Source organism: Niveispirillum sp. FG148, assembly GCF_057809655.1.
In genome coordinates this window covers 55,112-143,333 of sequence record NZ_JBMDKJ010000013.1, presented here as the reverse complement: position 1 = coordinate 143,333, position 88,222 = coordinate 55,112, and the positions used below count along the sequence as shown (strand labels likewise).

The window sequence follows — 88,222 nt, the reverse complement described above, 5'->3', positions numbered from 1 at the left end:
GGGTGACCGGTGCGGCCCTTTCTGCTGGCACCGGCCGCCGCCTGCCGGCGGCGGGGCCGCGAGGCGACAAAGAAAAGGGCCGCGACGGCGAACCGTCGCGGCCCTTGCTCCATGAGGCGGCTGAACTCTCCGCCCGATCAGAAGCCGATCTTCAGATGGGCCGACAGGGCATGGTCCTGACGTTCCGCACCGGCGAAGCGGCCGATATAGCCCAGCGACACCGACACATTCTCTGCCGTTTCCGTGACCAGATTGGCGCCGATGGCGACGCGGCCGCGCTTGCCGGCGCCCGGATCCGTGCCGACCATCTCGCCATTGGCGAAATGGCCGACGACGGCGCGGCTGTCGCCCTTGAACTCATGCTCATAGGCCAGACGGACCTGCGGGATGACGCTGGTGCCGACGCCGCTGATCTGGCCGCCGACGCTGCCGACCAGGCTCTCGGCTTCGATGTCATCCCAGGTCAGGGCCAGCGGACCACCGCCCTTTTCCTTGTAGCCTTCAACGCGGCTGCGGGCATAGCGCACGCTGACCACGGGGCCCATGGCGAAGGAACCGGCGATGGGCGTGTAACCCACCGTGCCGGCCAGGGCGTAGGTATTGCCCTTATAATCGCCCGACGCCGTCGGGTAGGGGTTGAAGCGCGTGATGCGATCGGAGCTGTAATCGTCGAAGCTGTAGGACAGGACGCCGTCCAGCCACAGGTCATCGGCGGCCGCCGTGAAATAGGCCTGCAGGTTCACGGCCTTGGCATCGAGCGACGAGTAATCGCCGTCGGTGTCCAGGTTGACCTTGCCATAGCTGGCGGCGATACCGGCGACGACATGGCTGTCGACCTGGTAATCCAGGCCGATGCCGGCGTTGAAACCGTCATAATCATAGCCGAACTGGCCGTCGATGGCGTCGCGTTTGCCCTTCAGGTAGCTGCCGAAGGTGAACAGACCGGCGCGGTTGTCCTGCCCGGCCTGGGCGCCGATCACATTGACCGAGCCTTGGCCCGTGCGCACGCCATACATGCGGGCGGCGATACCGTCATTGGCCAGATCCAGCAGACGCTGGGCCGCTTCGGAACTGGTGGCCAGGGCCGCCGGGGCCTCATAGGCGCCCGACAGGGTGCCATTGGCGAACTGCGCCACCACGGCGTGGGCCGCGGCCGTCGGATGCAGGGCGTCGAAGAAGACGGTGGAAGCCGCACCGGCCGCCGTGGCGCAGGCACCCGTGGCCACCAGCGACCCGCCGGGCCCGATGGGGGCATAGCAGGGAACGGTGACGTTGGAGAAGCCGTACGTGGCGCCATTGGCCAGCATGTCCTGGAACAGGGCCTTGGCATCCACCACGGTGACGGTGGCACCCTGGGCGCGCAGGGCGGCGGCGGCCCCGCGGATGGCTTCGGCATGCAGGTCGGAAACGGTGTTGGCCGAGGCCTTGTCGCTGGCCGACAGACCGCTGGTCAGCGGGATGGAGCCCAGCGGCGGCAGGTTGACCAGCACGAACTGGCGGGCGCCGGCACCATACAGCTTCCCGGCCTGGGTAGTGACGGCCGATGCCGTGGCTGCGACGGCGGCCTGCGCGGCGGCGGTCGGGTTGGACTGCGGCTGCGTCAGCACGGCGATGTAGTCATTGCCGCCGATCCAGATGCCGACCAGGCTGTCGGCTGAAATCTTGGTGCCGCCGGTCAGGAACGTGTCCACCTGTGCCGTCAGGTCGATGGGTGAGGTGCGGGTGGCGCGGGCGCCACCGAAGGCGCGGCTGCTCAACGCCCAGCCATTGCTGGCGGCCAGACCTTCGGCCCAGACGGGGCCATTGGAGAAGCGGCCGTTCACATAGGGGGCGGTGGGGCGGCTGGTGGGGCTGACAAAACGGAGATTGTCGGTGTCGCTCAGGCTGTCGCCGAAGACGATCAGGGAGCTGATGTCGGTCAGCTGTGCCTTTGCGGCCGGCGCCACGCCGGCAATGGCGGACAGGGACAGGATGGCGGCGAGCGCCGTGCCACCCAGAAGACGGGTATTCATCAGGTTGTTCCTCCCACAGGCGGGCGATTTCTAAGGCTTGGCCCGTTGCTGCACCTGACAACGGTAGCCAATGGCCTGACCCGGTGGAAGGGGGTGACGTAACGGAAGGCGGTCCGGCAACTGCATTATTCGCGCGCGTGCGGCCTCCATGACACAATCATGACGGCAGGGACGCAAAAACGGGCGGTCCCGGATGGAACCGCCCGTCTTCCTGTCAACGGCTCAATGGCTCTTTGGCGCCGCGACCATGATCACAGAATGCTGGGGCCGTCGTAGAAATTGCCGATGCCCACCAGGGACGTGTGGTCGAAACTGCCCAGGTCGACCAGTTCCTGGCTGGCCGAGCTGAAATAGGCGACCGGCACCTGCCAGCCCTTCTGATGGGCGGCGAAGTCACCGACATTGGCGATGATGATGTCCTTGATCCCGTCGCCATCAATGTCGCTGGTGCCGGCAAAGTCCCAGCCGCGGTCCATCTTGAACAGGGTCTGGAAATAGTCGACGCCAGCCATGTAGGAGGTGGCGATGTCGAAGGGCGGGTGGACCCACACGCTGAATTCACGGGTACCTGCATCATAGAACAGGATTTCGTCCAGGCTGTTGTCGCCGTGGAAGTTGCCCACGTCAACGACACTGACATTGCTGTCCGCCGTCATGGCGGTGACGAAGAACTGGTCCGACAGGTCGTTCTTCACGAACAGCTCGCCTGTCGTCTTGTCACGGAACAGCACGTCCGTGCCGCCGCGCGCATCCAGGTTGCCGAAGGCCACCAGCTCGTGGTTGCGATCCTGATTGTCCCAGATGACATAGATGTCACCGGTCTTGGTATCCACGCCATAATACTGCATGGCCGGTTCCATCATGCGCCCGCCCGGATCCTTGACCGGTCCGTCGGCCGGGTCGCGGACATAGACGGTGCCGTCGGTATCCAGCGGGATGCCGTGCAGGTCGACCTTGATCTTCGACGGATCAAAGCCGGGGAACAGGCTGCCATAGGGTTCACCCACGGCGATGGATGGGGCGGAACCCGCGCCATAGGGTTCGCCGACGGCGATGCCCTGCGGCTTGCCGGAACCATAGGGCTCCCCGATGGCGATGCCATAATTGATCGGACCCGATGCAGCGTCCTCACCCGGGGGCAGGGCATCGTTGCCATAAGGGAACGGCAGGATATGCATCATGCCGTCGCCGGGGCTGAACTTGGTGTCGTCGTAGAGCGTATAGGCGCTGAACACCACTTCGTTGCGGCCGTCACCATTGGCGTCGGCGATCCCGACCAGATCGGTCACCAGGCTGATGCCGAGCATGGCGGGCACGGCCAGGCTGAATTCCAGGCTGTGCTTCACCGGCGCGCCGCCACCCGGCTGCCCGTCATACCAGGCATAGCTGCCGTCATCGCGTGACACCACGATGTCAGCCACGCCATCACCCGACAGGTCGCCCGCCACCACCTGATGCACGTTCGACACGTCGATATCATTCAACGGAATGGATTGGCCGGTGGCGGACCGCAAGGTCAGGCCGGACCGGTCAAAGGTCAGAATCTGCGAACTCATCGCACGCATGCCTCTTATTTGGGGATCGGTTCCATTCGGAACCATTCCTGTCAATGCGCCCCTGTTTCAACAGGCTTAATCCCAACGCGCGACAGGGTCAATAAGTTACTTAATTCGTGATACCGAAACACGAGTCAACTGTATTTGCGTGGTTGCAACGGGTTGCAGGTCGGCAACAAAAAGCCCCGCGCGGCCGTGCCGGGCGGGGCTTTCGCAAGCAGTGTGAGGGTCGTCGCGGGGGAACCGCGCCGGCGCTCAGACGTTGAAGCGGAAATGGAAGATGTCGCCGTCCTGGACCAGGTATTCCTTGCCTTCCATGCGCATCTTGCCGGCTTCCTTGCAGCCGACCTCGCCGCCCAGGGTGACATAGCTGTTATAGTCGATGGTCTCGGCCTTGATGAAGCCGCGCTCGAAATCGGTATGGATGACGCCGGCGGCCTCGGGGGCCTTGGCGCCCTTGCGCACGGTCCAGGCACGGGCCTCCTTCGGACCGACAGTGAAGAAGGTCAGCAGGCCCAGCAGGCTGTAGCCGGCGCGAATCAGGCGGTTCAGGCCCGGCTCCTCCAGCCCCAGCGAGGACAGGTATTCCAGCTTGTCCTCTGTCGGCAGCTGCGACAGCTCCGCTTCGATGGCGGCGGAGATGACGACGCTGGCGGCACCCTGGCGGGCGGCCATTTCGGCCACCTTGGCGGAGAGTGCGTTGCCCGTGCCGGCCGACGCCTCCTCGACATTGCAGACATAGAGCACGGGCTTGCCCGTCAGCAGGGCCATCTGCTTGAAGGCGTCCCGTTCCTCGTTGCTGATCTCCACGCTGCGGGCGGGCTTGCCGTCGCGCAGGGCGGCCAGTACGCGTTCCATCAGCTCGGACAGGGCCTTGGCGTCCTTATCGCCGCCCTTGGCCTTCTTCTGCAACGGCGGCAGGCGCTTTTCCAGGCTGTCCATGTCGGCCAGCATCAGTTCCGTCTCCACCGTCTCGGCATCGCGGACGGGTTCGATGGAACCTTCGACATGGGTGATGTCGCCATCCTCGAAGCAGCGCAGCACATGGACGATGGCGTCGACCTCGCGGATATTGGCCAGGAACTGGTTGCCCAGGCCCTCACCCTTGGAGGCGCCGCGGACTAGGCCAGCGATGTCTACGAATTCAAGCTGCGTGGGGACGGTCTTCTGGGACTTGGCAATCTCGACCAGCTTGTCCAAGCGCGGGTCGGGCACACCGACGCGACCGACATTCGGCTCGATCGTGCAGAACGGGTAGTTCGCGGCCTCGGCCGCTGCCGTGCTGGTCAGCGCGTTGAACAGGGTGGACTTGCCGACATTGGGCAGGCCGACGATACCGCAGTTGAATCCCATGGGACGATGCTTTGCCGAATAAGGTTCAGGATTGCGCCGGTTATCGGCCATCCGCGCACGGAAAGCAAATGACGGGGGCGCATTGCATCCCGTCATTTGGCCGGCGACGGCCGGCCCGCGCCCCGTGGCGCGCAAGCCAAGCCCACGGTAGTGGGCGCCGGCGCCTGAGGAAGGCAGCGCTTCGGGGGCGCATTGCATCCCGTCATAGCCGTAGCGATGTCACAGAACCGTCGGGCCGCCCGCCACGCTTGCGCCACCTTTGGCGGGCCAAATCATCGCGGGGCAGGGGATGGTCCTTGCCTTGGGCCCCGGGGGTTTGGCACTAGAGAACCAGCTTCCATGGGTCTATCGCGGGTTTGACTGAAATGATGCGCCGTCTGGGGATGATTTGCCTGATGCTGGTTGTGGCCGGTTGCCAGACCAAGCCGCCACCGGCCCCGCCACCGGCCGTCGAGGCACCGCCGCCGCCGCCGCCGGCCAAGCCGACCGGCATCGTGATGGACGAGGGCGATATTGCCGGTTTCCAGGGGGCATTGCGTGAACTGGGGGGCAAGCCGGTGGATTTTCCCGTCGGCTGGGCGAACCCGATCACGGGCAAGCGCGGCGTGGTAAAAGTGCTGCGCGACGGTTACGACGGAAAGAACCGCCCCTGCCGTGAGTTTCATTCGGTGGTGATTCTGGAAAACATGTACCAGCACGCGACCGGCTTCCTCTGCCGTCAGCCGGACGGGGTGTGGGAAGTGGTCGAGGCCCGCGATTATCCGCTTTACCGCCACGGTTCCTGACCGGGGCTCTGTTGTTGGAGATGTAATGCGCCGCCCTGTCCTGATCGCCGCCGTCCTTCTGTCCACCGCCGCCCTGGGGCTGGCGTGGTGGGGGACGCGTCTGCGGGGGCCGGAGCAGGCGGATCCCGCAGGCATCCTGGTCCCGGAAAAGCCGGTGGGGCCGCCCGTCATCGACCTGCCGCTGGCATCGGGGCCGGGCACCGTCCTGGCCATGGGTGATCCTGACAGCGGGGTCCTGTCGGCCGACGGTGTGAAGGCGCTGCAGACCTTCATGCGGACCAGCAACAGCAAGGCATTGCTCGTCTGGCAGGCGGGGGCGCTGCAACTTGAACTTTATGCCCCGGATGCGCAGGCGGGTGATCTGCTGGATGGCTCCGATCTGGTGCCCGGACTGATGGTGCTGCTTACCGGCCAGGCGTTGCGCGACGGCATCATTCCGGGGCTGGATACCGGCATCGGAATCTGGCTGCCGGAATGGGCCGACGATGCGCGCGGGCGCGTGACCGTGCGACAGCTGCTGGAAGGGACAAGTGGCCTGGAACAGCCATCGGCACCATCGGGTGCCGATGCCGCCGCCTGGACCCTGTCGGCCGGAATCGGTGCTGAACCGGGCAGCCGCTTTGCGCCAACCCGTTTCGAGGTGCAGGTGCTGGGTCTGGTCCTGGCCCGCGCCGCCGGACGGCCCGTCGCCGAGCTGCTGTCGGAAAAGCTGTGGCGCCCGCTGGGCGCGCGTCCCGGCGTGCTGGCGGCGGGGTCGGCCGACAATGCGGCCTATCTGCAATGCTGCGTGAAGGCAACGGCGCGCGACTGGTTACGGCCGGGTCTGCTGCTGCTGGAAGGTGGCATGGCCGGAGGGGCCGCGCTTGTGCCCGCCCCCTGGCTGGATCAGATGGAGCGGCCGATCACCCATTCACGCCATGATGGCTGGCGCACGCGCCTGGCTTGGCCGTTCGAGGCAAAGAACGGTAATGGCGCCAAAAAGCCGTTCGCCGACGCCGATACCATTTTCTGGTCGGGACCCGACGGGGCACGTCTCTATGTTTCCAAGGGGCGGGATCTGGTGGTTCTTCGCCTGGGTCCGATTCCCACTGATTGGGACGAGTCGGCCCTGCCCAACCTTGTTTCGAGGGCGATCACGACCCCGCCGGCTGAATTCCGGTCGCGCAACGGCCTGAGCGTGCGCAAGGCGAAAGACCTTAACGGGCAGGTGGAAATGCCGCCAATCGTTAAGCCGCCGGCCATCCCGAAGGTGACCGTGGAGCCGCTGCCCCCGCTGCCGTCGGTCGGAAGCCCGCCGCCGTCACCATAACGGGGCGGGCTGCCGTCACCGTCATTTGGACTTGAAGGCGCGCAACTGCTTATTGAAGTCAGCTGCCAATTTCTCCATGCGTGTTGACGCTTCGTTGTATTTCTTGGTCCAGTCGCCGCCGGCGCGGCCCTTGCCTTCGAATTCGAGGCACGCCAGATATTCCTGGGTCTCTGCTACATAGGCCTTCACCGACTGCTGGGCGGCAATCATCTGCGGCTCCGTCGCCGCCGCGCCATCGGGCAATACCGGTGGGTCCTTGAGGGTGCATTCAGCATGCGCCACGCCCGCCGTAACCATGAAAACCGCCCCCGCGAGCGGCACAAACATCTTCTTCATCATCCAAGCCCCTATCTGAAGCCACTTCTTGTTGTCTGCAAGCATGCATATGTACGGCTATCATTCGACGGACGATGATCCCCGCCGGCGCCCCTCCCTGGGCTCTTCAACCGCCGATTCTAGCGGCCATTCCTTAACCATTCGTTGGCATTAACCATTACCGCTCCGCCGGGTTCGGTGTTAACCATAATGGTCATGCGGCTTGCGATCCATCCCGGGCATCATGTGTGAATCAGCCGAAATTTTCTTTACAAGCTTGGCTATACCTATGCGAAAGTATGCCGCGTGGGCAAGGGGCAATCCCAACCCCAAAGGTTAGGCGCGGCAATTTGGTAAAATGCAATATATCCAAGCATTCATCCAACCGCGTGTAGTTGTCGGTCCCGTCAGCCGTTTGTGGCGGTGCACAAATCTGGGTCGAACAGTTGTTCGTTTCTTGAAGGTGCAGGTTAAAGAGTGATGTAGCGTGCGGAGAAGGGACAGGAGAGGTTCAGCGAGATGAGCACATTGAATCGGACTATGCGACCGGCCGGCAAGCCTGCCGCCGGTGGTTCTGCGGGCGGCCTGGGAGGGTTGTTTGGGAACTGGTCCATCAGCCGCAAGATTGCGTTCTCCATCGCGGTTCCCGTGATTATCGGCCTGGGCGCGGTCATCGGGCTCAGTGCCTCGTCGATGAGCGACGCGATGCTGGTCCTTTCGACGCGGTCGGAAAGCCAGGTGACGGAGATGATGGCGGCCCAGATGGCGGCCGCCGTCCGCTTTAAGAACGCGGACGCCATCGCCGACAGCTATGCCGACCTCGCGACGGCCAAGGGCACCAGCCTGTCGGCGGTGAAGGTGGTGGATGCCGATGGCGAGGTGTTGAGCGAATATCCGTCGAAGGAGAAGCCGCTGCCCGCGGGCATGGCCGGATTTGACTTCACCAAGGCCAAGATCGAAAAGACTGTCGCCGAAGTGAAGGTGCAGGATCTGGGCGATTTCCTGATCGCGCAGGCCCCGGTCCGTGCCGGTGCCAACCGCGACCAGGTCGGCACGCTGACCGTGGCGTGGAGCCGCGCCAACGTGCAGTCGGCCATCTCCTCTGCGGTCATGGGCAATGTCATCATCGCCATCATCGTGCTGGCGGTGCTGATCGGCATTCTGGTGCTGATGCTGCACAAGATCGTGGGCAGCCCGCTGAAGGGCATGCAGGAATCCATGTCCAAGCTGGCCGCCGGCGACCTGTCGGTCATGATCCCCGGCATCCATCGTGGCGACGAGATCGGCGCCATGGCCCAGTCGGTCCAGGTCTTCAAGGACAACGCCCTGGAGGTGGAGAACCTGCGTCGCCGTCAGGAAGAGGCAGAGCGTCAGGCCGCCATCGAAAAGAAGGCGTCCATGGAGAGGCTGGCCGCCGACTTCGAAAGCTCCGTCAAGGGCGTCGTGGCCGAACTGTCCGGTGCCTCCAGCCAGGTGCAGTCCACGGCCGAAGGCCTGTCGGCATCGGCCGAGGAAAGCCGCGCCCAGACCAGCGCTGTTGCCGCCGCCACCCAGCAGGCTTCTGCCAACGTGCAATCGGTGGCCAGCGCCACCGAGGAACTGGCCGGTTCGCTGGCCGAGATTTCCAACCAGGTCAATACCTCGGCCAAGATCGCCCGCGATGCCGCCAAGACGGCAGAGAAGACCAACGGCACCGTGCAGTCGCTGGCCCAGCGTGCCCAGTCGATTGGCGACGTCGTGAAGCTGATCTCGGACATTGCCAGCCAGACCAATCTGCTGGCCTTGAACGCCACGATCGAAGCGGCGCGCGCCGGCGAGGCCGGCAAGGGCTTCGCCGTCGTGGCCTCCGAAGTGAAGTCGCTGGCCAATCAGACGGCCAAGGCCACGGAAGAGATCGCCAGCCAGATCACTACCATGCAGGACGCCACCAAGGAGGCCGTCGACGCCATCGTCGTCATCAGCCGTACCATTGCGGAGATCAACGACATCTCCGAAATGGTGGCCGGTGCCGTCGAAGAGCAGGACGCCGCCACCAAGGAGATCGCCCGCAACGTGCAGCAGGCTTCCATGGGCACGATGGAAGTCACTCGCAACATCGAAAGCCTGGAGCAGGTCGCCCATCAGACCGGTTCCTCGGCCACCGACATGCTGGCCGCTGCCCGCAACATGGCCCGTCAGTCCGGCGATCTGGGCACGACGGTGGACCGTTTCCTGGCCCAGGTGCGCAGCGCCTGATCCGGATTTGACCAAGGGGTGCCCCGCCAGGGTGCCTCTGTCGCCTTCTCCCGCGCGAAAACCCCCATCCACCCGGATGGGGGTTTTTTTATCGAAGGCAGGGGTGTGGCGCTTGGCGTGGGTGCGCAGCCGTTGCTAAGGTCTTGGTTAACGAATGAAGCGTGCGCATCGCTGTTGGGGGGAAGATGCCGGCATCCATCCGGGCGATTTTGCCATTGGCCCTGGCCCTGGCTGTGACCATGCCGGTCTGCGCCGACAGCAATGATCCGGTCATGATGATCAGCGCCGCCGATCAGCGGGCACAGGCGGAACGTGTGATCCGTGACCTGTCGCGGGAGGCGCTGGCCGACCCGGTGATATTGGGGGCGCTTCGTCGTGCCAGCGCAGAAAATGACGGACTGACAGTGGCCGACATTGCCGGCCGGGACGAGGCTTGGCGGCGACAGGCCAAACGTGGCCGGGGCCCGTTGCTGGACGCCATCATGGCCAACCCGATTTCACGTCAGCTGTCACTGCTGCGGCTGCCGCGGGCATCGCTGATTGCGGATGTGATGCTGATGGATGATCGCGGTCTGCTGGTCGGGGCAACCCGGCTGTCCAGTGATTATGACCAGTCGGATGAGACAAAGTATCAACGCACTTTTCCCGACGGTCCGGAGGCGCTGATCGTGGAACCGCCCGCCTATGACGAATCGGTTGATGAATATGTGATGGCGGTCAGCATCACCCTGACGGATCCGGCCGGGGGCCATCCGTTGGGGGTGCTGACCGCCAACATGGTGCTGACCGCCCTGGAACGATAGGGTCGGCCGCAGGGAATTGGTATGGCGGCGCTGGCGATTGAAGCCCGGTGATCGTTTGCGATCACCGGGACAGGGTATCAGGCCTTGGTCTCGTTGCCGCCATTGCTGGCCGACCAGGCTTCCGGCGCGTGCAGGAACTTTTCCACCTCGCCCAGGGTGTGGGCGTCGAAATAGTTACCGTCGCGCGCCACGCGCAGCACGTCCCACCAGGTGGCCAGTGCGTGCAGCTTCACGCCCATATCGGCCATGGTCGCTTCCGACTGCGGGAAGATGCCGTAATGGAAGACGACCCAGATATGCTCGACAATGGCGCCTGCATTACGCAGCGCGTTGACGAAGTTGATCTTTGATCCGCCCTCGCTGGCCAGATCCTCTACCAGCAGCACGCGCTGGCCTTCCAGCAGCTGGCCTTCAATCTGGGCATTGCGGCCGAAGCCCTTGGGCTTCTTGCGCACATACAGCATCGGCAGGTCCAGGGCGTCCGACACGAAGGCGGCATAGGGAATGCCGGCCGTCTCGCCTCCGGCCACGGCGTCGAATGCCTCGAACCCGGCTTCGCGGCACAGCTGGTCCTTGGCGGCCTGGATCAGGAAGCGACGGGCGCGCGGGAAGCTGATCAGCTTGCGGCAGTCGATATAGACCGGGCTGGCGCGACCGCTGGTGAAGATGAACGGCTTCTCCGCGTTGAACAGGACCGACTTGGTCTCGATCAGGATGCGGGCCGTCTGGGTGGCGGCGGTGGCGGCGTCGATCATGGCTTTTCCTGCGAGGGCCGTGGATGGGAAGACGGATCATACCAAGGGTATGAGTTTCTGACTCATGCCCTTGGGGGGCCGGCGACGGCCGGCCCGGCGCTTGAGGGAACAAGAAGCTGCATTCGATCGGTTACGATCAAATGCAGCTGGTATCAGACCAGGCGCCAGTCCAGGCGTTCGCCGGACCGGAAAGGCAGCACGGCGGCCTTGGTGTCGACATCCAGGATGTCGGGCACGATCAGGCCGCTCTTCTCCAGGGTGATGGTGTCGTCATTGACAGGAAGCCCGTAGAAGGCGGGGCCATGCAGGCTGGCGAATCCCTCCAGCTTGTCCAGTGCGCCTTCCTCGTCGAAGACCTGGGCATAAAGTTCGATGGCCGTGGCGGCGGTGTAGATGCCGGCGCAGCCGCATGCCGTCTCCTTGGCGCCGATCGGGTGCGGGGCGCTGTCGGTGCCCAGGAAGAACCAGGGTTCGCCCGAGATCGCGGCGGCACGCAGCGACAGCCGGTGCGTCTCCCGCTTGGCAATGGGCAGGCAATAGAGATGCGGGCGGATGCCACCGGCGAAGATGCTGGACCGGTTGATCATCAGGTGGTGGGCGGTGATGGTCGCGGCGAGATTGCCCGTCGGCCCGAATTTGCGCACCACGGCCACGCCTTCGGCCGTCGTGATATGCTCCAGCACGATCTTCAGATCGGGATGGCGGTCCATGATCCTGGGCAGGACCGTGTCAATGAACACGGCTTCACGGTCGAAGATATCAACCTTCTGGTCCGTCACCTCCCCATGCACCAGCAGCGGCAGGCCGACCTTGGCTATGCGGTCCAGGGCCGGGGCTACCTTGTCCAGGTCGGTGACGCCGTGCGCGGAATTGGTGGTGGCGTGGGCGGGATACATCTTCACGGCCGTGAAGATGCCGGCCTTCTTGCCCGCTTCCAGATCGTCGGCGTCGGTGCCGTCGGTCAGATAGGCCGTCATCAGCGGCTGGAACCGGCTGCCGGCCGGGCGGGCGGCCAGGATTTCCTGTCGGTATGTTTCGGCCTGGGCGGCCGTGACCACCGGCGGCACCAGATTGGGCATGACGATGGCCCGGCCCAGCTGTGCTGCCGAATGCGGCAGCACGGCGCGCAGCATCGCCCCGGTGCGCAGATGCAGGTGCCAATCGTCCGGGCGGCGGATGGTCAGGCGTTGCGTTCTGTCCTGGGCGGATGCGGTCATGACGGTCTGTCCCCTGGCGGTTGCCCGATGTCTAGGGCCAAAGGCGCCGGCGCTCAAGCGTCGGCACGGAAGGCCCGGCTTGCGTCACGGGAAGGGGGCGGCCAATCCCGTTGACCGCCACGGTTGAACCGCCATAGGCTTTGATCTGCCCGGCGTTGTGGCGCCGGGTGGATCGGACGGTCCGCCCGTTCGCCCCCGACTGGCAGGTGTCGTTGTTGCGTGCTGTCGGCCGCGTCCTGCGGCTTTTATTGACCGGCTTGCCGGTGCTGTCCTTGCTGATGCTGCCGGTGTCAACGGCCGGGGCCGGGGAAAACGCGCCGTCTGGCGATACGTCCAGGGCTGTCACCATCGTTTGCGGTCCGCTTCCCTTCGTATCGGACGGCCTGGCATGCGAGCGGGGAATCGGGGCCGAGCTTGCGCGCATGGCCTGTGATGACGCCCATCTTTCCTGCAATTTCCAGCAATATCCGTGGCCCCGCGCGCAGAAGGAAGTGGAGATGGGTCAGGCCGACATCCTGATCGGCCCCTTCTACACGCCGGAACGCGCCACCTGGATGGTGTTCAGCCGCGAGCATTTCTATGTCGACCAGATGTGGCTGTTCCGACTGGCCCGGCTGGATGACGGCATCCTGCCGGACAAGCCGCCGCAGCGCATCGGTGTGCCCTTGGGCTGGGCTGTGGGGGGCGGGCTGGAAGGTTGGCGCGATGTGACGGTCGAAAATGTGCGCAATGTCGATCTGGCGCTGAACCTGCTGCTGTCGGGCCGGCTGGATGCCGTGGCCGCCCACGCCCGCGCGGTGGCCCGATTCCAGGAAGAACGGCGGGAGGCACGCTTCCTGCCGGTCGGCCCCGCCCTGTCGACGCAGCGCTCCTATATGGGATTTTCGCGGACCTTCGCGGCCAGTCCGCAGCGCCAGGCGTTCGAAGCGGCTTATGAGGTGCTGCTGCGCGGGCCCCGCTATGTGGAACTGCTTGTCCGGAACAAACCGTTACCCGGGATGCGGACAGAGGTGGCGCAACGCGGTCATCAGTTCGCGCCCGAACCATGACCCGTCTGCGGACTGGCACCATGCCATCCTGTCCGATCATCCCCATGTCGGCCCCGGCATGGGCGTATGGTCAGACGGCTCATCGTCGAACCAGGGAACAGAGAGATGTCGGGCAAGGATCATCATTATGCTGTCACCGTCACCTGGACGGGCAATCAGGGGACGGGCACCAGCGGTTATCGAGCCTATAGCCGTGCGCATGAGATTTCGGCCGGAACCAAGCCGACCATTGCGGGATCGTCCGATCCCGCCTTCCGCGGCGATCCGGACCGCTGGAATCCGGAAGACCTGCTGGTCGCGTCGCTGTCGGCCTGTCACAAGCTCTGGTACCTGTCGCTCTGCGCCGGGGCGGGCATCATCGTGACCGACTATGTCGACCATGCCGAAGGCTGGATGGCGGAGGAACAGGGCGGGGCGGGGCAGTTCACCCGCGTCGTCCTGCGCCCGCGGGTTACCATCGCTGCCGGCGGCGACGCAGAGAAGGCGCGCCACCTGCACCACACGGCGCATGAGATGTGCTTCATCGCCCGCTCGGTGAATTTCCCGGTGGCGGCAGAGCCGGAGATCATATCCGGGTCGTGATCATCCCCCGAATCGCACCGTGACCGTCAGTCCGCGTGCGCCGCCCAGTTCCAGCCCGTGCCCCAGCGTCCGGGCGATCTGCTGGCAGATGGCCAGCCCCAGCCCCAGCCCGCGCCGGGCCGGGCCGGGCCGATCCTCCAGCCGACCGCCGGGCGACAGGACCAGGGCATGCTGGTCCTGCGGGATTCCGGGGCCGTCATCCGCGACCAGCAGGGATGGCCCGCCCGCCCGACGCACACCGACCAGGATACGGCGCCCCGGCGGCGCGTGGTTGATGGCGTTGTCGATCAGCGTGCGAAGAAGTCGGTCCAGCAGGACCGGGTCACTGACCACCGACAGGCCGCAGGGCAAGGCGCGCAGATCCATGCCCGCGGCCCGGGCGCGTGGCGTCAGTTCCCCAACGGCATGCACGACCAAAGGCCCCAGCGCCACCCGTTCCCGTCGCACCCGCACCCTTCCGGCCGCCAGATTGGCCAGGGTCAGCACACCATCCATCTGGGCCGCCCCGATCTCCATCGCTTCTTCCAGACGGTCGGCCAGCTCAACCTGCTTCGGATCGGTCAGCTTGCCCTGCAACAGATGCAGGAACAGCCGCATGGCCTGCACCGGCTGACGCAGATCGTGGCTGACGGCGGCCAGCAGCTGAACGGGGTCGATGGGATCGGTCATGGCAAAGGGTCCGCGGTTCATGGACGGCGGACCCTAGCATAACAGGCAGAGCAGCAGACGATTACAGGAAGGTGGCTGGGGTCGCGGCGGCGGCGCGGTACTCCTCCCGCATGCGTTCAACAAGGTCGGCCACCGTGGGCGCGTCGTGGATGGAACCGATGCCCTGGCCGGCGGACCAGATGTCCTTCCAGGCCTTCTTCTTCGACCAATCCTCGATCGTCAGGTTGGGGTCGGCCTTGCCGCCGGCGATGGCGGCCGGGTCCAGGCCGTTGGCGGCGACACTGGGGGCCAGGTAATTGCCGGGAATGCCGCTGAACATCGGCGTATAGACGATGTCGGCCGCGCCATGGTCGATCAGCATCTGCTTATACTCGGCCGGGGCATTGCCCTCTGCCGTGGCGATGAAGCGGGTGCCGACATAGGCGAAGTCCGCGCCCAGCACCTCCGCCGCGCGCACTTCCCGGCCCGATGAAATGGCACCGGCCAGGGCGATGGGGCCGTCGAAAAATGCCCGCACTTCCGCCAGCAGCGCGAAGGGCGAGGTGGTGCCGGCATGGCCGCCGGCCCCGGCCGCGACCAGGATCAGCCCGTCAACCCCCGCTTCCAGCGCCTTCCGGGCGTGGCGCACATTGGTGACATCGTGGAAAACCAGACCGCCATAGGAATGGATGGCATCGACAATGCCTACCGGCGCCCCGACCGAGGTGATGACCAGCGGCACCTTGTGCTTGACCAGCAGCTCGGTATCGCCCTGCAGGCGGCTGTTGGAGCGGTGGACGATCAGGTTGACGCCGAAGGGGGCCACCGGCTGGCCCGGATGGGCGGCGGCGTGGGCCGCCAGATCGGCCGTGATCCGGCCCAGCCATTCGTCCAGCTGTTCGGGCTGGCGCGCATTCAGGCTGGGGAAGGTGCCCACGATCCCAGCCTTGCATTCGGCCAGCACCAGATCGGGATAGCTGACAATGAACATCGGCGAGGCGATGACGGGCAGCGAGAGCTTTCCCTGGAACAGGCTGGGCATGGGCATCTTGGTCATTCCTCCGCTGGGCCGCCTTCATGTGGCGGGTTGATTGGTCGCTGGATTTTTAGCACGCTCGTTCGTATGTCGCCACAATCCTGCTGCGGCGCGCATGGCGGCCCCCCCTATGGCTTGCGTTGCAAGGGGTCAACCGGCGTTGCATTCTCCGCCGCATTGAACCGAAAGGGCAGGGCAATGCAGGATTTTCTTTCGATCCATCCCGAAGTCGCGGCGGCGTTGAAGGCCGGCCGTCCCGTCGTGGCACTGGAATCGACCGTCATCAGCCATGGCCTGCCCTATCCCGCCAATGTCGAGGTGGCGAACGCCCTGGAAGCCGCCATCCGGGCGGAAGGGGCGGTGCCCGCCACCATCGCCGTGCTGGATGGCCGCATCCGCGTGGGCCTGACGGCAGAGGATATTGAACGTCTGGCACAGCCCGGCGTGCGCAAGGTCAGCCGCCGCGATCTGCCGCTGGCGCTGGCCCAGGGGGCCGATGGTGCCACGACTGTGGCCGCCACCATGATCGGGGCGGCGTTGGCCGGGATCGCCATCTTCGCCACGGGCGGGATCGGTGGCGTGCATCGCGGGGTGGAGACGACGCTGGACATCTCCGCCGACCTGGAGGAACTGGCCGGCACGGACGTGGCCGTCGTCTGCGCCGGGGCCAAGGCCATCCTGGACCTGCCGCGCACCCTGGAATATCTGGAAACCAAGGGCGTGCCCGTCATCGGTTTCGGCACCGACCGTTTCCCCGCCTTCTATACGGCCAGCCTGCCGTTGCCCGTGGACGGCCGCTGCGATTCGGCAGACGAGGTGGCGCGCGTGCTGCGGGCCAAGTGGCAGCTGGGCCTGGGCGGCGGCGTGGTCATCGGCGTGCCGATTCCGGCTGACGCCGCCCTGGATGCCGAAGCCGTGGAAGCCGCCATCGCCCAGGCCGTGGGCGAGGCCGAGGCCCAGGGCGTGCGCGGCAAGGCACTGACCCCCTTCCTGCTGAAGCGGATGGAGGAATTGACCGACGGCGCCAGCCTGGCCGCCAACCGCGCCCTGCTGCTGAACAATGCCAAGGTGGGGGCCCGCATCGCCGTGGCCTATGCGGCGCAGAAATCGGAATTTACCCTGCCCAAGAAGGTGCAGACGACCAAGCGCCCGCCGGGTTATTGAGCCGGGCCGGTGATCGGGTCGTGGTGGCGCCGGGTTGGCGTCACCAGGACCGAAACCCATAACCCGACATGATCTTGCAATCGTTTTCAAGTGCCATCCAGACGCATTTCGTTACGTCTATGCGGACGTATATATGACCGTTATTTCAAACGTCCCCGATGGTTGCCCGTGTTAACTATCTAGAAGTGTTTAAGGCCGGGATTGGGATGGGGGGCGGAGCATGTTCGGATGGACAAAGAATGCTGAGGACAAAAAACGCATCATTGCGCTGAACGCGCTTAAAACAAATGTGATGATCGCGGACCAGAACTTCAACATCACTTATATGAATCCATCAGTTATCCGCTTGATGCGCGATGCCGAGGCAGATCTGAAAAAGGAATTGCCGCTTTTCAATGTCGACACTTTGATCGGCAGCAATATTGATGTGTTTCACAAAAATCCGGAGCGTCAGCGCCGGATGCTGACCAGCCTTTCCAGTCCCCATAATGCGACGATCAGGGTCGGCAAGCGTGCTTTCGACCTGCTGGTGACGCCGCTCTATGACGGTGCCAGCAAGATCGGATATGCCGTCGAATGGGCGAATGCAGAGGAAAGGCTGCTCAATCTGGACTATGCGGCGCAGCTGGTGGCGCTGAACCGTACCCAAGCCGTCATTGAATTCGATGTCAATGGCAACGTCCTTGGTGCCAATGACAATTTCCTGAACTCCATGGGATATCGGCTGGAGGAAATTCAGGGCCGCAATCACAGCATGTTTGTGGAGCCCGATTATCGGGAAAGCAGCGATTACCGGCAGTTCTGGGATCGGTTGCGCGCCGGTGAATTCCAGGCAGCGCAGTTCAAGCGCATCGGCAAGAACGGCCGTGTGGTCTGGATCGAAGGCGCCTACAATCCCATCATCGACAGTTCTGGCAAAGTTGCCAAGATCGTGAAGTTCGCCACCGACATCACGCCCCAGATTACCTTGCTGAGCAATCTCAAGTCGTTGATTGATCAGAATTTCGGCGAGATCGACCGTGAGATCGGCAAGTCCCGCCAACAGGCGTCAAACGCGGGGACGGCTGCCGAGGAGGCGAGGCAGAATGTGCAGGCTGCTGCTGATGGCACCAGCGACCTGGCCTCCTCCGTCGACGAAATTGCCCGCAGCATGGTGAAGTCCAGGGACGCGGCGGACAGCGTCTATAGCCGTGCCGAAGCCGCGGGCAGCAGTACCGGTCGCCTGACCAAGGCTGCTGAGGCCATGAACGGCATTGTTGCCCTGATCCAGAATATTGCCGGCCAGATCAACCTCCTGGCCCTGAACGCCACGATCGAGGCGGCGCGGGCCGGTGACGCAGGGCGTGGCTTCGCCGTGGTTGCGTCTGAGGTGAAAAACCTCGCCAGTCAGGCCGCGCGGGCAACGGAGCAGATTTCGGGCGAAATTGATGGCATTCAATCGACATCGCGCGAAGTCGCAGATGCATTGGGTGCCATCCGCGACGCCGTGCAGTCCGTGCGCGAACTGGTGACGACGACGGCATCCGCGGTGGAGGAACAGAGTGCTGTGACCCGCGGCATGTCCGACAATATGCGGCGTGTATCCGGTGCGGTTGCGACCGTCTCCAGCAACATTGCCGGTATCTCCGGTGCCGTCATCGAGGTGGCGCAATCGGTGACCAAGACCCGGGACGCTGCCGAGGTGCTGGTGCGCTGACCATGCGGGGCCGGCGGCAGATACGTCGCCGGCCCCGCCGTTGGGCAGGGTTGCAGCCGTGGTGCCTGTCCCCCGTTGACTCTCAACCTCTTCGCCACTATAGACCACGCTTCGTTTTCGAACTGAGTAATCCAAGACCGGAGTAAGTACCGTGAAGCGTCCCTTCCAGCCCTCCAAGATCGTGCGTGCCCGCCGTCATGGTTTCCGTGCCCGCATGGCCACCGTCGCTGGGCGCAACATCATCAACAAGCGCCGCGCCCAGGGCCGCAAGAAGCTGAGCGCCTGAGGATACCGGCATGGCGCCCCCGGCCAAGGCCAAGGTGGGGCGCCTGACACGGCGGCCGGAATTTCTGGCCGTTGCGGGCGCCCGTCGCAAGTGGGCCACGCCGGGCCTGATCCTTCAGGCCCGCGCCCATGACGAGCGGCAGCACCCGAACCCCGGCGAGCCGCCGGTGCGGATCGGCCTGACAGCCAGCAAGAAAGTCGGCGGCGCGGTTGAACGAAACCGCGCCCGTCGTCGTTTGCGCGCGGCGCTGGCAGAGGTGCTGGCACCCAACGCTGCCCCCGGTCATGATTTCGTGCTGGTGGCACGGTCGGAAACGGTCCGTCGCCCCTATGCCGACCTGAAGGCCGATCTCAAGCAGGCGCTGAAGAAGCTGAAGGCCTGGCGTCCGCGCCAGCCGGAGGCCGAATCGCCTGCTGGTCAGCCGGAGGGCCAGTCCCCGGCGCAGGACCGACAAGCATGAGCCCGGCGGCCTGGCTGCTCCGGGCTTTTGTGCTTGGCTACCGCTGGGGCGTGCGGCCTTTTCTGGGGCCGCCCCGTTGCAGGTTCCACCCTTCGTGCTCACATTATGCGCTGCAAGCGCTGGGCACGCATGGGGCGATCCGGGGTGGATATCTGTCCCTGCGGCGTCTGGCGCGCTGTCATCCGTGGGGCGGAGAAGGGTATGACCCGGTGCCGCCCCGGCACCCGCCCACCCGTCCCGGGCATGCGGCGGATGGAAAATGTTGCGGCGGGCATTGATCGCCCGCCGTTTTCATGTGACCAACCGGGCGCACCCCGGTATGAACGGGCCATTGATTTAGCTGGAACCTGGACCAAGCACCCATGACGGATCAGAAGAACCTTGTCCTGACCATCGTGATCTCCATCGCGATCCTGTTCGGGTTCCATTATTTCTACGAACGTCCGCGCCAGTTGGCGGCCCAGGCGGAGGCGCAGCGTCAGCAGGCGTTGCAGGCCGAGCAGGTGCCGACAACAACGCCGGGGGCCACGCCGGGCATCGGTGCCGATGCCGGTGTACCCGCCGCGCGCGACCGCGCCGACGTGGTGGCCGAAACGGCCCGCGTCGCCATCGCGACGCCCAGCCTGCACGGGTCGATCAACCTGCGCGGCGGCCGTGTCGATGACCTGACGCTGGCCAAGTACCGCACGACCCCGGCCAAGGACAGCCCGGAAGTGGTGCTGCTGGCCCCGGTCGGGACCGAGCATCCCTATTACGCCGAATTCGGCTGGGTCGCGGCCAATGCCGGTGACGGTCTGCTGCTGCCCAAGGCCGACACGGTCTGGACGGCCAGCGCCAATACGCTGACGCCCGACAGCCCCGTCACCCTGACCTGGGACAATGGCGCCGGTCTGGTGTTCGAACGCACCTTCACCGTTGATGCCGACTACATGTTCACGGTGACGCAGCGGGTGCGCAACCAGACGGGCGCGCCGGTGGCGCTCAGCCCCTATGGCTTCGTGCAGCGTCGCGGTACGCCCAAGACCGAAGGCACCTATGTCCTGCATGAAGGGCCGCTGGCCATCGTCAATGGCACCTTGAAGGAATACAAGTACAAGGACTTGCATGAAGAGCCGGCGAACCTGAACAGCAAGGGTGGCTGGATCGGCATCACGGACAAGTACTGGCTGGTCGGCCTGATCCCGGATCAGTCGCTGACCACCGACATGCGTGTCCTGCACCAGAAGAACGCCACCGACATCTATCAGGTCGATTACAAGGCCCCGGCCGTCACGGTCGCCCCGGGCGAGACGACGGAGACGACGAACCGCCTGTTCGCCGGTGCCAAGATCGTCGACATGCTGAACAGCTATAACGAGAAGCTGGGCATCGACAGCCTGGATTACGCCATCGATTGGGGCTGGTTCTACTTCCTGACCAAGCCCTTCTTCCATGGGCTGGACTGGCTGGGCCGCACCATCGGCAATTTCGGCATCGCCATCCTGGTCTTCACCGTGTTCCTGCGGGCGGCCTTCTTCCCCATCGCGAACAAGCAGTACGCCGCGTTTGCCAAGATGAAGAAGCTTCAGCCGAAGATGGAGGAGTTGAAGAAGAAGCATGGGGAGAACCGCGAGGCCCTCTCCATGGAGATGATGAAGCTGTACAAGGAGGAAAAGGCCAATCCGCTGGCCGGCTGCCTGCCCATCCTGCTTCAGATTCCCGTCTTCTTCGCGCTGTACAAGGTCCTGTACGTCACCATCGAAATGCGCCATGCGCCCTTCTATGGCTGGATCCATGACCTGTCGGCGGCCGATCCGACGACGATCTTCAATCTGTTCGGCTTGATCCCCTGGGACCCGCCCACCTTCCTGCATATCGGCATCTGGCCGCTGTTGATGGGCGTCACCATGTGGCTGCAGCAGAAGATGAACCCGTCCAATCCGGACCCGGTGCAGCAGAAGATGTTCATGCTGCTGCCCTTCATCTTCACCTACATGATGGCCAGCTTCCCGGCCGGTCTGGTGATCTACTGGACCTGGTCCAACCTGCTGTCCATCGCGCAGCAGTGGGTGATCATGCGCAAGATGGGCGTGAAGCCGACCTGACGCGTGCCCTCAGGCGCCGGGCGGCGGCTCCGCCGCCTTGGCTTACGCGGGGCATGGGCCCGCGGGCCGGCAGTCGCCGGCCTGGGTGACAGGACTGAAGTGTTTTGGTTGTGAAAGCCCCCGGCCTTTGTGCCGGGGGTGTCTGTTTGAGAGAGAAGGAGTTCCGCCATGGCGAAGCCGCTGACCATCACCCCGTCGCTGATCGGTGACCTGACCGAAACGGAGATCGAGGCCGGGCGTCTGCTGTTCGCCAAGGAATGCGACTTTTTCTGGGGGGCGGAGGCGGCCACCACCCTGCCGGAGGCCGTGCTGCCGGAAATCTGCTTCGCCGGCCGGTCGAACGTGGGTAAATCGTCCCTGGTCAATGCCCTGACCGGGCGCAAGACCCTGGCCCGTACCAGCCAGACGCCGGGCCGTACCCAGCAGCTGAACTTCTTCAATCTGGGCAACCGGCTGGTGATGGTGGACATGCCGGGCTATGGCTATGCTCAGGTTTCGAAGGAGCGGTCGGCCGCCTGGGTGGATTTCATCAAGTCGTATCTGCGCGGCCGGGTCACGCTGAAGCGCGCCCTGGTGCTGGTCGATGCAAGGCATGGGCTGAAGCAGCACGATATCGACATGATGAAGATGATGGACCAGACGGCCGTGGGTTATCAGATCGTGCTGACCAAGGCCGATACGCTGAAGCCCGGCGCCATCGACAAGATTCGCGAGCAGGTGGCCGCGGCGCTGAAGACCCATGGTGCCGCCCACCCGGAAGTGATGGCCACCTCGGCGGAAACGGGCCTGGGCATTCCGGAACTGCGCGGTTTCCTGACCCGCTTGGCCGAACCGGCGGCGGCCTGACCTTATCCCCGCGGCAGGGTCAACCGGGCCAGCAGCCCGCCTTCCGGTGCTGTTTCCAGTTCCAGCGATCCGCCATAGAGCCGGGCCAGATCATCCACGATGGCCAGCCCCAGCCCCGCGCCCGGCATGGCTTCGTCCAGACGCACACCACGCGCCAGCACGGCTGATCGTTCCGCATCCGGAATGCCTGGGCCGTCGTCAGCGATGATGATGTGCAGGCGCTTTGGCATGGGGGAGTCAACGGTCAGCCGGATACGGTCCCGGCACCATTTGGCGGCATTGTCCAGCAGATTGCCCACCATCTCCTGCAGGTCCTGCGCTTCGCCGGCGAAAACCAGCGCATCGTCGCCCGTCAGCTCCACGTCAATGGCCCGGTCGGGATGAAGGCGGGCGATGGTGCGGGCCAGGGGGCGCAGGGTTGCCAGCACGGGTGTGCGCAGGCCCGCCCCCTTGGACATGGCCGCGGCACGGGCGCGTGTCAGATGCCGGTCGATCTGCCGACGCATACGGTCGGTTTCCTGCGTGATCAGGTGCGATTCGGCCGGGTCGGACAGGGTGGCCGCACTGTTGGTGATGACCGACAGCGGTGTTTTCAGCGCGTGGGCCAGATTGCCGGCCTGGGTTCGCGCCCGCTCCACCATCTCGGCATTGTCGGCCAGAAGCTGGTTCAGATCATCGGCCAGCGGCTGCACTTCCGATGGAAAGGCACCCTGCAGCCGCGTCGTCTTGCCGGCGCGGAGATCGGCCAGCGCCCGGCGCAGCCGATCCAGCGGCACCAGTCCCAGCCGCACCTGCGCCACGGCCGCCGCCAGCAGCCCCGCCGCCAGCACACTCAAGGAAATAGTCAATACGGAAGCGAAACGATCGGTGGCCGCGACCAGATCTGCCGTGGTGGCGGCCACGGACACGTCCAACGGGTCGGCGGCATCGGGTAAACGGACGCGCCGGGTCCAGACCAGCAGCGTTTCCCCGGCGGGGCCGACCGCGGCACGGCGGTGCAGGGCCCCGTCGTCGGCTACCGTACCGGTCAGCCGCAAAGGCTGATCCCACAGGGAACGGGAGCGCAGCAGCACTGTGCCGTCGGCGTCCGACACCTGCCAGTAAAGTCCCGACAGGGGCCGCTGGAACCGCGGGTCGGACAGATCGCGGGCAGCGGGCAGCGAGGTGTCGCGATCGGCGGCCAGGGCCACGGTCAATTCATCCAGATGCATCTCCGCATGCCGTGCCAGTTCGGCCTCCACATGCGACCGGAAAATGTCGATCAGCACAATGCCGGCGCCCGCCAGCGCCAGCACGACCCAGACGGCCGCCAGCCCCAGCAGACGAAGCCCCAGCGACCCGCGCCGCATCAGGCCGCTTCCAGGCGATAGCCCAGCCCGCGTTCGGTCTGGATCACCGGCACGCCCAGCTTGCGCCGCAGCCGGCCGATGAATACCTCGATCGTGTTGCTGTCACGGTCGAAATCCTGGGCATAGACATGTTCGGTCAGTTCGGTGCGGGAGACGATCCGACCCTGATGATGCATCAGATAGGACAGAACCCGGTGCTCGTGTGCCGTCAGGGTGATGGGTGTGCCCGCCACGGTGACACGGCCCGTGCGCGTATCCAGACTGACGGGACCGCAGGTCAGGGCAGGGGCCGCCTGTCCACCGGCCCGCCGGATCAGGGCGCGCAACCGGGCCAGCAACTCCTCCATCCGGAAGGGCTTGGCCAGATAATCGTCGGCGCCGGCATCCATGCCTTCCACCTTTTCCTGCCAGGTGCCGCGGGCGGTCAGGATCAGCACGGGCATGGTCCGCCCGGCCGCACGCCAGTCGCGCAGTACCGACAATCCGTCGCGCCCCGGCAGACCCAAATCCAGGACGATAGCGTCATAGGGTTCGGTCTCCCCCAGGAAGGCGGCTTCCACGCCGTCCGGCGCGCTGTCGGTGACGTAACCGGCACCGTTCAACGCGTCGGTCAGTTGCCGTCGCAGCTGCGCATCGTCCTCCGCCACCAGGATGCGCATCAATGGCCCTCCCCGGACTTCAGCAGGTCCTTGCCGGCGCCCTTGGCTTTCAACAGCGATCCGTCGCGGGCGTCATAAACCAGCTCGATCAGCCGCCCATCCGGGGCCAGCACCTCGATCTCATAAACGAAGCCCTCCTTCCTGGATTTCAGTTCCACCTCCAGCAGCCGGCCGGGATAGGCGGCTTCCGCTTTCTCCACGATGGCGCGGAGCGGCAGGATTTCGCCCCGCTCCAGGGCGGCGCGGGCGCGTTCATGGTCTTCCTTGTCGTCATCGGCCAGCGCCACGGGCGCGGCGGTGGCAAGGAACAGACAGAACAGCAGGTTGAGCAAGGGGCGCATGGGCAAGGCCATCATCGGGAGGGAAGATGGTAGCGCGGGTGTCCGCCAAGGGGAACCCGCGCCGTCCGTCAGCGGATCAATAGACCAAACCGTCGGCAGTCACGCCGGCCAGCAGCGATTTGACCGCCACCAGATCGACCGTGCCCTGGCCCTCCGCCAGTTCGGTCCAGGTGCCATCGCCATTGCTGTCGGCATAGACCGTCCATTCGGCGCGGCCCTTCTCGAATTCGGTCTTCACGACCAGCCCGTCCTGCTGAGCATAGGTCTCGCTGCGGTCGATGCGCTCGGTCTTCCAGCGGCCGTGATCCCATTCCTGGACGCTGCTGGCCTGACCGGACAGGTCGAAGCTGAAACGGTACTGGTCTTCCTGGTGGCCCGCCACCGGCTGGCTCCAACTCATGGCTTCGAAATAGACGCCATCGCCGTTATTGTCGGTATAGAGCGTCGTTTCCACGCCGCTGCGGTCCGTCTCGGTCTTGACGATGCCGTCGGTCGTGACCGACCAGTTTTCATTCCGGTCGATCTTCTCCGTCTTCCACACACCCTTTTCCATCTCCTGGACGCCGGTGATGGCGCCGTCGGATTGGGTGAAGCGGTAGCCGCCTTCCAGCGGGTTGGGAATGTAAGCGGATTTGCGCGACATGTATGGGTTACTCCTGCCAAGATCATGGAAGCGGACGGCCGGATAGGACGGGGAGGCCGCCCGTCATCCATGACCTTGGCAGGCCGAACCTGAACGCAAGCTGAAGACGCCGTTCAGGATGGGGCCAGATTCGGACGCCGACATACAGCAAATCCCTTGCCAACGGGTTTGGGCCTCGGAAATGGTCGGTTGTCGGCCCCGCTGCCGTGTGACAGCTGTCCGGAAACGGACAGTGCTGTCCGCTGGCGGACAATCACCGTCCGCTCACGACTGTGCCTTGATTGCGCCGGGATGGCGGCTTATCACCCGATGATCCGATTACCATTCCGGGCCCCCGCCGATGTCCCTGTCCAAGCCCGTCCTGTCACAGCCGCGCACCCTGATCGTGGCGTTGCTGGTCGTTCTGCCGCTGCTGGTCGCGTTCTATTCCCTGACCCTGGGCCAGGATGGGAACTGGGACCTGCGCAATTACCATTGGTACAACGCCATGGCCTACCTGAACGGGCGGGAACTGGTGCAGGACGTGGCGCCGGCGCAGGTGGCCAGTTTCTATAACCCCACCCTGGACATTCCCGTCTATTGGCTGGCGCAATTCCTGCCGGCCCGCGCCGTGGCCTTCATCCTGTCCTGGGTGCAGGGGATGAATCTGGTGCCGCTGACGGGCCTTGCCTGGCTGCTGCTGTCGGGTTTGAACGTGCGGTCACGGGCGCTGGCATCTGTCGCGCTGGCCCTGGTCTGCTTCCTGGGTGCCGGCCAGATGGGGCTGCTGGGCACCACGTTCTATGACAATGTCATCAGCCTGTTCGTGCTGGGCAGCGCCTGGCTGGTGGCGGCCCGCGCCGGCGATGTCTGGGGTGGGGAACCGGGTCGCGCCTTTGGCATCGTGTTCGTGGCTGGCCTGCTGGTCGGGTCGGCCGTGGGGCTGAAGCAACCCACGCTGCCCTATGCCGTGGGCCTGTGCTTCGCCTTCCTGGCGGTGGCCGGGGGGCTGTGGCGGCGGCTGTTCCTGTCCTTCTTCTTCGGGATCGGCGTCATCGCCGGCATGGCGGCCTTCTCCGGCCACTGGATGTGGCACCTGTGGACCACCTATCAGAACCCGCTATTCCCCTATTTCAACGATGTCTTCCGCTCCCCCTGGGGCGTGCCGGAGGCCTATCGCGACGACAAGTTCCTGCCGCATGGAATGTGGGACAGCCTGACCTTCCCCCTGACCTGGCTGCGGGACCCCAAGAAGGTGGGGGAGATTATCTTCACCGATCTGCGCGTGCCGGTGATGGTGGCGGTGCTGCTGGCCACGCCCCTGCTGGCGCTGGCCGGGCGCTTCCTGCCGCGCCGGCCGGCTGTGCTGCCGAAGCGTCCGGCGCTCTATCTGCTGGTGGCCGGTGCGCTGACCTATCTGGCCTGGCTGAAGCTGTTCGCCATCTACCGCTATCTGATCCCGCTGGAAATGCTGGCCCCGCTGGTGGTGGTCGCGGCCATCGGGCTGTGGCCCGTGCCGTCGCGGGTGAAGGGGGGGCTGGTGCTGGCGCTGCTGGCGCTGGTCACTGTCACGGCGCGGCCGGGTACCTGGGCCCGCGTGCCATTTGCCGACCGGTTCGTGGAGGTGACGGCCCCGGCCCTGCCCGATCCCGACAATACCATCATCATCCAGACCGGCTACGCCCCCACCAGCTTCCTGGCTTATGGTTTCCCCCCGCAGGTGCCGTTCCTGCGCATCCATTCCTATTTCATCCATCCCGATCACGGCGACATCCTGCTGAACAAGGCCATGCATGAGCGCATTTCCAAGCATGAAGGGGATATTTTCTGGCTTGTTGCGCATTGGGAGTTGTGGACGGCTGAACATGTCCTGCCTTATTACGGTTTGGCGGCCGATATGGGGGATTGCGGCTTAGTGAAGTCCAACCTGGATGAACCGGTGATGCTGTGCCGTTTGCGGAAAATCTCTGTGCCGGGTGCGGAGAGCCAGGATCAGCCATGATTGGACTGCGGTGACGGGTTGTCGGGAGATGTCGGGGAATGGGTAATGACCGGGGGAAGGCCTTCCTGGAGGTCTACAAAAGTGGAGAATGGGGCAAGAACGGTGATGAGTTCTGTTCAGGGGTCGGCAGTCATGATCCGGTCGTCGTCAATTGCTATGTCCGTGGCGTGGGCATGTTCCTGCAGGCCTTGGCCAGCAAGCCGGATGTTGTCGATTTCGGCTGTGGGGATTTCAATGTTGGCTCCAGGCTGCGTGACCTGTGCGGCCGTTACATTGCCTGCGACATCGTCCCGGAACTGATCGAATTCAATAAGCGCAAATTTGCCGACCGGGATGTCGATTTCCGTGTGCTGAACGCGTTCCAGGAAGATGTGCCCGAGGGCGAAGTGCTGTTCGCGCGTCAGGTCCTGCAGCACATGAGCAATGCCGATATCCAGCGTCTTCTGCCGAAATTCAAACGTTTCAAATATATCGTCTTCACGGATCACAGACCCATTATCGATCAGTACCAGCCCAATCTTGATAGCGAGACGGGTGCCTATACGCGGCTGAAAAGGGTAAGCGCGCTGTCGTTGACCACCCACCCCTTCTACCTGGAGCCCCGGCATTCCTATACGATGGGGGCCGTGATTTCCGAAGGCGGCCTGATCATGACGACCATTTTCCAAATGCACTGAACGAAGCGGCAAACCCAGGACATGAAAGCGCCGCGTTTCCGCCGCAGCTTTCACCGAATATTCGTGCTATCACATGCGCATCCCATCTTCGTCCCATCGGACCCGACGAACCCATGTCCCATTCTGAAAGCGTGATCCAGGCCGCACCGCGCATCGCCGTGCTGGTGCCCTGCTATAACGAGGAAGCGTCCATCGAAGCCGTCGTGCGCGACTTCAAGGCAGCGCTGCCCACCGCCACCATCTATGTCTATGACAACAACTCCAAGGACCGCACGTCGGAAATTGCGGCGGCGGCCGGGGCGGTCGTCCGCCGGGAGCCGCTGCAGGGCAAGGGCAATGTGGTGCGCCGCATGTTCGCCGATGTCGAGGCGGACGTGTATGTCATGGTCGATGGCGATGACACCTATCACGCCCCCAGCGCGTCCAAGCTGGTGGCCAAGCTTCTGGACGAGAAGTTGGACATGGTGAATGGCGCGCGCGTCACCGACTGGGAGACGTACCGCGCCGGCCACCGGCTGGGGAACATCATGCTGACCACCCTGGTCACCATGGTTTTCGGGAAGCGCACGGACGACCTTCTGTCCGGCTACCGCGTCTTCTCCCGCCGTTTCGTGAAAAGCTTCCCTGTGCTGGCCGGTGGTTTCGAGATCGAAACGGAACTGGTGGTGCATGCCCTGGAAATGAGCATGCCCCTGGGCGAGGTGGAAACGCCCTACAAGGACCGGGCACCGGGGTCGGTGTCGAAACTGTCCACCTTCCGCGATGGGTTCCGCATCCTGTGGATGATCGGCAAGCTGATCAAGGAGGAGCGGCCGATGCAGTCCTTCGGTCTGATCGCACTGATCCTGGCGCTGGCGTCGTTCGCCTTCGCGGTGCCGCTGTTCATCACCTATTACGAGACGGGGCTGGTGCCACGCTTCCCCACGGCCGTGCTGGCCACGGGCCTGGGCCTGCTGTCCTTCCTGTCGCTGACCTGCGGTCTGATCCTGGACACGGTGACGCGCGGCCGGCGGGAGATGAAGCGCCTGCGCTATCTGGACATTCCGGCGCCGGATTTCGACAGCGGGTTCTTGAAGTAGGGATCGGATCGATCCAGTCAGCGGCCGGGGGAGACCCCGGCCGTTTCGTTTTATGGGGCCTTGGCACCCGCGGCTTCCTTTTCGGCGGCCTTCTTCTCACGGAAGGCGGCGGCTTCCCGCTCGACGCGCTGTTCTTCCGCCTTGGCTTCGTCTTCCGACAGAAGCTTGGGGAACACCGTCGGCCCCATCTTCTGGTCCAGCTGGAAATAGCCCATGCCAATGCCCGCGATCATGATGGGCACGATCAGGGCACCCAGGGCGGCCGCCCCCATGCCGAACAGGCGCAGCTTGCCGCGCCCCATGCGCAGACGGCGTCCGGTTTCATCCGATACCGGTTCGGCCGTATAGGCCCGCTTCATCGTCATGCGACCACCATCCTTTCCAGACTCTCCAACCGGTCGGCCTCAGCCGCCGGCTTGTCCCAGCGCAACCGCGCGATGCGGGGAAAGCGCATGGCGATCCCGCTCTTGTGCCGTGTTGACCTGTGCACACTGTCGAACGCCACTTCGAACACCAGGCCGGGTTCCACCTCCCGCACAGGCCCGAAGCGGTTGGTCGTATGATTGCGCACCCAGCGGTCGATCTCCACCAGTTCCGCATCGGTGAAGCCGAAATAGGCCTTGCCGACGGGCACCAGTTCGCCACCGGCACCCGGTTCGCCGCGCCAGGCGCCGAACGTATAGTCGCTGTAGAAGCTGGACCGCTTGCCATGCCCGCGCTGGGCGTACATCAGCACGCAATCCGCCGTCAATGGCCCCCGCTTCCATTTGAACCAGGGTCCCTTGGGCCGACCACCGATATAGGGACTGTCGCCGCGTTTCAGCATCAGCCCTTCGATGGCCCCATCCTCCACCCCCTGGTCACGGGCGGACAGGCGCAGGGTGGAAAGCTGTTCCCAATCCTGGAAGGGCAGCAACGGCGACAGGTCCATGCCGGCCGGCCGGACCCGGTCGAACCAGGCTGCCAGCCGGCGGCGACGTTCATCGAAGGGCAGGCCGCGCAGGTCTTCGCCCCCGTCGAACAGCATGTCGTACAGCCGGACCCAGGCTGGGAAGTCGCGCAGCATGGCGGATGTGACCCGCTTGCGGTTCAGGCGCTGCTGAAGATCATTGAAGGGGGCGATACGCCCGTCGCGGGCCACCAGCAATTCGCCATCCAGTACCGCGGTAAAGCCCATATGGGTGGCCACATCGGGGAAGGCGCCCGCGATCTCGTCCCCGGTGCGGCTGTAGATCCGGGCGCTGTCCGGGCTGCCGCGCGCCACCAGTTGCACGCGCACGCCATCCCATTTCCATTCTGCGCGATAATCGGCCGGACTTATCGCGACCCGGTCCGCTTCCTCCAGCGGATGGGACAGCATCATGGGCCGGAACCCGCCCGAATCGCCCAGGCTGGGGGCGGGCGCCTTGCCCGACAGCCAGTCGAACAGGGGTGCAAAGGGTGGTGACAGGCCGTGCCACAGTTCCTCCACCTCCTCCACACCGGACTGCACGCCCTTGGATGCTGCCCAATCGACCAGGGCGGTCTTGGCCATGCGGGCCGATACGCCGATGCGCAACCCGCCCGTGATCAGCTTCAGCAGGGCCCAACGTCCCGTGGCATCCAGACTGTCCAGCCAGTCGGCCAGCAGCCCTGGCACCGTCCCCCTTTTCGCTGCGGCCAACCCCTCCACCACCACCGCCAGTTCCGGCGGGGGGCGGTTGATGCCGGGCGGGGCGGGCCAGATCAGGGCCACCGTCTCCGCCAGATCGCCGACGAAATCATAGGACCAGCCGAACAGCGCCGGGTCCACGCGCGTCGCGACCAGTTCCTTGATCATGGCTGCCTTGGCCGCCGCGAAGGACAGGTCGCCCGTCAGCGCTGCCAGACCATAGCCCCGGTCCGGGTCGGGCGCGTGGTCCAGATAGTCGGCGATCAGGCGCAGCTTGCCGTTGCGTGACGGCATATAGGTCAGAGCGTCCATCAGGGCGGCGAAGCGCTGCATCACTCCTCCTCCCCTCTCCCGACCAGATGCAGGGGCTTGGCCTTCACGCCCTGGGTCGTGGCCCAATGGACCAGCGCTTCCTCGCTGCCATGGGTCACCCACAGCTCGCCGGGGGCGACGTCGGTGACGGTCTGGCACAGCTCATCCCAATCGGCATGGTCGGACACGATCAGGGGCAGTTCGATCCCATGCTGGCGCGCCCGCGCCCGGACCCGCATCCAGCCGGATGCGTAGGCGGGCAGCGGGTCCGGCATCCGGCGCAGCCATTTGTCGGCCATGGCCGAGGGCGGGGTCAGCACAATGCCGCCGCGCATGGCGGACGCATCGGCCACCGTCGCCGGCCGCAAATCGCCCAGTTCCACGCCCTGCTGCTGGTAAAGCGCGCATAGCGGCAGATGGCTCCCGTGCAGATAAAGCGGCCTTTCATATCCCGCCCGCCGCAGCTCCGCGATCAGGCGCTGGCATTTGCCCAGCGCGTAACAGCCGACGACGATGGTCCGCTCGGGGAAGACGGACAGCGTGTGCAGCAGGCGCGCGATCTCGCCTTCCACCGGCGGGTGGCGGAAGACCGGCAGGCCAAAGGTCGCCTCGGTAATGAAGGCGTCGCAGTTCACCGGCTCGAACGGTGCGCAGGTCGGGTCGAATCGGCGCTTGTAGTCACCCGACACCACGACCCGGCTGCCGCGCCAGTCCAGCACCACCTGCGCCGAGCCCAGCACATGACCGGCCGGCACCAGGGTGACCGTCACCTCCCCGACGGCCAGGGGCTGCCGATAGGGCAGGGCCTGCTGATGCAGGCCAGCCCCGTCGCCCAGCCGCGCCCGCATGATGGCCAGTGTGCCGGCTGTGGCCAGGACATGGGTATGGCCCGGTCGTGCATGGTCGGAATGGCCATGGGTGATGACGGCCCGGTCCACGGACCGCGTTGGGTCCACATGGAAGCCGCCTGGCTCCACCCACAGCCCGCCGCCGCGGTCGGGCGGACAGGGGGTGACCCAGCTGTCGGGCGGGGGGGCTGTCACGATGCCGTCGGCATATGGATGCGGGCCCCCGGCCCCAAGGGCAGTTCCAGCACGTACCAGCCGCAGAACAGCGTCACCGCGCCAAATCCCATCCACATGGCCAGAGGCAACATGGTGGCCAGCAGCGACCCGATGCCGAAACCGGGCGTATAGCGCTGGCACATGATCAGGATCAGCGGGAAGTAAGGCAGCAGCGGCGTGATCGGGTTGGTGAAGCTGTCACCCACGCGATAGGCGGCCTGCGACGCTTCCGGCGTGATGCCCAGCAGCATCAGCATCGGCACCATCACTGGGCCCAGGATGGCCCATTTGGCTGAGGCGCTGCCGATCAGGATATTGATCAGGGCTGAGACGATGATGATGGCAACCAGCAGGGGCAGGCCCGTGAACCCTGCTTCCTTGAGGAAGGCAGCGCCATTCACGGCCAGGATGCCCCCCAGGTTCGACCAGCCGAACAGGGCGATGAACACGGCGCAGCAGAAGGCCAGGACGATGTAGCCGCCCATGTCCGACATGGACTGGCCCATCATCTTCACGACATCGCGGTCAGAGGTGATGACGCGAGCGCCGATGCCATAGGCAATGCCGATGATCAGGAAACTGATGAACAGCACCGCCACGATGCCACGCAGGAACGGTTCCACCGTGCCCGCCGCATCACGCAGGATGGCGCCCTCGGGCACCACGGCGACGCCGAACAGGGCCATGATCGCCAACAGGGTCAGACCGGCGAACCGCAGACCCCGCCTCTCCCGCTCCCGCTGTTCGGGGCCGGCTTCGTCCATGGTGACCGTCAGATCCGCGGCGATGGGTGCCGTGCGCAACAGACGGGGTTCGATGAGGCGATCTGTGACGACCGTGCCGATGATGGTGAATAGCGGCACGAAGGCCGCCATCAGGTACCAGTTGGCTGTCGCCAGCACCTCATACCCCGGATCGACCAGCCGGGCCGCGGCCTGGCTGATCCCGCCCAGCAGCGGGTCCAGCGAGGTGACCAGCAGGTTGGAGGAAAAGCCCCCCGAAACCCCGGCAAAGGCGGCGGCGATGCCGGCGACGGGATGGCGGCCGGAACTGTGGAACAGCATGCCCGCCAGCGGGATCAGCACGACATAGCCAGCATCGGTTGCCATGCTTGATTGAACCCCGGCGAACACCACCGTCAGGGTCAGCAGGCTTTTCGGCATGGCCCGGACCAGCGCCCCCAGCGACACACCGATCAAGCCCGTCTTTTCCGCCACGCCCACCCCCATCACGCACAGCAGCACGACGGCCAGCGGCGGGAAGCTGGCGAAGATGGTTGGCAGATCGGTCAGGAAGCGGCGGATATATTCCGCCGACAGCAGGTTGGTTGCCACCAGTTCCTTGCCCGTTCCCGGATGGATGGCCGATACGCCCATGCCCGACAGCAGGGCGGACAGAGCCACCAGAATGATGATGGCGATCAGGAACAGGGTGGCCGGGTCCGGCAACCGGTTCCCCACCCGCTCGATCGCTTCCAGAATGCCGCCGCCTGTCGTTCCAACTGCTGAAACCGCCATGTTCTTTTCCTTTATTGTGTCACGCGCCCGTTTGTCGGGCGTCGGCTGAAAAGATAGGGCATGAGGGGTGTATCTGCGAGGGGGCGTCCATGACAAAGCCATTGATCCATGACAGGCTGTGCGCATGGAAATGGTCAATGGATATCGCTGCGAAAGCTGCGCGGACGTCGCGCTGGCCAAGCGTGGTCTGGACCCTGCCAAGGGTAACCAGTCCCCCTATGACCGCCAGCGAGAGCAGGCGGAAAAGGCCGGGCTGTCCCCGGGCGGCCAACCGCTGGGGATCAACCAGCCACTGACCACCGGGCCGCGCGGCACGATCGTGAATATCCTGGTTTGAAGACAGGCGCCCTTTTACGAACCGGCCAGGGCGATAGCGCAGAAGGCCTTGTCGATGTCTGCACCCACCCGGTCCCGGTCCACCCATGGCAGGGGCGGCGGTGCAGGGTTCAGGCGGCCGGCCAGGAATTGGTCCAACATAGGGGCACGCGCCTGTCGGTCCTGTTCCCCACCCTCCGCCTTTCGGGCGATCAGGTCACGGATACACCCCGCGACGTCCTTTTCCAGGGCCAGGCCGGACAGCAGCGATGGCATGTCCATGGGGGGCGGTTGCTGGAATCGCAGCAACCATTCCAGACAGCAGGCGGCGCGCAGGGCGTAGCAATAATCCTTGGGCCGCACCGCCTCCCCATCCTCCTGCATCTTCTCCAGGCTTCGCCGCCCGAGATGCAGATAATGGGTGGCCAGCGCATTGGGATCGGCGGCGGATTGCGCCAACTGTCGGATGGTGCCGACCGACGCCGCCTCTGGACGGTAGCTGATGGGGGACGACAGCCATTCCAGAAGCGCCGCGTTGGAGCGCAGCGATAGTTGCAGCGCCTTGCGCAGATCCCAGCCGCCAATATCCAGCACCGGGTCAATGGGCCGTTCAATCACGTCCCGCCGGCTGTTCACCGACAGGTAATCGGCCACCGGACGCAGATAGACGAAGCGGACATCATAGTCGCTGTCACGCGAGGGAAAGCCCCAGGACCGGCTGCCGGATTCGATGGCGAACAGGATGGTGACACCGTTTTCCATCTCCATCCGGTCCAATTCCGCCTGAACCCGCCGGCGCATGCCGGGGTCAATCGCTTCCATTGCCACCGATTCCTGTGCTTTCGCAGACCTGCGTGCGGTAGGCGCGCAGGACCAGTTCTTCCATGAACAGCATATCGGGTTGCTCCGGCAGGGGCGAGGTGCGGGCGGCGTTTTCGGCTTGTTGCTGCATATCCTCCACCATTGCCTCCACCCGGTCTACGGGCACCTGGCCCTGACGGATGGCCAGGATTTCCATGGCGTCCGGGCGCGGCAGGGTGATGTGACCCTGCATCATCAATTCCACCGTCTGCCGTCCGATGCGCACGGCATGCGCCATGCTTTTCCAGTCGATGCCGTCGGCAGCCGCCGAATCCAGGCTGCGCCGGCCATATTCAGCCATCAGCCGTTCAACCACGTCGCGGGCATTGCCGATGCCGGCCTGAAAGGACAGTTTCTTCCCGCACACTTCCAGATGCCGAACCCGCACGCCGCCCGGCATTTGCAGGTCGATAAAACCGATATGGGGATAGTCACCCGCCAGGGCCCGATCCGGATCGGCATCGCCCAACGCCGCGCCGGGTCCCAGTGATTGCTCGACCCCGCGCAGCCAGCCCAGGACCATGGCGGCGGCGTTCACCCGCTTTCCCCGGATGCCGAACCGATGCGCCTGCCGCTGGGAATAGCGCAGGGCCGCCTCCACCTTCCGGCACAACAGGCGATGACGGTTGGCCTGAATCTCCCGCCAGATCGGATGCGGAGTGCCGATGATGGCGCCGTCGGGTGCAAACAGCATCTCCAGCGCCAGGGTCTGTCCATCTGCCAGTAGTTCCAGATAGCGTTGCAAGCTGAACAGGTCGCGGTCAACGGCGCCGGGCAGATTGCGCTGACCCTGTTCCTTCTGCGGCCCCTCGCAGATCGTGGCTGGAACCCGCTGCAACAGGATGTCGCGTGCGGCGGGCAGGAAGACGCCCTTGTAATCCAGATCGGATTGCGGCGTGGCGGTGCCATAAAGATGCGATCCGCTCCGCATTTCGACGATCAGCTGCATGCTGCACCCTATGCTGCCCACTCGCTTGTGCAGGGCGTAAACGGGTTTCCCGCCGGACACAATGCGCAGCTGTGGGATGGAGCTAATTCGCGGTCCTGCGCGCGGTGCCGGACGCGCAGGATTAGGATCTGGTCATCCATGACGTCATAGACCAGCGCATAGGATGGCTGTTTGGGTCCAGATGACCAGGGTCACCGGGGTACGCCGGAGCGAGGAGCAGGGGGCAGGGTACCGCCCCTTTCCAGGGCGTCAGCCAGTTTCAGCAGCCAGGGGCCGACCAAGGCCGTGCGGCACAACCCGCCCGGCGAGGACGTCGCCGGCAAGTCATTGTCCGGGTCGGCAGCTGTTGCGTCATTTTCGCAATGCCATGGGTCTGGAAACGGTAGCATTCGGTCGCTACGATACGAACCAACGCATGAAACCTGCCCGCCATACGCGTGGGACGGGTGATAAAAGAGGGATGTTGTTGGGATGGCCGGTATTGATAAGCGCGTGACCGAGGAAGAAGCCCTGTTGCTGCATAGCAGCGGGCGGCCCGGCAAGTTGGAAATCACCCCCACCAAGCCGATGGCGACGCAGCGCGACCTGTCGCTGGCCTATTCGCCCGGTGTGGCCATCCCGTGCCTGCGCATCCATGCTGACCCTTCCACGGCCTATGATTATACGGCCAAGGGCAACATCGTCGCTGTCATCTCCAATGGCACGGCCGTGCTGGGGTTGGGCGATCTGGGGGCGCTGGCGTCCAAGCCTGTGATGGAGGGCAAGGCCGTCCTGTTCAAGCGCTTCGCCGACGTGGACGGCATCGACCTGGAGGTCGATACCCGCGACGTGGATCAGTTCATCAATGCCGTGCGCTATCTGGGTCCCAGCTTCGGCGGCATCAATCTGGAAGACATCAAGGCGCCGGACTGTTTCATCATCGAACAGCGTCTGCGCGAACTGATGGATATTCCGGTCTTCCATGATGACCAGCATGGCACGGCCATCATCGCCGCCGCCGGCCTGTTCAACGCGCTGGAAATGACGGGCCGCGATATCAACGAGACGAAACTGGTCATCAACGGCGCCGGTGCCGCCGCCATCGCCTGCGCCGAACTGTTCAAATCCATGGGCATCCCCCACGGCAATATCACCCTGTGCGACACCAAGGGCGTGGTCTGGAAGGGCCGGGCGGAGGGCATGAACCAGTGGAAATCAGCCCATGCCGTGGTGACGGACGCCCGCACCCTGGCCGAGGCGCTGGACGGTGCCGACGTGTTCGTCGGCCTGTCGGCCAAGGGCGCCGTGACCCCCGCCATGGTCAAGTCCATGGCCAAGAACCCCATCATCTTCGCGCTGGCCAATCCCGATCCGGAAATCACCCCGGAGGAGGTGCGGACCGTGCGTGATGACGCCATCGTCGCCACGGGCCGGTCGGATTATGCCAATCAGGTCAACAATGTGCTGGGCTTCCCCTATATCTTCCGCGGCGCCCTGGACGTGCGGGCCAGCACCATCAACGACCAGATGAAGATCGCAGCCGCCCGGGCGCTGGCGGCGCTGGCGCGCGAAGATGTGCCGGATGAGGTGGATGCCGCCTATGCCGGACGCCGCCTGCGCTATGGCCCGGAATATATCATCCCCGTGCCGTTCGACCCGCGCCTGATCTCCACCATCCCTGCCGCCGTGGCCCAGGCCGCCATGGACACGGGCGTGGCGCGCAAGCCCATTGTCGACATGGATGAATATCGCCGCAGCTTGCGCCTGCGCCTGGACCCCACGGGGGACAGCCTGCTGCTGATCTCCGAGAAGCTGCGGGCCAATCCGCGCCGCGTCGTGTTTGCCGAGGGCGAGGAGGAGCGGGCCATCCGTGCTGCCATCGCCTATCGTTCCGCCGGCTTCGGCCACCCGATCCTGATCGGCCGCGAAACGGTGGTACAGGAAAAGCTGGCCTCGCTGGGTCTGGCCGGGATCGAGCCACTGGACATTCAGAATGCCCGCTTCGGTGCGCCCAACAATGAGCGTTACACGGATTTCCTCTATAAGCGCCTGCAGCGCCGCGGCCACCTGCACCGCGATTGCCAGCGCTGGGTCAACCAGAACCGCAACGTCTTTGCCGCCTGCATGGTGGCGACGGGTGATGCCGATGCCATGGTCACCGGCCTGACCCGATCCTTTGCCGTCAGCTTCGAGGATATCGAGCGCGTCATCGATCCGCAGCCCGATCATATCGTCTTTGGTCTGTCGGTGCTGGCCACCCGTAGCCGCACCGTCTTCATCTCTGACACGACGGTGCATGAGCGGCCGACGGCGGAGCAGTTGGCGGACATCGCCATCCAGTCGGCCCGCATGGCCCGGCTGATGGGCCATGAACCGCGCGTGGCCTTCCTGTCCTTCAGCAATTTCGGTCAGCCCATGCGCGACCGCGCCGCCCATGTGCGCGAGGCGGTGGCCCTGATGGATCGCCGCAAGGTCGATTTCGAGTATGACGGGGAGATGTCGGCCGACACGGCGCTTGATTACGATCTGATGAAGCGGCTGTACCCGTTTGCGCGCCTGTCGGGGCCGGCCAATGTGCTGATCATGCCGGCGCTGCACGCCGCCAATATCGGCGCCAAGCTGCTGCACAAGTTCGGCGGTGGCAACCTGATCGGCCCGCTGCTGATCGGGTTGGACAAGCCGGTGCAGGTGGTACAGATGGGCGCCACGGTCAATGAACTGACCACGGCCGCCATCATGGCCGCCCATGACAGCCTGGCGCGTTGACGTTTTTGATGACGTTTTTGACAGTGGGATGGCGGGCAGTCCCCCCGCCATCCCGGCGTCGGCCGTCCCCCATTATTAAGTTTCTGTGATGCTGTTACCCTGTGCGCCGGGGAATGATATCTCCTCCGGTCCCGCGACATCGCGGGCAGGGAATACAGAAAAAGCGGGCGGTGGTCAGATGCGGTGGTATGCGGTCCGGCCGATCAGGTTCGTGATCATCGGGGTGGCGCTGGTCGGTCCGACAGCGGCCATTCTGCTGTCACTGCTGCTGGCCGGTCATATCGAGGCGGCGGTCGCGCTGCCGGCCCTGTTGGTGAATGTCATCGTCGCGGCCGTCATGCTGCGCATGATCCAGACCGACACCCGCCGTTTGACCGACTATGCTGAAATCCTGGGGGAGGCGACGCGCCCCGTGCCGCCGCCGGAACTGTCCAGCATCACGGCGGAGGCCATTGCCGGTGCCCTGTCCCGGACGCAGCAGGCCTGGCTGGACCGGCAGATCCGCGACACCGAACGGACCATCCTGATCGAGGCGGTGATCGACCAGTTGCATGATCCCGTCATCCTGCTGGGGGCCGCGCGGGAGGTGACCCGCGCCAATCAGGCGGCCCGCAATATGTTTGGCGAACGGCTGCTGGCCCGTGATCTGGCCAGTTCCGTACGCACGCCCAGCCTGCTGGAGGCCGTGGATGCCGTGCTGGCCGGCGGGGCGTCCCGCGCGGTGGAGGTGCTGCTGCCCGTGCCGGTGGAGCGCACGTTGCAGGCCCGCGTGAAGCCCTTCCGGGTGCCGGGTGCCGACGGCCCGCCGCTGGTGCTGCTGACCCTGCACGACATCACGCTGTTGAAGCGGTCCGAACAGATGCGCGCCGATTTCGTGGCCAATGCCAGTCACGAGTTGCGCACGCCGCTGGCGGCCCTGATCGGCTTCATCGAAACGCTGCGCGGTCCCGCCAAGGATGACCCGGCCGCGCATGAGCGTTTTCTGGGCATCATGTTCGACCAGTCCAACCGCATGTCGCGTCTGGTCAACGATCTTCTGTCCCTGTCACGGATTGAGATGGACGAACATTCACCGCCGACGGCGGAGGTCGACGTCGCCAAGATCGTGCGCAACGTTGCCGCCACGCTGGAAATGCGTGCCGCGTCGCGCAAGGTGAAGCTACGCCTGGAACAGCCGGCCCCGTTGCCGCCCGTGATGGGGGATGAGGATCAACTGTCCCAGGTTTTCCAGAACCTGATCGACAATGCCATCAAGTATGGCAAGGAGCAGACGGAAGTGACCGTCAGCATGACGGCGCCGGAACGCGGCAAGGCTGGCTCGGTGCGCGGCCCGTCGGTCATGGTGGCGGTGACCGATCGGGGTGATGGCATCGCCCGCACCCATCTGCCACGCCTGACCGAGCGATTCTATCGCGTCGATCCGGCCCGGTCGCGGGCGTTGGGCGGCACCGGTCTGGGCCTGGCCATCGTCAAGCATATCGTCAACCGGCATCGCGGCCGGCTGATCATTGACAGCGAAGTGGGCAAGGGCAGCACCTTCTCCGTGCTGCTGCCGGCCGGCAAGGCGCCGGCCCTGACACAGCAGCAGGCCGGTTGACGGTCCCGGCGGCTGATCAGGGCTTGGCCTTTTCCGCCGCCTCCTTCTCCGCCTTCTTGCGGGCGGTGAATTCCCGCTCCTCCGGGCCGTGCAGGCCGCCATCGGCCAGGAACTTCCAGGACCCGTCCGCCTGTTTGCGCCAGATGGTGACATAGCGGCTGGGCGGCAGTTCCTCGCGCTTGCCATCGGCTGCGGTACGGTAGCGCGTGGCCTTGCCCCAGGTGTAGCCAAGGGTGCCGTCATTGGAGATGGCGCCGTCCACCGGCCCCCATTGCAGCACCATCTGCGGATCGAACAGCTTGTACAGCTCCGCCCCGTCGCTGCCGGGCACGGGGTCGTTCAGCATATGGACGCGCGGTTCGGCGAACAGGGAGAAGGCCTTGCCGACCCCGATCTCCTGCGCTTTGGCGGCAAAGGCGCGGTCGGCATCCATGACCGCCTGCGCCGGGTGCGTTTGGCCCGCATTCTGGGCCATCGCCGGCATTGTCATGAATACGACGCAAGCCAGCAGTCCGCCTGCCTGGATCAGGCGGCGACCGGCTGTCAGTAACCCGCTCGTCGGTACCATTCCAAACTCCTTGCAAAATTGAAAAAAGCCATTGATATCAATGATGAAGCTTCTATGGGCCGCTGCCAACAGCCAATATGTAACGCCCCTGTTTCGGCCGGCATGAACCCTTGCTCCGGGGGGTGTGTCATCGAACTGTAACGTAGATGTAGTATTTGCGTCGCTCAGCGCGGCTAAGGTCCCGGCACCCCAGCAGGGACAATGGACACATGAAGATGGCAGGCATCAGGGGATGCGCCGGCTTCGGTGTGCCGCCCAGATAACCGGAGGCCTTGTCGTGACCACCAAGAAGCTTGTTCTCGCCGCCGTGCTCGGCGCCGTGTCGTTCGTCGGTCTGGCCGGCGCCGCTGCCGCCCGCGATCAGATCCGCATCGTCGGTTCCTCCACCGTGTTCCCCTTCACCTCCACGGTCGTCGAGCGCTTCGGTCAGACCACGAAGTTCGCTGCTCCGATCCTGGAATCGACGGGCACCGGCGGTGGCATGAAGCTGTTCTGCTCTGGCGTTGGCGCCGACTTCCCGGACGCCACGGGCGCTTCCCGCGCCATGAAGGCCAGTGAGTATGACACCTGCCAGAAGAATGGCGTTGAGCAGATCACCGAACTGGTGATCGGCTATGACGGCATCGGCTTCGTCCAGTCCAAGAAGGGCACGCCCTTCAACGTGACCAAAGCCCAGCTGTTCGCCGCTCTGGCCAAGGAAGTCGAAAAGAACGGCCAGATCGTGCCGAACCCGAACAAGACCTGGAAGGACGTCGACGCGTCCCTGCCGGCCGTCGAAATCGAAGTGCTGGGCCCGCCGCCGACGTCCGGCACGCGCGACGCCTGGGTCGAGTTGGTGATGGAAACCGGCTGTAAGGAATTCCCGGCTATCAAGGCCCTGGACGCCACCCGTCATGCGGCCGTCTGCAAGACCATGCGTGAAGATGGCGCCTTCATCGAAGCTGGCGAGAACGACAACGTGATCGTGCAGCGCCTGTCGGCCAACCCGAAGGCCCTGGGCATTTTCGGCTACAGCTACCTGGAAGAAAACCAGGACAAGCTGCATGGTCTGTCGGTCGACGGTGTTGAGCCGAAGTATGACACGATCGCTTCCGGCAAGTACCCGATCTCCCGTCCGCTGTTCGTCTACTTCAAGAACCAGCATTTCGGCGTGATCCCCGGCCTGAAGGAATTCCTGGCCGAATACGCTTCGGAACGCGCCATGGGCGATGACGGCTACCTGGCCGACAAGGGTCTGGTGCCGCTGCCGGCCGACAAGCGCAAGGCTGCCGAAGCCGCCGCGCTGAAGCTGACGCCGATGGCGAAGCCGGCTTCGTAATGTGCAGGCCTGGGCGGTGCGGGACAAGGATCGGTGGGTCCGGACTCCCGCATCCGCCCGGTGTATAAGCAGATGGCGGAACCGGCGGCGTCTTTTTCGATGCCGCCGGTTTGCCTTGAAAACCGGTATTCCCCTGACAGCAGCGGGTTGAACCCATGTCAGTCACTTTGACCGTTGGCGTCCTGTTGCTTTTGTCACTTGCCGGTTTCTGGCTGGGCCGGAACCGGGCTGTGGCCGTTGCTGGTGGGCGCATCGCCACTCTGCATTCCGTTCCCAGTTACTACGGGTCCTATGTCGCGCTGTGGGCTGGGCTGCCGGCCCTGGTGCTGGTTCTGCTCTGGGTGGCGCTGAGCGGTCCCATGATGGACTGGCTGGTGCTGACAGGCATGTCGGCCGATCAGATCGAGGCCTGGGCGCGCGTCATGCTGGCGCCGGCCGAGTTGGAAACCCTGCTGGCGAACATCGCCAACGAGGCGTCGGCCCTGACCCAGACCCATCGCCAGTTGCTGCTGATCAATATCGGCAACGTGGCGATTGGCCAGCTTCAATATGTGAACCCGGCCGTCATTGATGCCCTGACCCCAGCGGCCACGCATCTGAAGCAGTTGCGCGCATTGGGGGGTTGGGTCCTGTTCGGCGGTGTCCTGGCGCTCAGTGGCGGTGCCCTGGCCTTCACCTGGAGCCGGATCAGCGCCGAGTTCCGGGCCCGCAACAATGTCGAACGGATCATCACGGTTCTGTTGGTGATGTGTTCCACCATCGCCGTGCTGACGACAGTCGGTATCGTCCTGTCGCTGCTGTTCGAAAGCATCCGCTTCTTCACCAAGGTGCCGGTGACGGAATTCCTGTTCGGGCTGCAATGGTCGCCGCAGACGGCCATTCGCGCCGATCAGGTGGGCTCGTCCGGTGCCTTCGGGGCCATCCCGCTGTTCACCGGCACGATGCTGATCGCGGCCATTGCCATGATCGTGGCGGCCCCGGTCGGTCTGATGTCGGCCATCTATCTGTCGGAATATGCGCCCAAGCGGGTGCGTTCGCTGGTCAAGCCGGTCCTGGAGATCCTGGCCGGCGTGCCGACCGTGGTCTACGGTTTCTTCGCCATCCTGACCGTCGCGCCCTTCATCCGCAATCTGGGTGAGGCGGTGGGGCTGACCGTTTCCTCGCAGAGCGCGCTGGCCGCCGGCATCGTCATGGGTGTGATGATCGTGCCCTTCGTGTCGTCGCTGGCCGACGACGTGATCAATGCCGTGCCGCAGGCGCTGCGTGATGGCTCTCTGGGCCTGGGTGCCACCAAGTCGGAGACCATCAAGCAGGTGGTCCTGCCGGCAGCGTTGCCGGGCATCGTCGGTGCCATGCTGCTGGCTGTCAGCCGCGCCATCGGCGAGACGATGATCGTGGTGATGGCCGCCGGCCTGCAGGCCAGCCTGACGCTGAACCCGCTGGCCAGCGTCACGACCGTGACCGTGCAGATCAAGTCCATCCTGGTCGGTGACCAGGAATTCGACAGTGCCAAGACGCTGTCGGTCTTCGCCCTGGGCCTGGTGTTGTTCCTGGTGACCCTGGCGCTGAACGTTGTCGCCCTTCGCATCGTCCAGAAATACCGGGAAAAATATGACTGAGATCGCAGAGCCGATGCAGACAGCCGCTCCCGTGTCGTTCCACACCGGCGACCTTGCAACCAAGCGACTGAAGGCGCGCTATGCGGCCGAACGACGCTTCCGTATCTATGGCATCCTGGCGATTGTTTTCGCCTGCGCCATGCTGGTCATCCTTCTGTCGACCCTGCTGAAAGAAGGCACCTCCGCCTTCTTCCAGACAGAGGTGAAGCTGGCCGTCAGCATTGACGCCAGCGTCATCGATCCGCAGGGTACGGGCAATCCAGCGGACTGGGACCGCGGCGCCTTCCAGAATCTGGTCAGCGAAGCCCTGTACAAGGGCTTCCCCGATGTTTCGGGCCGTCTGGAAAAGCGTGACCTGCGCGGTCTGATCAGCCCGGTGGCCGGTGTGCGCGTGGGCCAGATGCTGGACAAGAATCCGGCCCTGGTCGGGCAGACGGTCGAGATCTGGCTGCCCGCGTCCGATGGGATCAACCAGATCCTCAAGGGTGGCATCCGTCGCGACATTCCCGAGATGGAACGCCCCATCAATGACAAGCAGCTGGCCTGGTTCGACAGTTTGCAGCAGCGCGGCGACGTGCGCTCGGCCTTCAACACGACCTTCTTTACGGCGTCGGACAGCAATTATCCCGAACTGGCGGGTCTGCTGGGGGCCGCTGTCGGCACGCTGCTGACCATGGCAGTGACCTTGGCGACGGCCCTGCCAATCGGTGTGGCTGCCGCCGTCTACCTGGAAGAGTTCGCGCCGAAGAACCGGTTCACCGAGATCATTGAGGTGAATATCAACAATCTGGCGGCCGTGCCCTCCATCGTGTTCGGTCTGCTGGGTCTGGCGGTGTTCCTCAACTTCTTCGGCATGCCGCGGTCGGCCCCGCTGGTGGGTGGTCTGGTGCTGGGTCTGCTGGTGCTGCCCACCATCATCATCGCCAGCCGCGCCGCCTTGAAGGCGGTGCCGCCGTCGATCCGGGAGGCGGCATTGGGCATGGGGGCCTCGCGTCTTCAGACCGTGATGCACCATGTGCTGCCGCTGGCCATGCCGGGCATCATGACGGGCACGATCATCGGTATGGCCCACGCCGTGGGCGAGACGGCGCCCCTGCTGATGATCGGCATGAACGCCTTCGTCACCTCGGCCCCTGGCAGCCTGCTGGACAGTTCCTCGGTCATGCCGGTGCAGATTTTCATGTGGTCGGACAAACCGGAACGCGGCTTCGTCGAACTGACCTCGGCCGCCATCCTGGTGTTGCTGGCCTTCCTGATCACGATGAACGGTGCGGCCATCTGGCTGCGCAAGAAATTCGAACGGCGGTGGTAACCATGGACAGCGTGACCCTGAACAAGCCCGCGGACGCCGCATCCACGCAGCCGGTCAAGGTGTCGGCCCGTGACGTCAAGGTGTTCTACGGCGCCAAGCGCGCCCTGCACGGCGTCAATGTCGACATCTACCAGAACGAGGTGCTGGCCCTGATCGGCCCCTCGGGCTGCGGTAAATCCACGTTCCTGCGCACCATCAACCGCATGAACGACACGATCGACATCTGCCGCGTGGAAGGAAAGATCCTGCTGGACGGGCAGGATATCTATGATCCAAGGCTGGATGTGGTGCAGCTTCGCGCCCGTGTCGGCATGGTCTTCCAGAAGCCGAACCCGTTCCCGAAGTCGATCTACGAGAACATCATCTACGGGCCCAAGCTGCATGGTCTGGCCACGCGCAAGGACGAGTTCGACGCCATCGTCGAAACGTCGCTGAAGCGCGCCGGCCTGTGGAACGAGGTGAAGGATCGGCTGCAGGAGCCCGGTACCGGCCTGTCCGGTGGCCAGCAGCAGCGTCTGTGCATCGCCCGCGCCGTCGCCGTCAGCCCGGAAGTGATCCTGATGGACGAGCCCTGCTCGGCTCTTGACCCCATCGCCACCGCGCATATCGAAGAGCTGATCGACGAGCTGCGCGAAAGCTTCACCATCGCCATCGTCACCCACAACATGCAGCAGGCCGCCCGCGTGTCGCAGCGCACGGCCTTCTTCCATCTGGGTGACCTGGTGGAGGTTGGGGACACCGAGGAAATCTTCACCAACCCGCGCGACGAGCGCACGCAGGGTTACATCACCGGCCGGTACGGTTGAGCAAGAGGCGGTCGGGGGGCGTCGTTCCGGTTCCCCCGCCCGCCACCCCAGCCAAGGCCGGGGTTCAGAATGTCAGGGGCCCCGCCTCACGATCCGGACCCCGGCCTTCGCCGGGGTGGTCGAAGCAGAAGGCGGCGCCCGTTCAGCACGCCCCCCATCCCGAGGACCCATGTCCATGTCGCCCACCGAACATACCGTCAAGTCCTTCGAGGCCGAGCTGCAGCGTCTCTCGAACCTGATCGCCCAGATGGGTGGCGTGGTGGAGGCACAGGTGGAAGCGGCCGTGCAGGCCGTGGGCCGTCGCGATGTCGAAGGGGCCACGAAAGTCATGCAGGGCGATGCCCGCCTGGACGAATTCGAACGCCAGATCGAGCATGATGCCGTGCGCATGCTGGCACTGCGCGCCCCCGTCGGTGTGGATCTGCGCGAGGTGCTGGCGGCGTTGAAGATTTCCGCCGATCTGGAACGCACGGGCGATTATGCCGCCAATATCGCCAAGCGGTCGATTGCGCTGGCCCAGTTGCCCGTCATGCGCCCCGCCGGAACCATCCCGCGCATGGGCCGCCTGGTTCAGGAAATGCTGAAGGATGTGCTGGACGCCTATATCGACCGCGATGTCGATAAGGCCGTGGCCGCCTGGCATCGGGACGAGGAGCTGGATGATCTCTATACCAGCCTGTTCCGCGAGGTTCTGACCTACATGATGGAAGACCCGCGCAACATCACGCCCTGCACACACCTGCTGTTTATCGCCAAGAACCTGGAACGCGCCGGTGATCATGCGACCAACATCGCCGAAACCGTGCATTTCCTGGTCAGGGGCCAGCCGCTGACCGCCGCGCGTCCCAAGGGCGACAAGTCCAGCTTCACCATCATCGAGCCGGAGGATGGTGCCGCCTGACATGGGCGCGCCCTCCCCGCATTTTCCGTTGACCGATAGCCACCAGGTACCCCGATGAACGCCGCCTTGAAGCCGCTGATCCTGGTCGTTGAAGACGAAGCCGACCTCGTCACCCTTCTTTCATACAATCTGGAGCGTGAGGGGTTCCGCGTCATCACGGCCGGTGACGGGGAAGAGGCGCTGTTGCTGGCCGATGAGCGCAGCCCGCACCTGATCCTGCTGGACTGGATGCTGCCGCTGATGAGCGGGCTGGAGGTCTGTCGCCAGCTGCGTCGCAATCCCAAGACCCGGGAAACGCCCGTCATCATGCTGACGGCGCGCGGCGAGGAGGCGGACAAGGTGCGCGGCCTGAACAGCGGTGCCGACGATTACCTGTCCAAGCCCTTCAGCCCGACCGAACTGGTGGCCCGCATCCGTGCCGTGCTGCGCCGGGCCTCCCCCGGTCTGGCGGAGGAATTGCTGCGCTTCTCCGACATTTCCATGGATCTGGCCGCGCACCGTGTCCGCCGCGGCGGCCGTGACATCCATCTGGGGCCGAAGGAATTCGCCCTGCTGCGCCACTTCATGCAGCATCCTGGTCGTGTCTTCTCGCGCGAGCAGCTGCTGGATATCGTCTGGGGTCACGACGTCTATGTCGAGCTGCGGACGGTCGACGTGCATATCCGCCGCCTGCGCAAGGCGCTGAACGAGACGGAAGAGCAGGATGTGATCCGCACTGTCCGCTCCGCCGGCTATGCCCTGGATACCAAGACGACGATGTGAGGGCGGGCGCCAGCTACAGGCGCCACTCCTGCCGGTCTTGCCCGCGCCGCGTGTGGTTGACCCGTTTGCCCATTCCTGGTCTATATCCGTGACGGGCCGTTGCCGGCCCGCGGCGCCGCGGATTTGCGGCTGAACCTGCGAGACCGGAAGATGGGACGCGTGGCCGTGTCGCGGCCGCCGGGGCGTCCGCGGAGTATGACATGTCCGAACTGAAGCCCTTGCGGACCCTGATTCTGGTGTTGCTGACGGCGTTCCTGTTCACCGTCGTCAGCATCGCGTTCAGCTATGCCTCGCTGGTGATCGCACCGCGCGAAACGGTGAACGCCAACATCGCCCGATCCTTCCAGGCCGGGCAGATCGACGCGACCGTCAAGCTGCCGCTTGCGAAGGAAGGAATCCCTGCCGTTTCGGGCAATGATTGTCTGATCCTGGCGATGATGGTCCTGCCCTATGACAGCGCCTGGAAAGAGGCGGTGTCGCCCTATCTGCTGGAAAGCCACCTGAAGGAAACACCGGGCATCCGGCCGGAAGAGCCCTGGACCTGTGGCATCGCCCGGCTGGGCCTGACCGAACCCGCCAGCATCCGTCCGGACGGTTACTATCATCGCTATCTTCATGGCTACCGCACGGTGATGCGGACCCTGCTGGGCTTCATGGACGTCGCCGCGATGCAGGTGCTGGTGCTGACGGCCAGTTTCCTGGCACCGCTGCTGCTGCTGATCCTGGCCGGCCGGGACTGGTTGCGGTCCGGGATGACGGCGCCGCGTTCGGCTGCCTATGCGGCGCTGGCGACCGTGATCACGGTCTTCTATGGGTTGCCCCTATATGGCTGGTGGACCAGCTATGCCCTGGGTGATCTGGTGGCCTTTCTGTTCCTGCTGACGGTGTATCGGCTTCCCTTGCCGGGTCTGTCTGACAATGCGCGCATCGGACTGTTCGCCCTGTTCGGCTGTCTGACCGCCTGGTTCGACTTTCTGACCGGCGGCCTGCTGATCGGCGCCTGTCTGGTGGCCGGTGTGGTGGCGCTGGAGTACCGTGATCGTCCGGCGTTGCTGCTGCCGCGCCTGTTCCAGTCCGGAGCAGCGTTCGTGCTGGCCGCCGGACTGTGCTTCGCCTTCAAGATTGCGCTGGCCGGCATGGTTTTCGGGGGGGACGAGGCGGCTGTGTTCGGCCGGACGCTGAGTCATCGTTTCGGCGGTTCGATCCTGGCCGAACTGTCACCGCATCTGGCCGAACGTTATCGGGCCATCGGGCTGGACCCCGCCGTGGTCGACGGGTCCGTCCTGTTGCGCATCGTCATGATGGGCGTGGCCCTGCTGCATGCCAGCTTCGGCCTGGCCTATGGTTCCACGCCCATCGGCGCCGGCCTGCTGCTTCTGTCGCTGGGCATTGTCGGGCTGCATCTGATCAGGCTCTGGCGGTCGCCGGCCGCTCCTGGCCGCTGTGCCGATCTGCTGCTGGCTGGATCCGTGCTGATCCTGCCTTGCTGGTACCTTCTGTTCATCAACCATTCCATCCTGCACGCCATCTGGATGGTCAGGCCGCTGGTCTGGCTTCTGGCCGTGCCGGTGATGCTGACGACCATGTGGTGGGTGGCGAAGCGTCGACAGGCCCCCTGACGCCCGCTGTCAGCCGGCGGGCACCAACACCAGCGCAGCCAGCGGCGGCAGCGCGATCGCTGCGCTGAAGGGCTGGCCATCCCAGGGCAGAGCTTCGGCGGTGACGGTGCCCGCATTGCCGATGCCGCTGCCGGCATAGCAGCCGGCATCGCTGTTCAGCGCTTCACGCCACAGGCCCGGTCGCGGCAGGCCTACCCGGTATTGTTCGCGCGGCACCGGTGTGAAATTCACCAGAGTCACGGCCACCGCGTCCTCCGCGAGGCCATGACGGCTGTAGGCCAGCACGCTTTCATCCGCCGATCCGCCCTTGATCCAGCGGAATCCTTCGGGCTCGCAATCCCGCTCATGCAGGGCCGGGGTGTTACGGTAGAGATGGTTCAGATCGCGGACCAGATCGCGCACGCCCCGGTGCCAGTGGCCGCCCTGGGGATCGTCCAGAAGATGCCAGTCCAGCTCGCCGTCATGGTTCCATTCCCGGCCTTGCGCGAATTCACCCCCCATGAACAGCAGCTTCTTGCCCGGATGGGTCCACATGAAGCTGAAATAGGCGCGCAGATTGGCGAATTTCTGCCAATCATCGCCCGGCATCCGGGCCAGCAGCGAGCCCTTGCCATGCACAACCTCGTCATGGCTGAGCGGCAGGATGAAGTTCTCGGAAAAGGCGTAGAGCAGGCCGAAAGTCAGGTTGTCATGGTGATGACGGCGGTGGATCGGGTCATGGGACATGTATTTCAGGGTGTCATGCATCCAGCCCATGTTCCATTTGTAGCCGAAGCCCAGACCGCCCAGATATGCCGGCTTCGACACGCCGGGCCAGGCCGTTGATTCCTCCGCAATGGTGATGGCGCCGCCGCCCTGGCCCTCTTCATCGCCATAGACCAGCGCGTTCATGCGGCGCATGAAGTCGATGGCTTCCAGGTTCTCCCGCCCGCCATGCGGGTTGGGGATCCATTCACCTTCCTTGCGGCTGTAATCCAGGTACAGCATGGAGGCGACGGCATCCACGCGCAGGCCGTCGATATGGTAATGGCGCAGCCAGAACAGGGCATTGGCGATCAGGAAATTCGTCACCTCGTTGCGGCCGAAATTGTAGATGGCCGTGTTCCAGTCGGGGTGATAGCCCTGGCGCGGGTCGGCGTGGTCGTAAAGGTGGGACCCGTCGAACTGGTAGAGACCGTGCGCATCGGTGGGGAAGTGGCCCGGCACCCAGTCAATGATCAGGCCAATTTCCGCCCGATGGCATTCATCGACGAAGGCCTGGAAATCGGCGGGTGTTCCGAATCTGGCCGTTGGCGCGTAAAGCCCCAGTGCCTGATAGCCCCACGACCCGTCAAACGGATGCTCATGCACAGGCATCAGTTCGATATGGGTGAAGCCCATCTCCTGCACATAAGGGATCAGGCGGGCCGCCAGCTCGCGCCAGTTCAGATAGAAGCCATTGTCCGGCCGCTGCCAGGAACCGGGATGCAGCTCATAGATGGCGATGGGGGCGGACCGGGCATTGCGCGCGGCGCGCTTGCCCAGCCACTCCCCATCTTCCCAGGCGTGCCGATCGACGCGCGCCACGATGGACGCCGTGGCCGGCCGGAATTCGGCGGCCAGCGCAAAGGGATCGGCCTTCAGCGGCAGCAAATGGCCGTGCGCGTCCAGCAGTTCATATTTGTAATGTGCGCCCTCGCGGACACCGGGAATGAACATTTCCCAGATGCCGGCGCCCAGGCGCAGGCGCATGACATGCAGGCGCCCGTCCCAGCCGTTGAAATCACCGACGACGGAGACGCGCTGCGCATTCGGTGCCCAGACGGCGAAACGCACACCGGCCACGCCTTCGATCACGTCCGGATGGGCACCCAGCTTCTCATAGGCCCGCCAATGCCGCCCCTCGGCCAGCAGATACTGGTCCATGTCGCCCAGCAGCGGCGGGAATCGGTAGGGGTCGTCAATCTCCCAGACAGCATCACCGTGGATCAGGCGAAGGCGATAGCCGCTGACTTGTTCGGCCGTCAGGGTGGCGGCAAACAGACCGGCCGGGTCCAGGCGCGTCAGTTCCAGCCGTTCCTGCCCGTCGGGCCCGATGACCAGGGCCCGATCCGCATCCGGTCGGAACACACGCAGCGTCACCCGCCCTGTCCCGTCATGGAAGCTGTGCGGCCCCAGCACGGCGAAAATGTCGCCATGTCTGGCGCTGACGATGGCGGCGATCTCGGCGTCGGACAGGGGATGGGGCATGGTGGTCCTGGGTTGGAGGCGGCGCTGGAAATTTACCATATTTCAAGGCGGCTGGGGAAAGGGCCGGGGCTTTTCCCAATCCACCTGCAACGCGATGGAATTACGCCCGCTGACCCAGGCGGCGTTCCCGGATCGGCCGTTTCGACCGCGCCAGGCTTTCGGCCAGATTGACGCCCTTGCGCAGCGCCACGGCCACCTGCAGCACGTCCAGCATGGCCAGATGCGCCAGACGGCTGACCATGGGCGTGTACATGCTGGTATCTTCCACCACGTCCACCAGCAGGGACACCGTGGCCTTTTCCGCCAAGGGCGACCCGCCGCTGGTCAGCGCCACGACCTTGGCCCCGCTGTCCAGGGCCAGATCGACGGAACGCAGCAATTCCCGCGTGCGGCCGGTATGGGAGATGACCAGGGCCGCGGCATTGGGGCCCAGCAGGGTGGCTGACATGGCCTGCACATGGAAATCGGTATAGGCGACGCAGGGGATGCCCAGACGGAAGAACTTGTTCTGCGCATCCATGGCCACCACGCCGGACGCGCCGAAACCATAGAATTCCAGGCGCTGCGCCTGGGCCAGGATGGCGACGGCCTGGTCCAGCGCTTCCGGATTGGTGTGGTTGCGCACGCGGGTCAGCGACGCGATGGACCGGTTCAGCACCTTGGCGGCGACATCCGCCACGGGATCGTCGGGCCGCACCTCCTCATGCACATAAGGCGTGCCTGTGGCCAGGTCCTGGGCCAGGCGCAACTTGAAATCCTGGAACCCGGCGCAGCCGATGGAACGACAGAAGCGCACGACGGTGGGCTGGCTGACCTGTGCCTCGCGCGCCACTTCCGCCACGCTGGCATTGACGACGGAATGCGGGCGTTTCAGCACCACTTCGGCGATCTTCTGTTCCGACCGCCGAAGGCCGGCCTGCATGCCGCGGATACGTTCAAGCACGGTTGGCGCTCCCCAAACCTGACGGATCGGCCGGAAGGATGGCCGTGTAAGGGAATTACACGAAATCCGCCCGCCTTTGGCAAGGCCGCCATATCGGCGGTAATGAGGGGGCACCTTTGCCCACAGACCCTGGCCCGTTCCGCGGGCGAAATGCTTTGCCGATGGCGGCTGGCGTAGTAAAGTTACGCCGCATTGCAGCGTACGGTGCCAAAACATGCGTGCCGGGGGCCGGAATGCGGTAATGCGGCGTAGTCGCCGCTTGCCCTGACCGGTAATTCTGCTACATTCATCGGCGGCGGCATCATAATGCGTGATGGCGCGCGGGCCGGATGACGGCTGTAATCAAGAAACGGGCGGGCCGGGTGCCATGGCTGAAGTGATGCAGGTTAATCCTTTCGACTATGTCGTTTTCGGCGGCACGGGCGACCTCGCCCTGCGCAAGCTGATGCCGGCGCTCTACTACCGGGAGCGCGACCATCAGCTGACCGACGACAGCCGCATCATCGGCGTTTCCCGCACCGATCAGGGGACGGAACAGTTCCGGGCCCAGATTGCCAAGGCCCTGGATCAGTTCGTTCCGGCCGACGATATCGATGCTGCCATCCTGTCGCGGTTCCTGGGCCGCATCACCTATGTGGCGCTGGACGCGACCAAGCCGGCCGGCAATTGGCCGCTGCTGGCCGAGGCCTTGAAGGATGGCGGGGACAAGGCGCGCGTCTTCTATCTGGCCACGTCGCCGGTGCTGTTCGGCGCCATCTGCCGCAACATCAAGGAAGCGGGCCTGATCTGCCCCAAGACGCGCGTCGTCCTGGAAAAGCCGATCGGCAAGGACCGTGCCTCGGCCAATGCCGTGAATGACGAGGTCGGCGCGATCTTCCGCGAAGACCAGATTTTCCGCATCGACCATTATCTGGGCAAGGAGTCGGTGCAGAACCTGATGGTGCTGCGCTTCGGCAACGCCCTGTTCGAGCCGCTGTGGAGTGCCGCCTTCATCGACCATGTGCAGATCACGGTGGCGGAGAAGGTGGGCGTGGAAGGCCGCGCCGAATATTACGATAAGGCCGGCGCCCTGCGTGACATGGTGCAGAACCATTTCCTGCAGCTCTTGTGTCTGGTGGCCATGGAACCGCCGTCGTCGCTGACGGAGGACATGATCCGCAACGAAAAGATCAAGGTGCTGCGCGCCCTGCGCCCGATCACGGCCCAGGATGTGAAGTCCCGCACCGTCCGCGGCCAGTACCGCCAGGGTGCGATCGAGGGCAAGACGGTCCCCGGTTATGCCGACGAACTGGGCGCTTCCTCCAACACTGAAACCTTCGTCGCCATCAAGGCGGAGGTGGAGAACTGGCGTTGGGGCGGGGTGCCGTTTTACTTGCGCACGGGCAAGCGCATGCCCACCCGCTATTCCGAAATCGTCATCCAGTTCAAGGCCGTGCCGCATAATGTGTTCGGCAAGGGGGCGGGGGAACTGACGGCCAACCGGCTGGTCATCCGGTTGCAGCCTGACGAAGGCATGAACCTGCAGATCATGACCAAGGTGCCGGGTCCGGGTGGCCTGCGCCTACGCTCCGTGCCGCTGAACCTGTCTTACGCGGAGACGTTCAAGGACCGCTATCCCGACGCCTATGAACGGCTGCTGATGGACACGGTGCGGGGCAACCCCTCCCTGTTCATGCGCCGGGACGAGGTGGACGCCGCCTGGGCCTGGATCGACACGATCCAGAAGGGCTGGATCGACACCGATCAGGTGGCTGAACCCTATCCGGGCGGAAGCTGGGGCCCGCTGTCGGCCGCCCTGCTGCTGGCCCGCGATGATCGCCGGTGGCACGATGCCGAATATGAATGACCTGAAGGTCCACGCCGACAAGCCGGCGCTGGTCGTCGCCCTGGCCGACCATATCGCGGCGATCATCCGCGCTGCGGTGGCGGCACGCGGCAAGGCTTCGCTGGTCCTGTCCGGTGGCACGACGCCGGCCGATCTGTTTGCGCGTCTGGATGGCTATGACCTGCCCTGGGACAAGGTCTATCTGACCCTGTCGGACGAGCGCTGGGTCGATCTGGACGATCCGGCCAGCAACGAGGCCATGGTCCGCCGCACGCTATCCACCGCCGTCGCCAAGGGCGCCACGGTAGTGGGGCTGAAAAGCGTTGGTGCAACGCCGGCCGATGGCCTGGCCCGCACCAGCAGCCGGCTGGCCACCATGCCGCGTCCCTATGATCTGGTGCTGCTGGGCATGGGAGAGGACAGCCACACGGCCAGCTTCTTCCCCGGCGCCGAAGGCTTGGCAGAAGCGTTGTCAGGGTCGTTGGGCCTATCCGTGGCGGCGGTGACGCCGGCCGGGGGCGTGCCCGCGCGCATCACCCTGACGCTGCCGGAACTGCTGCGGTCGGCCGAAATCGCCCTGCTGATCACGGGCGACAAGAAAAAATCGGTGCTGGAGGCGGCGTTGAAGCCGGGGGCGGTTGAAGCGGCCCCTGTCCGTTCCGTCCTGCATCAGCACGATGTCCCCGTTTCCATCTGGTGGGCGCCCTGATCCCCGCCAAGGGTGCCCCTGAAGGAGGAATTTTGCCATGACACAGGACGCCATCCGCCGCGTCACCGACCGGATTATCGGCCGCAGTGCCGCCACCCGGTCCAAGTACCTGGAACAGACCCGCGCGGCCGCCGGCAAGGGCCCGCGCCGCGGGACGCTGGCCTGTGGCAACCTGGCCCATGGCTTTGCCGCCTGTGCGGCCGATGACAAGGCCAAGCTGAAGTCGGGGGCGGAGCCGAACATCGCCATCGTGTCGGCCTATAACGACATGCTGTCGGCGCATCAGCCGCTGGAACGCTATCCGGCGCTGATCAAGGACGCCGTGCGCAAGGTGGGTGCGGTGGCGCAGTTTGCCGGTGGCGTGCCCGCCATGTGCGACGGCGTCACCCAGGGCCAGCCGGGCATGGAACTGTCGCTGTTCTCCCGCGATGTCATCGCCATGTCGACGGCCATCGCCCTGTCGCACAATATGTTCGACGGTGCGCTGTATCTGGGGGTCTGTGACAAGATCGTGCCGGGCCTGTTCATCGGCGCCCTGTCCTTTGGCCATCTGCCGGCCGTCTTTGTGCCGGCGGGCCCCATGACATCGGGCCTGTCCAACCCGGAGAAGGCCAAGGTCCGCCAGCTTTATGCCGAGGGCAAGCTTGGCCGCGACGCGCTGCTGGAGGCGGAGTCGCAGAGCTATCACGGGCCCGGCACCTGCACCTTCTACGGCACGGCCAATTCCAACCAGATGATGATGGAGATCATGGGCCTGCATCTGCCCGGCTCCAGCTTCGTCAACCCCAACACGCCGCTGCGCGACGCGCTGACCGTGGCCGCCGCCGAACGGGCCGCCAAGATCACGGCGCTGGGCGACGATTACACGCCCATCTGCGACATCGTCGATGAAAAGGCGATCGTGAATGCCATCATCGGCCTGATGGCGACGGGCGGATCGACCAACCATGCCATCCATCTGGTCGCCATGGCCGCCGCCGCGGGCATCCAGATCGACTGGCAGGATTTCAGCGACCTGTCGTCCACCGTGCCGCTGCTGGCCCGTGTCTATCCCAACGGCGTCGCGGATGTGAACCATTTCCACGCCGCTGGCGGCATGCCGTTTGTCATCTCCGAACTGCTGGATGCCGGGCTGCTGCATGGGGATGTGAAGACGGTGGCCGGCGACGGTCTGGACGCCTATCGCCAGGACGCCTTCCTGGACAATCACGGCGCCGCCACCTGGCGGCCCGGCGTGACGGAAAGTGCCGATACCAAGGTGCTGCGCCCCGTGGCCGACCCGTTCGACAGCACGGGCGGCATGCGGCTTCTGTCCGGCAATCTGGGCCGTGGCATCATCAAGGTGTCGGCCGTGAAGCCGGAACACCGCGTGATTGAGGCGCCGGCCGCCGTGTTCGACAGCCAGGATGATCTGCAGGCAGCCTTCAAGGCGGGCACGCTGAACCGCGACGTGGTCGCCGTTGTCCGCTTCCAGGGGCCGCGTGCCAATGGCATGCCGGAACTGCACAAGCTGACGCCGGGCCTGGGTGTGTTGCAGGACAAGGGCTTCAAGGTGGCGCTGGTCACCGATGGCCGTATGTCGGGTGCGTCGGGCAAGGTGCCGGCCGCCATCCACATCACGCCGGAATGCCTGGCCGGCGGCCCGCTGGCCAAGGTCCAGGACGGCGACATCATCCGTCTGGATGCCGAGACCGGCGAACTGAACGTGCTGGTCGACGCCGCTGAATTCGCCGCCCGCACCATCACGGTGCCCGACCTGTCGGGCAATGAATGGGGCATGGGCCGCAACCTGTTCGGTGCCTTCCGGGCATCCGCCACCGGCGCGGAGCAGGGTGCCTCCTGCTTCGCCGCCCCCCTTTCCACCACCAAGGCCTGACCTGACCGGATTGATACGATGAGCATGGATATCGCCCACATCACCAGCCTCGCCCCGGTCATTCCGGTCATCATCATCGACCGTCCAGAAGATGCCGTGCCGCTGGCCCAGGCCCTGATCGCCGGCGGCCTGCCGGTGCTGGAGGTGACCTTGCGGTCGCCCGCTGCCCTGGACGCCATCGCCGCCATGGCCAAGGTGCCGGGTGCCGTCGTCGGGGCCGGTACGGTCATCGACAAGGCGCAGGTGAAGGATGTGGCCGATGCCGGCGCCAAGTTCATCGTCAGCCCCGGCGCCTATCCGGAACTGGTGGATGCCATCCTGGACAGCGGCATCCCTTATCTGCCGGGCGTCGCCACCCCGGCAGAGATGATGTACCTGCTGTCGCGCGGCATCCATTACCAGAAGCTGTTCCCGGCCACGGTGGTGGGCGGCATCGACATGCTGAAGGCCGTGTCCTCGCCCTTGTCGAAGATCAAGTTCTGCCCGACGGGCGGCATCTCCGCGACCACGGCTCCCGATTTCCTTTCCCTGCCCAATGTCGTCTGCGTCGGCGGGTCCTGGGTCACGCCGGCCAAGCTGGTGAAGGACGGCAACTGGGCCGCCATCACACAGCTTGCCCGCGAAGCGGCGGCCATGCGCCGCGGCTAACCGTTTTTCCGGTCCTCTACGATCGCCGTTGTCCGGTCATTTCACGGCGATCGACCTTGTGGGCGGTTGGTTCATTCCAACCGCCCTCCTTTTTTCAAGTTTACGGGTGCGGCAGGGGGATGCCGTGGCGGGCAGCCAGGGCCTTCATGATCGACAGCCGGTCGCCGGCAAAGCGCAGATCCCCGTGCCGGCCCGTCTCCAGTCCATCATCGGCATCATCGCCGAAGATCAGCAGCGGCAGGCCCTGGTTCGCCTCACCCACCAGCGCCACGACCTCTGTGCGGGGGCGGGGGAAGTCGGCCCGCCGCACCTCGATCCGGGTCAGCAATTCCGGGAAGCAGGCCAGGATGCCTTCCATGAACAGGCAGTCGGCGCAATAGAAGCGCTGGCCGGGATATTTGGCGTCGGGGAAATCGGCGGGCAGCAAATAAAGGATGTCGCGGGCCATGGCATGTCCGTGCGGCTGAGAAGGATTGACGGGGACAGTAACGCTATTTCGCGGCCGTCGCATCTTCAGTGCGCCCCGTCACGCACGGCATCGCTCACCAAAACCGCTGGCCCCGCGCCGTCCCGCGTTGTAGGTCGATAGCATCCCGTCACCGCTGTCGGCCCCAAACCCATGACCCTGCTGATCCTTGCCGTTTTCGTGCTGGTCTATCTGGGCATGGCGCTGGGCCGTTTTCCGGGGTTGCAGATCGACCGCACGGGCATTGCCCTGCTGGGCGCCGTCGTGCTGGCGCTGGCTGGGGCCATGCCGCACGGGGCGCTGGCGGCCTCCATCGACTACCCCACCCTGTTCATCCTGCTGGGCCTGATGATCCTGTCGGCGCAGTTTGAACTGGCGGGATTCTATGGCTGGTGCGCTGTGCGGCTGGCGCAGGCTGCCTACAGCCCCGTGGCGCTGCTGGGGCTGGTGGTGGCCGTGGGCGGCGGGCTGTCTGCCATCCTGGCCAATGATGTCGTCGTTTTCGCCATGACGCCCCTGCTGTGCGCCGGGTTGACGGCGCGGGGGCTGGATGCGCGGCCCTATCTGATCGCGCTGGCCGGGGCCGCCAATGCCGGGTCGGCGGCCACCATCATCGGCAATCCGCAGAACATCCTGATCGGACAGATGGGCCATCTGGATTTCTGGCCCTTCCTGGCGGCTTGTGGCGTGCCGGCCCTGCTGGGCATGGGCTGCGTCTTCGCCACCGTCGCCTGGGTCTGGCGCGGCCGGTTGGAAGTGCCCGATGCCCCGCCGCTGCCGCTGGCCCCGCCCGATCTGGATTTGTGGCATCTGCGCAAGGCGCTGTTTGCCACGGCGGCCCTGCTGATCCTGTTTGCGCTGCCTTTGCCGCAGGAGGAAGGGGTGCTGGCCGTGGCGGCCGCCATGCTGGTCAGCCGCCGCTTTGCCAGCCGGCGCATGCTGGGGCTGGTCGACTGGCACCTGCTGGTGCTGTTTGCCGCCCTGTTCGTGGTGACGGCGGCCCTGGCTCGCACAGGCATTCCGGGCGAGGTGGTGGCGGGGCTGGCGGCCAGCGGGCTGCCGCTGGACCGGCTGTCGGTGCTGGCGCCGCTGTCACTGGCGGCCAGCAACAGCATCGGCAATGTGCCGGCCGTGCTGCTGCTGATGCAGGTCTGGCCCAGCCCGCCGGAAGGGGCGCTTTACGCCCTGGCCGTGCTGTCTACCCTGGCCGGCAATCTGCTGCTGCTGGGCAGTCTGGCCAACCTGATCGTGGTGGAGCGCGCGGCCGCCAACGGCATCACCCTGTCCTTTGCCGACCATGCAAGGTGCGGCGTGCCGATGACGCTCGCCTCTCTGGCGCTCGCCATCGGCTGGCTGTGGGGCGTGGGCTATGCGGGGATGTAGGGGGCAATCAGCTTAAGGTATGCGCCCTCTCCCGTCATCCCGGCGCAAGCCGGGACCCAGGGGCCACAGGATCAACCGTTGACGCTGCGTGCACCAAAATGGCTGAAAGGTCGGGCTTTTGGCCCCTGGGTCCCGGCTTGCGCCGGGATGACGGAAAAAGGTCGGTTCAGGATGAACCTGACAGATCCCCTTACTCCGCCCACTCGCTCTTGGTTTGCATCACCGTGTCGAACAGGTCCTGCACCGTTTCGCGCTTCAGGTCCTTGACGATGAAGACGATGCGGGTGCTGTGGTCGTCCGTCGGCCAGGCGTCCAGTTGCACGGGCGGGTGGAACAGGTGCTGCACGCCGTGGATGACGATGGGGCGCTCCGCCTCCTCGACATTCAGCAGGCCCTTTACGCGCAGGATATTGTCGCCCTGCGCCTTGGCCACCGTTTCAAAGAAGGTGACCAGATTGTCCCAGGGCAGGGGCTTGTCCGTGCGGATCACGAAAGACGAAATCTTGTCATTGTGACGGTTCACATCATGGTGGTGGTGACCGTGGCCATGCCCATGCCCATGCCCATGATCATGGTCGCAATGGCCATGATCGTGATCGCAGTGGCTGTGATCCTCGTGCGCATGCGCATGCTCATGCCCGTGATCATGCTCGCAGTGACCATGGTCGTGGTCGCAATGCTCGTGGTCATGCGCGTGCCCATGTTCATGATGGTCATGGGTGCAGTGCCCATGGTCATGGTCGCAATGGTCGTGGTCATGATCATGGTGGTGGTGATCGTCACCCCCCTCATAGGCCTCGGCCTTCAACCAGCGCTGCACGTCCAGCGACTTGGTGGCCGGGTTGTAGAGGCCCGCATCGAACAGCAGAACCGGCAGCTGCTGGTCCTTCTGCGCGTCGACATGCACGGCACCGGGATTCAGGTCGTGCAGGCGGCGGCGCAGGGCCTCCACTGCCGCCGGGTCGGCGATGTCGGTCTTGGTCAGCACGACGCGGTCGGCAACGGCGGCCTGCTTCAGGCTTTCCTCATGCTCGTCCAACTGCTTCATGCCGTGGACGCTGTCAATGGTTGACACCACGCCATCCAGGCGGAAGCGCGACGCAATCAGCGGGTCCGTCATCAGCGTGTGCAGGATGGGGGCCGGGTCGGCCAGGCCCGTCGTCTCGATCACCACGCGGTCGAATTCGGGAATGTCGCCGCGCAGGCGCTTCATGTAGAGGTCGCGCAGCGTGTCGGCCAGATCGGAGCGGATGGTGCAGCACAGGCAGCCGCTATCCATCAGCACCGTGTTCTCGTCGGCCTTTTCGACCAGCAGATGGTCCAGGCCGACCTCGCCGAATTCATTGATGATGACGGCCGTGCGCACCATGGCCGGATCGCGGATCAGGCGCGACAGCAGCGTGGTCTTGCCGCTGCCCAGAAAGCCCGTCAGGACGGAAATGGGCAGGCGGGGCGGCGGGCTGGGCGGGGTCTGTTGCGTGGACAAGGGTCGGTTCCCTGAAAACATGGGGTGGGGCCGGTAGCCGGCTTTCATGGGGAAAGATGTGGGGCGTGCAGGGCCCGCTCGTCAATGGTCGCGGCAGGCGGGGCAGATGCCCGATACCTCCACCGTCTGGCGGGTGATGGTGAAGCCGCGGTCGGTTGCACTTTCGGCAATGATGGCGGCAATGCGCGGGTCGGTCAGTTCCGTCGCCTCCCCGCAGCAGGTGCAGACCAGGAATTGGCCCGTATGGGCCGTGCCGGGATCCGGACAGCCGACAAAGGCGTTCTGGCTTTCGATCCGGTGGATCAGACCCTGTTCCAGCAGGAAGTCCAGGGCACGATAGACGGTCAGCGGCGCCACGCGCTTTCCGTCGGCCGACAGGTCTTCCAGGATGGCATAGGCGCCGCGCGGCTTGTGGCTGGACCAGACCAGTTCCAGCACCCGGGCCCGCTGTGCCGTCAGGCGCACGCCACGTTCCGCGCACAGGGCATCGGCCCGTGCCAGCGCATCCTTCACGCAACTGCCATGGTCGTGGCGGGGCGCGTGGTCGTGGTGTGAATGGTCGTGGGCGTGGTGATGGTCCATGGCGTGTCCGCTGTCTGCGCGGGCGGAGTGTAGGGGCAGTCACGCCCCGCCGGAAGCGGATTATCCCGCCCCCTGGACATGGGAAGGCGGCGCGCTATTTCCCACCCCGCCCTTGGTGGCGAATGCAGCCGGCGACGACGGAAGCCTTAAGGCAGGGCTGTGCCCTGGCCGGATTCGGGATAGAGTGCGACAAAATCGCATAACGGAGGACACGCCATGCCTATCCGCCGTCTTGCCCTGGCTGCTGCGGCCATCCTGTCGATATTGCTGCCGTCTGCCGCCCTGACCCTTCCGTCGGGCGACGCGTTGAGCTTTTCCGTGTTCCGAAAAAATGACAGCCCGCTGGGCAGCCACCGTGTCCGCTTCACCCGCGATGGCGATCGGTTGATCGTGGAGAAGGAGATCCGGCTGGAGGTCACACTCGCCTTCGTCCAGGCCTACAGCTACCACCATGTCAACCGGGAGGTCTGGCAGGCCGGGCGGCTGATGGAGCTGGATACGCGCACCGATGATGATGGCGATGCCTACTGGGTGCGCGGCCGGGCCACCGATGACGGGTTCCAGGTGGACGGCAGCGGCGGCTCCTTCCTGGCGCCCGCCGACATCATCCCCACCAGCTATTGGAACCCGGCGACGATCAACGCCACCCGCCTGCTGGACACGCAGCGCGGTCTGGTCATGGATGTGCGCATCGATGATCGCGGGGAGGAGGTGGTGGATACCGCCGCCGGCCCCATCCAGGCCCGTCATCACACGATCAACATCCTGTCCAACCCGCCCGGCAAGACCGACCGGATCGAGCTATGGTATGAAGGCGATCAGCGTTGGGTGGCGCTTTCCTTCAAGGCCAAGGGTCAGTCGGTCAATTATGTGCTGGACGTCCCCGCCATCCCGCCCTCGGTGCCCTTGCAGGCGGCCGAGGCGCCACGCTGACGATCATTCCCGATGCCCGGCACCCTGCGCCTGGTCCTTGGCGACCAGCTATCCCGTGACCTTTCCAGCCTTCGCGGGCTGGACAAGACCCAGGACCGGGTCCTGATCGCAGAGGTGATGGCGGAGGCGACCTATGTCCCCCATCACCCGCAGAAGATCGCCTTCCTGTTCAGCGCCATGCGCCATTTCGCCGAGGAATTGCGGGCGGATGGCGTGGCCGTGGACTATGTCCGCCTGGACGATCCCGACAATAGCGGCACGCTGGGCGGGGAACTGGTGCGGGCCGTGGACCGACACCGGCCGGATCGTGTTGTCACCACCTTTCCCGGCGAATGGCGTGTCTGGAAACAGATGCGGCAGTGGCAGCGCGAACTGCCCGTGGATTTGGAGGTGAAGGAGGATGACCGCTTCTTCTGTTCCATCGCGCGCTTCCGCGCCTGGGCCGGGGACCGGCGGCAACTGCGCATGGAATTCTTCTATCGGGAGATGCGGCGCGACCATGGCGTGCTGCTGACGCCGGATGGAAAGCCGGAAGGCGGGCAGTGGAACTTCGATGCCGACAACCGCAAGCCCGTGCCCAGGGGCCTGAAAATCCCCCCGCCGTTTCAGGAGCCGCCGGACGCCATCACGGCGGACGTCCTGGCCCTGGTCGCTAACCGGTTCAGCCACCATTTCGGCCGGCTGGACGGGTTCGCCTATGCGGTCACGGCGGCGGGCGCGGAGCGGGCGCTGGCCCACTTCCTGCGCCATGGCCTGCCCCTGTTCGGGGACTATCAGGACGCCATGGCGGAAGGGCAGGAGACGCTGTTCCATTCCGTGCTGTCCCCCTACCTGAATGCCGGGCTGCTGTCGCCCCGCGCCGTGGTGGCGGCGGTGGAGGCGGAATGGCGGGCGGGAAGGGCGCCGCTGAACGCCGTGGAGGGCTTCATCCGCCAGATCCTGGGCTGGCGCGAATATGTGCGCGGCATTTATTGGCTGAAAATGCCGGCGTACGCGGAAACCAACGCCCTGGCGGCCCACCGGCCGCTGCCCGATTTCTACTGGACCGGCCGCACCCCCATGCGCTGCCTGTCGCAGGCCATCGGCCAGACGGAACGCACGGCCTATGCCCACCATATCCAGCGCCTGATGGTGACGGGCAATTTCGCCCTGCTGCTGGGGGTGGAGCCGGCGCAGATCGAGGAATGGTATCTGGCCGTCTATGCCGATGCCTATGACTGGGTGGAACTGCCCAATGTCCATGGCATGGTGATGCATGCCGATGGTGGCTATCTGGGCAGCAAGCCCTATGCGGCCAGCGGCAAATATATCCAGCGCATGTCGGATCATTGCGGCCGCTGCGCCTTTGATGTGAAGGAAACGGTGGGCAAGGAGGCCTGCCCCTTCAACTTCCTCTATTGGAATTTCATCGCCGAAAATGCCGACAGACTGCGCGGCAATCCCCGCATGGGCCTGATCTACAAGGGGCTGGATCGGATGGACCCGGACAAACTGTCCGCCATCCGCGCGCAGGCGGCCGGCTTCATCGCGGGCCTGGCACCAACCGCTCCCGCCGGTCATTCAGAAGTCGACGCAGGCGCGCCACCTCCGCCTCCAGCCGCTGCACATCCTGGGACAACTGGTTGATGCGGGATCGGGCGGCGGCCTGGGGGTCGTGGAAGGCGTCGCGGAAGGGCCCGCGGGGCTGCCGCCGCTCCGCCGGGCCCAGGGTGCGTGGGGCCAGCAATGTCGCCCAGTCCGCGCCCAATGCCCTGACCAGCCGATGCGCGGCCAGGGCGGCGCTGGCCCGTTCCCCCGCCTGATCCGACCCCAGCATGCCCAGAATGCGGACCAGCTTCAGCCATTGGCCGCGTGGCAGGACGGTATTCATCATCCCCTCCCCGATTACTCCGGGATCAGAGGGGAAGGGGAACCGGCGCGCGGACACCAGCTCATAAAACAACAGTGTGATCTGTGTGGTTTTCGCTTGTGTTTCAACCCGCCATCGCTTATTCTGCCATCATCAAAAAAGCCGCTCCGGAACCCCGGTTATGCCCATCAAGCCTTTGATCGGCTGGCTTCTTTTTATGTCCCCCCTTTTCCTGGCCGGCTGTCGGCATAATTCCTGATCCGTCCCCTCGACGATCCGGAGCACCTGTCCATGCGCACCCCCACCCCGTCCGACGGCCTGGCCTGGGTCACCGGTGCCTCCAGCGGTATCGGGCAGCATGTGGCCCTGGCGTTGGCGGCCGAGGGCTGGACCGTGCTGGCCAGTGCGCGCCGTGCCGAGTCGCTGGCCGACATCGCCCGGCAGGCCCCCGGGCCGGGCCGGATCATCCCCGAACCGCTGGATGTGACCGATGCCGCGGGGGTGAAGGCGGCGCTGGCTGCGCATGGTCCGGTGGTGCTGGCCGTGCTGAATGCCGGCACCTATCAGCCCGATCAGGCCAGGGATCTGGACCCGGCGGTCTTCGCCCGGACCATCGATGTGAACCTGATGGGGGTGGTCAATTCGCTGGCCGCCATCCTGCCCGGCATGATGGCGCGTGGGTTGGGCCATCTGGTCATTGTGTCCAGCGTGGCGGGATATCGCGGCCTGCCACGCTCGCTTTCCTATGGCGCATCCAAGGCAGCGCTGAACAATCTGGCGGAAAGCCTGAAGCTGGATGTCGAACGCTACGGCATCAAGGTTCAACTGGTCTGCCCCGGTTTCATCAAGACGCCGCTGACCGACAAGAACAAATTTCCCATGCCCTTCCTGATGCCGGTGGAACGGGCGGCGGCACGGCTGGTGGCATCGTTGAAAAGTAGCAGTTTCCAGATTACTTTCCCGCGACGGTTCACCTGGCCGCTTCTGCTGTTGCGCCGGTTTCCCGATGCGCTGTATTTCATGCTGGTCCGACGCACCGTGCCCAAGTGAGGGTGGGGGCGGCGGGGCGCAACGGGTTGGAACGCGTATCCATGTCGGTCAATGGACAGGTCCCGGTGGATCAGGCGCTGGCCGCCTATATCCGCTTTTTCCAGGAATTGCGGCCGGAGACGCTGTCGCGGCTGGACCGGCTGGCCGTGCCCGACGTGCATTTCAAAGACCCGTTCAACGATTTCAAATCGCGCGACCGCATGAAGGCCGTGTTTGCCCGCATGTTCGAGATGCTGGAACAGCCACGGTTCATCGTGCGCGACCATGCCCTGTCGGAACAGACGGCCTATCTGCGCTGGGGCTTCGTTTTCCGCTCCAGAGGCCAGCCGCGGCCCAGCACGATCGAGGGCATGTCGGAGGTGCGGTTCGATCTGGCGGGCCATGTCACCAGCCATATCGATCATTGGGACGCGGCCGAGCAGTTTTATGCAAAGCTGCCCGTGCTGGGCTGGGTGCTGCGCAAGATCAAGGCCCATATGGCGGATTAGCGCTTGCGGACGGGACCCCGAATGCATACGTCCGTGGTCCTGTCTTGTCCCCGGATCGGAGCCGCCATCCATGAGCCTGCCCATCGTCCGCACCGTCGCCGACCTGCGCGCGCAGGTTTCTGCCTGGAAAAGCCAGGGGCTGCGCGTGGCACTGGTGCCGACCATGGGTGCCCTGCATGACGGGCATCTGACGCTGGTGCGTCGGGGCCGGGAACTGGCCGACCGCGTCATCGCCACCGTCTTCGTCAACCCCACCCAGTTTGGCCCGAACGAGGATTTCGCCCGCTATCCGCGGGATGAGGCCGGGGATGCGGCCAAGCTGGCGTCCGCGGGCTGCGACCTGCTGTTCGCGCCGACGGTCGATGTCATGTATCCCGCGGGCTTCAGCACGGCCATCGATGTCGGCCCCGTGACCCGACGCTGGGAAGGGGCGTTCCGTCCCGGCCATTTTCAGGGTGTGGCGACGGTGGTGACCAAGCTGCTGCTGCAGGCCGGCGCCGATGTCGCCTGCTTCGGGGAAAAGGATTACCAGCAGCTTTGCACCATCCGGCAACTGGTGCGCGACCTGGATATCCCTGTTGCCATCGAAGGCGTACCGACGGTGCGCGAGGCTGATGGTCTGGCCCTGTCATCGCGCAATGCCTATCTGTCGCCTGAACAGCGGCAGGTGGCGGGGCAGTTGAACCGCATCATGCGGGATGTCGTTGCCAGCCTGGCCGCGGGGGCGGCACCGGGACCGGTGCTGGAACAGGCGACGGCCGCTGTGCTGGCCGCCGGCTTCACGGCGGTCGATTATCTGGCCTTTGTCGACGCCGCCACGCTGGAACCGCTGGAACGGCCCGGCCGGGGCCGCCTGATCTGCACGGCCCGGCTGGGTGCGGTCCGGCTTCTTGATAACATGCCGGTCTGATCAGCCCGCCGCCCGCCGGGCCAGCCCGGCCAGCAGGATATCCAGGCCGAACTGGAACCGCGCCTCAATGTCGGTGTCGAAGATGCTGCCCATCATGGACAGCAGGCGCGGATACCCGGCCCCCGCCGCCTCGGCGAAGCGGGCTTCCAGCGCTGACAGGTCCACCGCGAGGGCTCCGGTGCCATCCATCAGCCCCTGTTCTTCGATGGCAAAGCCGATCACGTAATAGAACAGGGCGAAATTGGCCCAGACCGCTTCCCGGTCCGGCAGCCCGGCGGCAATCAGGGCGCCCATCAGCCGGTCATTGATCCGCATGATGTTGGGCGTGACGATATAGGTCCCGGCGTAAAGCCGCGCCCCGTCGCGACGTGACAGCAGCCCCTGGCGCAATTGCCGGGCCACCTGTTCGACCTGTGCCTGCCAGGGGGCGCCCGTGTCGATGCCGGTGGCCACCCTATCCAGCAGCCGATCGGCCAGATGGTCGATCAGCGCTTCCTTGCTGGCAAAGTGCCAGTAGAGCGACGGGGCCTGAATGTTCAACGCCTGCGCCAGCCGCCGCATGGTCAGCCCCTCCAGCCCCACTTCATCCAGCAATGCCAGTGCCGTGTCGGCCACCTGCTCCCGCGTGATCCGCACTGAACCCGATCCCCATCGTTAATCGCCTTGTCAATCTAACATCGTTAGTCTATCTAACGGTGTTAGATTGATGGATGGGAGCCATGCCATGCAGACGCCCTTTGACGCTGACCGGGTGGACAGTCTGGAAGCCCTGCGACAGCTCTATGACATGCCGGCGGAACGGGTGACGCGGCTGAAATTCCCGCGGCTGGACGCGCATATGGCGCGTTATATCGCCGCCTCGCCCCTGGTCTTCATCGCCACGGGGGTGGCCGACGGGCTGGACAATTCACCGCGCGGCGGCGAACCCGGCTTTGTCCAGGTCCTGGACAGCGGGCATGTCGTGATTCCGGATTGGCCCGGCAATAACAAGCTGGAAAGCATCACCAACATCCTGTGCGGGGACGGGCGGTGCGGCCTGGTCTTCCTGGTGCCGCATGTGGATGCCTTTCTGCGTGTGAATGGCACGGCGACGCTGTCGCGACGGACTGATCTGCTGCAACGCTTCGCCGACCACGGGCGGTCGCCGAAGCTGGTCATCCTGGTGGCCGTGCAGGAAGCCTACTTCCATTGTGGAAAGGCCCTGCGGCGGTCGTCGCTGTGGCAGCCGGAGGGCTGGCAACCGTCGCCGCTGCCATCAGTCGGCACAATCATTCGCGAACAATCGGGCATGACGGATGTCTCTGCCGACGCCATAGACGCCGACTATCAGCGTGCCCTGAAAGACGATCTGTACTGACCCATGGGCGCCCCGGTACTTACCGGACGGGGCGCCCATGGCGACAATCAGTTACCACGCGCCGGTGCTGGGCATGCTGGCCCAGGGTTCCTGCCGGGGCAGGGCGCCCCCCTTCTGCAACAGTTCGATCGAGATATTGTCGGGGGAGCGGACGAAGGCCATGTAGCCGTCGCGCGGCGGGCGGTTGATGGTGACGCCCTTGTCCATCAGCGACTGGCAGACGGCATAGATATCGTCCACCTGGAAGGCCAGGTGCCCGAAATTGCGCCCGCCCGTATAGACCTCGGGGTCCCAGTTATAGGTCAGCTCGACCTCTGCGTCCGGCGTCTCGTCGGCAGCCAGATAGACCAGGGTGAAGCGCCCGGCCTGATTTTCCATGCGCCGGGTCTCCTTCAATCCCAGCTTGTTGCAGTAGAAGTCCAGCGATTGCTCCAGGTCGGTCACGCGGACCATCGTATGCAGGTATTTCATCTGAACGGTTCCAATGGCTTGGGCGATAGGGATGCGACATCAGATGGGGGGCAGGGGTCGCATATCCCAGCCCCGGCATGCAAATGCAAACATGCTTCCCCGCACGGACGTCTGCAAAGTTCGATTGCAATGCAGCAAAATCCGTGATGGCATGGTTGTTAGCGAGAGCAAGCAATAAACACTGCCATTATTTCCGAAGGTTTCCCCGACAGGGTCCGGGGGGCTTCGGCGGGGACGTGGATGACAAGTGATCCGGTAGTCCATCTCTGGGTCCTGACGGCGACGGCACTGGTCTTCGCCATGCAGTTGGGATTCTGTCTGCTGGAAGTCGGCTTTGTCCGCGCCAAGAACTCCATCAATGTCGCCATCAAGAATGTGATGGATTTCTGCATTGCCGGCTTCCTGTTCTGGCTGTTCGGCTATGCCCTGATGTTCGGGCCCAGCTGGATGGGGGTGATCGGGATCGACGGGTTCATGCCCGACCATCTGGATCCCGCCACCCCGCTGGTTTTCATCCTTTTCCAGATGATGTTCTGCGGCACCGCCACCACCATCGTGTCGGGTGCCGTGGCCGAACGCATGGGCTATGGCAGCTACATCATCGTGTCGGCCCTGCTGTCGGCTGTCATCTATCCGATCTTCGGCCACTGGGCGTGGGGCGGTATGGCGGGGCCGCAGAGCCAGGGCTGGCTGTCGGCGCTGGGCTTCATTGATTTCGCCGGTTCCACTGTGGTCCATTCCGTCGGCGGCTGGTTGTCACTGGCGGCGGTGCTGGTCATCGGGCCGCGTACGGGGCGCTATGATGCCGGTGTCCGCACGCTGGGCAGCAGCAACCTGACCATGGCGGCGTCCGGCGTGCTGGTCCTCTGGTTCGGCTGGCTGGGCTTCAATGGCGGATCGGTGCTGGGTGACCTGGACAAGGCGCCCGGTGTGCTGCTGAACACGGTGGTAGCCGGCTGTACCGGTGGACTGGCAGGACATTTCCTGTCCGTCATGCTGGGCCCCAAACCGAGTGTGGAACATTTCCTCAACGGCATCCTGGGCGGGCTGGTCGGCATCACCGCCTGCGCGCTGGTGGTCGGCACCGGGTCGGCGGCGATCATCGGTGCGGTGGGTGGGGTGCTGGTCATCGGCGGGGCTGCTTTGCTGGACCATTGGCGCATCGACGATGCTGTGGGCGCCGTGCCGGTGCATCTGTTCGGCGGTGTCTGGGGCACCCTGGCTGTGGCCCTGTTCGGCGATGTCAGCCTGTTCGGTACGGGCCTTGACCGCTGGCAGCAATTGCAGGTGCAGGGGCTGGGCGTGCTGGCCTGCGGGGCCTTCACCTTCGGCACCGGCTATGTGATTTTGCGCACCATCAACCGCTTCTTCCCGCTGCGCATCGATGTGGAGGCGGAACGGCTGGGTCTGAACGTGGCCGAGCATGGCGCCACCTCGCCCATGCTGGATCTGGCGGCGGAGATGGAGCGTCACCGCCAGGAGGGCAAGTTCGACCGGCCCGTGCATGTGGAGCCGCAATCGGATGTGGAACTGATCGCCGCCCAGTATAACCGCGTCATCGACAAGGTGACGGCGGAGATCCAGCGCCATTCCCTGCTGCTGGAGGAACTGGGCAAGGCCAAGGTGGAAGCAGAGAATTCCAATCTGGCCAAGTCACAGTTCCTGGCGACCATGAGCCACGAGCTGCGCACGCCGCTGAACGCCGTCATCGGCTTTTCCCAGCTGATTGCGGACGAGGCCTATGGCCCCATCGACCAGCATTATGTGGAGCATGCGCGCGACATCCATGATGGCGGCAAGCACCTGCTGGCCCTGGTCAATGATGTGCTGGATTTCTCCCGGCTGGAGGCGGGGAAGTTCCAGCTGAACGAACAGCCGCTGGATCTGGCCCGTGTGCTGCGCGGTGTACACCGGTTGATGCTGTCGCTGGCCGAAAGCAACAGCCTGGGCCTGATCCTGGAAGTATCCACCGACATACCGGCGCTGCTGGCCGACGAACGGGCCATCCGTCAGATTCTGATCAACCTGGTCGGCAATGCCGTGAAGTTCACGCCCGCGGGCGGCAAGGTGAGGCTGGCGGCCACGCTGGAGCCGGATCGCCGCCTGTGCCTGACCGTGGCCGACACGGGCATCGGCATGGACCCCGCCCTGGTCCACAAGGCGCTGGAACCCTTCACCCAGCTGGAAGGCGGGCTGGCCAAGGGCCATGGCGGGTCCGGCCTGGGCCTGTCGCTGGTCAATGCCCTGGTGCGGCTGCATGACGGAACGCTGGTCATCCAGACCGCACCGGGCAAAGGTACCAGCATTTTCATCCGTTTCCCCATCGACCGCACCATCGAACGGTCGGTGGCGGAAGGGAAGGATCGAAAGGTGGGGTGACTATCCCCTGACCACCTTGGCGGCGTAGCAGCCGCGCTTGGCCAGATGGATGTGCAGGTAATCCACGGCCGGATTGTCCAGCAGGCGACGCACCAGGGCGTCACCGTCCCGTCCATCCAGCACGACATCGGCATCCACCATCATGCCTTCGGCATCATAGGCCCGGATGGAGAGCGGCCGGATCTCCAGCATCGTCGGCAGGCGATCCTGGGTGCTGGCCGTTTGCGTGACCCCTTCGGACACGAAGATCGGGCCTCTGGCGCGGTACGGGCTGTTGGCGGGCTGATGTTCATAGGACAGCAGCAGCAGCGGGGTGCCGGCCGGCACATCGGTCAGGGTGATGCGGCAGGGATAGCCTACATTGGGCGGTGTGATCACGCGGCGGATGCCCTGCGCGGCCAATGCGGCATCATCCAGGGCGGACAGGGGGGCAAACGGTTCGGCGGACAGGCCGAGGACGCGATAGGTCATGGCAGAATGGCTCCATCGGGGATGCGATGGCGCGACCCTGCCAGCGATCCGATGGGCCGGCGACCCGGTTCTTGCGGTGGGGCCCCCGTCCGTCAGACCGCGACGTCGGCCTTGATCGGCGGATGCGGGTCGTAGCCATCCAGCACGAAATCATCGATCCGGTAACAGTCGATGCTGTCGGGCCGCCGGGCCAGGTGCAGGCGGGGCAGGGGGCGGGGGCTGCGGGACAGCTGTTCCCGTGCGGCGTCCAGATGGTTCAGGTAGAGATGCACATCCCCGCCCATCCAGACGAATTCGCCCAGCCGCAGCCCGGCCTGCTGCGCCAGCATCGCCTGCAAGGCGACAGCCCCCGTCAGGTTGAAGGGCAGGCCCAGCAGCACATCGCAGCTGCGCTGATACATCAGCCCGTTCAGACGCCCGTCGCTGGTCACATGGTACTGATAGACCATGTGGCAGGGCGGCAGGGCCATGCCACCCAGCTCCGCCACGTTCCAGGCATGGAACAGCAGGCGGCGACTGGCCGGGGTTTCGACCAGCCCCTTCAGCAGGGTGGCGATCTGGTCATGTTCGCGCCCATCCGGCCCGACCCAGCGGCGCCATTGCTTGCCATAGACGGGTCCCAACTCGCCCCAGCGTGCGGCGAAGGCGTCATCCTCGACGATGCGCTGTTCAAACGCAGTCTGGCTGATGGCTTCCCCCGTCTCCCGGCGGTAGGCGGCCAGGGGCCAGTCGGTCCAGATGGTGACCTTTTCCTTCAGCAGCGGCTGGATGTTGGTGCCACCGGAAAGGAACCACAGCATCTCCTTGACCGCCATCTTCCAATAGACGCGTTTGGTGGTCAGGATCGGCACGGTGCCGTCCGACAGGTCGAAACGCATCATCGACCCGAACAGCGACCGGGTGCCCACGCCTGTGCGGTCGACGCGCTCATCGCCGCGGGCCAGGATGTCCGCCATCAGGTCCAGATATTGCTGTTCGGGATGGCGCATCGACCGTCCGCTCCGGCTGCCATGTGCTGTGTCGGGTTGTTCATTAGCCCGCCGGGCGGCTATTGTCACCCGCCTACCCGTCTGGAGAACCGTCTTGTTCATTTCCGTGATCGCCGCCGTCGCCCGCAACGGGGTCATCGGCCATGAAGGAAGCATGCCGTGGAAGCTGCCGAACGATCTGCGCTTCTTCAAACAGGTGACCATGGGCAAGCCCATGATCATGGGCCGCAAGACCTGGGAGAGCTTCGGGTCCAAGCCGCTGCCCGGCCGGCCCCATATCGTGGTGACCAGCAATCCGGACTTCACGGCGGAAGGCGCCACCGTTGTGCGTGACCTGGACACCGCCATCGCGGAAGCCAAGCGTCTGGCGGTGGAAGCCGGCGGGAACGAGGTGATGGTGATTGGCGGCGGGCAGATCTATGCCGCCGCCCTGCCGCTGGCTGACCGGGTGTACCTGACGGAAATCGCGGCCAGTCCCCCCGGCGACACCTTCTTCCCGGCATTCGACCGCACGGCCTTTCTGGGCGAAGAACTGGGCATGCAGATGGCCAAGGGGCCGGACCAGCCGGCCTTCCGCGTCATGCTGTTCCATCGTCGCTGATACCCATTTCCGATAAGCTGGACTCATCGGGAATGGGTACGGCAGCGACTGCTGCCGCGCCGCACATGCGGCGTAGCCGAGCCGCCGGATGGCGGCGCTGGCGATTGAAGCCTACAGATCGGTTCCGATCACTGGGACGTGGTAGAGCGGTTATCCGCCTCGTTGGTCATATTCCCCGCTTTTACATGAAGGTGCTCTGCGCCATAATCCCGCAACCTTCATAACGTTTGGTTGCGGTGATCGTGGCGGACCTTCAGCCCTGGCAGTTGCCCACGGTGAATAGCGGATTGATGCTGGCGGCGGCGTCCAGCCTGCGCCTGGACCCTGAACCCTTGCAGCGGCAGGTGCGGGACGCCATTGACAGCGTGCCCCTGTCGGCGCGCGGCGCCTATGGTGGCGAGACGGGGGGATGGACCAGCATCGCCCTGGTATTGATGCCATCGGGCGGCGGCCAGGGCTATCGGCAGCCTGGGAGCCCGACGCCGGTGCTGGCCCGGTTGCTGCCGATCCTGGGACCGGTCATGGATCGGCTGGGTGGTCTGCCGAACGGCGCCTATATCGTGCGGCAGTCGGCGGGGGGCTTCCTGCGCTGGCATTTCGATCATCAGGCGCTGCACCTCGATTTCTGCCGCCTGCTCATTACGGTGCGGGCCCCGGCAGAGGCCTTCACCTGGATCGGGCATGAGAAGGTGGCCTTCCCCGACGGGACCCTGTGGACCGGCGATTTCAGCCTGCCGCATCAGGTGGAGAATCCATCGGATCAGGACCGGCTGATGATTGCGCTGGACTATGCCCCCACGGATGCGATCCGGGCGCTGTTCCCGCCCGCACTCTATGCTGAGAAGCAAAGGCGGGGAATTGTGTCGAGAGACGCCATCAACCTGCTGCGGCAGTAGCGGAACCGATCTGCTGCCCCCCACACCGCTTTCCCGTCGACAGCCTGTCGATTCGGCTTGACCGATCGTTCGATTGTGATCAAATGTCTCCATTGGAGACATCATCATGCTGAAATTCGTCCTTCCCCTTCTGTTCAAGGTGAATCGCAAAATGGTCTACGACATGATCCGCCAGCAGATGGCGGGCAGCCTGCCCTTTGTCCGTCATTGCGGCATCGATCTGGTCAGCATTGGCGACGGCGTCGCCGAGGCGCGGGTGGCTGACCGGACGGATATCCATAACCACCTGAAGACGCCGCATGCCGGTGTCATCTTCACGCTGGCGGAAACGGCCAGCGGCGGGGCCATGGCCGGCGCCATGGCGCCTGTGCTGCTGAATGTCCGGCCCGTGGCGGCGGAGGCGACGATCCGCTTTGTGAAGCTGGGCAAGGGTGACCTGCGGGCCACCGCCAGGACCACCCGCCCGGCCGCTGATCTGCGGGCCGAACTGGAAGCGGAAGCAAAGGTGCGCTTTCCCGTGGAAGTGGATATTACCGACGCGTCCGGAGAGGTCGTGTCGCAGATGGTGGTTGAATGGTACGTCAGTCCGAAGCGGTGAAGCCGGCCTCCATGCGCGACCGTTTCCATCACGGCGATCTGAAGGCGGCGGCGCTTGCCGCTGCCCTTGCCATGGTGGAGGCGGCCGGGGCGGACGCCTTGTCCTTCCGGGCAGTGGCGGCCGCGGTCGGGGTCAATCACCGGGCCCTCTACCGGCATTTCACTGATAAGCGCGACCTGACCCTGGCGCTGGCTGCCCTGGGTTTTGACCGGCTGAGCGACGCGATAGAGACGGGATTCGCCCGCATCGGTGGGCCGGCACGGTCGGCTTTGTTCGAAGCCTATGTGGATTTCGCCCTGGAACAGCCGACGCTCTACGCCCTGATGTATGGCATCCCCGGTCGCGACTATCTGACCAACCCCACCTTGGCCCCGGCCGTGGCGCGGGTAACACGGGCGGCCGGACTGGCCTTCCGGGACGATGGCGACCCGCCCGGATTCTCCCCCCGGCTGCGCGATCGGGTGATGCGGGCCTGGGGGCAGGTGCATGGGCTGTGCGACCTGTGGCAGCGCGGGGCCTTGCGGGCGCGGGACCAGGGCGCGGCCCGGGCCTATATCCTTGGTTTACTGCTTGAATGATGTGACGGCCACCTCTGCGTTCCGTTCCGCCCCGCCGCGCCGACAATGCGCTTCACGGGCTGCGCGGCGCCGCTATCCTGCGCCCCCATGCAGCTCACGACCATTCCCGACGACATCTTGCCTGCGGCCCTGGCCACGATGCGGGCGCAATTGCCCTCTGCCAGCCTGGCCGCCCGCGTGCTGGACCGGATTACGGCGACGCGCGACCTGATCGCGCTGGGCGTCGATACGCCGGCCCATCGGGCGGCGGCCATCGATCTGGCCCGCGCCTTCGGAATCGCCGTGATTGACGAGGCGCCGCAGGATGCCTTCTCCTATGACGGCCATGCCATCCGCACGCGGTCGGAGGCCTATGTGCTGATCCATGAGGTGGCGCATTGGCTGGTGGCCCCGCCGGAACGGCGCGGCATGATCGATTTCGGCCTGGGCGCCGGGCCGGAGTCGGGACGGGTGGAGGAAGCCAACGCCGCCATCGCCGTCGACAAGGAAGGCCAGATCGTGGAGGAGGCCGTGGCCTCGCTGCTGGGCATCCTGTGGGAGGTGGAGTTGGGTCAGCCGGCCATCCTGGCCTTCCTGGAACAGAACTGGATGGAGGGCTGGGACCGGCCCTTCTGTGCGCAGAATCTGGCGACGCATCTGGACCTGCTGCTGCAGGCGGGTTTGATCGATGCGGATGGGCGCCCGATCTCGCCGGAATCTTTCGCCCGGATGACCTGCGCCGCAGCTTGATTTCTTTGTTTTCCGGCCCCTTGCGGGCGATGGACATATGGGTTTCCCTGATTGGTAAAACCATATGTCCCAGGGGGGAACATGTCCGCGACGCCCGCTTCGGCGCCTGCCATCCTGTCCATGATCGGCAACACGCCGATCGTCCGCATCACCCGCTTCGATACCGGCCCGTGTGAGCTGTATCTGAAGCTGGAGAACCAGAATCCCGGCGGGTCCATTAAGGACCGCATCGCCCTGAAGATGATCGAGGCGGCCGAGGCGGAGGGCAAGCTGGCCCCCGGTGGCACCGTGATCGAGGCGACGGCCGGCAATACCGGCCTGGGTCTGGCCCTGGTCTGCGCCGCCAAGGGCTATCGCCTGATCCTGGTCATCCCGGACAAGATGGCGACGGAGAAGATCAACAATCTGCGGGCGCTGGGCGCGCAGATCCACATCACCCGGTCCGATGTGGGCAAGGGCCATCCCGCCTATTACCAGGACATTGCTGAGCGGTTGTCGACGGAGATTCCCGGCAGTTTCTATGTCAACCAGTTCTCCAACCCCGCCAATCCGCGCGCGCATGAGGAATGGACGGGCCCGGAAATGTTCCGGCAGATGGACAATGACATCGACGCCGTCGTCGCCGGTATCGGGTCGGGCGGCACCTTCACGGGCCTGGGCGCCTTCTTCGCCAAGGCCAGCCCCAAGACCCAGATGGTCATTGCCGATCCGGTCGGATCGATCATCGCCGATCTGGTGAACAAGGGCACGCATGAGGAGCCCGGTTCCTGGGTGGTGGAAGGCGTGGGCGAGGACTTCGTGCCGCCCAATTGCGACCTGCAATATGCCAAGGCTGCCTTCTATGTCAGCGACACGGAAAGCCTGAACGCCGCCCGCGACCTGCTGCGCAAGGAAGGCATCCTGGCCGGGTCGTCCAGCGGCACGCTGTTCGCCGCCGCCCTGAAATATTGCCGCGCCCAGACCACGAAGAAGCGCGTAGTCACCTTCGTCTGCGACACGGGCAACAAGTACCTGTCGAAGATGTTCAACGACGCCTGGATGGAAGATCACGGCTTCACCCCGCGCGAACGCCATAACGATCTGCGCGACCTGATGACCCGCCGCTATGACAAGGGCCAGGTGGTCACGGTCGGGCCGGAGGATACGCTGCTGACGGCTTACAAGCGCATGCGGATCAGCGACGTGTCGCAGCTGCCGGTCATGGAAGGCGACCGCGTCATCGGCATCCTGGACGAAAGCGACCTGTTGCTGCATGTCGAAAAGGACCCGGCCCGGTTCCGCGACAAGGTCTATACGGCCATGGTCAACCGGCTGGAAACGCTGCCGGTGACGGCGACCATGGCCGACCTGCGCGCCCTGTTCGACCGCAATATGGTGGCCATCATCCAGGATGGCGGGAAGTTCCTGGGCCTGCTGACCCGCACTGACGTGCTGAACCATCTGCGCCGTCAGCTGGGCTAAGGGACAGACGGGGGGGAGGGGCACCTCCCCATTTCCCATGGCGACGGCGATAAATGCGCCATGGGAGGGACTGCCCTGCGGGACCGCGGCATCACTTGGAAGCCGTCTCAAGGCCGGTTATTCCTTGCGGTAACAACGCCCAAGGACCGCACCGATGTCCGACAGTGCCCTGCCCCGTACCCGCCTGTTCATTGACCAGCCCCTGGCCGAAGGGGGCACGGCCGCCCTGGATGGCGCGCGCGCCCATTATCTGCGCGCCGTGCTGCGCCAGGGGCCGGGTGACGGGCTGCTGGCCTTCAACGGGCGGGACGGCGAGTTCCTGGCCACCATCGAGAGCTTGGGCAAATCGGCCGGCAGCATCCGGCTGGAACGCCGCACGCGCGCGCCTGTCGGTGATGCCCCCCCCGCCCCCTGGCTGCTGTTCGCCCCGCTGAAGGGCGGGCGCACGGAATATGTGGTGGAAAAGGCAGTAGAGCTGGGGGTGGGCCGGCTGGTCCCCGTCTATACCCGCCGGGGCGATGTCAACCGCGTCAATCTGGAGCGGCTGCGCGCCAACGCTGTCGAAGCGGCCGAACAGTGCGAAAGACTGGACCCGCCGGAAGTGGTGGATGGCATCGACCTGCAAAAGCTGCTGGCCGGCTGGGACGCCACCCGTACCTTGTTCGTCGCCGCCGAAAGTGGGCCGGTGCAACCCCTGGTGACCGCCGTCACTGCGGCTGTCGGGCGGCCTGTCGCATTCCTCGTGGGTCCGGAGGGGGGATTTGATCGACAAGAACTTGACGCCCTGCGCCGCTTGCCGTTTGTGGTGAGCGTCGGGTTGGGTCCGCGTGTCCTGCGCGCCGATACGGCCGCCTTCGCAATCCTGTCTGTCTGGCAGGCGACCGCAGGCGACTGGCAGCACTTGCAGGAAGAGGCGCGGCCGCCGCATCGTCTTTAGTCTGTCCGATCTTCCGCCCTGCCGTCCCGTCAACGTCCTTATCCGATAAGGAAGCAACCGAATGTCCGCACCCCCGACGTCGCGCGGCGAACCGATCACCGACCGCCGGCAACTGGTTGAATATATTGAAAAGGGATGCAAGCCGACCGCGGACTGGCGCATTGGCACGGAGCACGAGAAGTTCGTCTTTCGCGGACCCGACCACGCCCCCGTGCCTTATCAGGGGCCCGGTGGCATCGGCGAGATCCTGGGGGAATTTCAGCGCCGATTCGGCTGGGAACCGGTCTATGAGGGCGACAATGTCATCGCCCTGACCCAAGGCATAGCCAATATCAGCCTGGAACCGGGCGGGCAGTTCGAACTGTCGGGCGCGCCCTTGTCCACCATCCACCAGACCTGCGGGGAAGTGGGTGAGCATCTGTCCCAGGTGCGCGCCATCGGCAAGGATCTGGGCTTCGGCATGCTGGGCCTGGGCTTCAATCCGAAATGGCAGCGCGCTGACATCCCCTGGATGCCCAAGGGCCGCTACAAGATCATGCGTGAATACATGCCCAAGGTCGGCGACCTGGGCCTGGACATGATGACCCGGACCTGCACGGTTCAGGTGAACCTGGATTTCGCATCCGAAGCCGACATGGTGAAGAAGTTCCGGGTGTCGTTGGCCCTGCAGCCCGTCGCCACGGCCCTGTTCGCGGCCAGCCCCTTCACGGAGGGCAAGCCCAACGGGTTCCAGAGCTTCCGGTCGCATATCTGGACCGACACGGATGCCGATCGTACCGGCGATCTGCCCTTCGTGTTCGAGGATGGATTCGGTTTCGAACGCTATGTCGACTATGCGCTCGACGTGCCCATGTATTTCGCCTACCGCGACGGGAAATATCTGGACGCGTCGGGCCTGTCGTTCCGGGATTTCCTGGATGGCAAGCTGTCGATCCTGCCCGGCGAACTGCCGCTGATGACCGACTGGTCGGATCATATGACGACCATGTTCCCGGAAGTCCGCCTGAAGAGATACCTGGAAATGCGCGGGGCCGACAGCGGTCCGTGGGGTCGGCTGTGTGCCCTGCCGGCCCTGTGGGTGGGCCTGCTGTACGATACCACGGCCCTGGATGCTGCCTGGGATCTGGTCAAGGGCTGGACACAGGAAGACCGGGCCACGCTGCGCCGCGATGTGCCCCGCCTGGGCCTGTCCACCCCGTTCCAGGGCGGCACCGTGCAGGATCTGGCGCGCCGCGTCGTCGATATCGCGCGTGAGGGCCTGCGCAACCGCGCCCGTATGGCCGGCATGGGTGATGATGAGACCCACTTCATCGAACCGCTGGTGGCCATTGCGGAGTCGGGGCGGACCCTGTCCACCGACATGCTGGAAAAGTACCAGGGTGCCTGGGGCGGGTCGGTTGATCCCGTCTATACGGAATATGCCTACTGAGTATCCGGACAGCCGATGGGAGAGGCCGTTTGCCAGCCCATCGGCTGATGGTTGCGCATCTGTTGCCGATTGCCACTCTCTTGCCTAAGATGCCCTGCCCGTTGGGAACGGGGTCGTGGGGGAAGGACGTTCGGCAGGGATGCTGAGAGCGGGGCAGTTCATCGATCCCGGGTTGGAGCGGGAATTCCGCCTGTCGGCCATGGGCCAGGAGGTGCGCAGCCTGCGCATCAACCTGCTCGGCCTGATGCTGCTGCGGCTGCTGCCCATCGTTCTTGATTTTCATTACATGCCGGCCGATGTCGTCATGGCCGTGTACCTGCCGGCGCGTCTGGCCCTTTATCCCGTGATCATTGCCATCATGCTGATCCCGGTGCGGCCGACGACCTATGTCTGGCGGCATCTGGCGGTTCTGCTTCTGCTCAGTGCCATGTGGATGATGACGGCGCTGACATTCGTCTGGGGGCCGCAATCAACCAGCAGCCTGACCGCCAGCTTCTTCGTCGCCATCCTTTGTCTGATGAACTACCTGTTCCTGCCGACGCGCTGGCTGTGGATGGTCGTCTGGGGCGTGCTGGCCAGTCTCGGCTATCTGGTGTTCCTGCTGCCGCAGACGGGGGCCACGCCTCTGCAAACCCAGACCTCTGCTGCCCTTCTGGCCCTGGTGAACATGTTCGGGGCCTTGACCTCACATCAGGTGGCCAGCCTCCGTCGCATGGATTTCATGCGCCTGCGCCAGCTTGAGAATGCCAATGGGGAACTGCGCCGTCGGGAAGCGGTTATCGCTGAACAGCGGGACGAACTGTCGGCGCATCTCGGCCGGCTGGAGGAGGCGCACCGGAACCTGATGGAAACACAGGCCGAACTGGTGCAGGCGGAGAGGCTGGCGGGCCTGGGCGGGCTGGTCGCCGGGGTTGCCCATGAACTGAACACCCCCATTGGCATCGCCTTCACGGCCGTCACCCACCTGCAGGATCGGGTGGCGGAGATGGACCGGACCTTTGATGCCGGCCGCCTGACCCGCAGCCATATGGGCGAGTACCAGCAAAACCTGCTGGAAACGGCGCAACTGATCCGAACCAATATCGGGCGGGCAGCTGAACTGGTGCAGAGCTTCAAGCAGGTGGCCGTCGATCAGGCCAGTGCCGAGCGGCGCCCCTTCCTGCTGGGTGATTATATCGGTGAGGTGCTGCAAAGCCTGGCGCCGCGCCTGCGGGAGGAACCGCACCAGATCCATGTGGATTGTCCGCCGGGAATGCTGATCGACGGATATCCGGGCGCCATGGCCCAGGTCATCACCAATCTGGTGCTGAACGCCGTCATCCATGCCTTTGGCGATGGGCGGCCGGGCCATATCGACATCAAGGTCAGGGAATTGCCTGACGAGCGGGTGGAACTGGTCTTCGCCGATGACGGGCAGGGGGTGGCGCCAGAACATCTGGACCGGCTGTTCGATCCGTTCTTTACCACCCGGCGCGGCCGTGGCGGGTCGGGCCTGGGTTTGAATATCGTCCATGGGCTGGTGACCCAGACCATGGGGGGCAGCATCCGGGTTGAATCCGAACCGGGGAAAGGCACGCGTTTCATCCTGGTCGTGCCCCGGCGGCCCGGCGCGATGGGCGGTGCAGGCGGATCGGCGGATGCGGGGGCGCCCCGGTAGGAACGGGGTCAGTCAGCCATTTCCGTGCGGATGGCCAGCATTTCTGCGCGGTTATCAAGGAACAGGCCTGCCAGATGCGGGTCCAGGTGCCGGCCGGCGTTATCCGCGACATAGGACAGAGCACGATCCGGCGGCCAGGGTTCCTTATAGGGCCGATGCGACATCAGGGCGTCGAACACGTCACACACGGCGACCAGACGCCCCGACAGGGGAATGCTGTCACCTGCCAGACCATGCGGATAGCCGGTCCCGTCCCATTTTTCATGATGGGACAGCGCGATCTCGGACGCCAGATCCAGCAGGGACAGCCCGCTGCCGGTCAGGATCTGCGCGCCCAGGGCGCAATGCGTGCGCATGACCGCCCATTCATCCGCATCCAGACGGTCGGGCTTCAGCAGCACCCGGTCGGGAATGCCGATCTTGCCGATATCATGCAGGGGGGCGGCGGCCGCCAGATTCTCGATATAGGCCCGATCCAGCCCGGCCAGGTCCGCCAACCGGGCGGAAAGCCGCCCGATACGGGCGACATGGCGGCCCGTATCTTCGTCGCGGAATTCCCCGGCATTGCACAGGCGGTGGATGATTTCCGCCCGCGTCCGCTCCAGTTCAGCCGTGCGTTCACGCACCTGCTGTTCCAGCAGCCGGGCCAGCGACCGCTGCTGCCGATGCAGCACATTCAGGCGCAGCAGGTTGCGGGCGCGGGTCAGCAGTTCCCATTCAGTGAAGGGCTTGGTGACATAGTCGATGGCCCCCATCTCCAACGCCCGGCGGCGCATGGCCTCGGTATTGTGCGCCGTGATCATCAGCACCGGCGGTGCGGCCGCCCCCAGGCTGCGCATCATCGCATTGATGAAGTCCGGCCCCTCCAGTCCCGGCATGCAATAATCCAGCAGGATCAGGTCGGGTGGTGCCAGCTTGCAGATCTCCAACCCCTTCTGCGGGTCCGTCGTGGAGACGACATGGGCCAGTCCGGCACGACGCAGCATGCAGACCACCAGATCGACATTGACCGGCATGTCGTCAATCACCAGGACACGGGCCGAGGCCAGCGTCGGTTCTTCTGATGTATCCGCAGTCCTGTGCATGCCACCTCCGTGGACGCCGACTTCACCAATTCCGTGCCAGGCCTCAATATTCGCGTCCCCTTTCACTGTCCGCACCGTTGGACGAGTTGGAACGCGAATATTCGGAGTCCGCAATTTTCCGGCTAAATCGTTCCGGACAATGTAAAGTTAATCTAGTTCACTGTTTGCTGATCTTCAAATGGGTTGTTCTATGACAATGGATATACCACCCTTCAGGGATTGCGATGTGGCGGCTGGCCGATCTCGCCCGTGAACAGGTGCAGGGCCGCGTACTGCAACAGGATGATGGTCTTGCCGTCCCTGATGCGCCCGTCACGGATGCCGGCCAGCGCGTCGTCGATGGTCAGTTCCAGGACGGCGATATCCTCCCCTTCCTCCGCCTTGCCGCCGCCTTCGCCGGCACGGTCTGCCGGACTGTAGGGGGCGGCGAAGAAATGCAGAATCTCCGTGACGGAGCCGGGGCTCATGAACGCCTCGAACAGCTTTTGCGGCTGCCCGATGACATATCCCGTCTCCTCCATCAGTTCCTGGCGGATTCGGTCGGCCGGATCGGCGCCATCCAGAAGGCCGGCCGGGGCTTCGATCAGCAGGTCGTCATGGCCGTTGACGAAGGCTGGGAAGCGGAACTGCCGTGTCAGCACCACCGTGCGGCGGGCGGGATCGTAGAGCAGGATCGTTGCGCCATTCCCCCGGTCATAGGTTTCCCGGCTCAGGTGCTGCCAGCTGCCATCGGCGCGGCGATAGTCGAAGCGCGTCTTTTTCAGCACATACCAGTCGTTGGACAGCAGCGTGACGCCATGGATGCGGATGCGATCGGCGATGGACATGGAACCTCCTTTGTGTTTCCGGCATTATCGTGTAATAACGTGCGGAGTCACGAAGATTCGTGAGAAATGGCGAGGGGGTTCCGATGCTGACGCAGCAGCGTAAGGCGATGATCCTGGCCACCCTGAAGGCCGAGGGGCAGGTGGTGGCCAAGGATATGGCCCAGGCCTGGGGCCTGTCGGAGGACACGATCCGTCGTGACCTGCGCGAACTGGCGGCCGATGGGCTGCTGCTGCGGGTGCATGGTGGCGCGCTGCCGGCATCGCCGGCCATGGCTGATCTGTCGGTCAAGCGCACCCAGTCACCCGACGCCAAGCAAGCCTTGGGGCGGGCCGCGGCGGGCCTGATCCGGTCGGGCCAGCTGATTTTCATCGACGGCGGTACGACCAACCTGCAGCTGGTGTGCGCCTTGCCGCGGGAGTTGCGGGCGACCATCGTCACCCACAGCCCCACCATTGCCGCCGCCCTGATCGATCATCCATCGGTGGAGGTGGCACTGATCGGCGGGCGACTGTTCAAACATTCCGGCGTTTGCGTGGGCGCGCAGGTGGTGGAAGGGATCGGCCGGTTCCGGGCCGATCTGTGTGTCCTGGGTGTCACCGGCATTCATGCCGGCCTGGGCCTGACCACGGGCGATATGGAGGAGGCGGCGGTGAAACGGGCGCTTGCCGCCCATGCCGCCGAAACCCTGGTCCTGGCCACGGCGGAAAAGATCGGTGCCGCATCGCCCCATGTCATCGGGCCGCTGGGCATGGTGCAGACGCTGCTGGTTGCCGGGGCCCTGGGGCCGGGAGCGCTGGCCCCCTTGCGTGCCGCTGGATTGGATGTGCGTCAGGTGGACTGACGGCGCGCCGGATCAGTCCTGCCCGTCGTCCGTCTGGGCTGTCATCCGGCCGCGGAAGCCCATGGCGACCAGATAGGTCTCGCTGCTGTCCTGGCGGCTGGCGGCCGGCTTGGCGTGGCGGACGCTGGTGAAATCCTTCTTCATCTGGGCCAGCAGGTCCTTTTCCGCACCGCCCTGGAACAGCTTGCAGATGAAATGCCCGCCGGGCGCCAGCACTTCGGTGGCGAACTGATACGCCATCTCGGCCAGGCCCGTGATGCGCAGATGGTCGGTCTGGGTGTGGCCGGTGGTGTTGGCGGCCATGTCGGACATGACAATGTCGGCCGGGCCGTTCAGCAGGGATTTCAGCTTCGCCGGCGCTTCGTCAGTGGTGAAATCCATCTGGAAGGTGGTGGCGCCGGGTACCGGGTCCATCTCCAGCAGGTCCAGGCCGATCACCAGGCCGGTGCCACCCTTGTCCGATTTGGACTTTTCCACCGCCACCTGCGTCCAGCCGCCGGGGGCGGCCCCCAGATCGACGATGCGCTGGCCGCGCTTCAGCAGGCCGAACTTCTCATCCAGCTGCAACAGCTTGAAGGCGGCGCGGCTGCGCAGGCCACGCTTCTTGGCCTCCACCACATAGGGATCGTTCAACTGCCGTTCCAGCCAGCGGGCCGACGACACCGTCCGCCGCTTGGCGGTCTTCACGCGCACAGCCTGGGTACGCCCCGTGGGGATGTTGCCGGAGGATTTGGTCATGGGATCGGTGCCGTTGAAACAGGAAACAGGGATTGGTGGGGAAATTCGCCCGGAACCGCGCCGCTTACAAGGGGGCGGGGCCGCAACCCAGCCCAGAGCAGGCCTGTCAGCCCCGGCCCCGGCGGCGGCGGGCAGCGGCGGCCAGTTCGCACAGGATGCCTTCCCGCACGCCGCGGTCGGCGATGCGCAATTGCTGCACCGGCCATTGCCGCCAGATCGCGTCCAGGATGGCGCAGCCCGCCACCACCAGATCGGCCCGGTCACGCCCGACGCAGGGCTGGCCGGCCCGGCCCAGATAATCCAGGCCCAGCAGGGTTTCCGAAATGCTGCGCGCTTTGTCCCGGTCCAGGAAGGCGCCATCGACGCGGCTGCGATCATAGCGCGCCAGCCCCATCTGGATGCCGGCCAGGGTGGTGACGGTGCCCGATGCGCCCAGCATCTGCACATGCCCCTCCGGTACGGCAGCAGCGATGCCGTTGCGCTGGTCGAATTCGATCAGGCCCGCCGTTACCTTGTCCATCATGCGGCGATAATCATGCGGGCAGACACGGTCGCCGCCATAGGTTTCCGTCAGGTTGACCACGCCCAGCGGCACGGAAATCTGGTCGATGACACGGGGGCGTCCGCGCACCAGTTCCGTCCAGATCAGTTCCGTGGAGCCCCCGCCGATATCGAAGACCAGGGCATAGGGGATGGTGGCGTCCAGCAGGGGGGCGACGCCGGCCAGGGCCAGCCGCGCCTCCTCCTTGGGGCTGATAATCTCGATGCGCAGGCCGGTCTCACCCTCGACCCGGTCCAGGAACTCGTCGCAATTGCCGGCGCGGCGGCAGGCCTCCGTCCCCACGGCACGCAGATGGCTGACGCCGCGTCGTTCCATTTTGGAGCGACAGACCTTCAGGGCTTGGACCGTGCGAGCCATGGCGTCGTCGCACAGCCGGTCGCTGCGCGTCAGCCCCTCGCCCAGCCGCACGATGCGGGAAAAGGCGTCGATGACGCGGAACCCTTCCCGGCAGGGGCGGGCGATCAGCAGCCGGCAGTTGTTGGTGCCCAGGTCCAGGGCGGCCAGCACCGGCGCGCGGTTGTGACAGACGGGCGTGTCCGCCGTACCGGCCGACGCCGTCCGATCCAAACCGGCCCTGTCTGCGACACCACCTTCCACTTGCACCCGACCTTCGGCTCTCGCCCCTGTAACTGTCATTGCATCGTAACTGAACGTGGGCGGCCCGCAAGCACCGTTCAAGCAGGGCGGGCGCGCGGCGCTGCCGGCTGGCAGCAGGGGGCGGGCACGGCGGGCAAATCGCCCATGCATTTTTTTGATAAGAAAGGGGTTCACAACCCCGAAACCCGGTGCTATAAGCCCGCCCACCCCGACGGCGGTCGCGAAACAAAAGCGCGAAACGCTGTATCGGATGGGGGATCGTCTAACGGTAGGACAGCGGACTCTGACTCCGCCAGTCTAGGTTCGAATCCTAGTCCCCCAGCCAACCTCTCCTGACTGCCAGGAAAAAAGGCTCCCACCTTGTCGGTGTCGGAGCCTTTGTCATTTCCGGGGCTTGTCTGGATTAGGTGGCGTCAGGCGCCGGGTACGCGCAGCCGCGCATAATCGGCCCGCAGTTCGGCCAGCCGTACCGCAGCCGCTTCCGGATCGTGATCGACCATGTCCATGGCGGCCTGCGTGTCCCGCTGCAGCTGCTGATGGGCGGCGTTCAGTTGCAAGGCATCTTCGAACGCGGCGCTGATCAGGCGCAGGGAAGACTGAAAGGAACGGCACATCTGTTCGGTGGAGCGGCTGACGCTGCCCATCGCCGAAACCAGTTCCGGCAGGCCGGTATGTCCTTCCGCCATGCTGACCAGGGCACCGTGTATCTGCATGGCCGGGTATGTTTGTCCGGACGGGCTGGTGGGGAAGGATATGACTTGGCCCATGGTCGGGTCCTTTTCAGTGTTGGCCTGGCAGGACGCCATGGCAATTTCTGGATCAAGACTGACCCTGATATTGCCGGCGGACAATCTATCCGGAGGCTTACCTGTGCGAAGGGTTAGACCGGCCCGCGCCGCCCTGTCCGGCGATATTCCCTTCCCCATCCGTGCATATGTCCTCCTCCCATCCCCTGCGCATGTTGCATTCGTGTTATGAGGGGCTCCCCAGCGCCCCCTGATGCGTCTATATAGGGGCCGCGTCCGCGAACCCTTGGAGCCAGCAAGACCTTGGCCCGCACCACCAGCCGATATGTCTGCCAGAATTGCGGGGCGAACTACCCCAAATGGTCGGGCAAATGCGACGCCTGCGGGGAATGGAACACGCTGGTCGAAGAACAGGTCGCCGATGCGATGCCCAAGGGGCTGGGCAAGGCCGGCGGGCGCAAGATCGAATTCGTGGCCCTGTCGGGCGTGCCCAAGGATGCGCCGCGCCGGATGACGGGCATTCAGGAGTTCGACCGGGTGTGCGGCGGCGGGCTGGTCAATGGGTCGGCACTGCTGGTCGGCGGTGACCCCGGCATCGGCAAATCCACCTTGCTGCTGCAGGCAACCTGCTGTCTGGCCCAGGAAACGCGCTGTGCCTATATCAGCGGGGAAGAAGCGGTGGATCAGGTGCGCATGCGCGCCTCCCGCCTGGGTCTGGCGAACGCGCCGGTGCAACTGGCGTCGGCCAACAATGTCCGCGATATCGTTGCCAGCCTGGAAGCCACGGACGGGCCGCAGGTGGCGGTGATCGACTCTATTCAGACCATGTATATCGACACGCTGGACAGTGCGCCGGGCACAGTGGCCCAGGTGCGGTCCTGTGCGGCCGAACTGATCCGCGTGGCCAAGCGCCGGGGCATCACCCTGCTGATCGTTGGTCATGTGACCAAGGACGGGCAGATCGCCGGCCCGCGCGTGCTGGAGCATATGGTCGACACGGTGCTGTATTTCGAAGGCGAACGCGGGCACCAGTTCCGTATCCTGCGCGCCGTCAAGAACCGGTTCGGTGCGACGGACGAAATCGGCGTGTTCGAGATGGGGGAGGACGGCCTGATCGAGGTGCCGAATCCGTCCGAACTGTTCCTGGCCGACCGCCGCCGCGACATTACCGGCACGGCCGTCTTTGCCGGGCTGGAGGGTACGCGCCCCGTGCTGGTGGAGGTGCAGGCATTGGTGGCGCCGTCGCCGCTGGGCACGCCGCGCCGCGCCGTCGTGGGCTGGGACACCTCGCGCCTGGCCATGGTGCTGGCCGTGCTGGAGGCGCGCTGTGGTGTCGCCATCGGCGCCAATGACGTCTATCTGTCGGTGGCGGGCGGGTTGAAAGTGTCGGAACCGGCGGCCGATCTGGCCGTGGCCGCGGCCCTGGTCAGCAGCCTGACGGGCGAACCCGTGCCCGCCGACGCCGTGGTGTTCGGGGAGATCGGCCTGTCGGGCGAAATTCGCGCCGTCAGCCAGACCGACCAGCGGCTGAAGGAAGCCGCCAAGCTGGGTTTCAACCGGGCGCTGATGCCACAGCCCCGTCGGTCGCGCGGGGATGGATCGGCCGAGGGGCTGCGGCGGGTCGAACTGGACCATCTGTCCGACCTGCTGCCATTGTTCCAGGCGGACGTACCGCCCCGGCCGCCGCGCGGCCGGGCGGATTGAGGGGATAAGGATGGAAGGCAGCAGCCTGAACCCGGTGGACGTCGCCGTCGTCACCGTCCTGCTGATCTCGGCGCTGATGGCCTTTGCGCGCGGTTTCGTGCGCGAGGTACTGTCGGTTGCCGCCTGGATCGGGGCGGCCCTGGCCACCCTGTGGCTGTTCCCCGTCGCCGCCCCCTATACGCGCATCTATATCAGCACCCAGTACGTGGCCGACGGCGCCACCATCCTGGGCGTCTTCACCTTGTCCCTGATCGCGCTGTCCATGGTGACCAGCGCCATATCGGGCAAGGTTCAGGAAAGCAGCCTGTCGGCCATCGACCGGTCGCTGGGCTTTGCCTTCGGCGTGCTGCGCGGG

The 88,222-nt window shown here is 65.0% G+C and carries 85 protein-coding genes and 1 tRNA gene (1 of these 86 only partly in view); 51 read left to right on the top strand and 35 right to left on the bottom strand.

Annotated elements, in window-relative coordinates; genetic code table 11:
- Positions 1 to 137: 137 nt before the first annotated feature.
- The 3 genes from ACODTW_RS15505 to ychF form a co-directional block, all read right to left on the bottom strand.
- Positions 138 to 2,012 carry an autotransporter domain-containing protein gene (locus ACODTW_RS15505; protein ID WP_488946947.1) on the bottom strand — a complete coding sequence of 625 codons (1,875 nt, stop codon included), beginning with the start codon at positions 2,010 to 2,012 and terminating at the stop codon, positions 138 to 140.
- 251 nt (positions 2,013 to 2,263) lie between these two features.
- Positions 2,264 to 3,568, bottom strand: coding sequence for a hypothetical protein (locus ACODTW_RS15500; RefSeq protein ID WP_488946946.1), 1,305 nt, complete (start codon positions 3,566 to 3,568; stop codon positions 2,264 to 2,266).
- 255 nt (positions 3,569 to 3,823) lie between these two features.
- Positions 3,824 to 4,921, bottom strand: coding sequence for a redox-regulated ATPase YchF (ychF, locus tag ACODTW_RS15495; RefSeq protein ID WP_488946945.1), 1,098 nt, complete (start codon positions 4,919 to 4,921; stop codon positions 3,824 to 3,826).
- Positions 4,922 to 5,286: 365 nt separating this feature from the next.
- Here ychF and ACODTW_RS15490 point away from each other — a divergent pair, with 365 nt between their 5' ends.
- Entirely contained in the window at positions 5,287 to 5,706 is a 420-nt protein-coding gene (locus ACODTW_RS15490) for an RT0821/Lpp0805 family surface protein (protein WP_488946944.1), read from the top strand.
- Positions 5,707 to 5,731: 25 nt separating this feature from the next.
- Positions 5,732 to 7,015, top strand: coding sequence for a serine hydrolase domain-containing protein (locus tag ACODTW_RS15485; protein WP_488946943.1), 1,284 nt, complete (start codon positions 5,732 to 5,734; stop codon positions 7,013 to 7,015).
- 21 nt (positions 7,016 to 7,036) lie between these two features.
- On the opposite strand, the gene ACODTW_RS15480 is transcribed toward ACODTW_RS15485, so the two are convergent.
- Positions 7,037 to 7,354, bottom strand: coding sequence for a hypothetical protein (locus tag ACODTW_RS15480; protein WP_488946942.1), 318 nt, complete (start codon positions 7,352 to 7,354; stop codon positions 7,037 to 7,039).
- Between the two features lie 495 nt (positions 7,355 to 7,849).
- Here ACODTW_RS15480 and ACODTW_RS15475 point away from each other — a divergent pair, with 495 nt between their 5' ends.
- Positions 7,850 to 9,565 carry a methyl-accepting chemotaxis protein gene (locus ACODTW_RS15475; protein WP_488946941.1) on the top strand — a complete coding sequence of 572 codons (1,716 nt, stop codon included), beginning with the start codon at positions 7,850 to 7,852 and terminating at the stop codon, positions 9,563 to 9,565.
- Positions 9,566 to 9,750: 185 nt separating this feature from the next.
- Positions 9,751 to 10,368 (top strand): hypothetical protein, encoded by a 618-nt coding sequence (locus ACODTW_RS15470; protein WP_488946940.1) that lies wholly within the window; start codon positions 9,751 to 9,753, stop codon positions 10,366 to 10,368.
- 77 nt (positions 10,369 to 10,445) lie between these two features.
- On the opposite strand, the gene ACODTW_RS15465 is transcribed toward ACODTW_RS15470, so the two are convergent.
- From ACODTW_RS15465 to ACODTW_RS15455, 3 genes are all read right to left on the bottom strand, one after another.
- The gene (locus tag ACODTW_RS15465; protein ID WP_488946939.1) at positions 10,446 to 11,123 is read right to left on the bottom strand and encodes an orotate phosphoribosyltransferase; all 678 of its coding nucleotides are present in this window, start codon (positions 11,121 to 11,123) and stop codon (positions 10,446 to 10,448) included.
- 152 nt (positions 11,124 to 11,275) lie between these two features.
- Entirely contained in the window at positions 11,276 to 12,340 is a 1,065-nt protein-coding gene (pyrC, locus tag ACODTW_RS15460; RefSeq protein ID WP_488946938.1) for a dihydroorotase, read from the bottom strand.
- A gap of 31 nt (positions 12,341 to 12,371) precedes the next feature.
- Positions 12,372 to 12,689 (bottom strand): hypothetical protein, encoded by a 318-nt coding sequence (locus ACODTW_RS15455; protein ID WP_488946950.1) that lies wholly within the window; start codon positions 12,687 to 12,689, stop codon positions 12,372 to 12,374.
- Between ACODTW_RS15455 and ACODTW_RS15450 the strand changes: the two genes are divergently transcribed.
- Together ACODTW_RS15450 and ACODTW_RS15445 are read left to right on the top strand one after the other, a co-directional pair.
- Positions 12,619 to 13,389, top strand: coding sequence for a substrate-binding periplasmic protein (locus ACODTW_RS15450; RefSeq protein ID WP_488946949.1), 771 nt, complete (start codon positions 12,619 to 12,621; stop codon positions 13,387 to 13,389). The two genes, ACODTW_RS15455 and ACODTW_RS15450, sit on opposite strands and share 71 nt — an antisense overlap.
- Positions 13,390 to 13,494: 105 nt before the next feature.
- Positions 13,495 to 13,971 (top strand): OsmC family protein, encoded by a 477-nt coding sequence (locus tag ACODTW_RS15445; RefSeq protein WP_488946937.1) that lies wholly within the window; start codon positions 13,495 to 13,497, stop codon positions 13,969 to 13,971.
- Here ACODTW_RS15445 and ACODTW_RS15440 read toward each other — a convergent pair whose 3' ends face one another.
- Both ACODTW_RS15440 and ACODTW_RS15435 read right to left on the bottom strand, forming a co-directional pair.
- On the bottom strand, positions 13,972 to 14,661 hold the full coding sequence (locus ACODTW_RS15440) for a sensor histidine kinase (RefSeq protein ID WP_488946936.1): 690 nt from the start codon (positions 14,659 to 14,661) through the stop codon (positions 13,972 to 13,974). It lies immediately after the preceding gene.
- Between the two features lie 40 nt (positions 14,662 to 14,701).
- Complete coding sequence (locus ACODTW_RS15435) at positions 14,702 to 15,667, bottom strand: NAD(P)H-dependent flavin oxidoreductase (protein ID WP_488946935.1); 966 nt, start codon at positions 15,665 to 15,667, stop codon at positions 14,702 to 14,704.
- 186 nt (positions 15,668 to 15,853) lie between these two features.
- Here ACODTW_RS15435 and ACODTW_RS15430 point away from each other — a divergent pair, with 186 nt between their 5' ends.
- The 7 genes from ACODTW_RS15430 to yihA all read left to right on the top strand — a co-directional run bounded on the left by ACODTW_RS15430 (position 15,854) and on the right by yihA (position 22,191).
- Positions 15,854 to 16,819 carry a pseudouridine-5'-phosphate glycosidase gene (locus ACODTW_RS15430; protein WP_488946934.1) on the top strand — a complete coding sequence of 322 codons (966 nt, stop codon included), beginning with the start codon at positions 15,854 to 15,856 and terminating at the stop codon, positions 16,817 to 16,819.
- Positions 16,820 to 17,039: 220 nt separating this feature from the next.
- A complete protein-coding gene (locus tag ACODTW_RS15425) occupies positions 17,040 to 18,515 on the top strand; it encodes a methyl-accepting chemotaxis protein (RefSeq protein WP_488946933.1) in 1,476 nt (491 codons plus the stop codon).
- A 151-nt stretch (positions 18,516 to 18,666) separates the two neighbouring features.
- Positions 18,667 to 18,801, top strand: a complete 135-nt coding sequence (rpmH, locus tag ACODTW_RS15420) for a 50S ribosomal protein L34 (protein ID WP_029013881.1) — start codon at positions 18,667 to 18,669, stop codon at positions 18,799 to 18,801.
- 10 nt (positions 18,802 to 18,811) lie between these two features.
- Complete coding sequence (gene rnpA, locus ACODTW_RS15415) at positions 18,812 to 19,261, top strand: ribonuclease P protein component (RefSeq protein WP_488946932.1); 450 nt, start codon at positions 18,812 to 18,814, stop codon at positions 19,259 to 19,261.
- Positions 19,258 to 19,539, top strand: coding sequence for a membrane protein insertion efficiency factor YidD (gene yidD, locus ACODTW_RS15410; RefSeq protein WP_488946931.1), 282 nt, complete (start codon positions 19,258 to 19,260; stop codon positions 19,537 to 19,539). Before rnpA ends, yidD begins: the two co-directional genes overlap by 4 nt.
- 84 nt (positions 19,540 to 19,623) lie before the next feature.
- Positions 19,624 to 21,345, top strand: a complete 1,722-nt coding sequence (gene yidC / locus ACODTW_RS15405) for a membrane protein insertase YidC (protein WP_488946930.1) — start codon at positions 19,624 to 19,626, stop codon at positions 21,343 to 21,345.
- A gap of 168 nt (positions 21,346 to 21,513) precedes the next feature.
- The gene (gene yihA, locus ACODTW_RS15400; protein WP_488946929.1) at positions 21,514 to 22,191 is read left to right on the top strand and encodes a ribosome biogenesis GTP-binding protein YihA/YsxC; all 678 of its coding nucleotides are present in this window, start codon (positions 21,514 to 21,516) and stop codon (positions 22,189 to 22,191) included.
- Positions 22,192 to 22,193: 2 nt separating this feature from the next.
- Here yihA and ACODTW_RS15395 read toward each other — a convergent pair whose 3' ends face one another.
- The 4 genes from ACODTW_RS15395 to ACODTW_RS15380 form a co-directional block, all read right to left on the bottom strand.
- The gene (locus ACODTW_RS15395) at positions 22,194 to 23,540 is read right to left on the bottom strand and encodes a sensor histidine kinase (RefSeq protein WP_488946928.1); all 1,347 of its coding nucleotides are present in this window, start codon (positions 23,538 to 23,540) and stop codon (positions 22,194 to 22,196) included.
- A complete protein-coding gene (locus ACODTW_RS15390) occupies positions 23,540 to 24,199 on the bottom strand; it encodes a response regulator transcription factor (protein WP_488946926.1) in 660 nt (219 codons plus the stop codon). Before ACODTW_RS15390 ends, ACODTW_RS15395 begins: the two co-directional genes overlap by 1 nt.
- Positions 24,199 to 24,540: a PepSY domain-containing protein gene (locus tag ACODTW_RS15385; RefSeq protein ID WP_488946925.1), complete on the bottom strand. Its 342-nt coding sequence runs from the start codon at positions 24,538 to 24,540 to the stop codon at positions 24,199 to 24,201. Before ACODTW_RS15385 ends, ACODTW_RS15390 begins: the two co-directional genes overlap by 1 nt.
- A 76-nt stretch (positions 24,541 to 24,616) precedes the next feature.
- Positions 24,617 to 25,183 carry a hypothetical protein gene (locus ACODTW_RS15380; protein WP_488946924.1) on the bottom strand — a complete coding sequence of 189 codons (567 nt, stop codon included), beginning with the start codon at positions 25,181 to 25,183 and terminating at the stop codon, positions 24,617 to 24,619.
- Between the two features lie 340 nt (positions 25,184 to 25,523).
- Here ACODTW_RS15380 and ACODTW_RS15375 point away from each other — a divergent pair, with 340 nt between their 5' ends.
- From ACODTW_RS15375 to ACODTW_RS15365, 3 genes are all read left to right on the top strand, one after another.
- Positions 25,524 to 27,164, top strand: coding sequence for a hypothetical protein (locus ACODTW_RS15375; RefSeq protein WP_488946923.1), 1,641 nt, complete (start codon positions 25,524 to 25,526; stop codon positions 27,162 to 27,164).
- Positions 27,165 to 27,202: 38 nt separating this feature from the next.
- Positions 27,203 to 27,841 (top strand): class I SAM-dependent methyltransferase, encoded by a 639-nt coding sequence (locus ACODTW_RS15370; protein WP_488946922.1) that lies wholly within the window; start codon positions 27,203 to 27,205, stop codon positions 27,839 to 27,841.
- 113 nt (positions 27,842 to 27,954) lie between these two features.
- The gene (locus ACODTW_RS15365; RefSeq protein ID WP_488946921.1) at positions 27,955 to 28,920 is read left to right on the top strand and encodes a glycosyltransferase family 2 protein; all 966 of its coding nucleotides are present in this window, start codon (positions 27,955 to 27,957) and stop codon (positions 28,918 to 28,920) included.
- A 50-nt stretch (positions 28,921 to 28,970) separates the two neighbouring features.
- Here ACODTW_RS15365 and ACODTW_RS15360 read toward each other — a convergent pair whose 3' ends face one another.
- The 4 genes from ACODTW_RS15360 to ACODTW_RS15345 are packed head-to-tail and all read right to left on the bottom strand — an operon-like array spanning position 28,971 to position 33,464.
- Positions 28,971 to 29,285, bottom strand: coding sequence for a hypothetical protein (locus ACODTW_RS15360; RefSeq protein WP_488946920.1), 315 nt, complete (start codon positions 29,283 to 29,285; stop codon positions 28,971 to 28,973).
- The gene (locus tag ACODTW_RS15355; RefSeq protein ID WP_488946918.1) at positions 29,282 to 30,904 is read right to left on the bottom strand and encodes a cisplatin damage response ATP-dependent DNA ligase; all 1,623 of its coding nucleotides are present in this window, start codon (positions 30,902 to 30,904) and stop codon (positions 29,282 to 29,284) included. The genes ACODTW_RS15360 and ACODTW_RS15355 overlap by 4 nt, the downstream gene beginning before the upstream one ends.
- Complete coding sequence (locus tag ACODTW_RS15350) at positions 30,904 to 31,926, bottom strand: ligase-associated DNA damage response exonuclease (protein WP_488946917.1); 1,023 nt, start codon at positions 31,924 to 31,926, stop codon at positions 30,904 to 30,906. The genes ACODTW_RS15355 and ACODTW_RS15350 overlap by 1 nt, the downstream gene beginning before the upstream one ends.
- Positions 31,923 to 33,464: an AbgT family transporter gene (locus ACODTW_RS15345; RefSeq protein WP_488946916.1), complete on the bottom strand. Its 1,542-nt coding sequence runs from the start codon at positions 33,462 to 33,464 to the stop codon at positions 31,923 to 31,925. Before ACODTW_RS15345 ends, ACODTW_RS15350 begins: the two co-directional genes overlap by 4 nt.
- A gap of 124 nt (positions 33,465 to 33,588) precedes the next feature.
- On the opposite strand from ACODTW_RS15345, the gene ACODTW_RS15340 reads away from it, so the two are divergent.
- Positions 33,589 to 33,801 carry a hypothetical protein gene (locus ACODTW_RS15340; RefSeq protein ID WP_488946915.1) on the top strand — a complete coding sequence of 71 codons (213 nt, stop codon included), beginning with the start codon at positions 33,589 to 33,591 and terminating at the stop codon, positions 33,799 to 33,801.
- A 14-nt stretch (positions 33,802 to 33,815) separates the two neighbouring features.
- Here the strand turns inward: ACODTW_RS15340 and ACODTW_RS15335 are convergent, their stop codons facing one another.
- Together ACODTW_RS15335 and ACODTW_RS15330 are read right to left on the bottom strand one after the other, a co-directional pair.
- Positions 33,816 to 34,601, bottom strand: a complete 786-nt coding sequence (locus ACODTW_RS15335; protein WP_488946913.1) for a nucleotidyltransferase domain-containing protein — start codon at positions 34,599 to 34,601, stop codon at positions 33,816 to 33,818.
- On the bottom strand, positions 34,588 to 35,589 hold the full coding sequence (locus ACODTW_RS15330; RefSeq protein WP_488946912.1) for a DNA polymerase beta superfamily protein: 1,002 nt from the start codon (positions 35,587 to 35,589) through the stop codon (positions 34,588 to 34,590). The genes ACODTW_RS15335 and ACODTW_RS15330 overlap by 14 nt, the downstream gene beginning before the upstream one ends.
- 471 nt (positions 35,590 to 36,060) lie before the next feature.
- Between ACODTW_RS15330 and ACODTW_RS15325 the strand changes: the two genes are divergently transcribed.
- Both ACODTW_RS15325 and ACODTW_RS15320 read left to right on the top strand, forming a co-directional pair.
- Positions 36,061 to 38,334: an NADP-dependent malic enzyme gene (locus ACODTW_RS15325; protein ID WP_488946910.1), complete on the top strand. Its 2,274-nt coding sequence runs from the start codon at positions 36,061 to 36,063 to the stop codon at positions 38,332 to 38,334.
- 178 nt (positions 38,335 to 38,512) lie between these two features.
- A complete protein-coding gene (locus tag ACODTW_RS15320) occupies positions 38,513 to 39,931 on the top strand; it encodes an ATP-binding protein (protein ID WP_488946908.1) in 1,419 nt (472 codons plus the stop codon).
- A gap of 16 nt (positions 39,932 to 39,947) precedes the next feature.
- Here ACODTW_RS15320 and ACODTW_RS15315 read toward each other — a convergent pair whose 3' ends face one another.
- Positions 39,948 to 40,499 carry a Cif family virulence factor gene (locus ACODTW_RS15315; RefSeq protein ID WP_488946907.1) on the bottom strand — a complete coding sequence of 184 codons (552 nt, stop codon included), beginning with the start codon at positions 40,497 to 40,499 and terminating at the stop codon, positions 39,948 to 39,950.
- 277 nt (positions 40,500 to 40,776) lie between these two features.
- On the opposite strand from ACODTW_RS15315, the gene ACODTW_RS15310 reads away from it, so the two are divergent.
- From ACODTW_RS15310 to ACODTW_RS15280, 7 genes are all read left to right on the top strand, one after another.
- Complete coding sequence (locus ACODTW_RS15310; protein ID WP_488946905.1) at positions 40,777 to 41,817, top strand: substrate-binding domain-containing protein; 1,041 nt, start codon at positions 40,777 to 40,779, stop codon at positions 41,815 to 41,817.
- Between the two features lie 155 nt (positions 41,818 to 41,972).
- A complete protein-coding gene (gene pstC / locus ACODTW_RS15305) occupies positions 41,973 to 43,436 on the top strand; it encodes a phosphate ABC transporter permease subunit PstC (RefSeq protein ID WP_488946903.1) in 1,464 nt (487 codons plus the stop codon).
- Positions 43,429 to 44,748 carry a phosphate ABC transporter permease PstA gene (gene pstA / locus ACODTW_RS15300; protein WP_488946902.1) on the top strand — a complete coding sequence of 440 codons (1,320 nt, stop codon included), beginning with the start codon at positions 43,429 to 43,431 and terminating at the stop codon, positions 44,746 to 44,748. The genes pstC and pstA overlap by 8 nt, the downstream gene beginning before the upstream one ends.
- Positions 44,749 to 44,750: 2 nt before the next feature.
- Entirely contained in the window at positions 44,751 to 45,554 is an 804-nt protein-coding gene (gene pstB / locus ACODTW_RS15295; protein WP_488946901.1) for a phosphate ABC transporter ATP-binding protein PstB, read from the top strand.
- A gap of 175 nt (positions 45,555 to 45,729) precedes the next feature.
- Positions 45,730 to 46,455, top strand: coding sequence for a phosphate signaling complex protein PhoU (gene phoU, locus ACODTW_RS15290; RefSeq protein WP_488946899.1), 726 nt, complete (start codon positions 45,730 to 45,732; stop codon positions 46,453 to 46,455).
- Between the two features lie 54 nt (positions 46,456 to 46,509).
- A complete protein-coding gene (phoB, locus tag ACODTW_RS15285) occupies positions 46,510 to 47,217 on the top strand; it encodes a phosphate regulon transcriptional regulator PhoB (protein WP_488946898.1) in 708 nt (235 codons plus the stop codon).
- 200 nt (positions 47,218 to 47,417) lie between these two features.
- Positions 47,418 to 48,836 carry a hypothetical protein gene (locus ACODTW_RS15280; RefSeq protein WP_488946896.1) on the top strand — a complete coding sequence of 473 codons (1,419 nt, stop codon included), beginning with the start codon at positions 47,418 to 47,420 and terminating at the stop codon, positions 48,834 to 48,836.
- 9 nt (positions 48,837 to 48,845) lie between these two features.
- Here ACODTW_RS15280 and glgB read toward each other — a convergent pair whose 3' ends face one another.
- Both glgB and hexR read right to left on the bottom strand, forming a co-directional pair.
- Positions 48,846 to 51,065 (bottom strand): 1,4-alpha-glucan branching protein GlgB, encoded by a 2,220-nt coding sequence (gene glgB, locus ACODTW_RS15275; protein ID WP_488946894.1) that lies wholly within the window; start codon positions 51,063 to 51,065, stop codon positions 48,846 to 48,848.
- Positions 51,066 to 51,165: 100 nt separating this feature from the next.
- Positions 51,166 to 52,008 (bottom strand): transcriptional regulator HexR, encoded by an 843-nt coding sequence (hexR, locus tag ACODTW_RS15270; RefSeq protein WP_488946893.1) that lies wholly within the window; start codon positions 52,006 to 52,008, stop codon positions 51,166 to 51,168.
- 379 nt (positions 52,009 to 52,387) lie between these two features.
- On the opposite strand from hexR, the gene zwf reads away from it, so the two are divergent.
- Genes zwf through eda form a run of 4 tightly spaced genes read left to right on the top strand, consistent with a single transcriptional unit; the run spans position 52,388 to position 57,066 of the window.
- Positions 52,388 to 53,854 (top strand): glucose-6-phosphate dehydrogenase, encoded by a 1,467-nt coding sequence (gene zwf, locus ACODTW_RS15265; RefSeq protein ID WP_488946892.1) that lies wholly within the window; start codon positions 52,388 to 52,390, stop codon positions 53,852 to 53,854.
- Positions 53,847 to 54,542, top strand: coding sequence for a 6-phosphogluconolactonase (pgl, locus tag ACODTW_RS15260; protein ID WP_488946891.1), 696 nt, complete (start codon positions 53,847 to 53,849; stop codon positions 54,540 to 54,542). The genes zwf and pgl overlap by 8 nt, the downstream gene beginning before the upstream one ends.
- A gap of 37 nt (positions 54,543 to 54,579) precedes the next feature.
- Positions 54,580 to 56,418 (top strand): phosphogluconate dehydratase, encoded by a 1,839-nt coding sequence (gene edd / locus ACODTW_RS15255; protein WP_488946890.1) that lies wholly within the window; start codon positions 54,580 to 54,582, stop codon positions 56,416 to 56,418.
- 18 nt (positions 56,419 to 56,436) lie between these two features.
- Positions 56,437 to 57,066 carry a bifunctional 4-hydroxy-2-oxoglutarate aldolase/2-dehydro-3-deoxy-phosphogluconate aldolase gene (gene eda / locus ACODTW_RS15250; protein ID WP_488946889.1) on the top strand — a complete coding sequence of 210 codons (630 nt, stop codon included), beginning with the start codon at positions 56,437 to 56,439 and terminating at the stop codon, positions 57,064 to 57,066.
- Between the two features lie 100 nt (positions 57,067 to 57,166).
- On the opposite strand, the gene ACODTW_RS15245 is transcribed toward eda, so the two are convergent.
- Positions 57,167 to 57,514, bottom strand: a complete 348-nt coding sequence (locus ACODTW_RS15245) for a DUF3088 domain-containing protein (RefSeq protein WP_488946888.1) — start codon at positions 57,512 to 57,514, stop codon at positions 57,167 to 57,169.
- 171 nt (positions 57,515 to 57,685) lie between these two features.
- On the opposite strand from ACODTW_RS15245, the gene ACODTW_RS15240 reads away from it, so the two are divergent.
- Positions 57,686 to 58,915, top strand: coding sequence for an SLC13 family permease (locus ACODTW_RS15240; protein WP_488946887.1), 1,230 nt, complete (start codon positions 57,686 to 57,688; stop codon positions 58,913 to 58,915).
- A gap of 190 nt (positions 58,916 to 59,105) precedes the next feature.
- Here the strand turns inward: ACODTW_RS15240 and ACODTW_RS15235 are convergent, their stop codons facing one another.
- A complete protein-coding gene (locus tag ACODTW_RS15235; protein WP_488946885.1) occupies positions 59,106 to 60,401 on the bottom strand; it encodes a CobW family GTP-binding protein in 1,296 nt (431 codons plus the stop codon).
- Between the two features lie 81 nt (positions 60,402 to 60,482).
- Positions 60,483 to 60,983: a Fur family transcriptional regulator gene (locus ACODTW_RS15230; RefSeq protein ID WP_488946884.1), complete on the bottom strand. Its 501-nt coding sequence runs from the start codon at positions 60,981 to 60,983 to the stop codon at positions 60,483 to 60,485.
- A gap of 216 nt (positions 60,984 to 61,199) precedes the next feature.
- Here ACODTW_RS15230 and ACODTW_RS15225 point away from each other — a divergent pair, with 216 nt between their 5' ends.
- Together ACODTW_RS15225 and ACODTW_RS15220 are read left to right on the top strand one after the other, a co-directional pair.
- A complete protein-coding gene (locus tag ACODTW_RS15225; protein WP_488946883.1) occupies positions 61,200 to 61,916 on the top strand; it encodes a DUF6134 family protein in 717 nt (238 codons plus the stop codon).
- A gap of 12 nt (positions 61,917 to 61,928) precedes the next feature.
- Entirely contained in the window at positions 61,929 to 63,542 is a 1,614-nt protein-coding gene (locus tag ACODTW_RS15220; RefSeq protein WP_488946882.1) for a cryptochrome/photolyase family protein, read from the top strand.
- On the opposite strand, the gene ACODTW_RS15215 is transcribed toward ACODTW_RS15220, so the two are convergent.
- Positions 63,439 to 63,789 carry a hypothetical protein gene (locus ACODTW_RS15215; protein WP_488946881.1) on the bottom strand — a complete coding sequence of 117 codons (351 nt, stop codon included), beginning with the start codon at positions 63,787 to 63,789 and terminating at the stop codon, positions 63,439 to 63,441. The genes ACODTW_RS15220 and ACODTW_RS15215 overlap by 104 nt on opposite strands.
- A 267-nt stretch (positions 63,790 to 64,056) precedes the next feature.
- On the opposite strand from ACODTW_RS15215, the gene ACODTW_RS15210 reads away from it, so the two are divergent.
- From ACODTW_RS15210 to panC, 3 genes are all read left to right on the top strand, one after another.
- Entirely contained in the window at positions 64,057 to 64,815 is a 759-nt protein-coding gene (locus tag ACODTW_RS15210; RefSeq protein WP_488946879.1) for an SDR family NAD(P)-dependent oxidoreductase, read from the top strand.
- 41 nt (positions 64,816 to 64,856) lie between these two features.
- Positions 64,857 to 65,303, top strand: coding sequence for a nuclear transport factor 2 family protein (locus ACODTW_RS15205; RefSeq protein ID WP_488946878.1), 447 nt, complete (start codon positions 64,857 to 64,859; stop codon positions 65,301 to 65,303).
- Positions 65,304 to 65,373: 70 nt separating this feature from the next.
- A complete protein-coding gene (gene panC, locus ACODTW_RS15200) occupies positions 65,374 to 66,213 on the top strand; it encodes a pantoate--beta-alanine ligase (RefSeq protein WP_488946877.1) in 840 nt (279 codons plus the stop codon).
- On the opposite strand, the gene ACODTW_RS15195 is transcribed toward panC, so the two are convergent.
- Positions 66,214 to 66,849, bottom strand: a complete 636-nt coding sequence (locus ACODTW_RS15195; RefSeq protein ID WP_488946875.1) for a TetR/AcrR family transcriptional regulator C-terminal domain-containing protein — start codon at positions 66,847 to 66,849, stop codon at positions 66,214 to 66,216. It lies immediately after the preceding gene.
- A gap of 88 nt (positions 66,850 to 66,937) precedes the next feature.
- Between ACODTW_RS15195 and ACODTW_RS15190 the strand changes: the two genes are divergently transcribed.
- On the top strand, positions 66,938 to 67,570 hold the full coding sequence (locus tag ACODTW_RS15190; protein WP_488946874.1) for an MSMEG_1061 family FMN-dependent PPOX-type flavoprotein: 633 nt from the start codon (positions 66,938 to 66,940) through the stop codon (positions 67,568 to 67,570).
- A 51-nt stretch (positions 67,571 to 67,621) separates the two neighbouring features.
- Here the strand turns inward: ACODTW_RS15190 and ACODTW_RS15185 are convergent, their stop codons facing one another.
- Positions 67,622 to 68,041, bottom strand: a complete 420-nt coding sequence (locus ACODTW_RS15185) for a VOC family protein (RefSeq protein ID WP_488946873.1) — start codon at positions 68,039 to 68,041, stop codon at positions 67,622 to 67,624.
- 240 nt (positions 68,042 to 68,281) lie between these two features.
- Here ACODTW_RS15185 and amt point away from each other — a divergent pair, with 240 nt between their 5' ends.
- Entirely contained in the window at positions 68,282 to 70,420 is a 2,139-nt protein-coding gene (gene amt, locus ACODTW_RS15180; RefSeq protein ID WP_488946872.1) for an ammonium transporter, read from the top strand.
- Here amt and ACODTW_RS15175 read toward each other — a convergent pair whose 3' ends face one another.
- Together ACODTW_RS15175 and thyA are read right to left on the bottom strand one after the other, a co-directional pair.
- Positions 70,421 to 70,891 carry a DUF1203 domain-containing protein gene (locus tag ACODTW_RS15175; protein WP_488946871.1) on the bottom strand — a complete coding sequence of 157 codons (471 nt, stop codon included), beginning with the start codon at positions 70,889 to 70,891 and terminating at the stop codon, positions 70,421 to 70,423.
- Positions 70,892 to 70,983: 92 nt separating this feature from the next.
- Positions 70,984 to 71,880 carry a thymidylate synthase gene (gene thyA / locus ACODTW_RS15170; RefSeq protein WP_488946870.1) on the bottom strand — a complete coding sequence of 299 codons (897 nt, stop codon included), beginning with the start codon at positions 71,878 to 71,880 and terminating at the stop codon, positions 70,984 to 70,986.
- Positions 71,881 to 71,974: 94 nt separating this feature from the next.
- Between thyA and ACODTW_RS15165 the strand changes: the two genes are divergently transcribed.
- The 9 genes from ACODTW_RS15165 (at position 71,975) to ACODTW_RS15125 (ending at position 80,766) form a co-directional block, all read left to right on the top strand.
- Positions 71,975 to 72,481, top strand: coding sequence for a dihydrofolate reductase (locus tag ACODTW_RS15165; RefSeq protein WP_488946869.1), 507 nt, complete (start codon positions 71,975 to 71,977; stop codon positions 72,479 to 72,481).
- 242 nt (positions 72,482 to 72,723) lie between these two features.
- Complete coding sequence (locus tag ACODTW_RS15160) at positions 72,724 to 73,377, top strand: aspartyl/asparaginyl beta-hydroxylase domain-containing protein (RefSeq protein WP_488946868.1); 654 nt, start codon at positions 72,724 to 72,726, stop codon at positions 73,375 to 73,377.
- Positions 73,378 to 73,483: 106 nt separating this feature from the next.
- Complete coding sequence (locus ACODTW_RS15155) at positions 73,484 to 73,975, top strand: DUF4442 domain-containing protein (RefSeq protein WP_488946867.1); 492 nt, start codon at positions 73,484 to 73,486, stop codon at positions 73,973 to 73,975.
- Positions 73,951 to 74,553, top strand: a complete 603-nt coding sequence (locus ACODTW_RS15150) for a TetR/AcrR family transcriptional regulator (protein WP_488946866.1) — start codon at positions 73,951 to 73,953, stop codon at positions 74,551 to 74,553. Before ACODTW_RS15155 ends, ACODTW_RS15150 begins: the two co-directional genes overlap by 25 nt.
- An 87-nt stretch (positions 74,554 to 74,640) precedes the next feature.
- Entirely contained in the window at positions 74,641 to 75,282 is a 642-nt protein-coding gene (locus tag ACODTW_RS15145) for an elongation factor P hydroxylase (RefSeq protein ID WP_488946865.1), read from the top strand.
- 81 nt (positions 75,283 to 75,363) lie between these two features.
- Positions 75,364 to 76,743: a pyridoxal-phosphate dependent enzyme gene (locus ACODTW_RS15140; protein WP_488946863.1), complete on the top strand. Its 1,380-nt coding sequence runs from the start codon at positions 75,364 to 75,366 to the stop codon at positions 76,741 to 76,743.
- 154 nt (positions 76,744 to 76,897) lie between these two features.
- Positions 76,898 to 77,680, top strand: a complete 783-nt coding sequence (locus tag ACODTW_RS15135; RefSeq protein WP_488946862.1) for a 16S rRNA (uracil(1498)-N(3))-methyltransferase — start codon at positions 76,898 to 76,900, stop codon at positions 77,678 to 77,680.
- Between the two features lie 61 nt (positions 77,681 to 77,741).
- Entirely contained in the window at positions 77,742 to 79,109 is a 1,368-nt protein-coding gene (locus ACODTW_RS15130) for a glutamate--cysteine ligase (RefSeq protein WP_488946861.1), read from the top strand.
- 139 nt (positions 79,110 to 79,248) lie between these two features.
- Positions 79,249 to 80,766 carry a sensor histidine kinase gene (locus ACODTW_RS15125; RefSeq protein WP_488946860.1) on the top strand — a complete coding sequence of 506 codons (1,518 nt, stop codon included), beginning with the start codon at positions 79,249 to 79,251 and terminating at the stop codon, positions 80,764 to 80,766.
- A gap of 8 nt (positions 80,767 to 80,774) precedes the next feature.
- Here ACODTW_RS15125 and ACODTW_RS15120 read toward each other — a convergent pair whose 3' ends face one another.
- Together ACODTW_RS15120 and ACODTW_RS15115 are read right to left on the bottom strand one after the other, a co-directional pair.
- The gene (locus ACODTW_RS15120; protein ID WP_488946859.1) at positions 80,775 to 81,851 is read right to left on the bottom strand and encodes an HD domain-containing phosphohydrolase; all 1,077 of its coding nucleotides are present in this window, start codon (positions 81,849 to 81,851) and stop codon (positions 80,775 to 80,777) included.
- 212 nt (positions 81,852 to 82,063) lie between these two features.
- Positions 82,064 to 82,678 carry an NUDIX domain-containing protein gene (locus ACODTW_RS15115; protein ID WP_488946858.1) on the bottom strand — a complete coding sequence of 205 codons (615 nt, stop codon included), beginning with the start codon at positions 82,676 to 82,678 and terminating at the stop codon, positions 82,064 to 82,066.
- 83 nt (positions 82,679 to 82,761) lie between these two features.
- Between ACODTW_RS15115 and ACODTW_RS15110 the strand changes: the two genes are divergently transcribed.
- On the top strand, positions 82,762 to 83,520 hold the full coding sequence (locus ACODTW_RS15110; protein WP_488946857.1) for a DeoR/GlpR family DNA-binding transcription regulator: 759 nt from the start codon (positions 82,762 to 82,764) through the stop codon (positions 83,518 to 83,520).
- Between the two features lie 12 nt (positions 83,521 to 83,532).
- Here ACODTW_RS15110 and ACODTW_RS15105 read toward each other — a convergent pair whose 3' ends face one another.
- Positions 83,533 to 84,258 (bottom strand): RlmE family RNA methyltransferase, encoded by a 726-nt coding sequence (locus tag ACODTW_RS15105; RefSeq protein ID WP_488946856.1) that lies wholly within the window; start codon positions 84,256 to 84,258, stop codon positions 83,533 to 83,535.
- Between the two features lie 106 nt (positions 84,259 to 84,364).
- Entirely contained in the window at positions 84,365 to 85,417 is a 1,053-nt protein-coding gene (locus ACODTW_RS15100) for a Ppx/GppA phosphatase family protein (protein ID WP_488946855.1), read from the bottom strand.
- Between the two features lie 251 nt (positions 85,418 to 85,668).
- On the opposite strand from ACODTW_RS15100, the gene ACODTW_RS15095 reads away from it, so the two are divergent.
- Positions 85,669 to 85,742: transfer RNA gene (locus tag ACODTW_RS15095), tRNA-Gln, on the top strand.
- 88 nt (positions 85,743 to 85,830) lie between these two features.
- On the opposite strand, the gene ACODTW_RS15090 is transcribed toward ACODTW_RS15095, so the two are convergent.
- Positions 85,831 to 86,130: a hypothetical protein gene (locus ACODTW_RS15090; protein ID WP_488946854.1), complete on the bottom strand. Its 300-nt coding sequence runs from the start codon at positions 86,128 to 86,130 to the stop codon at positions 85,831 to 85,833.
- 336 nt (positions 86,131 to 86,466) lie between these two features.
- Here ACODTW_RS15090 and radA point away from each other — a divergent pair, with 336 nt between their 5' ends.
- Together radA and ACODTW_RS15080 are read left to right on the top strand one after the other, a co-directional pair.
- On the top strand, positions 86,467 to 87,867 hold the full coding sequence (gene radA / locus ACODTW_RS15085) for a DNA repair protein RadA (RefSeq protein ID WP_488946853.1): 1,401 nt from the start codon (positions 86,467 to 86,469) through the stop codon (positions 87,865 to 87,867).
- 10 nt (positions 87,868 to 87,877) lie between these two features.
- Positions 87,878 to 88,222, top strand: the 5' portion of a protein-coding gene (locus ACODTW_RS15080; RefSeq protein WP_488946851.1) for a CvpA family protein. It continues 390 nt past the right edge of the window; the window shows 345 of its 735 coding nt (coding positions 1-345); the start codon lies at positions 87,878 to 87,880; its stop codon lies beyond the right edge, outside the window.

Excerpts from the sequence above, each read along its gene's own strand:
- ACODTW_RS15505 (WP_488946947.1), bottom strand. The coding sequence starts at position 2,012 with ATGAATACCCGTCTTCTGGGTGGCACGGCGCTCGCCGCCATCCTGTCC.
- ACODTW_RS15500 (WP_488946946.1), bottom strand. The coding sequence starts at position 3,568 with ATGAGTTCGCAGATTCTGACCTTTGACCGGTCCGGCCTGACCTTGCGG.
- ychF (WP_488946945.1), bottom strand. The coding sequence starts at position 4,921 with ATGGGATTCAACTGCGGTATCGTCGGCCTGCCCAATGTCGGCAAGTCC.
- ACODTW_RS15490 (WP_488946944.1), top strand. The coding sequence starts at position 5,287 with ATGATGCGCCGTCTGGGGATGATTTGCCTGATGCTGGTTGTGGCCGGT.
- ACODTW_RS15485 (WP_488946943.1), top strand. The coding sequence starts at position 5,732 with ATGCGCCGCCCTGTCCTGATCGCCGCCGTCCTTCTGTCCACCGCCGCC.
- ACODTW_RS15480 (WP_488946942.1), bottom strand. The coding sequence starts at position 7,354 with ATGATGAAGAAGATGTTTGTGCCGCTCGCGGGGGCGGTTTTCATGGTT.
- ACODTW_RS15475 (WP_488946941.1), top strand. The coding sequence starts at position 7,850 with ATGAGCACATTGAATCGGACTATGCGACCGGCCGGCAAGCCTGCCGCC.
- ACODTW_RS15470 (WP_488946940.1), top strand. The coding sequence starts at position 9,751 with ATGCCGGCATCCATCCGGGCGATTTTGCCATTGGCCCTGGCCCTGGCT.
- ACODTW_RS15465 (WP_488946939.1), bottom strand. The coding sequence starts at position 11,123 with ATGATCGACGCCGCCACCGCCGCCACCCAGACGGCCCGCATCCTGATC.
- pyrC (WP_488946938.1), bottom strand. The coding sequence starts at position 12,340 with ATGACCGCATCCGCCCAGGACAGAACGCAACGCCTGACCATCCGCCGC.
- ACODTW_RS15450 (WP_488946949.1), top strand. The coding sequence starts at position 12,619 with ATGCTGCCGGTGTCAACGGCCGGGGCCGGGGAAAACGCGCCGTCTGGC.
- ACODTW_RS15455 (WP_488946950.1), bottom strand. The coding sequence starts at position 12,689 with ATGGTGACAGCCCTGGACGTATCGCCAGACGGCGCGTTTTCCCCGGCC.
- ACODTW_RS15445 (WP_488946937.1), top strand. The coding sequence starts at position 13,495 with ATGTCGGGCAAGGATCATCATTATGCTGTCACCGTCACCTGGACGGGC.
- ACODTW_RS15440 (WP_488946936.1), bottom strand. The coding sequence starts at position 14,661 with ATGAACCGCGGACCCTTTGCCATGACCGATCCCATCGACCCCGTTCAG.
- ACODTW_RS15435 (WP_488946935.1), bottom strand. The coding sequence starts at position 15,667 with ATGCCCATGCCCAGCCTGTTCCAGGGAAAGCTCTCGCTGCCCGTCATC.
- ACODTW_RS15430 (WP_488946934.1), top strand. The coding sequence starts at position 15,854 with ATGCAGGATTTTCTTTCGATCCATCCCGAAGTCGCGGCGGCGTTGAAG.
- ACODTW_RS15425 (WP_488946933.1), top strand. The coding sequence starts at position 17,040 with ATGTTCGGATGGACAAAGAATGCTGAGGACAAAAAACGCATCATTGCG.
- rnpA (WP_488946932.1), top strand. The coding sequence starts at position 18,812 with ATGGCGCCCCCGGCCAAGGCCAAGGTGGGGCGCCTGACACGGCGGCCG.
- yidD (WP_488946931.1), top strand. The coding sequence starts at position 19,258 with ATGAGCCCGGCGGCCTGGCTGCTCCGGGCTTTTGTGCTTGGCTACCGC.
- yidC (WP_488946930.1), top strand. The coding sequence starts at position 19,624 with ATGACGGATCAGAAGAACCTTGTCCTGACCATCGTGATCTCCATCGCG.
- yihA (WP_488946929.1), top strand. The coding sequence starts at position 21,514 with ATGGCGAAGCCGCTGACCATCACCCCGTCGCTGATCGGTGACCTGACC.
- ACODTW_RS15395 (WP_488946928.1), bottom strand. The coding sequence starts at position 23,540 with ATGCGGCGCGGGTCGCTGGGGCTTCGTCTGCTGGGGCTGGCGGCCGTC.
- ACODTW_RS15390 (WP_488946926.1), bottom strand. The coding sequence starts at position 24,199 with ATGCGCATCCTGGTGGCGGAGGACGATGCGCAGCTGCGACGGCAACTG.
- ACODTW_RS15385 (WP_488946925.1), bottom strand. The coding sequence starts at position 24,540 with ATGCGCCCCTTGCTCAACCTGCTGTTCTGTCTGTTCCTTGCCACCGCC.
- ACODTW_RS15380 (WP_488946924.1), bottom strand. The coding sequence starts at position 25,183 with ATGTCGCGCAAATCCGCTTACATTCCCAACCCGCTGGAAGGCGGCTAC.
- ACODTW_RS15375 (WP_488946923.1), top strand. The coding sequence starts at position 25,524 with ATGTCCCTGTCCAAGCCCGTCCTGTCACAGCCGCGCACCCTGATCGTG.
- ACODTW_RS15370 (WP_488946922.1), top strand. The coding sequence starts at position 27,203 with ATGGGTAATGACCGGGGGAAGGCCTTCCTGGAGGTCTACAAAAGTGGA.
- ACODTW_RS15365 (WP_488946921.1), top strand. The coding sequence starts at position 27,955 with ATGTCCCATTCTGAAAGCGTGATCCAGGCCGCACCGCGCATCGCCGTG.
- ACODTW_RS15360 (WP_488946920.1), bottom strand. The coding sequence starts at position 29,285 with ATGACGATGAAGCGGGCCTATACGGCCGAACCGGTATCGGATGAAACC.
- ACODTW_RS15355 (WP_488946918.1), bottom strand. The coding sequence starts at position 30,904 with ATGCAGCGCTTCGCCGCCCTGATGGACGCTCTGACCTATATGCCGTCA.
- ACODTW_RS15345 (WP_488946916.1), bottom strand. The coding sequence starts at position 33,464 with ATGGCGGTTTCAGCAGTTGGAACGACAGGCGGCGGCATTCTGGAAGCG.
- ACODTW_RS15340 (WP_488946915.1), top strand. The coding sequence starts at position 33,589 with ATGGAAATGGTCAATGGATATCGCTGCGAAAGCTGCGCGGACGTCGCG.
- ACODTW_RS15335 (WP_488946913.1), bottom strand. The coding sequence starts at position 34,601 with ATGGAAGCGATTGACCCCGGCATGCGCCGGCGGGTTCAGGCGGAATTG.
- ACODTW_RS15330 (WP_488946912.1), bottom strand. The coding sequence starts at position 35,589 with ATGCAGCTGATCGTCGAAATGCGGAGCGGATCGCATCTTTATGGCACC.
- ACODTW_RS15325 (WP_488946910.1), top strand. The coding sequence starts at position 36,061 with ATGGCCGGTATTGATAAGCGCGTGACCGAGGAAGAAGCCCTGTTGCTG.
- ACODTW_RS15320 (WP_488946908.1), top strand. The coding sequence starts at position 38,513 with ATGCGGTGGTATGCGGTCCGGCCGATCAGGTTCGTGATCATCGGGGTG.
- ACODTW_RS15315 (WP_488946907.1), bottom strand. The coding sequence starts at position 40,499 with ATGGTACCGACGAGCGGGTTACTGACAGCCGGTCGCCGCCTGATCCAG.
- pstC (WP_488946903.1), top strand. The coding sequence starts at position 41,973 with ATGTCAGTCACTTTGACCGTTGGCGTCCTGTTGCTTTTGTCACTTGCC.
- pstA (WP_488946902.1), top strand. The coding sequence starts at position 43,429 with ATGACTGAGATCGCAGAGCCGATGCAGACAGCCGCTCCCGTGTCGTTC.
- pstB (WP_488946901.1), top strand. The coding sequence starts at position 44,751 with ATGGACAGCGTGACCCTGAACAAGCCCGCGGACGCCGCATCCACGCAG.
- phoU (WP_488946899.1), top strand. The coding sequence starts at position 45,730 with ATGTCGCCCACCGAACATACCGTCAAGTCCTTCGAGGCCGAGCTGCAG.
- phoB (WP_488946898.1), top strand. The coding sequence starts at position 46,510 with ATGAACGCCGCCTTGAAGCCGCTGATCCTGGTCGTTGAAGACGAAGCC.
- ACODTW_RS15280 (WP_488946896.1), top strand. The coding sequence starts at position 47,418 with ATGTCCGAACTGAAGCCCTTGCGGACCCTGATTCTGGTGTTGCTGACG.
- glgB (WP_488946894.1), bottom strand. The coding sequence starts at position 51,065 with ATGCCCCATCCCCTGTCCGACGCCGAGATCGCCGCCATCGTCAGCGCC.
- zwf (WP_488946892.1), top strand. The coding sequence starts at position 52,388 with ATGCAGGTTAATCCTTTCGACTATGTCGTTTTCGGCGGCACGGGCGAC.
- pgl (WP_488946891.1), top strand. The coding sequence starts at position 53,847 with ATGAATGACCTGAAGGTCCACGCCGACAAGCCGGCGCTGGTCGTCGCC.
- edd (WP_488946890.1), top strand. The coding sequence starts at position 54,580 with ATGACACAGGACGCCATCCGCCGCGTCACCGACCGGATTATCGGCCGC.
- eda (WP_488946889.1), top strand. The coding sequence starts at position 56,437 with ATGAGCATGGATATCGCCCACATCACCAGCCTCGCCCCGGTCATTCCG.
- ACODTW_RS15245 (WP_488946888.1), bottom strand. The coding sequence starts at position 57,514 with ATGGCCCGCGACATCCTTTATTTGCTGCCCGCCGATTTCCCCGACGCC.
- ACODTW_RS15240 (WP_488946887.1), top strand. The coding sequence starts at position 57,686 with ATGACCCTGCTGATCCTTGCCGTTTTCGTGCTGGTCTATCTGGGCATG.
- ACODTW_RS15230 (WP_488946884.1), bottom strand. The coding sequence starts at position 60,983 with ATGGACCATCACCACGCCCACGACCATTCACACCACGACCACGCGCCC.
- ACODTW_RS15225 (WP_488946883.1), top strand. The coding sequence starts at position 61,200 with ATGCCTATCCGCCGTCTTGCCCTGGCTGCTGCGGCCATCCTGTCGATA.
- ACODTW_RS15220 (WP_488946882.1), top strand. The coding sequence starts at position 61,929 with ATGCCCGGCACCCTGCGCCTGGTCCTTGGCGACCAGCTATCCCGTGAC.
- ACODTW_RS15215 (WP_488946881.1), bottom strand. The coding sequence starts at position 63,789 with ATGATGAATACCGTCCTGCCACGCGGCCAATGGCTGAAGCTGGTCCGC.
- ACODTW_RS15210 (WP_488946879.1), top strand. The coding sequence starts at position 64,057 with ATGCGCACCCCCACCCCGTCCGACGGCCTGGCCTGGGTCACCGGTGCC.
- ACODTW_RS15205 (WP_488946878.1), top strand. The coding sequence starts at position 64,857 with ATGTCGGTCAATGGACAGGTCCCGGTGGATCAGGCGCTGGCCGCCTAT.
- panC (WP_488946877.1), top strand. The coding sequence starts at position 65,374 with ATGAGCCTGCCCATCGTCCGCACCGTCGCCGACCTGCGCGCGCAGGTT.
- ACODTW_RS15190 (WP_488946874.1), top strand. The coding sequence starts at position 66,938 with ATGCAGACGCCCTTTGACGCTGACCGGGTGGACAGTCTGGAAGCCCTG.
- ACODTW_RS15185 (WP_488946873.1), bottom strand. The coding sequence starts at position 68,041 with ATGAAATACCTGCATACGATGGTCCGCGTGACCGACCTGGAGCAATCG.
- amt (WP_488946872.1), top strand. The coding sequence starts at position 68,282 with ATGACAAGTGATCCGGTAGTCCATCTCTGGGTCCTGACGGCGACGGCA.
- ACODTW_RS15175 (WP_488946871.1), bottom strand. The coding sequence starts at position 70,891 with ATGACCTATCGCGTCCTCGGCCTGTCCGCCGAACCGTTTGCCCCCCTG.
- thyA (WP_488946870.1), bottom strand. The coding sequence starts at position 71,880 with ATGCGCCATCCCGAACAGCAATATCTGGACCTGATGGCGGACATCCTG.
- ACODTW_RS15155 (WP_488946867.1), top strand. The coding sequence starts at position 73,484 with ATGCTGAAATTCGTCCTTCCCCTTCTGTTCAAGGTGAATCGCAAAATG.
- ACODTW_RS15150 (WP_488946866.1), top strand. The coding sequence starts at position 73,951 with ATGGTACGTCAGTCCGAAGCGGTGAAGCCGGCCTCCATGCGCGACCGT.
- ACODTW_RS15145 (WP_488946865.1), top strand. The coding sequence starts at position 74,641 with ATGCAGCTCACGACCATTCCCGACGACATCTTGCCTGCGGCCCTGGCC.
- ACODTW_RS15140 (WP_488946863.1), top strand. The coding sequence starts at position 75,364 with ATGTCCGCGACGCCCGCTTCGGCGCCTGCCATCCTGTCCATGATCGGC.
- ACODTW_RS15135 (WP_488946862.1), top strand. The coding sequence starts at position 76,898 with ATGTCCGACAGTGCCCTGCCCCGTACCCGCCTGTTCATTGACCAGCCC.
- ACODTW_RS15130 (WP_488946861.1), top strand. The coding sequence starts at position 77,742 with ATGTCCGCACCCCCGACGTCGCGCGGCGAACCGATCACCGACCGCCGG.
- ACODTW_RS15125 (WP_488946860.1), top strand. The coding sequence starts at position 79,249 with ATGCTGAGAGCGGGGCAGTTCATCGATCCCGGGTTGGAGCGGGAATTC.
- ACODTW_RS15120 (WP_488946859.1), bottom strand. The coding sequence starts at position 81,851 with ATGCACAGGACTGCGGATACATCAGAAGAACCGACGCTGGCCTCGGCC.
- ACODTW_RS15115 (WP_488946858.1), bottom strand. The coding sequence starts at position 82,678 with ATGTCCATCGCCGATCGCATCCGCATCCATGGCGTCACGCTGCTGTCC.
- ACODTW_RS15110 (WP_488946857.1), top strand. The coding sequence starts at position 82,762 with ATGCTGACGCAGCAGCGTAAGGCGATGATCCTGGCCACCCTGAAGGCC.
- ACODTW_RS15105 (WP_488946856.1), bottom strand. The coding sequence starts at position 84,258 with ATGACCAAATCCTCCGGCAACATCCCCACGGGGCGTACCCAGGCTGTG.
- ACODTW_RS15090 (WP_488946854.1), bottom strand. The coding sequence starts at position 86,130 with ATGCAGATACACGGTGCCCTGGTCAGCATGGCGGAAGGACATACCGGC.